The 114109-nt window shown below is 35.7% G+C and carries 126 protein-coding genes and 3 tRNA genes (1 of these 129 only partly in view); 97 read left to right on the plus strand and 32 right to left on the minus strand.

Annotation, left to right across the window (positions count from 1 at the left end; translation table 11 throughout):
- Positions 1–26: 26 nt before the first annotated feature.
- Positions 27–254: a YppF family protein gene (gene yppF, locus ACHUFV_RS01205; RefSeq protein ID WP_394231679.1), complete on the minus strand. Its 228-nt coding sequence runs from the start codon at positions 252–254 to the stop codon at positions 27–29.
- Positions 255–586: 332 nt separating this feature from the next.
- On the opposite strand from yppF, the gene ACHUFV_RS01210 reads away from it, so the two are divergent.
- On the plus strand, positions 587–1021 hold the full coding sequence (locus ACHUFV_RS01210; RefSeq protein ID WP_394231681.1) for a hypothetical protein: 435 nt from the start codon (positions 587–589) through the stop codon (positions 1019–1021).
- Positions 1022–1126: 105 nt separating this feature from the next.
- On the opposite strand, the gene ACHUFV_RS01215 is transcribed toward ACHUFV_RS01210, so the two are convergent.
- Complete coding sequence (locus ACHUFV_RS01215) at positions 1127–1855, minus strand: hypothetical protein (RefSeq protein WP_394231683.1); 729 nt, start codon at positions 1853–1855, stop codon at positions 1127–1129.
- A 526-nt stretch (positions 1856–2381) separates the two neighbouring features.
- On the opposite strand from ACHUFV_RS01215, the gene ACHUFV_RS01220 reads away from it, so the two are divergent.
- Entirely contained in the window at positions 2382–2642 is a 261-nt protein-coding gene (locus ACHUFV_RS01220; protein ID WP_394231685.1) for a PH domain-containing protein, read from the plus strand.
- An 8-nt stretch (positions 2643–2650) separates the two neighbouring features.
- On the opposite strand, the gene ACHUFV_RS01225 is transcribed toward ACHUFV_RS01220, so the two are convergent.
- Complete coding sequence (locus ACHUFV_RS01225; RefSeq protein WP_394231687.1) at positions 2651–2815, minus strand: Spo0E family sporulation regulatory protein-aspartic acid phosphatase; 165 nt, start codon at positions 2813–2815, stop codon at positions 2651–2653.
- A 212-nt stretch (positions 2816–3027) separates the two neighbouring features.
- On the opposite strand from ACHUFV_RS01225, the gene ACHUFV_RS01230 reads away from it, so the two are divergent.
- Positions 3028–3585, plus strand: coding sequence for a 5' nucleotidase, NT5C type (locus ACHUFV_RS01230; protein WP_394231689.1), 558 nt, complete (start codon positions 3028–3030; stop codon positions 3583–3585).
- 26 nt (positions 3586–3611) lie between these two features.
- Here ACHUFV_RS01230 and ACHUFV_RS01235 read toward each other — a convergent pair whose 3' ends face one another.
- Positions 3612–3752, minus strand: coding sequence for a hypothetical protein (locus tag ACHUFV_RS01235; protein ID WP_394231691.1), 141 nt, complete (start codon positions 3750–3752; stop codon positions 3612–3614).
- A gap of 191 nt (positions 3753–3943) precedes the next feature.
- On the opposite strand from ACHUFV_RS01235, the gene ACHUFV_RS01240 reads away from it, so the two are divergent.
- Entirely contained in the window at positions 3944–4129 is a 186-nt protein-coding gene (locus ACHUFV_RS01240; protein WP_394231693.1) for a hypothetical protein, read from the plus strand.
- A 54-nt stretch (positions 4130–4183) separates the two neighbouring features.
- Here the strand turns inward: ACHUFV_RS01240 and ACHUFV_RS01245 are convergent, their stop codons facing one another.
- Positions 4184–4540: a DnaJ family domain-containing protein gene (locus tag ACHUFV_RS01245; RefSeq protein WP_394231695.1), complete on the minus strand. Its 357-nt coding sequence runs from the start codon at positions 4538–4540 to the stop codon at positions 4184–4186.
- Between the two features lie 150 nt (positions 4541–4690).
- Here ACHUFV_RS01245 and ACHUFV_RS01250 point away from each other — a divergent pair, with 150 nt between their 5' ends.
- Positions 4691–4903, plus strand: coding sequence for a hypothetical protein (locus tag ACHUFV_RS01250; protein WP_394231697.1), 213 nt, complete (start codon positions 4691–4693; stop codon positions 4901–4903).
- A 113-nt stretch (positions 4904–5016) separates the two neighbouring features.
- Here the strand turns inward: ACHUFV_RS01250 and ACHUFV_RS01255 are convergent, their stop codons facing one another.
- Positions 5017–5193, minus strand: coding sequence for a hypothetical protein (locus tag ACHUFV_RS01255; protein ID WP_394231699.1), 177 nt, complete (start codon positions 5191–5193; stop codon positions 5017–5019).
- Between the two features lie 540 nt (positions 5194–5733).
- On the opposite strand from ACHUFV_RS01255, the gene ACHUFV_RS01260 reads away from it, so the two are divergent.
- On the plus strand, positions 5734–6303 hold the full coding sequence (locus ACHUFV_RS01260) for a GNAT family N-acetyltransferase (RefSeq protein ID WP_394231701.1): 570 nt from the start codon (positions 5734–5736) through the stop codon (positions 6301–6303).
- Positions 6304–6363: 60 nt separating this feature from the next.
- Here ACHUFV_RS01260 and ACHUFV_RS01265 read toward each other — a convergent pair whose 3' ends face one another.
- Positions 6364–7032 (minus strand): DUF3889 domain-containing protein, encoded by a 669-nt coding sequence (locus ACHUFV_RS01265; protein ID WP_394231703.1) that lies wholly within the window; start codon positions 7030–7032, stop codon positions 6364–6366.
- A gap of 277 nt (positions 7033–7309) precedes the next feature.
- Here ACHUFV_RS01265 and ACHUFV_RS01270 point away from each other — a divergent pair, with 277 nt between their 5' ends.
- On the plus strand, positions 7310–7603 hold the full coding sequence (locus tag ACHUFV_RS01270) for a hypothetical protein (protein WP_394231705.1): 294 nt from the start codon (positions 7310–7312) through the stop codon (positions 7601–7603).
- A gap of 44 nt (positions 7604–7647) precedes the next feature.
- On the opposite strand, the gene ACHUFV_RS01275 is transcribed toward ACHUFV_RS01270, so the two are convergent.
- The 4 genes from ACHUFV_RS01275 to ACHUFV_RS01290 form a co-directional block, all read right to left on the minus strand.
- Entirely contained in the window at positions 7648–9276 is a 1629-nt protein-coding gene (locus ACHUFV_RS01275) for a glycosyl hydrolase family 18 protein (protein WP_394231707.1), read from the minus strand.
- Between the two features lie 30 nt (positions 9277–9306).
- Entirely contained in the window at positions 9307–9933 is a 627-nt protein-coding gene (locus tag ACHUFV_RS01280; RefSeq protein ID WP_394231709.1) for a hypothetical protein, read from the minus strand.
- Between the two features lie 374 nt (positions 9934–10307).
- Complete coding sequence (locus ACHUFV_RS01285; protein ID WP_394231711.1) at positions 10308–13430, minus strand: MMPL family transporter; 3123 nt, start codon at positions 13428–13430, stop codon at positions 10308–10310.
- 3 nt (positions 13431–13433) lie between these two features.
- Positions 13434–13895, minus strand: a complete 462-nt coding sequence (locus ACHUFV_RS01290) for a MarR family winged helix-turn-helix transcriptional regulator (protein WP_394231713.1) — start codon at positions 13893–13895, stop codon at positions 13434–13436.
- 378 nt (positions 13896–14273) lie between these two features.
- Here ACHUFV_RS01290 and cyoE point away from each other — a divergent pair, with 378 nt between their 5' ends.
- The 3 genes from cyoE to ACHUFV_RS01305 all read left to right on the plus strand — a co-directional run bounded on the left by cyoE (position 14274) and on the right by ACHUFV_RS01305 (position 17652).
- A complete protein-coding gene (cyoE, locus tag ACHUFV_RS01295) occupies positions 14274–15206 on the plus strand; it encodes a heme o synthase (protein ID WP_394231715.1) in 933 nt (310 codons plus the stop codon).
- 281 nt (positions 15207–15487) lie between these two features.
- Positions 15488–16483 carry an NAD(P)H-dependent flavin oxidoreductase gene (locus tag ACHUFV_RS01300; protein ID WP_394231717.1) on the plus strand — a complete coding sequence of 332 codons (996 nt, stop codon included), beginning with the start codon at positions 15488–15490 and terminating at the stop codon, positions 16481–16483.
- A gap of 209 nt (positions 16484–16692) precedes the next feature.
- The gene (locus ACHUFV_RS01305) at positions 16693–17652 is read left to right on the plus strand and encodes a glycine-rich domain-containing protein (protein WP_394231719.1); all 960 of its coding nucleotides are present in this window, start codon (positions 16693–16695) and stop codon (positions 17650–17652) included.
- A 79-nt stretch (positions 17653–17731) separates the two neighbouring features.
- On the opposite strand, the gene ACHUFV_RS01310 is transcribed toward ACHUFV_RS01305, so the two are convergent.
- Complete coding sequence (locus ACHUFV_RS01310; protein WP_394231721.1) at positions 17732–18721, minus strand: NAD-dependent epimerase; 990 nt, start codon at positions 18719–18721, stop codon at positions 17732–17734.
- Between the two features lie 308 nt (positions 18722–19029).
- Between ACHUFV_RS01310 and ACHUFV_RS01315 the strand changes: the two genes are divergently transcribed.
- Positions 19030–20130, plus strand: a complete 1101-nt coding sequence (locus tag ACHUFV_RS01315) for a CotS family spore coat protein (protein WP_394231722.1) — start codon at positions 19030–19032, stop codon at positions 20128–20130.
- Position 20131: 1 nt separating this feature from the next.
- Positions 20132–21550, plus strand: a complete 1419-nt coding sequence (locus ACHUFV_RS01320; RefSeq protein WP_394231724.1) for a glycosyltransferase family 4 protein — start codon at positions 20132–20134, stop codon at positions 21548–21550.
- A gap of 233 nt (positions 21551–21783) precedes the next feature.
- Here the strand turns inward: ACHUFV_RS01320 and ACHUFV_RS01325 are convergent, their stop codons facing one another.
- The gene (locus ACHUFV_RS01325; RefSeq protein ID WP_394231726.1) at positions 21784–22374 is read right to left on the minus strand and encodes a guanylate kinase; all 591 of its coding nucleotides are present in this window, start codon (positions 22372–22374) and stop codon (positions 21784–21786) included.
- A 508-nt stretch (positions 22375–22882) separates the two neighbouring features.
- On the opposite strand from ACHUFV_RS01325, the gene ACHUFV_RS01330 reads away from it, so the two are divergent.
- On the plus strand, positions 22883–23251 hold the full coding sequence (locus ACHUFV_RS01330; RefSeq protein ID WP_394231728.1) for a hypothetical protein: 369 nt from the start codon (positions 22883–22885) through the stop codon (positions 23249–23251).
- Positions 23252–23297: 46 nt separating this feature from the next.
- Here the strand turns inward: ACHUFV_RS01330 and ACHUFV_RS01335 are convergent, their stop codons facing one another.
- Positions 23298–23732, minus strand: coding sequence for a DUF2383 domain-containing protein (locus ACHUFV_RS01335; protein ID WP_394231730.1), 435 nt, complete (start codon positions 23730–23732; stop codon positions 23298–23300).
- A 169-nt stretch (positions 23733–23901) separates the two neighbouring features.
- On the opposite strand from ACHUFV_RS01335, the gene ACHUFV_RS01340 reads away from it, so the two are divergent.
- The 4 genes from ACHUFV_RS01340 (at position 23902) to ACHUFV_RS01355 (ending at position 29775) form a co-directional block, all read left to right on the plus strand.
- Positions 23902–24909: a DUF3231 family protein gene (locus ACHUFV_RS01340; RefSeq protein WP_394231732.1), complete on the plus strand. Its 1008-nt coding sequence runs from the start codon at positions 23902–23904 to the stop codon at positions 24907–24909.
- A gap of 106 nt (positions 24910–25015) precedes the next feature.
- A complete protein-coding gene (gene uvsE, locus ACHUFV_RS01345; RefSeq protein ID WP_394231734.1) occupies positions 25016–25981 on the plus strand; it encodes a UV DNA damage repair endonuclease UvsE in 966 nt (321 codons plus the stop codon).
- A 131-nt stretch (positions 25982–26112) separates the two neighbouring features.
- On the plus strand, positions 26113–26448 hold the full coding sequence (locus tag ACHUFV_RS01350; RefSeq protein WP_394231736.1) for a zinc ribbon domain-containing protein YjdM: 336 nt from the start codon (positions 26113–26115) through the stop codon (positions 26446–26448).
- Between the two features lie 123 nt (positions 26449–26571).
- Positions 26572–29775, plus strand: a complete 3204-nt coding sequence (locus ACHUFV_RS01355) for a DEAD/DEAH box helicase (protein ID WP_394231738.1) — start codon at positions 26572–26574, stop codon at positions 29773–29775.
- An 85-nt stretch (positions 29776–29860) separates the two neighbouring features.
- Here ACHUFV_RS01355 and ACHUFV_RS01360 read toward each other — a convergent pair whose 3' ends face one another.
- Complete coding sequence (locus ACHUFV_RS01360; protein ID WP_394231740.1) at positions 29861–30037, minus strand: hypothetical protein; 177 nt, start codon at positions 30035–30037, stop codon at positions 29861–29863.
- A gap of 175 nt (positions 30038–30212) precedes the next feature.
- Here ACHUFV_RS01360 and crcB (ACHUFV_RS01365) point away from each other — a divergent pair, with 175 nt between their 5' ends.
- Together crcB (ACHUFV_RS01365) and crcB (ACHUFV_RS01370) are read left to right on the plus strand one after the other, a co-directional pair.
- Positions 30213–30599: a fluoride efflux transporter CrcB gene (gene crcB, locus ACHUFV_RS01365; protein ID WP_394231742.1), complete on the plus strand. Its 387-nt coding sequence runs from the start codon at positions 30213–30215 to the stop codon at positions 30597–30599.
- Complete coding sequence (crcB, locus tag ACHUFV_RS01370) at positions 30596–30967, plus strand: fluoride efflux transporter CrcB (protein WP_394231744.1); 372 nt, start codon at positions 30596–30598, stop codon at positions 30965–30967. Before crcB (ACHUFV_RS01365) ends, crcB (ACHUFV_RS01370) begins: the two co-directional genes overlap by 4 nt.
- A gap of 220 nt (positions 30968–31187) precedes the next feature.
- On the opposite strand, the gene ACHUFV_RS01375 is transcribed toward crcB (ACHUFV_RS01370), so the two are convergent.
- Complete coding sequence (locus tag ACHUFV_RS01375) at positions 31188–31319, minus strand: diguanylate cyclase domain-containing protein (RefSeq protein ID WP_394233339.1); 132 nt, start codon at positions 31317–31319, stop codon at positions 31188–31190.
- Between the two features lie 134 nt (positions 31320–31453).
- Positions 31454–31609: a hypothetical protein gene (locus ACHUFV_RS01380; protein ID WP_394231746.1), complete on the minus strand. Its 156-nt coding sequence runs from the start codon at positions 31607–31609 to the stop codon at positions 31454–31456.
- A gap of 231 nt (positions 31610–31840) precedes the next feature.
- On the opposite strand from ACHUFV_RS01380, the gene ACHUFV_RS01385 reads away from it, so the two are divergent.
- Together ACHUFV_RS01385 and ACHUFV_RS01390 are read left to right on the plus strand one after the other, a co-directional pair.
- Entirely contained in the window at positions 31841–32764 is a 924-nt protein-coding gene (locus ACHUFV_RS01385) for a DMT family transporter (protein WP_394231748.1), read from the plus strand.
- A 24-nt stretch (positions 32765–32788) separates the two neighbouring features.
- Positions 32789–33304, plus strand: coding sequence for a GNAT family N-acetyltransferase (locus tag ACHUFV_RS01390; protein ID WP_394231750.1), 516 nt, complete (start codon positions 32789–32791; stop codon positions 33302–33304).
- Positions 33305–33343: 39 nt separating this feature from the next.
- Here the strand turns inward: ACHUFV_RS01390 and ACHUFV_RS01395 are convergent, their stop codons facing one another.
- Entirely contained in the window at positions 33344–34168 is an 825-nt protein-coding gene (locus ACHUFV_RS01395) for an aldo/keto reductase (protein WP_394231752.1), read from the minus strand.
- 182 nt (positions 34169–34350) lie between these two features.
- Between ACHUFV_RS01395 and corA the strand changes: the two genes are divergently transcribed.
- From corA to ACHUFV_RS01410, 3 genes are all read left to right on the plus strand, one after another.
- Positions 34351–35304, plus strand: a complete 954-nt coding sequence (corA, locus tag ACHUFV_RS01400) for a magnesium/cobalt transporter CorA (protein ID WP_394231754.1) — start codon at positions 34351–34353, stop codon at positions 35302–35304.
- Between the two features lie 33 nt (positions 35305–35337).
- The gene (locus ACHUFV_RS01405; protein WP_394231755.1) at positions 35338–35628 is read left to right on the plus strand and encodes an HNH endonuclease; all 291 of its coding nucleotides are present in this window, start codon (positions 35338–35340) and stop codon (positions 35626–35628) included.
- Between the two features lie 257 nt (positions 35629–35885).
- A complete protein-coding gene (locus ACHUFV_RS01410; protein WP_394231757.1) occupies positions 35886–36440 on the plus strand; it encodes a hypothetical protein in 555 nt (184 codons plus the stop codon).
- Positions 36441–36523: 83 nt separating this feature from the next.
- Here the strand turns inward: ACHUFV_RS01410 and ACHUFV_RS01415 are convergent, their stop codons facing one another.
- Positions 36524–36781 carry a GlsB/YeaQ/YmgE family stress response membrane protein gene (locus tag ACHUFV_RS01415; RefSeq protein ID WP_394231759.1) on the minus strand — a complete coding sequence of 86 codons (258 nt, stop codon included), beginning with the start codon at positions 36779–36781 and terminating at the stop codon, positions 36524–36526.
- Positions 36782–37008: 227 nt separating this feature from the next.
- On the opposite strand from ACHUFV_RS01415, the gene ACHUFV_RS01420 reads away from it, so the two are divergent.
- From ACHUFV_RS01420 to ACHUFV_RS01430, 3 genes are read left to right on the plus strand one after another with little or no spacing between them, the layout of a single operon-like run.
- The gene (locus tag ACHUFV_RS01420) at positions 37009–37731 is read left to right on the plus strand and encodes an ABC transporter ATP-binding protein (RefSeq protein ID WP_394231761.1); all 723 of its coding nucleotides are present in this window, start codon (positions 37009–37011) and stop codon (positions 37729–37731) included.
- On the plus strand, positions 37728–38789 hold the full coding sequence (locus ACHUFV_RS01425; RefSeq protein WP_394231764.1) for an ABC transporter permease: 1062 nt from the start codon (positions 37728–37730) through the stop codon (positions 38787–38789). Before ACHUFV_RS01420 ends, ACHUFV_RS01425 begins: the two co-directional genes overlap by 4 nt.
- 29 nt (positions 38790–38818) lie before the next feature.
- Entirely contained in the window at positions 38819–39475 is a 657-nt protein-coding gene (locus ACHUFV_RS01430) for a TetR/AcrR family transcriptional regulator (protein WP_394231766.1), read from the plus strand.
- A 342-nt stretch (positions 39476–39817) separates the two neighbouring features.
- On the opposite strand, the gene ACHUFV_RS01435 is transcribed toward ACHUFV_RS01430, so the two are convergent.
- Positions 39818–39961 (minus strand): hypothetical protein, encoded by a 144-nt coding sequence (locus ACHUFV_RS01435; RefSeq protein WP_394231768.1) that lies wholly within the window; start codon positions 39959–39961, stop codon positions 39818–39820.
- Between the two features lie 140 nt (positions 39962–40101).
- Between ACHUFV_RS01435 and msrB the strand changes: the two genes are divergently transcribed.
- Positions 40102–41055, plus strand: a complete 954-nt coding sequence (msrB, locus tag ACHUFV_RS01440; protein ID WP_394231770.1) for a peptide-methionine (R)-S-oxide reductase MsrB — start codon at positions 40102–40104, stop codon at positions 41053–41055.
- A gap of 62 nt (positions 41056–41117) precedes the next feature.
- On the opposite strand, the gene ACHUFV_RS01445 is transcribed toward msrB, so the two are convergent.
- Positions 41118–41342, minus strand: a complete 225-nt coding sequence (locus ACHUFV_RS01445; protein ID WP_394231772.1) for a hypothetical protein — start codon at positions 41340–41342, stop codon at positions 41118–41120.
- A 255-nt stretch (positions 41343–41597) separates the two neighbouring features.
- Between ACHUFV_RS01445 and ACHUFV_RS01450 the strand changes: the two genes are divergently transcribed.
- On the plus strand, positions 41598–42002 hold the full coding sequence (locus ACHUFV_RS01450; protein ID WP_394231774.1) for a cbb3-type cytochrome c oxidase subunit I: 405 nt from the start codon (positions 41598–41600) through the stop codon (positions 42000–42002).
- A 42-nt stretch (positions 42003–42044) separates the two neighbouring features.
- On the opposite strand, the gene ACHUFV_RS01455 is transcribed toward ACHUFV_RS01450, so the two are convergent.
- Complete coding sequence (locus tag ACHUFV_RS01455) at positions 42045–43133, minus strand: diguanylate cyclase (RefSeq protein WP_394231776.1); 1089 nt, start codon at positions 43131–43133, stop codon at positions 42045–42047.
- A gap of 269 nt (positions 43134–43402) precedes the next feature.
- Positions 43403–43546, minus strand: coding sequence for a hypothetical protein (locus ACHUFV_RS01460; protein WP_394231778.1), 144 nt, complete (start codon positions 43544–43546; stop codon positions 43403–43405).
- A 315-nt stretch (positions 43547–43861) separates the two neighbouring features.
- Between ACHUFV_RS01460 and ACHUFV_RS01465 the strand changes: the two genes are divergently transcribed.
- On the plus strand, positions 43862–45241 hold the full coding sequence (locus ACHUFV_RS01465; RefSeq protein ID WP_394231780.1) for an amino acid permease: 1380 nt from the start codon (positions 43862–43864) through the stop codon (positions 45239–45241).
- A gap of 136 nt (positions 45242–45377) precedes the next feature.
- Positions 45378–45872: a CBO0543 family protein gene (locus ACHUFV_RS01470; RefSeq protein ID WP_394231782.1), complete on the plus strand. Its 495-nt coding sequence runs from the start codon at positions 45378–45380 to the stop codon at positions 45870–45872.
- 19 nt (positions 45873–45891) lie between these two features.
- On the opposite strand, the gene ACHUFV_RS01475 is transcribed toward ACHUFV_RS01470, so the two are convergent.
- The gene (locus tag ACHUFV_RS01475) at positions 45892–46101 is read right to left on the minus strand and encodes a hypothetical protein (RefSeq protein ID WP_394233341.1); all 210 of its coding nucleotides are present in this window, start codon (positions 46099–46101) and stop codon (positions 45892–45894) included.
- A gap of 255 nt (positions 46102–46356) precedes the next feature.
- Here ACHUFV_RS01475 and ACHUFV_RS01480 point away from each other — a divergent pair.
- From ACHUFV_RS01480 to ACHUFV_RS01500, 5 genes are all read left to right on the plus strand, one after another.
- Positions 46357–46430: transfer RNA gene (locus ACHUFV_RS01480), tRNA-Met, on the plus strand.
- 34 nt (positions 46431–46464) lie between these two features.
- Positions 46465–46538: transfer RNA gene (locus tag ACHUFV_RS01485), tRNA-Asp, on the plus strand.
- Positions 46539–46627: 89 nt separating this feature from the next.
- Positions 46628–47254, plus strand: coding sequence for a metal-dependent hydrolase (locus ACHUFV_RS01490; protein ID WP_394231784.1), 627 nt, complete (start codon positions 46628–46630; stop codon positions 47252–47254).
- Positions 47255–47377: 123 nt separating this feature from the next.
- Complete coding sequence (locus ACHUFV_RS01495) at positions 47378–47539, plus strand: hypothetical protein (RefSeq protein ID WP_394231786.1); 162 nt, start codon at positions 47378–47380, stop codon at positions 47537–47539.
- Positions 47540–47590: 51 nt separating this feature from the next.
- The gene (locus ACHUFV_RS01500; protein WP_394231788.1) at positions 47591–47908 is read left to right on the plus strand and encodes a DUF3892 domain-containing protein; all 318 of its coding nucleotides are present in this window, start codon (positions 47591–47593) and stop codon (positions 47906–47908) included.
- A gap of 86 nt (positions 47909–47994) precedes the next feature.
- On the opposite strand, the gene ACHUFV_RS01505 is transcribed toward ACHUFV_RS01500, so the two are convergent.
- Positions 47995–48624: a LysE family transporter gene (locus ACHUFV_RS01505; protein WP_394231790.1), complete on the minus strand. Its 630-nt coding sequence runs from the start codon at positions 48622–48624 to the stop codon at positions 47995–47997.
- A 139-nt stretch (positions 48625–48763) separates the two neighbouring features.
- On the opposite strand from ACHUFV_RS01505, the gene ACHUFV_RS01510 reads away from it, so the two are divergent.
- The 17 genes from ACHUFV_RS01510 (at position 48764) to ACHUFV_RS01590 (ending at position 64215) form a co-directional block, all read left to right on the plus strand.
- Positions 48764–48943 carry a small, acid-soluble spore protein, H family gene (locus ACHUFV_RS01510; RefSeq protein ID WP_394231792.1) on the plus strand — a complete coding sequence of 60 codons (180 nt, stop codon included), beginning with the start codon at positions 48764–48766 and terminating at the stop codon, positions 48941–48943.
- Positions 48944–49301: 358 nt separating this feature from the next.
- The gene (locus ACHUFV_RS01515; RefSeq protein WP_394233343.1) at positions 49302–49418 is read left to right on the plus strand and encodes a YezD family protein; all 117 of its coding nucleotides are present in this window, start codon (positions 49302–49304) and stop codon (positions 49416–49418) included.
- 104 nt (positions 49419–49522) lie between these two features.
- A complete protein-coding gene (locus ACHUFV_RS01520; protein ID WP_394231793.1) occupies positions 49523–50239 on the plus strand; it encodes a phosphoadenylyl-sulfate reductase in 717 nt (238 codons plus the stop codon).
- A 17-nt stretch (positions 50240–50256) separates the two neighbouring features.
- Positions 50257–51336 (plus strand): inorganic phosphate transporter, encoded by a 1080-nt coding sequence (locus tag ACHUFV_RS01525; protein ID WP_394231795.1) that lies wholly within the window; start codon positions 50257–50259, stop codon positions 51334–51336.
- A gap of 61 nt (positions 51337–51397) precedes the next feature.
- Complete coding sequence (gene sat, locus ACHUFV_RS01530) at positions 51398–52546, plus strand: sulfate adenylyltransferase (protein ID WP_394231797.1); 1149 nt, start codon at positions 51398–51400, stop codon at positions 52544–52546.
- An 18-nt stretch (positions 52547–52564) separates the two neighbouring features.
- Positions 52565–53164, plus strand: a complete 600-nt coding sequence (gene cysC / locus ACHUFV_RS01535; RefSeq protein WP_394231799.1) for an adenylyl-sulfate kinase — start codon at positions 52565–52567, stop codon at positions 53162–53164.
- Positions 53165–53304: 140 nt separating this feature from the next.
- A complete protein-coding gene (locus ACHUFV_RS01540) occupies positions 53305–54045 on the plus strand; it encodes a sirohydrochlorin chelatase (protein ID WP_394231801.1) in 741 nt (246 codons plus the stop codon).
- A gap of 377 nt (positions 54046–54422) precedes the next feature.
- The gene (locus ACHUFV_RS01545) at positions 54423–55067 is read left to right on the plus strand and encodes a 5-bromo-4-chloroindolyl phosphate hydrolysis family protein (protein WP_394231803.1); all 645 of its coding nucleotides are present in this window, start codon (positions 54423–54425) and stop codon (positions 55065–55067) included.
- Between the two features lie 3 nt (positions 55068–55070).
- A complete protein-coding gene (locus ACHUFV_RS01550; protein WP_394231805.1) occupies positions 55071–56231 on the plus strand; it encodes a toxic anion resistance protein in 1161 nt (386 codons plus the stop codon).
- Positions 56232–56473: 242 nt separating this feature from the next.
- Positions 56474–57031: a hypothetical protein gene (locus ACHUFV_RS01555; protein ID WP_394231806.1), complete on the plus strand. Its 558-nt coding sequence runs from the start codon at positions 56474–56476 to the stop codon at positions 57029–57031.
- A 110-nt stretch (positions 57032–57141) separates the two neighbouring features.
- The gene (locus tag ACHUFV_RS01560; protein ID WP_394231808.1) at positions 57142–59379 is read left to right on the plus strand and encodes a DEAD/DEAH box helicase; all 2238 of its coding nucleotides are present in this window, start codon (positions 57142–57144) and stop codon (positions 59377–59379) included.
- Positions 59380–59586: 207 nt separating this feature from the next.
- Entirely contained in the window at positions 59587–60006 is a 420-nt protein-coding gene (locus ACHUFV_RS01565; RefSeq protein ID WP_394231810.1) for a universal stress protein, read from the plus strand.
- A 228-nt stretch (positions 60007–60234) separates the two neighbouring features.
- Positions 60235–61149, plus strand: a complete 915-nt coding sequence (locus ACHUFV_RS01570) for a catechol 2,3-dioxygenase (RefSeq protein WP_394231812.1) — start codon at positions 60235–60237, stop codon at positions 61147–61149.
- Between the two features lie 49 nt (positions 61150–61198).
- The gene (locus ACHUFV_RS01575) at positions 61199–61525 is read left to right on the plus strand and encodes a 2Fe-2S iron-sulfur cluster-binding protein (RefSeq protein ID WP_394231814.1); all 327 of its coding nucleotides are present in this window, start codon (positions 61199–61201) and stop codon (positions 61523–61525) included.
- A gap of 3 nt (positions 61526–61528) precedes the next feature.
- The gene (locus ACHUFV_RS01580) at positions 61529–61978 is read left to right on the plus strand and encodes a GlcG/HbpS family heme-binding protein (protein ID WP_394231816.1); all 450 of its coding nucleotides are present in this window, start codon (positions 61529–61531) and stop codon (positions 61976–61978) included.
- Between the two features lie 376 nt (positions 61979–62354).
- Positions 62355–63092 carry an IclR family transcriptional regulator gene (locus ACHUFV_RS01585; protein WP_394231818.1) on the plus strand — a complete coding sequence of 246 codons (738 nt, stop codon included), beginning with the start codon at positions 62355–62357 and terminating at the stop codon, positions 63090–63092.
- A gap of 301 nt (positions 63093–63393) precedes the next feature.
- On the plus strand, positions 63394–64215 hold the full coding sequence (locus ACHUFV_RS01590; protein ID WP_394231820.1) for an alpha/beta fold hydrolase: 822 nt from the start codon (positions 63394–63396) through the stop codon (positions 64213–64215).
- Positions 64216–64371: 156 nt separating this feature from the next.
- Here ACHUFV_RS01590 and ACHUFV_RS01595 read toward each other — a convergent pair whose 3' ends face one another.
- Positions 64372–64593, minus strand: a complete 222-nt coding sequence (locus tag ACHUFV_RS01595) for a hypothetical protein (protein ID WP_394231822.1) — start codon at positions 64591–64593, stop codon at positions 64372–64374.
- A gap of 286 nt (positions 64594–64879) precedes the next feature.
- On the opposite strand from ACHUFV_RS01595, the gene ACHUFV_RS01600 reads away from it, so the two are divergent.
- The 6 genes from ACHUFV_RS01600 to ACHUFV_RS01625 all read left to right on the plus strand — a co-directional run bounded on the left by ACHUFV_RS01600 (position 64880) and on the right by ACHUFV_RS01625 (position 69556).
- A complete protein-coding gene (locus ACHUFV_RS01600; protein WP_394231824.1) occupies positions 64880–65476 on the plus strand; it encodes a biotin transporter BioY in 597 nt (198 codons plus the stop codon).
- Positions 65477–65500: 24 nt separating this feature from the next.
- On the plus strand, positions 65501–66496 hold the full coding sequence (bioB, locus tag ACHUFV_RS01605; protein WP_394231826.1) for a biotin synthase BioB: 996 nt from the start codon (positions 65501–65503) through the stop codon (positions 66494–66496).
- A 125-nt stretch (positions 66497–66621) separates the two neighbouring features.
- On the plus strand, positions 66622–67548 hold the full coding sequence (locus ACHUFV_RS01610) for a Na/Pi symporter (RefSeq protein WP_394231828.1): 927 nt from the start codon (positions 66622–66624) through the stop codon (positions 67546–67548).
- Between the two features lie 162 nt (positions 67549–67710).
- Positions 67711–67848, plus strand: coding sequence for a hypothetical protein (locus tag ACHUFV_RS01615; protein WP_394231830.1), 138 nt, complete (start codon positions 67711–67713; stop codon positions 67846–67848).
- A gap of 249 nt (positions 67849–68097) precedes the next feature.
- Positions 68098–68565, plus strand: coding sequence for a 2-thiouracil desulfurase family protein (locus tag ACHUFV_RS01620; protein WP_394231832.1), 468 nt, complete (start codon positions 68098–68100; stop codon positions 68563–68565).
- A 217-nt stretch (positions 68566–68782) separates the two neighbouring features.
- On the plus strand, positions 68783–69556 hold the full coding sequence (locus ACHUFV_RS01625; RefSeq protein WP_394231834.1) for an ABC transporter ATP-binding protein: 774 nt from the start codon (positions 68783–68785) through the stop codon (positions 69554–69556).
- Between the two features lie 94 nt (positions 69557–69650).
- Here ACHUFV_RS01625 and ACHUFV_RS01630 read toward each other — a convergent pair whose 3' ends face one another.
- Positions 69651–72155, minus strand: a complete 2505-nt coding sequence (locus ACHUFV_RS01630; protein ID WP_394231836.1) for an EAL domain-containing protein — start codon at positions 72153–72155, stop codon at positions 69651–69653.
- Between the two features lie 337 nt (positions 72156–72492).
- Between ACHUFV_RS01630 and hflX the strand changes: the two genes are divergently transcribed.
- Together hflX and ACHUFV_RS01640 are read left to right on the plus strand one after the other, a co-directional pair.
- On the plus strand, positions 72493–73755 hold the full coding sequence (gene hflX, locus ACHUFV_RS01635; protein WP_394233345.1) for a GTPase HflX: 1263 nt from the start codon (positions 72493–72495) through the stop codon (positions 73753–73755).
- A 9-nt stretch (positions 73756–73764) separates the two neighbouring features.
- A complete protein-coding gene (locus ACHUFV_RS01640; protein WP_394231838.1) occupies positions 73765–75033 on the plus strand; it encodes a methionine gamma-lyase family protein in 1269 nt (422 codons plus the stop codon).
- A gap of 132 nt (positions 75034–75165) precedes the next feature.
- On the opposite strand, the gene ACHUFV_RS01645 is transcribed toward ACHUFV_RS01640, so the two are convergent.
- Positions 75166–75618 (minus strand): ferritin-like domain-containing protein, encoded by a 453-nt coding sequence (locus ACHUFV_RS01645; protein ID WP_394231840.1) that lies wholly within the window; start codon positions 75616–75618, stop codon positions 75166–75168.
- Positions 75619–75874: 256 nt separating this feature from the next.
- Here ACHUFV_RS01645 and ACHUFV_RS01650 point away from each other — a divergent pair, with 256 nt between their 5' ends.
- The 5 genes from ACHUFV_RS01650 (at position 75875) to ACHUFV_RS01670 (ending at position 80844) form a co-directional block, all read left to right on the plus strand.
- A complete protein-coding gene (locus ACHUFV_RS01650) occupies positions 75875–76282 on the plus strand; it encodes a MerR family transcriptional regulator (RefSeq protein ID WP_394231842.1) in 408 nt (135 codons plus the stop codon).
- Positions 76283–76408: 126 nt separating this feature from the next.
- Complete coding sequence (gene glnA / locus ACHUFV_RS01655) at positions 76409–77743, plus strand: type I glutamate--ammonia ligase (RefSeq protein ID WP_394231844.1); 1335 nt, start codon at positions 76409–76411, stop codon at positions 77741–77743.
- Positions 77744–78005: 262 nt separating this feature from the next.
- A complete protein-coding gene (gene desA / locus ACHUFV_RS01660; RefSeq protein ID WP_394231846.1) occupies positions 78006–79034 on the plus strand; it encodes a Delta(5) desaturase DesA in 1029 nt (342 codons plus the stop codon).
- A 72-nt stretch (positions 79035–79106) separates the two neighbouring features.
- A complete protein-coding gene (locus tag ACHUFV_RS01665; protein ID WP_394231847.1) occupies positions 79107–80228 on the plus strand; it encodes a sensor histidine kinase in 1122 nt (373 codons plus the stop codon).
- A gap of 16 nt (positions 80229–80244) precedes the next feature.
- Positions 80245–80844, plus strand: coding sequence for a response regulator (locus tag ACHUFV_RS01670; RefSeq protein ID WP_394231849.1), 600 nt, complete (start codon positions 80245–80247; stop codon positions 80842–80844).
- 273 nt (positions 80845–81117) lie between these two features.
- Here ACHUFV_RS01670 and lexA read toward each other — a convergent pair whose 3' ends face one another.
- Positions 81118–81741, minus strand: coding sequence for a transcriptional repressor LexA (gene lexA / locus ACHUFV_RS01675; RefSeq protein WP_394231851.1), 624 nt, complete (start codon positions 81739–81741; stop codon positions 81118–81120).
- 156 nt (positions 81742–81897) lie between these two features.
- Here lexA and yneA point away from each other — a divergent pair, with 156 nt between their 5' ends.
- From yneA to tkt, 4 genes are all read left to right on the plus strand, one after another.
- Positions 81898–82218, plus strand: a complete 321-nt coding sequence (gene yneA / locus ACHUFV_RS01680; RefSeq protein WP_394231853.1) for a cell division suppressor protein YneA — start codon at positions 81898–81900, stop codon at positions 82216–82218.
- Between the two features lie 23 nt (positions 82219–82241).
- Complete coding sequence (locus ACHUFV_RS01685; RefSeq protein ID WP_394231855.1) at positions 82242–82898, plus strand: YneB family resolvase-like protein; 657 nt, start codon at positions 82242–82244, stop codon at positions 82896–82898.
- An 84-nt stretch (positions 82899–82982) separates the two neighbouring features.
- A complete protein-coding gene (locus ACHUFV_RS01690; protein ID WP_394231857.1) occupies positions 82983–83213 on the plus strand; it encodes a DUF896 domain-containing protein in 231 nt (76 codons plus the stop codon).
- A 296-nt stretch (positions 83214–83509) separates the two neighbouring features.
- The gene (gene tkt / locus ACHUFV_RS01695) at positions 83510–85507 is read left to right on the plus strand and encodes a transketolase (RefSeq protein WP_394231859.1); all 1998 of its coding nucleotides are present in this window, start codon (positions 83510–83512) and stop codon (positions 85505–85507) included.
- Positions 85508–85582: 75 nt separating this feature from the next.
- On the opposite strand, the gene ACHUFV_RS01700 is transcribed toward tkt, so the two are convergent.
- Complete coding sequence (locus ACHUFV_RS01700; RefSeq protein ID WP_394231861.1) at positions 85583–86554, minus strand: bile acid:sodium symporter family protein; 972 nt, start codon at positions 86552–86554, stop codon at positions 85583–85585.
- A 306-nt stretch (positions 86555–86860) separates the two neighbouring features.
- Between ACHUFV_RS01700 and sirA the strand changes: the two genes are divergently transcribed.
- From sirA to ACHUFV_RS01725, 5 genes are all read left to right on the plus strand, one after another.
- Positions 86861–87298 carry a sporulation inhibitor of replication protein SirA gene (gene sirA / locus ACHUFV_RS01705; protein ID WP_394231863.1) on the plus strand — a complete coding sequence of 146 codons (438 nt, stop codon included), beginning with the start codon at positions 86861–86863 and terminating at the stop codon, positions 87296–87298.
- A gap of 78 nt (positions 87299–87376) precedes the next feature.
- Entirely contained in the window at positions 87377–87592 is a 216-nt protein-coding gene (locus tag ACHUFV_RS01710; RefSeq protein ID WP_150441358.1) for a YneF family protein, read from the plus strand.
- A gap of 207 nt (positions 87593–87799) precedes the next feature.
- Positions 87800–88507 (plus strand): cytochrome c biogenesis CcdA family protein, encoded by a 708-nt coding sequence (locus tag ACHUFV_RS01715; protein WP_394231865.1) that lies wholly within the window; start codon positions 87800–87802, stop codon positions 88505–88507.
- 154 nt (positions 88508–88661) lie between these two features.
- Entirely contained in the window at positions 88662–89021 is a 360-nt protein-coding gene (locus ACHUFV_RS01720; protein ID WP_394231867.1) for a response regulator, read from the plus strand.
- Positions 89022–89204: 183 nt separating this feature from the next.
- Positions 89205–89690, plus strand: coding sequence for a CcdC family protein (locus ACHUFV_RS01725; RefSeq protein WP_394233347.1), 486 nt, complete (start codon positions 89205–89207; stop codon positions 89688–89690).
- A gap of 133 nt (positions 89691–89823) precedes the next feature.
- Here the strand turns inward: ACHUFV_RS01725 and ACHUFV_RS01730 are convergent, their stop codons facing one another.
- Positions 89824–90249: a DUF2621 domain-containing protein gene (locus ACHUFV_RS01730; protein ID WP_394231869.1), complete on the minus strand. Its 426-nt coding sequence runs from the start codon at positions 90247–90249 to the stop codon at positions 89824–89826.
- Between the two features lie 193 nt (positions 90250–90442).
- Here ACHUFV_RS01730 and ACHUFV_RS01735 point away from each other — a divergent pair.
- Positions 90443–90539, plus strand: a tRNA-Sec gene (locus tag ACHUFV_RS01735).
- A 184-nt stretch (positions 90540–90723) separates the two neighbouring features.
- Here the strand turns inward: ACHUFV_RS01735 and ACHUFV_RS01740 are convergent.
- The gene (locus ACHUFV_RS01740) at positions 90724–91233 is read right to left on the minus strand and encodes a ferritin (RefSeq protein WP_394231871.1); all 510 of its coding nucleotides are present in this window, start codon (positions 91231–91233) and stop codon (positions 90724–90726) included.
- Between the two features lie 319 nt (positions 91234–91552).
- Between ACHUFV_RS01740 and ACHUFV_RS01745 the strand changes: the two genes are divergently transcribed.
- The 21 genes from ACHUFV_RS01745 to ACHUFV_RS01845 form a co-directional block, all read left to right on the plus strand.
- Entirely contained in the window at positions 91553–91885 is a 333-nt protein-coding gene (locus tag ACHUFV_RS01745) for a hypothetical protein (RefSeq protein ID WP_394231873.1), read from the plus strand.
- Between the two features lie 246 nt (positions 91886–92131).
- Positions 92132–92407, plus strand: coding sequence for a spore germination protein (locus tag ACHUFV_RS01750; RefSeq protein WP_394231875.1), 276 nt, complete (start codon positions 92132–92134; stop codon positions 92405–92407).
- 19 nt (positions 92408–92426) lie between these two features.
- Positions 92427–92669 (plus strand): spore germination protein, encoded by a 243-nt coding sequence (locus ACHUFV_RS01755; RefSeq protein ID WP_394231877.1) that lies wholly within the window; start codon positions 92427–92429, stop codon positions 92667–92669.
- A gap of 12 nt (positions 92670–92681) precedes the next feature.
- The gene (locus ACHUFV_RS01760; RefSeq protein WP_394231879.1) at positions 92682–93125 is read left to right on the plus strand and encodes an Hsp20/alpha crystallin family protein; all 444 of its coding nucleotides are present in this window, start codon (positions 92682–92684) and stop codon (positions 93123–93125) included.
- A gap of 236 nt (positions 93126–93361) precedes the next feature.
- Positions 93362–93916 (plus strand): hypothetical protein, encoded by a 555-nt coding sequence (locus ACHUFV_RS01765; protein ID WP_394231881.1) that lies wholly within the window; start codon positions 93362–93364, stop codon positions 93914–93916.
- Positions 93917–94168: 252 nt separating this feature from the next.
- Positions 94169–95212, plus strand: coding sequence for a Wadjet anti-phage system protein JetD domain-containing protein (locus ACHUFV_RS01770; protein WP_394231883.1), 1044 nt, complete (start codon positions 94169–94171; stop codon positions 95210–95212).
- The gene (locus ACHUFV_RS01775; protein ID WP_394231885.1) at positions 95203–96717 is read left to right on the plus strand and encodes a hypothetical protein; all 1515 of its coding nucleotides are present in this window, start codon (positions 95203–95205) and stop codon (positions 96715–96717) included. Before ACHUFV_RS01770 ends, ACHUFV_RS01775 begins: the two co-directional genes overlap by 10 nt.
- On the plus strand, positions 96714–97460 hold the full coding sequence (locus tag ACHUFV_RS01780; protein WP_394231887.1) for a DUF6063 family protein: 747 nt from the start codon (positions 96714–96716) through the stop codon (positions 97458–97460). The genes ACHUFV_RS01775 and ACHUFV_RS01780 overlap by 4 nt, the downstream gene beginning before the upstream one ends.
- Entirely contained in the window at positions 97438–101901 is a 4464-nt protein-coding gene (locus ACHUFV_RS01785; RefSeq protein ID WP_394231889.1) for a hypothetical protein, read from the plus strand. The genes ACHUFV_RS01780 and ACHUFV_RS01785 overlap by 23 nt, the downstream gene beginning before the upstream one ends.
- 247 nt (positions 101902–102148) lie before the next feature.
- A complete protein-coding gene (locus tag ACHUFV_RS01790) occupies positions 102149–103597 on the plus strand; it encodes a L,D-transpeptidase family protein (RefSeq protein WP_394231891.1) in 1449 nt (482 codons plus the stop codon).
- A 277-nt stretch (positions 103598–103874) separates the two neighbouring features.
- Positions 103875–104006: a hypothetical protein gene (locus ACHUFV_RS01795; RefSeq protein ID WP_394231893.1), complete on the plus strand. Its 132-nt coding sequence runs from the start codon at positions 103875–103877 to the stop codon at positions 104004–104006.
- Between the two features lie 114 nt (positions 104007–104120).
- A complete protein-coding gene (locus ACHUFV_RS01800; RefSeq protein ID WP_394231895.1) occupies positions 104121–105230 on the plus strand; it encodes a LacI family DNA-binding transcriptional regulator in 1110 nt (369 codons plus the stop codon).
- A 463-nt stretch (positions 105231–105693) separates the two neighbouring features.
- Entirely contained in the window at positions 105694–106674 is a 981-nt protein-coding gene (locus ACHUFV_RS01805) for a sugar ABC transporter substrate-binding protein (protein WP_394231896.1), read from the plus strand.
- A gap of 43 nt (positions 106675–106717) precedes the next feature.
- Positions 106718–107749 carry an inositol 2-dehydrogenase gene (gene iolG, locus ACHUFV_RS01810; protein ID WP_394231897.1) on the plus strand — a complete coding sequence of 344 codons (1032 nt, stop codon included), beginning with the start codon at positions 106718–106720 and terminating at the stop codon, positions 107747–107749.
- A gap of 27 nt (positions 107750–107776) precedes the next feature.
- A complete protein-coding gene (locus ACHUFV_RS01815; RefSeq protein WP_394231898.1) occupies positions 107777–108604 on the plus strand; it encodes a sugar phosphate isomerase/epimerase family protein in 828 nt (275 codons plus the stop codon).
- A 416-nt stretch (positions 108605–109020) separates the two neighbouring features.
- A complete protein-coding gene (locus ACHUFV_RS01820) occupies positions 109021–109980 on the plus strand; it encodes a 3-hydroxyacyl-CoA dehydrogenase family protein (RefSeq protein ID WP_394231899.1) in 960 nt (319 codons plus the stop codon).
- A 220-nt stretch (positions 109981–110200) separates the two neighbouring features.
- Entirely contained in the window at positions 110201–110467 is a 267-nt protein-coding gene (locus ACHUFV_RS01825) for a hypothetical protein (RefSeq protein ID WP_394231900.1), read from the plus strand.
- Positions 110468–110647: 180 nt separating this feature from the next.
- Positions 110648–111859 (plus strand): GNAT family N-acetyltransferase, encoded by a 1212-nt coding sequence (locus ACHUFV_RS01830; protein WP_394231901.1) that lies wholly within the window; start codon positions 110648–110650, stop codon positions 111857–111859.
- A 176-nt stretch (positions 111860–112035) separates the two neighbouring features.
- On the plus strand, positions 112036–112854 hold the full coding sequence (locus ACHUFV_RS01835) for an enoyl-ACP reductase FabI (RefSeq protein ID WP_394231902.1): 819 nt from the start codon (positions 112036–112038) through the stop codon (positions 112852–112854).
- A 29-nt stretch (positions 112855–112883) separates the two neighbouring features.
- Entirely contained in the window at positions 112884–113360 is a 477-nt protein-coding gene (locus tag ACHUFV_RS01840; RefSeq protein ID WP_394231903.1) for a MaoC family dehydratase, read from the plus strand.
- Between the two features lie 164 nt (positions 113361–113524).
- Positions 113525–114109, plus strand: the 5' end (the start) of a protein-coding gene (locus ACHUFV_RS01845) for a M3 family oligoendopeptidase (protein ID WP_394231904.1). 1224 nt of this gene lie beyond the right edge of the window; only the first 585 of its 1809 coding nucleotides appear in the window; the start codon lies at positions 113525–113527; its stop codon lies beyond the right edge, outside the window.

Genomic DNA, 114109 nt, shown 5'->3' on the forward strand with positions numbered 1-114109 from the left:
AGGATGAAGTGGTTGTTTTTTATTGCTTAACTAGTAAAGTAATAATATATATCATATGGTTTGCTCTTAATAATGAAAAATTGAGGTTTTTCAGCATTTCGTTCATTCAGTTCAGAAAATAGCTGTTTATATTCTACTATAGAGAATTCTCCATAAATATAGCCTTTCTGAAGATAGTCTAGAAGTTCATTGACGTGTGACGGTTTCCGTTTCTTCTCTAATGTGTAACGATAAATGAGGTTTTCCAAAAGCATGAATAATCCCCCGCTTTCTTTTTAAATAAGATGAATGATCCTGTATCCAAAAACAGTATATCATGTAAAATTTGTTAAAATTATTTTTATAAAATTCAAACTTACGACACTTTTTTACAATATTATACGTCTGTTAGAGAGAGGGAATCCTGCATCTCCATTGTTAATCAAAAGGTATATATAGTTATTGAGGAAAAATGTCGAATTTAATAGTAAATTTAATATTATGAAAACGACTAAATTTGGAATGGAGGAGGAATATATAGTGAATTTTGTAAAATTTTGTCCTAAATTTTCTTTATCATGGTAAAATGACTAAAGGAGGGGACTTTATGGGATTAAGAATCATATTAACAGCTTTACTTTTGTTTTCTTTGGCTGCATGTAGTTCAGCTAACCAGTCTTCGACAGAAGATAATAATAGTACTAGTGATGATAGCAGAGAATTGACAGATGAAGAACAAAAATATATTGATTTTCTATTAGATGAGGACTACAAAGCCTTGATTTCCATGACTGAAAATCAAGAGTCTGAAATAAAAAAGGATTATTATCATCTTGCATCTGCACTACAGTTATTTGAAGAAGTGGAAAAAAGAAAAAAGGATTCTACTGCAACCAACGAAGAGCTTGAATTAAGGTATTCTACAGTGCTACAAAAGCTGCGGGTAGTGAAATATATTCCAACAGAGATTAGTGACAAAGTAAAAGAAGTAAAGAAATTATCACAATTTCAAAAAGATTTTTATGCGAATAAGCAGCTATAGAGAGAAAAGACTGCTAAATAATGCATTACCCTTACATAGCTGTTTAAAGAAAAAGATGCAATTTCCAATTAGAGAAACTGCATCTTTCTTGTTAGATGGTATATTTTATAGTTGTATTTTTACATCCTGAAGTGTTAGATATTGTCCATCTGTAACGGTAATGTACATATCAGCCTGTACATTTTCATTTGTTACTATACTTGTTAGCTGATGACTGCTGTCAGAGCTTACCTCTAAATATCCCATTCCAATCGCACTATCTAAAAGAACCTTATACTCTCCCGCTGCTATATCCTGCCCAACTTTATACATTCCATTCTCATAAATACCATCTTTAGGTTTGACAGATGGGGCAGTTGCCACGGGATACATTTCTGCGTCCTGAAGCTTAAAATATTCTCCGTCATGCAAGGTTACATATGTGTGTGCACCATTACTTAAATTTTCATTAAAGACGATACTTTCTAATTGTCCTGTACTATCCGATGCACTTTCAACATAGGCAAACCCTTTTGAAAATACGACATACTCACCGGCAGGAATATCTGTTCCTACCTTATAGGTTCCTTTTTTTATTTTTCCGCTTGCTTCAGCCTTTGCAGGTGGAGTCACGTCTTCAGCTTCTTCCTCTGGAGGTGCGTCAGGAGTCTCAGCTACATTCTCATTTTCCGTATCCACTGTTGCTTGATCAGCTGTATTCTTTGTTGTATCCTTGACAGCAGTGTCTGTACCTTCATCATTAAAGAAGGAAGGTAGGGCGATAATGATAATAAATGCTAGCAGCCATACCCACCATTTCTTATAAAAAGGTTTGTTACCTCTTTCCTTTGCCATGTAGATACCTCCTAATTTAATTGATACAGGCGTTATTCCATAGTCTGAACCTGCGAAATCAATTCAATGCACTGCTTAGGTGAACAGGTATTGGAAATAAAATTAAATCAAGATTACAATATTTAGTTAATAAACTAAATGGTATGTATATATAATTATGTCGAAAAATGTTATACGGAAATAATTGAAAATGAAAGCGCTTTCTGATATGATTAATTTAGGTTGGATGGCACGCGTGGCCATCATCGTATTTAGCGTAGGCGGGGCTAAATACAGGGGATAGCTTTTGAAATCATCAATGGGTCATTACCTTTTATTGAATACTTTTAATAAAGAATGACAACTAGTCATTTGATAACATTTTGCGTATGACGTTCAAGAAAGCTGTCTCTATTATAAAAAAGGTTCTATTTAAAGAAAATTAGGTCATATTTGTAAAACCTATTCGAAAAATCGAATAGGTTTTATTTTTTTGCCTTATCCTCATTAGATAGCATGACCATTACCTTATTAAGTGCAGAAATATATGTGGAATATTAAAGATATACAAGAGGTAGAATTATTGGCTGAAATGCCTGAAGTAACCATTAAATCAAATGGCTTTGCGACGGGGACCATTGCAAAGGGGATATTCCGTGTAAACGAATATGGCAGCAGTTTATTATTTATTCAAAAACAACCGCCATATCTTTATATAAAAGTAAAGAATCAGCCTATTTTTATTAATGGAGAATCCCCAGACGAGACTAGAGAGTGGTATAACAAAGTAATAAGTAAGACTCATTAGGCCATCCATTATCGGTATAGTTTCTGGTATTGTAGAATCAATTCATCAAGCTTTTGACTGACTGTAATCGTTTTAGCACTGTTGAAACCATGTTTTAAACCTGTTTCAATCAAAACTTTTCGATGTATTTCAATCATTGATTCAATGTTCTCTTGTCTATAAATAGTACTCATTGTATAACCTCTTTTTTTAAAATCAATATTTCCATTTTACAATTAAAGTCATTTAATTGTAAATTGGGATTTTCCATAGGTAACTATTTGGATTTTAGATAGTATTTTTTTTCGTCAAGCGAGAGTTTTGCTTTTTCATTTTTGACTAACAGATGTCACCATATTAAAATTGAAATAGTAAGGAAATTTGAAGATAGCTGAGGGAATCGTATATGAAATTCGGATTTGATATTGATGATACATTGATTAATTTAAGGGAACATGCTTTTCACATTTATAATAAACAGTTAAACACAAATATATCTTTGGCTGATTATCATGCGCTAAAAAGAGTTGAGATTCATGAACCTTTTGGGTTAACCGATGATGAAGGGAAGGATATGTGGAATCGTACGCTGGAGGAAATTTATTATACAAATTGCCCGGCATTTCCTGACGCAGTAGAAACCCTTAATAAACTTGTAAGCGAAGGGCACGAAATCTACTATATTACATCAAGGCCAAAGGTACATGGTGAGCGCACAAAGGAATGGATGAAAAATCAGGGGTTTCCGGTACGTGATGATAGGTTTTTTTATGGAATGCAGGATGAAGAAAAGGTGGACATAATCAAACAATTAAAGCTGGATTATTACTTTGATGATAAGCCTGCAGTGTTAAATACTCTCTCTTCAGATTCGGTTAAGGTAATTGTAAAGGATCAATCGTATAATCGTGATATCCCATTACCACGGCTGATAAACTGGAGCGACTTGCAACGAATATTATAAATTGAAGAAAAAGAAAAATCCGCAATTTATTTTGCGGATTTTTCTTTTTCTTCGGCACAATCAAAACATAGAGTCTCCATTTCATCTGTATATACACCAGTAAAAAAACCATCTAAACAATAAATGTCTTTACCGCACTTACAGCAGGTGCTGACAAGTTCCCTCATGATTAATAGCCCCTTTTCATTTTATTTTGAAAGCCTTTTATACTAATTCTTCAATTAGAACAATAAACCCTACATAACGGAGCTACATTTATTTGGTGTTACCACTCGAAAAGTGAATCACATAGTTTATAAAGATTTGGAAAGGATAGGAGTGATGTATCATCTTTTTAAATAATTAGGAGGTTTGTTAAATGGGAGAACAGTGGGCAGAACTGTCGGGAGATAAAAGACAGCAGTTTGCTGAACAAATTTTCCAAGAAATGCAGGAGGGCTATTATCAATCCTCGATGGCATTTTGTCAGGAATTGTCCAAAGAATTGGAAGGATCAATTCAAACCTTAGACATCTCTGTAAAGCAAAAAAAATTATATGATTAAGCTGAAAAAGTGAAGGCGGGGAGTTGGAATATAGGAAAAAACTCCCCATCGTTGTTAATTGAATAATTTATTATAAATCTTATTTGTATATTCAATAAATTTCGAATTGGATCGTAGTTTACGATCGACAACAAGCTCATCGAATTCTATTCTTTTTTGGTAATCCCCTTTATCCAGTCCTTCTGTTGCTGTATTGAGTAAATCTTCAAACGTGATGGCTGAATTTTTTTTATTCTTTTGTTCAGAAAGATAGCCAGCATTCTTTAACATGCGGTAGCCCATTTTTAATTCCGGTGATAATCCAGGTAAGTCATCTGAATAATCAAGTGGCTCTCCCATGCCGGGCAGGTCGTCAAAATCTCCGTTATCAATTGCCTTTTTGATTTTTTCTTCAACAAAGTAATAATACATGTGAATCCCCTTTATCTGTGTAATTCATTTAAACAGTTACTAGTGTATCAGTATTTTTATGTTAAGTAAGATATTTTTGATTTATAGTAAGTAGATGTATAACAAAATGAAGAAGGCCCAAAATAAAAAATAATGTATGTGGAGGGTAAAATGGACAACAATCAAATGATTGCATTAGAAGAAAGTAATAAAATGGAACATTATCGACAGCAGCTAGCGGAGTATATATTTCATGAATCACAAGAAGGAGAGCATGTATCTTCTAGCTCGTTATACAAGGCTGTTTCCCATGAGATAAGTAATATCTCTGACAAGGGTATTGAGATTATACTAAAGCAAAAAAACAAGGAAGCTTTTGAATAAGAACAAACACAACAAAATTAGATTGAAGGAAAGCCAGGAACTTTTTAGCAGCCCTGGCTTACTTTTGTATGGTATATAGAAGTTCAATGATTACAACTTGAATAAATGTTCAATTAGCCATCAACTAGATTAGCATATGATTCAGAAATATCTTTAAATTCGCCTTCAGTTACAACGAAACCAGGGTTTTCATCCCAACAGTCAGCATGTGTTACTTTGCTAAAAATATCTAATACGACTTGATCATCCTCTTTAAATACTGCTTGGCATTTACTGCAAGTGTCTTTCATTTTCCATTCCCTCTTTCTTTTGTATTCGAGATTATTCTATCATGAAAGTGCTTACAAAAAATTGAAGAATTAATGAAATTAATATAAGCATAATAAAAAAGATAGAAAATGGGGTGTTTTTATCACCAAACTCTACAAAGAAAAGGGAATATTCAACTTAAAAGACAAGAGTAAATGTGAAAAATATGTGTCTAAAATAGCATTCCCATGAATGAAATGTGAAATTAATGTGAAAAAAGTGTGAGGTATTATTTCATTAATAGACTTATTTAATTAAAAACTATATAGATAGTGTTATATATAAAAACTATGATTATAGTGGTATTTTACACTACAATATAAATAAAAGAAAGGATTTTAATGAAAAAATAAAGAAAAATTTTATATCTATTAATGTAAGGGGAGTTTGTACTATTTGCACTGAAAAGAAAGGGGAATGGGTAGGGTTTATTATTATTTGCGAAAAACGAATACAGCTTTTTAAAATTGAAAAGATATTTATGAATCAAACGATTATGAAAGAAAATGATGGAGGAAAAAATGGTCTTGGAATTTATAACTGTCGACCACTGGGATGAAGGAATTTGGGAAGTTTGGTGTCCAATTTATGAACAGGCATTTGGAATGAAGAAAGGAAAACAAAAAGAGATAATTCGTAATATGTTTTATAAACATCAGTGTTATTTTCATATCGGGAAAGAGCAATCAGTTGTAACTGCTATAGCGTTAACAGGAAAGCTTTCTAATCTACCGGTGCTGATTATTGATTATCTTGCAGTCAGTGAGGGAGGAAGAAAAAAAGGATTCGGTCAAGCGTTTTTTCAATATATCAAAGACTGGGCGATTGAAAAAGGGAAATTTGCTGGGATTGTAATAGAAGTTGAAGCAGAAAAGACGTTTGAAAATGAAGAGCGTATCCTTTTTTGGATAAAATGCGGCTTTATCAAAACGGAATATATTCATCATTATAAAGTTGTTCCAGAGCCATACCGGGCAATGTATATGAAATTAAAGCCAGATGCGATAATTCCAGATCTTGGTGAAGAATGGTTTCAACATATTGGACACTTTCATCGTCAATCCTTTAAAGGGATGAAGAATAGATTGTGATAAGAGCAGAAAACCACACGCATTCACAGTGTGGTTTGTATTATGGATTATTTAGTCACATTACTGTACTTCATTTAGATCAAATGAAATCACTCGGTTTGTTTTTGGGTCATACCAAACATTTCCTTGTATCTTCATCGTTTCATGTGCTGACTTTAACACAAATTCATAGCTTTGCTTTGTTCGATTTGCGGATTCTTCTGTTTTTCCAATGTATTGATAATCTGTTACACGATAACCAGGATATGCAGCCTGGGTGATGGTTAATAAATATTTTCCCCATTCCTCTTGCTCTACTTCAGGTGATGGAGTGATTTCAACATTTATTACCCCTATACTTGGCTTTGATCCAAGTGCTTCAAAGGCTTTTCTGTGGAGATTGATTTTATTAACTGGGTACCCTTTTACCTGATCAACCACCTTAACCAATATTTCCTTTTGAGTTGAAAGATTACGTATTTTAAGCGTTTGACCACAGCGATAAGGAGAATTTAAACCAACTGATACGGTCATAAATTCATTATCTGACCAAGGAATATTACATTGTGTTACAGGTCCTCCATCTGTCCAAGAAGCCTGACCTTGTACAGGCTGTTGACGGTATTGCTGATATGGGGCAAGAGGATAACTCCTGCTATATTCGTATGGATATTGAAATGGATAAACAGGCCTGTGGTAATAATTCGAAGGGAGTTGGTTTGGGACGTAATAAGAATGTCTTGGAAACATACATTTTTCCTCCTCTTTCAAAAAACTCCTTATTACCTTATGATGTAACATGGTTGACCTGTGACATGAATTATATACAGACCTTTTGTAATGAGGACTTAATTGTCAAGGGTATCGCCAACATAAAATGAAATGGTTAGTTTGTACAAATATAGATTTTTTCCATATTAACAACTGGCAGTTCTAGTAACGTTTGTTATATGGGGCGAAGGGTTATGAATTCTTCTCCATTGTAGACACTAAAGCAAAATCATCATTTTCAAAGGAGGAGAGGGAAATGGAACAATTTCCAGGGCATGCAATTAGAAAGACAAAAGCCAATGAATTTGCTTTAATTTTGTATCTGGATGATTATTTAACCGAATTTGGTAACGAACTACTGGATAGTCATTCTAAACTAAAAAATGATTTACGAAACACTTCCATTCAAATTGTAAACGAGCGGTATAACGGTGTGAAGGTATCAGAAGCAAAAATAAAAATTGACGGGATTACCGTTTCGTCCATTCCATTAGAAACAAAGACAGAAATCGCAGCAGAACCTGCTGCAAAAACAAATTTCATGCATTAAAAAGAAAGGAGAGACCTATAAAACATTTAGGTCTCCCATTCTTTTTAATGTGAAGCTGCTTTTTCATCAAAATCGTTAGACATCCGCTTCATTAAGGCTGCCATCTGGGCTCGATTGGAGGTTGCGTCTGGACGGAAGGTAGCATCACTGAACCCTCCAATATAACCCTTTTGAGCTAAGGTAATAACCGCATCATAGGACCATCTGTCTTTTTTCATATCCCGAAAAGGATTTTCTATGTCTTGAATAGGGTATTTAAAAATATTGTATAAAATTTGTGCTAATTCCTGTCTTTGTAATGGTGCATTTGGGTCAAATTGATTTAGTCCCTTTCCATTTACATATCCGAGCTCCCTAGCTGTTTCTATTTCCTTCTGGGCCCAATGTCCAGTAATATCATTAAATTTGTATATTTTAGGAACATATTTTTCTTTTCCTAATGCTCTTACTAGGATAACTGCTCCTTGAGCTCTTGTCAGTGGTGCACCTGGAGAAAAGGTTGTATTAGAGGTCCCTTGCATCCAGCCCTTTTGAGAAACATGGTCAATGCTATCTTGTGCCCAAGGAAAAGCAGAAATATCAGCAAAAAATTGACTGTTTAACCATAAAGAATAATAATCCCAAGTATCAGGTGTTTCATGAAATAAAGCCCATGAACCTGTTCCTTTGATACCGTATTTCATTGGTAGACGCAATTTTGCTTTTATTGACCTTTCGTTCTCAAACCAAATGATATAATTCCCTTCGGTTAACTTTGTGTTTCCAATAAAATGATACTGATCTTTTGGAATTGTAAAGGCAGCGGTAGGTGACTGTTTCTTTTCATCAAAAGTAATCTTTCCGTTATATTTAGATACCACCGGACCGATTCTCGTACTTGAAAGACCTAATCCATGTATATTACGATTTTCTGTCGTAGGTCCATCTGTTTTCCAGATCCTTCCGTAAAAAGGCAGTCCCACAACGATTTTTTCTTTTGGAACCCCTTGATTTATCGCATATTGAATAGATTTTTCAAAGAAGGAAATGCTCGATACTGGTCCCATAGGACTGTCAGGTCCATCCCAGCTTTCATCATAGGCCATGATCATTAAATGATCGCAATACTTTGATAAATCCTTGTAATCATAAAAGCCGTGCCAGCCAGTTTTCCATCCGCTTGGGTTGGCTGCTACAGCTACAGAAACCTCTTTATCTTTCGGTATTTTTTCTCGTAATAAACGGACAAAGTCAGTATGTTCATCATGATAATCACTGCCGACTCCTTCTATATCCACATTGACTCCATCTAAATTATAATCATTAATTGCTTTAGCGATATTTGTAGCAAGTTGTTCGCGTTTATTTAAACCATTAACCCCAGCATCCTTATTCCAGTGATTTGCTAAAAATGGAACGACTCTAATTCCTCTATTTTTCATTTCCGAAATAAACGAACGTTGCAGTGTCCATGTGACATCTAATTCTCCTTTTTCTGTAATATCGAAGTAGTTCGGCGATACAACCTGTAAGCTTCCTTTTGTGTTGTTAACCTGTGAGATATAGGATACTGGCTGCCCAAAAAATAAGTAAGACATATTATATAAACCGGTAGTAGCATGTATCGGTGTACTTTTCTGCATTGCAGTTGAAAGTCCTAACATAAGAATTGATAGGATAATCAATCGCTTCATAGGTGCACCTCGTTTCATATATTCTCAGTTTCAATTGCTAAAAGCCGCTGTAAAGCGATAGCCTGGATTGGTTAGTGTAATCGTGTAAGTAATGCGATCGTAAGTAATAGTAGTATTCTTAACATTTTTTATATCAGCATTAGGGCCAACCCCAATTTGATTGAAAAAATCGTCGATATGGTATAGTTGAATTTCGGGATGTAATATATTCATAATTTGACTCCAGCCGCCTAACATGGAAAACACAGTAGAAGAGGAAGGTGTATTGGGTGTCAACATCTCTAGTTGGTTAATATTTCCATTTTTTACAGTGATTCTTAATTGATGATCAACATTTAATGGTGTGCTATATATCGTTTCATTTTGCTCTGATATAACATCAAATTGTCTTATGTAAAGCTTTGACGCTTGATCATCAGAAATCGCGTTCCATCTTTCTTTAAAATCTTGAAAAGGCAGCTTTTTTTGTACAGCAGGGTTATTATTTTCTTCAGGTTCAGGCTCTGTGTTTAAATAAGGGCGATTTGGCAGTGCTTGACTAATTTCCTGGTTTTGTTCTGTTTGTTGTTCCGTATCTGGTACGATTGGAATTGTTTTTTGTTCTTCTTCTATTGGTGCATCTTCTGAGTTTGTAATAGGTTGTTCCTGATCTATCACAGTGTTTTCTTTGAACTGTCCCTCTGTGGAGAGTTTTATGTAGGAATTCTTATTGCTTTGATCTGGTTCATTCTGAGTTGAACATGCACTCAAAGCGAAGAAGAGAATCCAAAGCCTTAACGTAAAGGTAAAAAGCTTGAACACATTATCACATATCCTTTCGTATGAAATTGGTTAGTTCATTGTAAGCTAAAATGGGGGAGGTAAAAGTTATTAATAATACTAAGTATTAAAGTGGACGTTAAGGTAGATTATTATGTATGAAAGACTTCAATTAACTTAAACATAATTTAATTATGTTAACTTTAAATATTGCCTTATAGGTAAAAAAATCCCCTTACTGTTCGTAGGGGATTTTTTACCTCATTTGCGGATTAATTTTTTGGTCGTAAAAACGGCCACCAGTTTGCTTTGCCAAAGTTTTTCACTAATACTGGAACAAACAGCGGCAAAATAATAAACGCATAGAGCAATAAGCCTGTAAGAATAATAGATGCAATCTGTAGTAAAGAGAGCATTCCAGAAGGCATCATTGCGGCAAACGTACCACCTAAAATGATGGCTGCCGAAATAATTACAGTTCCCATTTTCTTCATGGCCATGTGCATCGCTTTAGTAACAGAAAGCTCTTTATACTCATTAAATCGATCCATTAAGAAAATACTGTAATCAACACCAAGTGCCATTAAAATGACAAAAGCAAAGAACGGAACCGCCCATGAAATGCCTGTATAGCCAAAAATGTTCATGAAAATTACCTCATTAATAGACATTGCAGTATAGTAGGTGATAATCAATGAACCAATTAAATAAACAGGCATAATGATGGATCGGAATAGGAAGATTAGGATGATTGAAATACCGAGCAGCATATAAATAACTGTTTTGGAATAATCTCCATTTGACATTGTTTGCAAATCGGCATTCATGCTTGTGATTCCGCCGACAGCCACTTTAGCATTTTCAAGTTTTGTACCTTTTGTTGTTTGTGCGATCGTCGATTTAATTTCATTTATTGAATCAATTGCTTCATTTGAATATGGATTTGCTTTATAAACAACATCCAATGTCATAACTTTTCGATCGGGCGAGAAGTAAGTATCTAAAACAGGTACAAACTCTTCACTTGTCAGCATCTCCTCTGGTAAATAAAAGGCAGAAGCATTTGTGAGTCCTGATAAATATTCTTGAGCAGATGTTAATCCATCTGAAACTTGGTCAAGTCCGTCTGCACTTTTACCTAGACCATCCGTTAATTCATTCATTTGACTACCCAGTCCGCTAAAGCCTTCAAGCAATTGCTTTTGACCATTATTTAATTCGGAAAGGCCATCGGTAACGGCAGGGAAGTGACTAACTATTTGGCCCTGACCATCAGCTAATTGCTCGAAACCGTCCTGTTGTGCTTGGATTCCATCAATCAGCGCTTGTAGCCCTTTTGCTAATTCATCTTGGCCGGCAACCGCCGCTTCGTAATTTGTATTTGCTGTTTGTACACCCTCTGAAAGCGGTACAAGCCCTGCATTAAGTCCTGCGATGGCAGATGTTAGCTTTGGTAATGATCCTTGTACACCTGTTACAACTCCCTTGATTTTTCCATATTCAGGAGAGTAGAGGATGCCTTCATAGTTTTCTTCAAGGTTAGTAAAATCTTCCGGAGTAATTTGTGATAGGTTACTAGATAATTGGCTTAGTCCTTCACCAACTTGCTGATAGCCGCTGTTTAAAGTTGATAAATTGGAGGCGACATCTTGATACCCTTTTAAAAGCTGCTGATGTCCAGCTAGTAATTCCTCTGCTCCAGCTTTTGCGCTAGCTAGTCCATTTTTAATTTGAGTGGAGCCGGCAGTTCCCTGACGGATGCCGTCTTCAATCTTTGTCAGGTTATCTTCAATTTCAGATAGACCAGATTGCAATTCACTCGTACCGGAAACGAGTGTACTGATGCCATCTGTTGCATTTTCTAAATCAGGTGCTGATGCAGTAAGCTCACTTTCCGCTTGATGGAGCCCTTCGCTGATTTGCTCAATCCCATCCTTTCCTTCACCAAGTCCACTTTCCAATTCTTTAGCCTGACTTGCAAGATAAAGCTCTTCGATCGTATCACCGACAGGTCTTGTCGCTGATCGAACTTTATCTACTAAATCAACCTTCTCTAAATTCTGAGATAGGAGCTCAATGAGTTCAAAGTATTCGGTGGAGTCCATTTTTTCATCATTTTTAATCACAATTTGTGTTGATAGGGCTTCACCAGGACTGAAACTGTCTGAAATAATATTAAAGCCTTTGATAGCAGGAACATCCTCGCTAACTTCCTCAAGTGAGTTAAAGGAAAGTGTGCCATTATAGGTGATTAGAAAAGGGACACATATGACTGCGACAAGTATTAAAGAAAGCAGGGGTCTTGAAAGTGAGAATTTACCTGCAAGTGCCCACATTTTGCTTTCTCCATGCTCAGAAGCACGTTTGGACGGCCAAAAAAGCTTAGGACCAAGTACAGCCATAAAAAATGGTACAACGGTAAACAATGCGATTAATAGGACGGCAACACCGACGGCAACGGCTGCTGCTGATTGGTACAGTTGAAATTCAGAAAATCCAATCGCTGCAAAACCAATCATTACAGCTAATCCGCTAAAGAAAACAGTCCGTCCAGCATTGCGGTATGTTGCAACAATCGCTTCAGGAATCGTCTCGTTAGCTGAAAGTTCTTCTTTATAGCGGCTCAAAAGTAAAATACAATAATCTGTTCCGATACCAAACAATACAGCAACTAAGAAGATTTGTGTATAGCTTGAAATAGGAAAGTCCATGGTATCTACTAAAAAAGCAACGATCGATTGCGATGCAATATAGGTGATTCCAACTGTTACTAATGGAATGAACGGTGCGATAACGGATCGAAAAACGAGAAGTAATACGGCTAAAATAAACACAACGGTAATACCTTCAGTTTTCTTTAAGCCTTCTTGAGAGCTAGTGATCATGGCTTCACTAATTAACCAGCTACCTGTGTAATAGTGCTCAACCTTTATATCTTTAATTGTTTCATCATAAAGTTCACTCAGCTCTTGTTCACTTAAATCATCTGGCCAAGTATGCTTAATAGAAACCAGGATGGTTTTTCCGTCTTCTGAAACGAGCTGATCCTTTAGTGAATCTTCATTAAAATGAGTCAATATTTCGGTTATTCCAAGTTTTCCTTTATTTTTTTCAAGCAGTTTCACCGCTTTCTCAGACTCAGCGAAGTCAGCATCTGTAAGGCCTTTGTCATTGTGAAAAACAAGAGCAAGTGATGAGTTGTCGCCCGTGCTATTCTCCTCCTGAACCTCTTTTAAGATCTTCCCTGCCTGTGTAGAAGAATAACTATCTGGAACGGTTATATCTCCTTTTTCCCGCACAAGATCTCCCATATTCGGCGCTAGAAAAAATAAGCATAATGCAGCTGTAATCCATGCAAGGATAACAAGCCATTTGCCTTTAATGATAAATTTCACGATTTATTCCCCCAAATTTTTATCTTTTGTAGCCAATATAATGTTATTTAATTTTTCATAGGTTTTCATAAATGCTTCAATTTCCGTTTGATCGAATTGGGTAATAAACGAAGCTACTAATTTGTGAATTCTAGAATCCGATTGCTTGAAAACTTCTTTCCCTTCATTTGTTAATGTTAAATAAATAATCCGGCGATCTTTTTCATCTCTGGTTCGCTTGATAAGACCTTTATCCCATAAGCGATTGATGATAGCTGTAATCGCACTTTTATTTACATGAAAAATTTCGGCAAGCTCTGAGGTAGTACATACTTCTACTTTGTTAATGTACCTGAGCATATATTGTTGATCATTCGTTAAATCACCGCTAATTTGTCCTTTAATTAGGCTTTCAACATTCTTTTCAATTGAGTAATTAAGATCAATGTATTGGTCGACTAAATTTTTAATTTCTATTTCATCCAAAAATGGTTCACCTCTCAAATAGTTAAATGATTGAACTATTTACTTTTTCAACTTTAATACAGATTGTATACTTTGTAAACTATATTCAATAGCCTTACTCTAGCAATAATTAAGGATATAAAAGTAAGATTTGACGATATTCAATTAGATGAATATTTTGAAGACAATAATATAGAAAAATGTTGTCGAAATGAGGTATAATATATCATAATAATGTTGTTAAAGTTAGTAATTTCACATACTGAAATAATCAGTTGTATTACGTATATCAATAGATTTCAAATTAGGATAGATAAGATCAACTTATTCAGTTGAATAGTAAAGTGAGAAAGAACTCCTAGATAGACCTAATAGGAGAAATCAGGGGGAGAAAATATAATGAGGGAAACTGTCTCAACAGCATTGGAACGAAATGAAAAGGCATATCATGTACAGGAACGAACGCTCAAAACAATTATAACGGACTTGACGTCTCTTTTAAAAGGTCTCGTTTTAATTGTAAACGTATTGCCTGTATTAACCGGATTTTGGCTTGCATTATACTTTACAGAAGCGTCAATATTAGAGTATTGGGATGTTTTATTAATTACGATGATTGGAAGTACCTTTGTCATTGCTGGTGCATTAGCATTAAATAACTGGTATGAAGTAGATCTTGACAGGGTCATGGAAAGAACAAAATATCGACCAACGGTTACTGGACACTTTTCGATGAATGCAGTCTTGACAATGGGGATTGTTTTTACCGTTTTAGGCTTTGCTTTTTTATTTTTCACATCGATAGAAGCGGTCGTGTACACATTTATTGGCTGGTTTACCTATGTTGTACTGTATACTATGTGGTCAAAACGAAAATATACTCTTAACACAATGATTGGGGCAGTTTCAGGAGCTGTTACACCATTAATGGGCTGGACTGTAGTTGCACCTGGCTATCATATCGTTCCGATCACATTGGCTTTAATTATTTTTCTTTGGCAAATGCCGCACACGTTCGCGATTGCGATGAGAAGATATGACGAATATAAGCGGGCAGGAGTTGCCATGCTTCCGGTAGTGCATGGATTTGAAGTGACAAAACGTCAAATTGTTGTTTATATTCTTACTCTGCTTCCATTGCCATTCTTTCTAGGTTCGTTAGGAACAGCTTTTGTCGTGATTGCAACATTGCTAAACATTGTCTGGGCAATCATGGCCATACGTGGATTATTTATGAACAAGGATATAAAATGGGCAAATCAGATGTTTTTTTATTCCGTGAACTATATCCTCATTTTATTTATTTTGATGATGGTCGTGACGGGATTATAAAAATAGGATAGCTGAATCTAGCAATACATGCTGTGATGAAACACACAATAGTATAGTAGTTGTAACCCCCAAAATAGTATATAAGCAAAAAGAGACTTCATAAGATGAGGTCTCTTTTTTGCTTATATTAAAGAGTGTATTTTTCACTATAAAACCTATGAAAACAAGGTAATCATCTACTTCTATTACCTAATGACAAACGTCACTAGTGGAGAAAATAATCACATGCTACACTTCTCGTTAGTTATAGCAAAATAATGAATGAGAAACGGGGAATAACAATGAACTTTCCACAATTAACAATCGGACATATGGCTCCAAAGCTTCCGATACTGCAAGGCGGCATGGGGGTTGGGATATCGCTTAGCAAACTTGCATCAGCCGTTGCGAATGCTGGAGGTATCGGTATCATTTCGGGAACTGGTATTCCTGTTGAAGAAATGCGAAGACATATAAGACTTGCCAAGGAAGCCGTGAAAGGATCTGGATATATCGGAGTTAATGTTCTATTTGCAATGAATGATTTTGCAGAAAAAATGAAAGCGGCGCTTGAAGAAAAGGTGGATTTCATCATATCGGGTGCTGGAATTTCAAGAGATATGTACGCTTGGGGAAGAGAGGCAGGCATTCCGGTTCTTTCGATTGTTTCCTCCGCAAAATTAGCAAGAATATCTCAAAAGCTTGGAGCAGCAGCTGTTGTTGTGGAAGGGTTTGAGGCAGGCGGACATCTTGGTACGGACCGGCCAATGTTTGACATACTTCCTGAAGTAGTAGAGGCGGTTTCCATTCCGGTTATTGCTGCAGGAGGAATCATGACAGGGGAGGATATTGCGAAAGCACTTGCAATGGGTGCATTAGGTGTTCAAATGGGTACAAGGTTTGTGGCTAGTCATGAATGCGATGCTCCATTAGCCTTTAAACAAAAATATGTGGAGTCTCGCAAAGAGGATACCATTCTTGTAAAAACTACTGTAGGATTACAGGGAAGAGTCATTGCCAATTCATTTTCTGATAAAATTGCCGGGGAAAGCAAAGTAAAAATAGAGAAATGTCATGATTGCCTAAAAAATTGCTCTTATCGTTTTTGTACACTTGATTCATTATATAAGGTAGTTGATGGGGATGTGGATAATGGACTCGTATTTGCAGGTGCCCGAGTTCACGAAATAAAGGAAATTCTCTCAGTTCAACAAATTATGGATAAGCTTTCAGAGGAATATACAAAAACTGTAATAAAAGAGAAAGAATATTCAATAAACAATCTAGTTTGTTCCTAATTATTTATTATACAAGAATTTTTTTAGCACCTGTACAAGACAGGTGCTTTTCGTATTTTAATGGAAATGAAATGAAACTTTACGGCATTTCATTCGTATAATTTTTTGTATAGTCATTATTTTTGAATATTTCTGATTTATAATCTTGTTCTATAGTGTTTTTATTTATTTTCTACATATTGTTTAGTTATTTAGAAAGGGGAGAGGTAATGCTTGATGGACTAGTAGGTTTATTCTTTCTTATTTTAATGGGTGTTATGGTAATAATCTTCTTATCATCTAAGAGAAAAAGTAGAAAATTGAAGAATCTGCCGATCCCGGATCACCTAGGTGTTCGAGCTGAAATATATCTGCCAGCTGTTAATGTATTGGAACAGTCTTTGCCAGAGTCTTATAAGGAAGCTGTAAAAAACCGCATTTTGAAAAAACATCCTGATTGGCATGACTATGAGTTCGAGTGGATTTTTTTTGAATTGAAGCGGTTCTTCCTGATAAATACCCTGCTTAAATCGGTACCAATGTTCAGTACACGTGTGGACGATCTTTGGCATGAAATGCTGATGTTTACACGGGAATATGAACTATTTTCAAAGAACGTCTACCATGAATTATTACACCATGTTCCGAATCCTGATCATCCATTTATGTCAGAGGAAAGAGGTTTCTTTGATTGGATTTATTTAAGTTTATTCGATACAACACCAAACAGTAGGGACATATGGGGAGGATTTCTGCAGCAGCCGATTAACCGTGCAATCCTTGATGATTTTCGTAAAATGCCAAATGACGATTTAATGAGAAAATATTTTCGGAACAATTCTGATTTGCGGGAGATGAATAGGGTTGTGATCCGTAAGCTAAAGAATGAGATCTTTGAATCTGATGATGTAAAACAAGGGAAAAAATCGCTTGCTATCCCTCCAACCTCATCGGAACAACATTATTTCCAATATGCGCTTGGTGCGGCCGTTTTTTATTCCATTTATGAAGATGACCAATTTCAGGAACAGATGCAGGAATGGCAACCTAGTGAATATTACAAAACCCATCCGGGAGGAGGCTCTTCCTGTTCCGGTTTTGCCTGCAGCACCTCAAACGACTATGACTCGGGGGGTGGAAATGGAGGGGACTCAAGTTGTTCCAGCTGTAGTGGAGGGTGCAGCAGCTAAATTGAAAAGAGCTGTCAAAAAGTCAGTTTTCACTGATTGTCTTGACAGCTCTTCTTTGTTAATACAGTAACAATGCAAGCTATGAAATTTTGTAGTATTCTTTATACCATTGGACAAACCTTTTTATTCCTTCTTCAATTGATACTGCAGGAGCAAACTGAGTGTCTCTAATTAAATCATCAATATCAGCAAACGTTTCAGGTACATCCCCTGGCTGAATAGGCATTAGTTTCTTAATGGCTTTCCTTCCCAGCTGATTCTCAAGCAGCGTAATCATCTCATTAAGCTGTACCGGCTTATGGTTTCCAATATTGTAAACTTTATAAGGCGGCTGAATTGCTTTTGGAGGTCCCATTTTCATTAGCCGAATAATGGATTCCACTACATCATCGATATACGTAAAGTCTCTTTTCATATTGCCGTAATTAAAGATTTCAATAGGCTGTTGCTTCATGATTGCATTGCTGAAGGAGAAAATCGCCATATCAGGCCTTCCCCAAGGTCCATAAACAGTGAAGAACCGTAATCCGGTTGTCGGGAGCTGAAAAAGATGGCTGTAGGTGTAGGCCATTAGTTCATTTGCTTTTTTTGTTGCAGCATACAAACTGATGGGGTGATCAGTACGGTCATCTTTAGAAAAAGGAATCTTTTCATTTCCTCCATAGACAGAGCTTGAAGACGCATAGAGTAAATGTTCAATTTGATGCTTTTTACAGCATTCTAATATATTAAAAAAGCCAACAAGATTGGATTGAATGTATGTGTGGGGATTTGTTAAGCTGTAACGTACACCTGCTTGTGCTGCAAGATGTACAACTACATCAGGTTTAAATTGTTCAAACATACCTTCAAGTAATTCAAGATTTTCCATTGATCCTTTAATAAAAGAAAAATGAGGATATCTTGAAAGAACCTTTAAACGATCTTCCTTTAAGCTGATATCGTAATAACTATTCACGTTATCAATCCCCGCAACACTATACCCTTCTTCTAACAAACGCTTTGATAAGTGAAAACCTATGAAGCCTGCACATCCAGTGATTAATATCCTGCTTGAGGTTCCCAGCATAATTCGCTTCCTTTCTATATGAAATTCACTAAGAGCATAATTTCCTACTATACTATGTCTTGAATTTGAATTCGTACGAGCATATTATCTATATTCCATCAATCGTTTTATGAAATTTTACAATGTAAGGGAAGTTGTCCAAACAGGTTACTAAATTCAAACATAAACTAATGAAGAGCATATGCCTAAATAGTAAAGTTCCAGATGCAACATAGTGAATTAGACGTTCCATTCAAACTGAAATAGCATTCAATGACAGGAAGAGTATTGCTCAATAGGAAAATATGACTCAAATAAGGAGGCTCTTTATGGAAGAGGTATTTATTGAACCGTGGGAAGTCGATGAAACGATCCATGAAGAATTTTATGTACCCGATTATATTACCCAGATCGGCTACAAGGTTCTAGAACAGTATGACTTGTCAGTGAAAAGCATGGTGGTCGTTACAACAAAAGCAGATAAGGGTGGAGCGATATGGAAGCTTGAGACTAACGCAGGACCAAAAAGCTTTAAACTGTTACATCGCAGGCCTACTCGCAGCTTATTTAGTTTAGGCGCACAGGAATATTTAGTTGATGTGCAGAAAGCCAAAGTACCCCCGATTATCAAAACAAAGGATGGCCAAAATTATGTTGAAGCAGGAGGAAAGTTATGGTTTGTTGCAGAATGGATTGAGCCTCTGTTTCCTGTGACAAAGGATCTCGAAGGAGCGAAACAGCTTTGTCATGCTTTAGGTGAATTTCATCGATTAAGTAAAGGATATGTTCCACCTGAACAGGCAGAAACAGCTTCAAGATTATACAAATGGCCAAAATCATATGAAAAGATCGTTAATAAAATGGATTGGTTTCGTACCATTGCAAATGCTTACAATGATTTGCCAGCAAGCTCACATTTATTAAATGTTGTTGATACTTTCGAAACCCAAGCTATTAATAGTTTGGATAGATTACAACAATCACAATATTACAACTTAGTTCAAAGCGGGAATGAGAGCTGGGGATTAGTGCATCAAGATTATGGATGGTCAAATGGGCAAATGGGTGCTGATGGTATGTGGATAATAGACTTGGATGGTGTTGCCTATGACCTGCCAATTCGCGATTTAAGAAAATTAATTTCAGGAACAATGGCTGATTTATTAAGATGGGATACAACTTGGGTGCGCGAGATGATTAGGGCATACCACGAAGCAAATCCGATATCACCAGAGCTATATGAAGTATTATTAATTGATTTATCTCTCCCTACTGAATTTTATAAGAATATAAAAGAAGTAGTCTATGAACCAGAACTTTTCCTTAATGATCCAGCAACCGTTGCTCTAATTCAAACAATTGTTGACACTGACCAGTCAAAGTGGCCTGTATTAGAAGAAATTAAAGATGACTGGAAGGGAGGAAATTAACATGAAGGTATTAATGATTTGTACAGAAAAACTTCCAGTTCCTCCAGTACTTGGCGGGGCAATACAAACCTATATTTCTGGGATTCTTCCATATTTACGCAGTCACTATGATATTACGGTGTTGGGAGTAAATGATCCGTCCCTGCCAGATTCTGAAACAATTGATGGAATTCATTATGCACGGATTCCTGGTAAGGTTTTCGAAATTTACAAGGATGAAGTAGTAAAATATCTAGAATCCAATCAATTTGATTTAATTCATATCTTTAATCGACCCCGCCTTGTTCTTCCTGTAAGAAACGTTGCACCAAATGCTAAGATTACGTTAAGTATGCATAATGATATGTTCTATCCTCAAAAGATTAATCCTGAAGAAGCAGCTGCTGTTATTCAAGAGGTAACCAATATTGTCACAATTAGTAAATATGTAGGAAATGTAATTAGAGAATTATATCCAGATGCTGACTCCAAGCTTCGTCATATTTATTCTGGTGTAGATTCCAATCAATTTTTACCTGGAAATCACTCTAACATGCAAAAAACTCGTAATGAAATTCGCAAAGCACACGGCTTAGAAAATAAAACGGTTATCCTGTTTGCTGGGAGATTGTCACATAACAAAGGGGTAGATCGTCTTGTACGGGCATTACCCTCGCTTGCAAAAAAGCATAAGGATTTAGCGTTAGTCATTGTTGGCAGTAAATGGTTCAGTCAAAATGATATAACTGATTATATTGCATACGTTAAATCATTAGTGAATAAGCTGCCAATTCCAGTTGTTGCAACAGGGTTTATTTCCCCTAACGAAATCCAAAACTGGTTTGGTGCAGCAGACCTATTTGTCTGTACCTCATTATGGCAGGAGCCGCTTGCACGTGTTCATTATGAAGCAATGGCAGCAGGTTTACCAATCGTCACAACTTCAAGAGGAGGAAATCCCGAAGTTATCATGTCAGGAGAGAATGGTCTTGTTGTAGAAAACCCGGATTCACCAGCAGGCTTTGAAGAAAAATTGAATGAAATACTATCAAACAAAGCGGCTATGAAAAAAATGGGGGAAAAAGGGAGAGAACTGGCTGTTTCTATCTATAATTGGGAACGGGTAGCAAAGGAAGTACTTGAAGTATGGGAACAATCATTCAATACTCCACTTGTGGAAGAAATGTCTGAAGGACAAATGGAAACGTCAACAGTAGAGGAAGTTATGAATCAGGATGAAACGGAAATCAAAGAAATAGATAGCCAAGAAACGGTAGCAACAGTGATAGAGCAGACAGAAGAGGAGAATTCATTGGTGGAAGATACGAAAGATGAAAAAGAAAAGGCGAAGAAGGAGAAAAAGAAAAAAGCAAAGAAAGAGAAAAAGGCAGAAAAAAAGAAAGAAAAGAAAGATAAAAAAACAAAGAATTCTAAAAAGTGACCATCGTTAGTGTAAAAAGAAGCCGTAATCCGATAAACGGAAACGGCTTCTTTTTTGTTGGGATTAAATTGTTAGATGAATACTGAGGGCTGCATTAGAGGTAAAGCATTCATTAACTAAAGAATTTAGCAGGTATGGAAATCTGACCAGATGGTCTGGTACGTTGCCCCTTTATTGTTAGGGACACAGTACCACCATAGGAGTTCCAACAAGCCTTAAAAACTTTTCTAATTTTAATAATCAGTAACGATAATATCTCGATCGAGGAATTTTTCAATTACTTCACTGATTTGAAACGAAGCCTGTGGAAGATCAAAGTTTTCAAAGCTATGCTCACATTCGTTTTTATAAAGCATTGTATCGTGGTAATGATTCATATGGCGGATGATGTCTTCATCGCTTTCATGACGTGCCTTTAATCTTTCTAACACAGTATCACGATCAGCGAAAATAAAGAATCTCATGACACGGTCTCCATACATTTTCTTTAACTTTTCAGTACCCTCAGGATTTAATGTTAAGTATACTAAATTATGATTCTCAAACGCTTTAACTACATCTTCTTCACGAATTCCATAATGGAATCCATCGATTTCAACACTTTCAAGAAATTCTTCTTTAGCTTCCATTATTTTAAAGTTCTCATCGCTGACAAAATAATAGTCCTCACCGTTTTGCTCGTAGTGGCGAGGCGGACGTGTTGTATAAGATAAGACAGTTTCCATATCAAATGTAGTGGCAACCATTTTAGCAATCGTTTTTCTTCCAGAGCCATCTGGACCAGTATAGATGAATAATTTCTCTTTTCCTTTGATATTGTACATAGATGTACCTCCTTTAATAATTTATGCAAAAGCCACAAAGTGGCATTTTGTTCATGTGAAAGTTTCTACATGGATTAATTAATTCCATGCAGAAATGACTTTATCATAGAAATAGATTTGTCACAATTATTAAGAATTTTGCTAATTCTCTTTAATAATTGCTATATTAGAGCATGGAAAATGGTATTCTAATAATGTAAGGAATTGTTGCTTTGTACGATTTGCTGCAAAGACAAGCGGAATGATAAGCGAATCCCTAATGATTATTAGGTATAATCTAGTTAAATTTAGGGTGATAAATACATTATATCAGATATTAGTAAAAAGTTTAATAATTCTGACTATTTTTTTAAAAAAAATTTTAACTATTTTTGTTAATATATTCACAAGGGTTCAGGAATACAGGAATAATAAAAGGACAATAACAGAAATACGGAAGAATGTATTTCAAGAAGCATCGTATACTATTACTAACATATAAAATTTTGATTTGATCTGAGGTGTAATCATGGCAAGGGTATTACATTTTGGTGATGAAGAGCTTATTTTAAAATTAACTGGATTTATTTCATACTTTGCATTAGAACGGAAAATAATCATGCCTTATCGAATGATAAAGAATGTATATGTAGATTATTTTCAAGCACATCAAATGATGTTGAGAATGCCTGGTACTTCCATTCCTACATTAAATATTTATGAAGGAAGTTTTAAGTATGCAAATGACTGGTATTTTCTTTCATATGAACGAGTACAGCCATTAATTTTTATTGAACTGGACGGACATAAAAAATATCGGTATGTCATCTTTCAAATGGAAAATCCCACTGCTACTGCAGCAGAAATACGCAGACATTTATTAAAATACACCGATTAATGGAAACAGGTGAGTCTCCTTTTTAATATTTATTTATAGATTAATATCACGAATGAATCATTTGCTGAAGCTGCTCATTAAGTAATTCAACATGCTGTTCATCAACCCGAAGAATCCTTTCTACTAATTGTTTGCTTTCAAAGTCCAAATCACCTTTCAGGATTTGCTGTGACACCTCAATTCCCCTTGTTTCTCCTGCTAATGCATCCTCCACAATATGTGTGTCTCCCTTTGTTTTATCTCTTAGGTTTTTAGCCCATTCAATCAGTGTTCCCTTTACTCCGGGATTATCAACCGGTATGCCCCCGAGATTTTGGATTCTTTCTGCAGTCATAAGTGCATGCTGTTTATGCTGCTGCTGTATTTGCTGGAGTGTATGCTTTAATTCAGGATTTTCACAATGATAAATATATTTTTCATAAGCGTGAATAGCCATATAATTTCCTTCAAGAAATTGGTTCAATTCATTTATAACGTTCATGGAATTAACCTCTTTTCGGATTAAGATAATGAAAAAATTTTGTATTGACCTTATTTTGTGTAACTTTTATAAAAATAGTCATTCGTTAAGGGGTATTGAAAGTTGTGAAATGAACATATTAATTCCACTTAAGGGCAACTTATGAGAGTACTGAGTAGGAGGTAATAATATGGATAAAATTAACTATTCCTTCGGACTGACATCAACAGAACTTGGCAAGCTTTGGGTTACATATACGGGAAATACAATGGCTAAATGTGTTCTAGGCTATTTTCTTAGCCAGGTTGATGATGAGGATATTAAGAACGTGCTTGAAGATGCCTTCAATTTATGTGAAAGCATCATCGATAACATTACCACGATATACAAACAAGAAAACGTTCCAATTCCGATTGGTTTTACAGAGGAAGATGCGAATATAGACGCTCCGAGGCTATTCTCAGATAGATTTTATTTACATTACCTGAAATATACAAGTAAAGCGGGTATGAACATTTATACGATTGCAATCCCTTTAATGACTAATACAGACATAAGAGACCTTTTTATTCGTATCCTTCATTCAACAGTTGAACTTGTCACACAAGTGAACGATGTATTAATGCAAAAGGGCTTTTTGATTAAGCCTCCGATCATTCCAATTCCGGAAAAGGTGGAGTTTGTAAAAAAACAAGGCTACTTGAATGGTTTTTTCGGCAATGTTAGGCCACCACATGCTCTTGAAATTACGCATCTCTACGATAATATTGAAAACAATGTCACAAGTAAGGCACTGCTTATAGCTTTTAGTCAAGTTGCTAAATTTGAGGAAGTTCAAAAGTTTTTGATAAGAGGGAAGGAGATTACAACAAAACATATAGAAGCAGCTTCACAGTATTTAAATCGAGATAATCTGCCGTCGCCGTTATTATTGGATGATTTAGTGAGCACAAGTACGTTTGCTCCTTTTTCCGATAAATTAATGATTTGGCATAAAATTGATATGTTTTCGATGAAGGTAAGAACATATGCGAATGCATTGTCACTTAATGGCAGAAGGGATATTGGTGCTATGTATACGAAATTTATCATGGATATTGGGATTTTTGTAGAAGACGGAGCCAATATTATGATTGATCATGGCTGGATGGAGCAAGCACCCCAAGCGGTTGATCGAAATAAGTTAATGAAGGAATAAATGATGATGATATCAACGAGAAAACCTTTACCGTATGCCGATATAGGTTTTCTAATTAGAGGTTTGATTTCTATTTAATCGCCATACTGTTAGTGAGGTGTATATCATGACAGTTGTTCGACTTGGTTATGTAGCCATGAGTATGGAGCTGCAAAATGCATCTCCGTCGCAAACGATGACCTTTGCCCAGTTCCAAAAAATAAGAGACAGAGAAGCGGCCATTCGCAAATTAGAGCGGATTGCGATTTCCAATTTAGAACATACGCTAAGGCTCCTTAGACATAATGCGTTTAGTGACATTCACTTTTACCGTTTAACTTCACGGTTGATTCCGCTCGCAAACCATGAAGAGCTCCTTGACTGGGATTATATGAAACCGTTAAAAAAGAAATTGCTTGAAGTGGGTGAGTTTGCTAAGAAAAACGATATGAGAATCGATTTTCATCCAGATCATTTTGTGGTTATTAACTCTGATAAAAAGGACGTTTTAAAAAATTCAATAAAGACACTTAAGCTGCATTACATGCTGTTAAAAAATATGGAGATTGACCCAGAGCATCGCTGTGTACTTCATGTAGGGGGAAATTACAAGGAAACAGACAAATCATTGGAGCGGTTTGTGGAAAATTGGATGGTGGTTCCTAGTTCAATTCAAAAAATGATTATGCTTGAAAATGACGACACATCCTTTACAGTTGATGATACTCTTTATCTATGCGAAAAGTTAGGCATTCCACTTGTATTTGACTATCATCATCATCTTGCACACCATCGAAATGAAAAATGGCAGGAGAATTGGGAGAGAATTGTTACTACCTGGAAAGATTCTCCTTTGCCGATAAAAATGCATATTTCGAGCCCGAAAAATGAGCAGGAATTTCGACATCATGCAGACTATATTGATAGTGACATGTTTTTTCGGTTTTTAAAGGAGATAAAAGGAACTGTTTCACAGATTGATTGTATGATTGAGGCTAAAATGAAGGATCAGGCTTTGTTCAAATTAATGGAAGATGTTGAAAAACGAAATGACATTGAGATTATGGATGGTTCTTCTTTCCGTTTAGTATAGAAATGGGATATTTTGTAATTTCTGAAATGATTCCGAAAATTATGGAGAAATTTCCTTCGGCACAAGGTATAATAGACAGGTTGATGTAAATTTAACCTTTCAAATATTCAAATGTAATGGAGGAAATGATGATGTCAAAATTACCTAATTGCCCGGAGTGTAATTCTGAATATACATACGAGGATGGAAGCCTGCTTGTTTGTCCGGAATGTGCTCATGAATGGACATTAGAAGCAGAAAGCAGTGGAGATGAAAAGGTCATAAAGGATGCAAATGGCAATGTGTTAAGTGATGGAGATACCGTTACAGTCATCAAGGACCTTAAAGTTAAAGGATCTTCTTCGACGTTAAAGCAAGGGACAAAAGTGAAAAATATCCGTTTAGTTGATGGTGATCATGATATAGATTGCAAAATTGATGGATTTGGGGCAATGAAATTAAAATCTGAATTTGTAAAAAGGGTATAGTAGAAAAAAACGTCATTAAGCACCAGTCTTAATGACGTTTTTTTATTTTATGAATCCCTCTGTATAATGGTATAATATCTTTTTGTAAAACCAACCGAAATTCCTCTGGAAGGAGAGGCCTATATGAATACCCAATTAAATCAAAAAATCATAAAAGAAATGTGTGGCACTGCCTCCTTCAAAAGAGGAGATGTCTATTATCGAAACAAAAAAGTTACATTTACAAATTATAGCTCCGAATCCTGTAAGGCCATTGTTAGCGGGAACGAGGAATTTTTTGTGAATATTGAACTGGAGGATTCCAATCATCTTAAAGCTTCATGCAGCTGTCCGAAGCTTGCTTCCTTTCAAAAAGACTGTCAGCATATTGCTGCTGTTTTAATAGCTATATCCCATTTTCAAAAACAAGGAATAAATCCAGATACTGTTTTGATGAACCAACCAGAAATAGGAAATAAAGAGCTGACAGAGGGTCTATTAAGTCTATTTAATCAAAAAAAGACCCCGCCAATCAGTAAAAAACGTCATTTTGAAGATCGAAAAATACTTGAAGCTGAGTTTATCTGTAAAATTTTAACCATCGACAATCAATTAATGCTTGCTATTCAAGTCAAAATTGAACAGATAGAAATCACGAATATCAGGGAGTTTCTCAAAATGGTACAACAGGGTAACACCTTTGTGCTTTCCAACGTTATGACATATGATCCTAGTCTTTATTGCTTTCTTTTAGAAGATGATGCTGTCCTTCGACAGCTGTTTATGATTCTCGAAAATGAAAACCTATATATAAATTCACACTACACAGAAATGGAAGCGGACTATAAAAACTTTTTAATGATTCCTCCGACTTCATGGGAGCCGCTTATTCCTGTGCTTGAGAAGGCACCTCATTCGAAGCTGGAGCATAACGGTAAGGATCATAAACTAACGGTTATAGAAGAAACTCTTTCGCTTCAGTTCAAATTTGTTGAAGAACATGACAAAGGCTTCCAACTGAACATTAGTGGTTTACATAATCTGATTATTTTACCCTCCTATCAGTTGGTTTTATCAGAAGAAAAACTAATCAGGTTGCAGCAAGAGGATTTTAACCGTCTGGTTGAATTAAAGGATATGCTTGCCACTACTGGTACCAATCAAATACCTGTTCCAAAAGAGCAGATTTTTCTGTTTCTCGAAAAGGTTATTCCTGGTTTGAAAAGAATAGGGGAGGTTCAGCTACCGGAAAGCATGACCGAAACTCTGAGGAGAACACCGCTTAAGGCCAAACTTTATTTAGATCGTGTCAACAATCGCCTTCTGGCAGGTCTCGAATTTCATTATGATCAAATTATTATTAATCCATTGGAGAACCGCTCCATTAAGACATTTGTCGTAAGAGACAGTGAAAAAGAGGCACGAATTCTCCAGCTCATGGAGGAAAGCTCCTTTGCCAGAAATGATAGCGGCTTCCTATTATACAATGAAGAATTGGAATATGAGTTTTTATACCATGTACTCCCAAAGCTTCAAAAAATAGTGCAAATTTATGCAACAACAGCCGTCCGAAATCGAATGTTTCGGGGCAATCCCCGTCCAAAAATTAGAGTAAAGGCCTATAAGGATCGCATGAATTGGCTGGATTTTACGTTTGATTTGGACAGCATTCCACAAAATCAAATAAAGGAAGTTCTTGCCGCATTAGAGGAAAAACGAAAATATTATCGTCTGAGGGATGGCTCATTGCTATCCTTAGAGACAAGAGAATTTGAGGCATTAAAGAAATTTCTTTACACCATTCCAGATGAGTTTGATTATTTGGAGGATGGGTTCCAGGTAAGCACGATTCAAGGACTACGTATGTTAGAATCGGTTGATGTTCAAGAGGTATTTACCATTGAGGAATCGTTTCGTAGATTTTTAGATGAGATTGAGCATCCTGATCGCTTGAACGTGAAAGTTCCGGAAAAGCTGGATACCATCATGCGTGATTATCAAAAGCATGGCTACAAGTGGATGAAGATGCTGGCACATTATGGGTTTGGCGGTATTTTAGCAGACAGTATGGGACTTGGGAAAACATTGCAAAGTATCGCTTATATTTATTCTGAGCTTACTATTATTCGACAAAAGAAAAATCCAGTACTAATCGTTTGTCCATCCTCTTTGACCTATAATTGGCTTAGCGAACTGCTGAAATTTACTCCGGAAGTACAGGCAATTGTTGTTGATGGCTCCATAAAAGAAAGAACGGAAATCATGAAGGATGCACTGGTGCAGGATGTTATCATTACTTCCTATCCATTGCTTAGAAAAGATTATAAATGGTATGAGAAACAAGTGTTTCATACCGTTTTTTTCGACGAAGCACAGGCTTTTAAAAATCCGACAACGCAAACCGCAAGAGCAGTAAAAAGAATTCAGGCCAACAACCGATTCGCTCTTACCGGTACACCGGTGGAAAATTCCCTTGAAGAGCTTTGGTCCATTTTCCATGTTGTGTTTCCCGAACTATTTCAGGGCTTGAAAGAGTACAGCAATATGACAAGGGAAAAGATTGCACGAAGAATACGTCCATTTTTACTCCGCAGGCTGAAAGAGGATGTACTGACAGAGCTTCCTAATAAAATGGAGTCCATCGAATCTGTTGAATTGCTTGCGGAGCAGAAAAAGCTCTATGCTGCTTATTTGGCAAAACTAAAACATGATACATTAAAGCATTTAGACAAAGAAACCATCCGAAAGAATCGCATTAAAATACTTGCGGGCATAACACGTCTAAGGCAAATCTGCTGTCATCCAGCTTTATTTGTGGATGGGTATAAAGGAAAATCAGCTAAATTTGAAAGGCTCTTGCAGCTTATTGAAGAATCGAAATTAGCAGGGAGAAGAGTATTGATATTTTCGCAGTTTACGAAAATGCTTGGCATTATCGGCCGGGAATTAGCGGAGGAGGGAGTACCTTTTTTCTATCTTGACGGGCAGACGCCTTCAGAAGAAAGGCTGGAGTTATGCAATCGATTTAATAGGGGAGAACGGGATTTGTTTCTTATTTCTTTAAAGGCAGGCGGAACGGGCTTAAATTTAACTGGTGCTGATACGGTCATTCTGTATGATCTATGGTGGAATCCAGCTGTAGAAGCACAGGCAGCAGATCGGGCTCACCGGATTGGACAGGAGCAGGTCGTACAGGTGATCAAGCTTGTTGCCCGCGGTTCAATCGAAGAAAAAATCAATGAACTGCAGGAAAAAAAGAAGGATATGCTGGAAAAGGTGTTGAACCCCGGAGAGAACGGTGCAGCCACACTAACAGAAGACGATATTCGCGAACTTTTGATGATATAACTGCAAAATATTATTTTTACATTATGTGCTAATTACACAAAAATAGGTGGTTCTTCTTTGCTATGAAGAAAAAAGAAGAGTACCATTACTCTTCTTTTTTTTTCATCTCAATATTGTCTAGTTTGTATGAAATATCTCTTAAGATGACATTACGTTCTTTTTGAGTTTTGATAAAGCTTACAGCAACCCAAATAATAAAACCAAGAAATCCAAGATAAACAATCATCATTAGGATGAAAGGAATAATAGCTAGTGCCTCCATGCAAGTGCCTCCAATTTCGAAGGTTAAGAACCTTCATTATTATATGGAAATTATAGCACAAGACTTGTGAGAATTGCTTTAAGGATTTCGTTATCTGCTAAATGAATGATTATTTACGATTTTAGACAGTGAAATTGATAAGTTCTCCGGCGATAGTGCCAGAAAGAAGGATACCATGAATATATTATTCGTCATGATTGGAGGATTTTTAGGCAGTATTTCAAGATACAGCATAGGGGAGTGGATCCATTCCGGTAATGGCTTTCCATTCGCAACCTTAACCATTAATCTAATTGGCTGTTTTATTCTTGGCTGGTTCCTGACCTATGCAGTCCACGCTCGAAAAGTAACGCATAAGATGACTCTTTTGATTGGAACTGGTTTTATCGGTTCATTCACTACCTTTTCAACCTTCTCAGTTGAAACACTGACATTATTCCAAATTGGCTTGGTTGGACAAGCCACCCTATACGTTTTCACCTCCATTATTGTCGGTATTCTTTTAACCTTTTTAGGCCATAAACTTGCATTATCTCGTAAAAGTGAGGCGGTTGAGGAATGATTTGGTTAATCGGAATCGGTGGGTCACTTGGAAGTGCAATCCGTTTTTTATTAAGCAGCTATATAAAAGAACAGTTTCAAAACGAGCGCTATTTTCCACTAGGAACATGGATGATTAACGTGTCAGGGTCATTCATACTAGGTATATTGACCAATCTTCATTTGACAGAGAGAATAAGTGAATGGATATGGTTTCTATTAGGAGTTGGTTTCTGCGGCGCCTATACTACTTTTTCTACTTTTGGATATGAAGTTATTACTTTAATAGTAGCAAAGAAAGAGATCCTAGCGATTCTATACGTTATCACTTCAGTGATAGCCGGAATTTTGGCCGCTTCGATTGGTTTTTTATTTGTGAATTTTGTATGAGGACCATTTTGGTCCTTAAAATAATAACATGCATTTCTATTTACTAATAACATTATGTGCTAAATACACAATAAGAAATGATAGATTCCGCCCAACAGATTGAATAAAACTCTTTTTCCATCATACGAACAGTATTTAAATAAATGAAAAAACGTTCTTTGATTTAAAAAGCAAGAGTACAGGAGCTGTGAGTTGCTACTCATAGCTCCTGTACTCTTATTTAATCAAATTCAACACGGTTTCTTCCCTTTTGTTTGGCCTTATACAATGCTTTATCAGTTTTGAGGATTAGACCGTCTGGCTGATCGTGTTTGCTTGGCCGCATGGTAGAGACACCCATACTAACGGTAATAAAAGTTTAAAATAGAATGGAGGAAGAATTGGAATACTTTTTACGAAGGAAAATACTATTTATTGAAGTTAGTATTCTCCTAGCCTCGGTAGCGCTAAATGAATAAAAGACTGCCACTTAAGGCAGCCCTCTTTTTAATGACTTGATAAATGTTTCATGTTAGACTCTTCTATCGGAACATGCTTTGGCTTTTCTGGATAGGAAGCTTTACCGTTGTCATCCGGACCAGTAAGGGTATTCCGTTGATCAAGAACCTTCCCAGTATACTCAATAGGATTTCGATCTGTCATTTTTTCCACCTCCATTTTATAGGATGGTTGAAATAGCTATACAAATGACAGGTAAGAATTTCCATGTTAGATAAAAGGGTTTATTCAAAAAAGATTGTTGTCGTGATTTTTATATCTTATTTTCTGTAGCATGTAATCGCATTTTCAATTTATTAAAAACTAAAGCAAAGGAAAACGATTTATTGATATAATATTAGTTGTGAATACTAATGATAGAAACGGAGATATCATATGAAAGATACTAGCATGCGTGGAGAACTCCTTCTTACCATAACAGCAATCATTTGGGGAACTTCTTTCGTAGCCCAGCGTGTAGGGATGGACTATATCGGTCCCTTCACTTTTACAGCAACTAGATTCTTAATTGGTACGCTTTCATTAATACCTATTATTCTTATCATGGGCAGGTTAAATAAAAATAAGCAAAAGGATCATACAAGGTTTGGCACAAAAAAAGATCTTCTCATTGGAGGGTTAGCCTGCGGCGTTGCCCTGTTTTTCGGTATTTCCTTTCAACAGGCTGGGCTAGTTTACACAACAGCCGGAAAAGCAGGATTTATTACTGCGTTGTATATCGTACTAGTTCCGCTTTTAGGAATTTTTCTACATAAAAAGGTGAGTAAGCGTGTGTGGATTGGTGTTGCATTAGCTGTTGTCGGACTCTATTTATTATGTATCACTGAAGGGTTTAAGATATCAAAAGGTGATTTTATCGTTCTATGCGGCACTGTATTTTGGGCCAGTCATATTTTGATAATCGATCATTTTGCACCGAAAGTTGATGGGTTAAAAATGTCTTTCATTCAGTTTTTTGTTGCATCAATCCTGTCTCTTGTTGCTGCGTTATCTGTAGAAACAATCAAGTTATCTTCCATTCTTGATAGTGCAGGACCGATTCTTTATACAGGGATTGTTGTAGTAGGAATAGCTTATACCTTTCAAATCCTTGGACAAAAGGGCACAAATCCAACTGTATCAGCCATTATTTTAAGTATGGAATCGGTATTTGCCGTGCTATCAGGGATGGTTTTACTTGGCGAAAGTATGGCACTTAAAGAAATAATCGGCTGTGTTATCATGTTTATCGCTGTCATAATTGCTCAGCTTCCCTCAAGAAAGGAACCTGTGATAAGAGAGAAAAAGAATGTCATTTGATCTTAAAAAGGAAAGGATAAAATAATGATGATTAGAAAAGGGAACAAGGCAGATTTGCCCGCTATCATGAAAATGGTGGGAGATACAGTACAAATTATGAAAGAAGAACAAAATGATCAATGGGATGAAAAATATCCAACAATGTCTATTATTGAACATGATGTGCAAAATGGATCATTGTATGTTTATGAAGAAAATGAGCAAGTAGTAGGTTCAATTACTGTTGATACGAATCTACCAAATGAATACCTTGACATTCCATGGAGCCAGGAGATTCCATCCTATACCTTTCATCGGCTTGTTATAAGTGCTGCAGTGAGGGAAAAAGGGATTGCATCAAGCTTAATTTCCCATGCTGAGAAAGTTGCTATGCAACATAATACACCATATATGAAAATCGATACGTATTCGTTAAATAAAAAGGCTCAAGCATTATTTGAAAAAAATGGGTACGTTAAGGCAGGGGAGATGACCTTTCACGGTAAAGAGAATCCCTTTAATTGTTACGAAAAAATTCTCTCTGACAAAGTTAATAATTAAAAAAAGAAGCGATGTTTTATCGCTTCTTTTTTTCATACTTTATCTTATATTAAAATCATTTGGTTCTGGACCTTTACGGCGGTTACGGTTAAGGTTATGTATTTCTTCCATTTCTTTTTGGGATAATTCAAAATCAAACACGTTGAAATTTTCTTCTATTCGGGATGGAGTGACCGATTTAGGGATCACGATTGTATTATTCTGCAAATGCCACCTAAGGATTGTCTGTGCCGTTGTTTTCTCATGTGCTGCGGCAATTCGTTTAATAACAGGGTCCTCTAACGCTTCTCCGCCTTGATCAAGCGGACTCCAAGCCTCCACATAAATATTATGTGAATGACAAAAATCCTTGATGTCCTTTTGTGAAAGATATGGATGACATTCAACTTGATTTAGGACTGGTGTAATTTCACATTCATTTATAATTTGTTCCAGGTGATTCTGATTAAAATTACAAACCCCTATGGCTTTTACACGCCCATCACGATAAAGTTTTTCTAATGCTTTATATGTTTCAACATACTGATCATATTGTGGTGTTGGCCAGTGAATAAGATACAAATCAACATAGTCTAAACCGAGTCTTTCCAAACTTTTTTCATAGGCCGTGATACTATTGTCAAAGCCCTGATCAGTGTTCCAAACCTTTGTTGTAATAAAAAGCTCTTCACGAGGTATTGAGGATTCATGAATAGCTTTTCCAACTCCTTTTTCGTTTTCATAAATCATTGCCGTATCAATTGATCGATAGCCTACCTCGAGTGCCTTTGCAACAGCAACCGCTGCTTGATCATCTGGAACCTGCCATACCCCGAAACCTAACTGCGGCATTTTTAAGCCATTATTCAAGGTTACAAAATTCATTGTGTAACTCTCCTTTATTAGAAAATAGATAAAATTTATCTTCTATAGATTAACGTTATAAAGGAAGAATTTCAAATTTAGGATAGAATGATACAAATTGTAAAAACTAAACTGTTGAAAGGATAATTTCAAGAAAGGATGATCAACAGTATATCCTTTAAATAGAATAAGGGTGTGCGCAGATGATACGAATGGTTGGAGTTACGCATGAGAATGAATTAGTAACAGATCTCACTATAAAGAATGCCAATTTCTCATCCTATAAATGGTATTGGGTTGATTTTAATCAGCCCAGCGAAGAGGATATCCAGCATTTAACGGAAAGTTTCCATTTTCATCCGCTTGCCGTTGAAGATTGCATACACAGACCTCAGCGTCCGAAATTGGATTATTATGATGACTATACATTCTTTGTCACCCATATCGTAAAAGAGGATGAGAAAGAAATTATTAAAGAAGAGTTAAATTTTTTCATTGGCGAGCATTATATCGTTACATTTCATCGGGAGTCGGTTCATGAAGTCAACCAGGTATGGGACCGTTTATTAAATAAAAATAAGCTGGAACAATGGGATCCATATTATGTGTTTTATGATATTCTTGACAAAATTGTTGATAACTACTTTCCGCTTATGTACAAAATAGAAGATGAATTAGACAAAATTGAAAGTAATACACAAAACAAATCAATGGATCATTTAATGAATGAACTATTTGATACGAGGCATATGCTACTAAATTTAAGACATTCGATAAACCCGATGCGGGACTTGCTATACCGTATGTTAAATTCACATCATTTACAAGGGATAAGGGACCGATGGGAATATTTTTCTGATATCCATGACCACTTATTAAAATTGTCGGATATGGTTCTGTCCAGCAGAGAATTAACTGCGGATATTCGCGACAGCTATCTCTCATTAAATTCACATCAGACCAATAATGTTATGAAGGTGCTAACAATTATTACATCAATTTTTGCACCGTTAACGTTTATTGCTGGAATTTATGGCATGAACTTTGAATACATGCCTGAATTGACCTGGAAATATGGGTATTTTTTAGCTTTAGGCATTATGGGTATCGTAGGTGTGCTGCTTTATCTTTGGTTTAAACGAAAGGGCTGGTTTTAACTATTTTCTTAAATTGAAATAAAAGGGGGACAAATGGTGGCTATCTGTGAGCTTTGTGGACGAAGCGGTGTAGAAACTACAGTCCATCATTTACTACCAAAAGAAAAAGGCGGCACATTTGGTGATAAAGCTGATTTATGTATTCCATGCCATAAACAAATACACGCGTTATATAATAATGAAGAAATTGCGGCACGTCTGACAACATTACAAGAATTAAGAAATGATGTAAAACTATCCTCATTCATAAAATGGCTTCGAAAACAACCACCTACTAAAATCATGAAAATAAAAAAGTCCAATCAACAGAAACGTAAAAAGTAGCAGCAGAAAAGGCTGATGCTGTACTGCTGATTATAGCTAAATTACAAAGTATACCTGGAAAAAGCTTGATATAAATTCAAGCTTTTTTAATGGAGAACGGTAGATTTATATAAGCCTAAAGTCCTATTAATCATTAAGCATTCAAAATATTCCCGGCATTTAACAAGGTCTAATAGACTAAATTGATTTTTTCATCCATATTATTATTTGAAAATTTGATATAATTTAAATAGTAGTTTAAATAGGGGGCTAAAATCATGAAAAAGGGGATTCAATTACTTATAATGTGTTTCATTCTTCTTAGTATAACAGCCTGTAGTTATCCGACAATGAGCGAGGCCATTCCGTATCAGGTGAATCAAATTATACATACTGAGAAAATGAACGATATTTCAATAGTTTTATATGATACGATAACGGAATTAGAGGAATTTACAGACAAAACCAAACCCGTCTTAGGAGTCGCTTTTCTAAAAGGCGATTCAAAGGATGGTTGGGATAATGTAGGTCCTAACGGATGGAAAAATAAGGGAAATGACCAAATAACAATCTATAAAGAGGATTTTCGTGATTATGATAAGGAGGGCAATATAACTTCAGATCTTTCCATTATGTATGGGGAAATCGTTAGTCCCGAAATCAATAAAATTGAAACACTTGCTGTCGGAGAAACAGACAAATACAATGAAGCCATAATGATAGAGAAAAACAAAAAACGTTACTATTTAGCAATCGGTAAGAAAACGAGTATAAAAGCTTTATCAGCCAATGGTGACACTATTTACCAGGAGGATTGGGTTTTAGAAGACTAAAAGTTTCTATATAAGTAAAAGGAGACATAGCGTCTCCTTTTTTTATGGAATAGGCATAGTAAGAAAGACAGTAAAATGGATTTTTATTTTGAAAAAACCTCACTGATAAGCCCGACAATTACAACAACAATAACGGCACCGATAACTGCGGGAATTAAATAAAAGCCTGCAATGACGGGTCCCCATGCACCAAATATACCGTGTCCAATCCAAGTCCCAATAAATCCGGCAATAATTGAACCAAACACACCACCGGGCATGTCAAAAGGAACTAGTTTCTCCGCAACATAACCAATCATTAATGAAACAATGATGGAAATAATAAATGCTGTAACACTCATTTACAAAACTCCTTTTTCTCAATATATGCCTGACAGCTATTATTGGTATGGGAACAAACTAACTATTTGGATATATGTTCTCGAATTTGCAAATACCTATCAACTGTCCTTTAGAATGTAAGTACGGAAATAATAAAGTAATTACTTACATTCTATATTGACATAGGAGAGGAAAAACCAAATAATAAAAGTGAGTAATTACTCACTTTTTCTAGGAGGTGTTGGTGATGGGTGTCAGTATTGAAATTGAAAACATCAGCAAGAGCTTTGGTAAGAAGCAGGTATTAAACGGGGTTCAGTTAGCGATTTCAGAAGGGAAATTATATGGGCTAATTGGTCCGTCCGGTGCTGGAAAAACGACGCTGGTCAAAATGATTGTCGGTATGGATAAATCTAATTCAGGCTTTATAAAAGTACTTAATAAACAGATGCCAAACTTAGAGGTTCTTAAAGATATTGGGTATATGGCACAATCGGATGCATTATATTCATCTTTGACAGGGAAAGAAAATCTTACCTTTTTTGCATCACTGTACAAGTTGAATAAAGCAGAAATGCAGAAACGTATTTCATATACAGCCAGCTTAGTTAACCTTACAAATGAACTAAATAAAAAGGTCTCAGCCTATTCCGGCGGGATGAAACGACGATTATCTCTTGCCATTGCATTAATCCATAATCCTAAAATTCTTATATTAGATGAGCCAACGGTTGGAATTGACCCTGAATTAAAAATAGGGATATGGAATGAATTATTGCGCTTAAAAAAAGAAGGGAAAACGATTATTGTAACAACGCATGTAATGGATGAAGCTGAAAGATGTGATTTTATTGCTATGGTTAGAGATGGACAAATCTTAACGAGTGGAACGCCAGACGAATTAAAACAGTTGTACCATGCCAGGACTTTTGATGAAGTATTTCTTAATGCTGGGAGGCTGGAAGCATGAGAACGACAGCTTTAGTAAAAAGAATTTGTTTGGAGATGTTCCGTGATAAGCGAACGCTGGCACTATTATTTGTAGCACCATTACTTATTCTTAGTCTAATGTATTTATTATTTAATGGGGATACAGTCAAACCCAAAGTAGGGGTAGTTAATGTAGAGCAAGGTCTCATTGAGAAATTTGAAGATGCAGGTTTTTACATTAGCAAATATCAAGAACTTAATGATGCAAAGGATACGGTTGTTAAAGAAGAGCTTGATGGTTTATTACAACAAGACAAGGCTAATCATTTTACCTTAACCCTGCTAAATGATGATCCTAGTATAGCCAAACAGTTACAAATGAAGGTCAATCAAATCCTAACCACATATACACAAACTGTATTCACAAATCAAGTTCAACAGATCAATCTTCAGAAAGTTAATATAGAAACAGCCTATGTATATGGCAGTCATGACACCGTTTTCTTTGATGTATTAAGTCCAATATTAATCGGTTTCTTTGTCTTCTTTTTTGTGTTTCTGATTTCAGGAATTGGGTTATTAAAGGAGCGAACAACTGGTACGTTAGAAAGGTTAATGTCAACACCAATCCGTCGGGGAGAAATCGTTTCAGCCTATTTAATTGGATTTGGAATGTTTGCTGTCATTCAAACTGTGATTGTCGTCTTTTATGCCATTAATGTATTAGATATTGTACTTGTTGGCTCCCTTTGGAATGTAATCCTAATCAACTTACTATTAGCTTTAGTTGCTTTATCTTTAGGAATTCTATTATCAACATTTGCAGCCACTGAATTTCAAATGGTTCAGTTTATTCCGATTGCTATTATTCCTCAAATCTTCTTTTCTGGAATTCTGCCGCTTGAAGGGATGGCAGGATGGCTACAATGGGTAGCGAAGGTTATGCCTTTATATTATGCAGCAGATGCACTTAAGGGAGTTATGTATATGGGACTGGGTTTAGGGGATATTACCTTTGATTTAGCGGCCTTAGTTCTATTTGCATTTATCTTTATTATTCTAAATATCTTTGCGTTGAAACGATATCGAAAATTATAAATAACTAGGGAGGAAGGAGGTAGAAACGGTTGTCTAAGAAAAGTCTTTTGGATGAAATGATTGCGCAAACGAAAATATCCAAGAAAAATACCGATAAGCAGCAAAAAATAGCCGAAACAGCTGTAAAAATGTTTGCCGAGAAGGGGTATGCAAATACTTCAACAAGTGAGATAGCAAAGGGTGCAGGTGTTGCAGAAGGAACAATTTTCCGCCATTATGGAACGAAGGATAATTTATTGCTAGCCGTCATTCTTCCATTTATTAAAGAGTCATTGCCATCGATGGCTGAGAATGTTATCAAAGAAGTCTATTCTGAAGACAAAAGCTTTGAGGAATTTCTGAAGGCATTCTTGCAAAATCGCTGGTATTTTATTTTTGATAATCAGGAGCTATTTAAAGTAATTGTAAAAGAGCTATTGTATAGTGAAGATTTGAAAAAAGAATTGCTGCCTTTTTTTTCTGAAACGGTATTAAAGCGTCTTTTAAAAATAATTAATCTTTATAAAGGCAGAGGAGAACTATCGGATCTTCCAAGCGACAAAATATTAAAAATGATGTTTACCTTAATAGCTGGTTATTTTGTATCAAGCTTTGTCCTATCGTTAGAACCCTCAACAAATGTGCCAACTGATGAAATTAACCAGCTGGTTCAATTTATCATGAACGGAATTAGAAAAGAAATCTAAATCTAAATAAGAATGATAATGAGGAGAGCATATAGAATGCTCTCCTTTATTACAACAATGAGAAACAGGCAATACTTATAGAATACTCAGCTTACGTCAATGATGGCATACGTAATAAGCCTTTTAATTTCGATACTGAATTGCTTAAAAGGAACGCCACTCTTAAGATTAAGAAAAAAAGTGTTGGAAATAAACGAAAGAGAATATTCAAAGTATATCCCTCCACATTGAAGTATAGTGTCGGTTTCAACACTACCTTTATTTTTTACTAAAAAGGTAAATTCAATCACAGGATTATGAAAGTTAGAAAAAAAAACGCCAATTTTGGCGTTAGGTTATAGACTATTTAAGTTGATTTTTCTGAGAATTTTCATTCAATAAATTCCTGACATCTTGTACCATTTCATCAAATGTTTGATTTACTGAATCCATGATAGAATCCTTGGGAGAATTTTGACTTAACTTATCGGAACTTTCTTTTTTCACCCTATTCACCTCCACTAAATTTAGCGTGTGTACTTTGTTAATAAATATTCTAAACAATTTTTGTGAATTTTTTTAGCTATGTTTGATATGATTGCTGATAAAGAGAATATTCAATTTACTTATTAAAGGAGCAAGGATGAATGACTCAATATGAATTAGCAACATTTGCAGGAGGCTGTTTTTGGTGTATGGTTGAACCGTTTGATCAACAGCCTGGAATTATAGAAGTGATTTCAGGCTATACAGGCGGATTTAAAGATAACCCTACATACGAGGATGTTTGTTCAAATACCACAGGACATTATGAAGCAGTACAAATTACGTTTGATCCAGGTATTTTTCCATATCAAAAATTAATGAAATTATTTTGGCAGCAAATTGATCCCACTGATTCTGAAGGACAATTTAATGACCGCGGATCTTCCTACCGGACAGCAATCTTTTATCATAATGAGGAGCAGCGAAGGCTTGCTGAAGCCTCTAAGGAAGAGCTGAAGAAAAGCAATCGGTTTGAGAAGCCTATTGTTACCGAAATACTGCCAGCAAAAAGCTTTTTTCCTGCAGAAGAAAAGCACCAATATTATTATAGAAAGATTCCATTCCACTATAATTTATACAAAGAGGGATCAGGACGAGCAAAATTCATACGTGAAAACTGGAAAAAAAGGAAAAGTGATGAAGAATTACGTAAGGAGCTGACTCCTATTCAATATGAAGTCACAAGACATAATGCTACAGAGCCTCCATTTCAAAATGAGTTTTGGAATCATACAGGAGAGGGAATTTATGTTGATATCATCTCAGGCGAACCATTATTTAGCTCTTTAGATAAATATGATGCAGGCTGTGGATGGCCTAGCTTTACCAAATCATTACGAAAGAATGAAATAGAGGAAAAGTTTGATACTTCTCACGGATTACGGCGTATAGAGGTTCGAGCAAAGACGTCTGATTCACACTTAGGTCATGTATTTGATGATGGTCCTAAGCCATATGGCTCGAGATACTGCATTAATTCGGCTGCACTTCGCTTTGTTCCGAAGGATAAACTTGAAGAGGAAGGCTATGGCGAATTTAGAAATTTATTTTTATAAAAAGTATAAGGTAATAAAACGCACTTCTCCTTTAATAAGGGGAAGTGTGCTTTATGTTTTCATTAGTATGTGTAAAGAAAGCTTTCAACAAAATCATATACCTCATTTGTATTTAAGGTATTTTTCTTTAATTCTTTTTCAGCTTCCTTGATAAAAGGAAGGTATTGTGGAATATTATTAAGCTCTTTGATGGAAATTTCACCGCTGACTAATTGTAAAGCTGCGTTTTGTATTTCTCGATTTTCTGCTTGATATAAAAGATATGCAAGACAACTTATTCGATCCATTTCATTTCCACCTTTCTAAAACGTCTGTTCTGTTAATTTTTAATAAATTCAACATAATCAAGACAAAATCCTCCATTTTTATGGAAAATAGTTTGAGATAATCGTGATTTGTCTAAACTTTGTAAAAATAGGATAAAAGATCGATAAATTTGTAAATTATTTCGAAAAAAATAGTAAAATCTATTAACACTATGAATAAATTAGTATATTATTATAAATGTTTAAAATAGAATAATTATGAAAGGGAGTGAAATAATGGGAGTGCGTTTTTTAAAAATTGCAGCTGTATACTTTTTAATAGCTGTCTGTCTTGGACTTGTAATGGGTATTATCCATAACTTTTCGTTTACCTCAGTCCATGCACATTTAAATCTTTTAGGCTGGGTATCAATGGCGATTTTCGGATTAATTTATTGTGTTTTTCCAAAAGTCGGTGAAACAAAATTGGCGAAGGCACATTTTTGGTTACATAATATCGGTTTACCTTTAATGCAGGGTGTTTTATTTGTGCAATTAGTAACAGGTAATCAAGCACTTGTTGTTGGTACGATTATCGGTTCTTTGTTAGTCGTTCTGGGAGTGGTACTATTTGTTATTAATGTGCTTGCTCACATTAAAACAAGCAATTCTATATTCGCAAATAAAGATATTTCAATGTAATGGAATTACAAAAAAAGTTCCCTGTTTGAAGGGAACTTTTTGTTATTCTATTTCTGATTGTATAGAGCATACCTTATTCCTTCCTGTAGTCTTTCCTTTATATAATGCTGTATCAGCTTGTTTAACAAGATGATTCGGGTTTTGGGTCGTTTCCATGAATGTTGCAGCACCGATGGAAATGGTTAGGAAGATTCTTTTTCCATCAGGCAGGATAAAAGGATGATTTTCGATACCTGAGCGAATTCCTTCTCCAATTTCTAAGGCTAGTTGATTGGAACAATTGAATAGAAGAACCGAGAATTCCTCACCGCCCATTCTTGAGATAATATCAAATGAGCGGGTATAAGTAGAAAGTAAAATCCCGAGTTGCCGTAAAACCTCATCACCAGCAAGATGCCCATATGTGTCATTTACTTTCTTAAAATGATCAATATCAATAATTAAGAGAGATAACTTTTCATTGTCTGCCTTAGACTTTTCTATTGCTTTATGATAAGCAGAATGAAAATGACGTACATTATATAGTCCTGTTAGAAAATCTGTAGTAGAATTTCTTTTCAACTCGTTAAAGGAACGATTGGATTGAACAATCATATTGGCACAATAATAAATTAAAGCACCAGCAAACAAACTAATTCCCCAATAAGTAAACATAAGCTCATAGAAGCCTTTTGATCGGTCTAAAAGATAGAAAAAGCCTAACGAAAGCATGACTAGGCTGAACAAATACATATAGACCCACTTTTTTAATTCAGAGACACGTAGGGAAGTAATAAAAGAAGAGAAAATTCCAATGAGCACCATATTTGTGAGTGAAATGAGTAGTGCTTCTACCGAACTAGTAATGAAAACAATTCTGTATAAACAAATAATTACGACGGAAATGCCCGCAGATAGAGGCCCCCCGTATAGTGCAGACATGAGAATACTAATATGTCTAAAATCCATAATAGTGGTTGGAGTTAATCGAATGGTAAAAAGCATTAAAAGGGAACCAAGAATTCCAGAGAAAAAACCAAATATAATCTTTCTCCAAAATGTATTGAAAAGAGAGCGGCCTCTAAAAATACTTCCACCAATAAATAAAAAGGTAATCACAATACAAACATGAATAAATAAATCTTTTACCATGGTATATCCCCTGTTTTAATATAGTAAATAACTTATTATAACTGTAACTGACAAATTTAAGATATGAAATTAATCACAGTTAATCATGCTCATGAATTCCTACTATTATTTAGGCTATCATAAGTGGATTTTGAATAAACGTATAGAGGGGAATTTGAGGTGTTTGTAAAATGGACTTATAAGCCTGGTATGTCAGGAGGGAAGAATATGAAACCTACCAGGCCTAAGTAACAAAAATACAACAAGGGTATATTTTTTGTTCATTTATCTTACAACATTTGGATTTCATTTTCTTTTACTAACATCACCTTTCTTGGTGATTTCTCGCTTCTTATCTCATATCGTCCATTTTTATAGTCATATAAGATAATATAAACTTCTCCAGCAAAAAGAACTTTGTCATTAATTGTCATATTAATTCCTCCATTCAATATATTATATTTATATTTTAATTCAATTTTCGAACTAATTATTATATTTTGTAATATTATCTTACATGAAAAATGTTATTTGTGAAGCTATAGTTTATTTATTTTTTGTAAAAAATAAAAAAATAAGTCGAAAATTGCAATAATATAACTTAATTGAGTATCCAATACAGATACTACGTAAAATTTAGTAACATTTGTCAGTTTCGGTTACTTGACACCTTTTTTTGCCAATTTCCCTATACATAGAAACAAATAGAACCTCTCAAAATAATAAAGATGTTAAGGGGGAGTTTTAGAATGAAAAAAGCTACTTGTGGACCTGATGATAAAAGATTAGCTTGGTGGCAATTATCGTTAGTTGGTGTAGGGTGTATTATCGGGACTGGATTTTTCTTAGCCTCTGGGATTGCGATTAGACTAACTGGAGCTTCTGTCCTGTTTATTTTTATTATTGCTGCAGCAGGAACCTATATTGTAGGTGAGGCATTAGGGAAATTAGCTGCACATGATCCGCAAAAGGGCTCTTTTCGGACCTATGCTAAAAAAGCCTTTGGAAGATGGGCTGGATTTGGCAGCGGCTGGGTATATTGGAGCTCAGAAATATTAATTGTCGGAAGTCAACTTACTGCACTATCAATTTTTACCCGTTTTTGGTTCCCAAATATTCCACTTTGGGTTCTTGCTTCGATTTATGCTGTTTTGGGAATTATCGTCGTTCTGCTGGGGGCTAGTGGTTTTGAAAAGGCTGAAAACATTTTTGCTATCACAAAAGTATCAGCGATTCTAATGTTTATCATTTTAGCAATTGCTGGAATTATTGGCTTGATTCATGGTGGGGGAGACAAGCTTTATGTCCCTAATCAAACAAACGAATTTTTTAAAGATGGCATTATTGGATTCTGGTCAGCATTGATATTTGGTTTTTATGCCTTTGGCGGAATTGAAATCATGGGGATGATGACACCCAGACTTCGTAAAAAAGCAGATGCTAGGAAGGCTAATTCCGTCATGCTCCTGATATTAACAATGATTTATTTACTTTCCGTAGGGCTTGCTGTTATTTTAGCAGCAAACAATCAATTTACACCTGATGAAAGTCCCTTTGTTATAGCTCTGGATCGCTACAATCTTGCGTTTTTTCCACATGTATTTAACGGTGCCATCATAGTAGCTGGTTTTTCAACAATGACTGCATCACTGTTTGCAGTCACAAATATGGTGGTAACGCTATCAGAGGATGGTGATGCGCCTAAAATTTTTTCTAAAAAAGGCAAGCATAAGGTTCCTCCCTTTGCACTGCTTCTGACAATTGCGGGGTTGGTATCAAGCATTGTGACTGGACTACTGATGCCTGATACAGTATATGAGTATATAACAACTGCTGCGGGACTAATGCTTCTCTATAATTGGATTTTTGTATTATTTTCATATCCAAGGATATTAGAATTATCAGGTTGGGAAAAGGTAAAGCAATGGGCAGGGTTCGTTCTGATTTTATTAGCAGTCAGTGGAACGTTATGGGATAAAGCAAGCAGACCAGGTTTTTTTATCAGTCTGATATTTATCGCCGTAATTGGAATCGTACTCATGTTCATGCAGCATCATTGGAAAAAGAATGATAAGAAAGAGCTAGAGCCTCAGCAGATGTGGGAATTGCTTGATTTTGCAAAAAAATAAGTTCGAAGCAAAAAACACATGGTATCTCAATTTCCATGTGTTTTTTGATTTTGACGTAGCTATATTTTGGAAGGAAGCACTTGATTATGTTTTACAACCTTTTGAGGAACATTAATGATAGGTGGGGGTGGTGTAGATGAAAATTAGTTACGAAAAGAAAATTGAAATGGCATCTTGGTTTATCATGTCTTTTCTTTTATTAAAGTACGTTAAACGAAATAGACTGCGGGAAGCGGAGGTTATCTTTTTCTCTAAGCAATTTCTTACTTGGATTTTTGGACTTCTAGTGGTAGAAAAGAGACTTATTAGCTATCCATCAAGGTTATTCTTTAAAAACGCGACAAAAACAAGCTTTACATTTGAATACTTTATCTATCCAGCTTTATGTGTATTATTTAACCTATATTATCCTGAAAAAAGAAGTAGTTTGGTGAAATTAGTATATTATGCAGCGTACTCATCGGTCATTACATCATTAGAATTAATTGCAGTAAAATACACAAGGTTGATTACCTATAAGAAGTGGAAGTGGTATTGGACCTTTTCTACGTTGTGGTTTACTTTTTATTTATCTCATTTAAATCACAAATGGTTTTTTAAGGAATCGTATCAAAAGCCTTCATCATATTAACATGTGAAGGCTATACTTGTTACATATTATTTTGTATTTCCTGATCAAACATTTCCTTTTGACGTGTAATAATACTGATGGCTTGATCAGAGATTTGACTCAATTCCTGGTACAGGGCAGTGGATGAACGATTATCACCATCCTGAACCTCCTCAAAAATTTGCTCTGCTAGTTGACGTCTTTTGTGGCCAATTTCTCGTAATTGATCTCCTAGTTTCTCTAATTGCATGCGATCCACGAATTACATCCTCCTTATTATGCGTTGTGTTATCAGTTGTTTCTGCGAAGTAAGACTATGAATCTTATGTCTAGAAATTACTTATCCCATCTACCGTTAATATGGACATTTTCTGTTCATTTCATGCGATTTCTTCTCTGCATATCAGGATTTGAGAATAATCCATAAATGCAGTTGACTTTAAAGGCTTATTTTTATACACTAATAAAAGTCCTTGTAATTGAATACTACTTTTATTTCTATTATCGCGGGGTGGAGCAGTTCGGTAGCTCGTCGGGCTCATAACCCGAAGGTCGCAGGTTCAAATCCTGTCCCCGCAATTGCAATTCTTTTTTAAGTTACTTGAATAACTTTGGTCCGGTAGTTCAGCTGGTTAGAATGCCTGCCTGTCACGCAGGAGGTCGCGGGTTCGAGTCCCGTCCGGACCGTAACGAAACAAAAAAGGAAGCGGCGCTGCTGTTTCCTTTTTTGTTTGTTTATTTTTTTAGATACATAAAAAGTGTCAGGGGGAGAGAAAATGAAAGGATCAGCACATTTAACAATCGGAGCTGTATCAGGATTAGTTGTTTCAAATATTATACATACAAATATAACGACGACTATTTTATTTGTTGGTCTTGGAGCAGTATCAGGATTAATTCCTGACATCGATATTGATGGGAAATTAAGCAATAAGATAACGATATCCCATAAAATTATACGAACAGTAGCATGTATTATCGGCTTCCTGCTAATGATTTATAGTTATTTGGAGGGCAGTACACCGTCAAAGTGGTTTGGGATTACGTTGGGGATTGTCATCATCATGCTATCTTCCTTCATTAAACAGAGACATATGCTAACGGTTACCGGCCTAGCTGTGCTCATTGCAGGATTTTCATTAGATAGAACTTGGTTATGGCTTCTTGGAATCTTTATCATTGCTGCCTCTTTAGTTCCGCATCGAAGTTATACCCACTCCATTTTGGGAATTTTATTCTTTGGTGTGATAGCCTATCAATTGGAATTGTCAATTGGAATTGAAGGTATTTTTACGTGTTGTATAGCAGGTTATATCAGTCATTTATTAGCCGATATGAAAATGCTGCCATTTAATAAAAGAGGGGTCAAATTCTTTTTACCTTTATCTAAACATGAGTTTTAACTTAGATAAAAGTTCTCAACGGCCGTTTTTTGATAATCAGCAATAAATCTGTATGGTTCAAGTTAAATAGAACAACATATAACAGAAATCCTTTTAATAAAACTGAGAATGGAGGAAGTATAGATGGATAAAGAAAATCGCTATTCATTTGAAGGTCAATCAATACAAGGCATGAACGGCAAGTCTGTTCGAGAGGTATTGGAAACAAGTGCAACTGGTTATGGATTGGAATCAGTTATAGAGTCTAAAGAGGAACCTCAAAAAGATATAACCGACACTGAATAATCAAAAAATGGATGTTGGAACAAAATAATGGGTCAGGATGAGGTAAACATTATGGAGTCAAAAGATTACAATCAAATCTATCAACAATATAAGCAGCAGGCAAAAGGTCAGGCGCAATTGGAAGCAATAAGTGATAGTACCGACTCAACGAAAGAGTCAATTGTAGCTGTTAGAAAGAATGATGATGGTGACATCATAGCATTTAAAACAGAAAATGGCCGAGAATTAGATTATCTGACAGCCCTTCATGAAGCAAAAGAGGGTAAGCTGGCACATGTTGATGTCTTTCATAAATATGGAAGGGACATTATCCGTAGTGAACCAGATGGCATTAAGGAAAATAATTTAGATCAGCTGCCTACCTTTTAGTAGAGAGTTTCAAATTTGATTATCGTATGTTCAATACCAATTCCTATTCCCTAGAGGAAAGGAATTGGTTGATGTCTAAGAAGGGGTTAAAGGAAAAGAAGCTTGACAGCTTCATATCCGAAATAAAAGCCAAATCCTATTAAGGAAAGTCCTGATACAATTGAAATAAAAACGAGAATTTTAGCAGTCAATAGTTTTCGAAAAGAACTGGCTAGAAGAGCCATGAACAGGTCCCATAAGGTAATCCCGCTGAAAATAGCAGCACTGTATATGATTAATTGGCTTGCATCGTATGTATGGACTGTTTTCGCAAGAATTGAACCGTATATACCAAGCCAAAACAGAATCGTCAAAGGATTGGATAATGACATAAAGAAACCTGCGAAAAATGATTTATTGAGAGATTCTCCTTTATTGTCCCTAGATTGGGATACGATTTTCCCAGCTCCTGCAATACATTCAATGCCCGTGTATACGAGTACGAAGAACCCAAATAACCAAAGAAAGGTTTTGACAATCGGTATTTCGAGAAATTGAACAACACCCATATAAACAGCTACCATATAGAGCATATCGGCAATCATGGCACCAACCCCGACCATCCAGGCATTTAGGAAACCCTCTTTAATTCCTCTATCTAGCTGAGCAGCATTTATTGGCCCAATTGGAGCAGCCAAGGAGAGCCCTAAAAATAAATAGCTTAAAAATACCCCCATTATTTCACCCCGTCTTTGTCAGATGCTTGTACAAGTTTATTCAAATACTTTGTGTTGTACGACTATTTTTTGTCGTTCTTAGAATAAGAATGACATGAAATGAAAATACTATACTGATGATGAAAAAGGAGGAATCACAATGGATGTAAACAGAGTCAAACAAATTTTATCTTCTTCAGCTGAAATTGAGGTTACGTATCATGGAGCATCTGTATGGATTGATAAATTGAATGAAGATGGATCAACCGTAACCGTAAATTTAAGGGGTCCGCTGGATGAGCAAACGACAGTTCCCATTTCAGAATTGGTTGAGGAGTAAGACAAGTAAGAAATAGGAAAGTAAATAGCAGTATAATTCGAATTTCAATGATTGAATTCGAATTATTACTGTTATTTTTTTGCCTAGACGATGATGATATTTAATTGGACCTATGACCAAATAATGATTTACCTTGTATTATTCATTATGGTAAGATAATTAAGAAAATTAATTCCGAGTAATTACATAGTACTTATTGACAATACTTGAATTTGTGTTAGAATTTAAAAAAAATGAACCATACTATTAAAGAGTATGAATTGTTTATTCAGTTTTGGAGAGGAATCTCCAAACAAATGAGTCCATTTCCGTTGTAGGAAAGGAGGAACTTAGTTTGTTAGACAATAATCTTGAGAAAATGTTTGAACAGCTTAAACAATTGCTTCAAGAAATGAAATTTGGATCGATTACACTTGTTATCCAGGATGGAAAGGTTATTCAATTAGACAAAGTTGAAAAGGTAAGGCTAAAATAAACATTTATTAAATTATTTTAGTTAAAAAACTGAATCGATAATCAATGATCTAGGGAAATGACAAGTTAAGAGAATCATATGTTAAAAGAAAGAAGGTAGAATAAATGTCAGAGTTATTAACCTATGAAAATTTTGACCAATTGGCATCGTCATTTGAATTTTCTCATGATGATGAAACAAAAGGTGCCCTTGGAGCTTTAAAATGGGCTTATTCCCACTATGGAGATCAATTAGTGTATGCTTGTAGCTTTGGAATTGAGGGGATTGTTCTTATTGATTTAATTTCCAAAGTAAATGAAAAGGCAAAGGTGGTCTTTCTTGACACCAATCTTCATTTTAAAGAAACATATGAATTAATTGAAAAAGTGAAGGAACGTTACCCATCTTTGCAAATTGAAATGAAAAAACCAAGCTTAACACTTGAAGAGCAAGCTAAGCAATTTGGAGAAGAACTATGGAAATCAAATCCAAATAAATGCTGTGAAATTCGGAAAATACTTCCGCTTACTGAGGTTCTTTCAGGAGCAACAGCATGGCTTTCAGGTTTAAGAAGAGATCAGTCAGAATCACGCAAAAATACCGAGTATATCAATAAAGATAATAAATTTAAATCAGTGAAGGTTTGTCCACTAATCCATTGGACTTGGAAGGATATTTGGCGCTATGCCCATAAACAACAGCTAGATTACAATAAGTTACATGATAATGGGTATCCTAGTATTGGCTGTGCTCCATGTACCTCACCGGCTATTAATATCGATGATTTAAGATCTGGAAGATGGACTGGAACGAACAAAACTGAATGTGGACTTCATCAATAAATAAGAGGTAAACTAACATGACATTGACTTATGTAGCAGCTATCGTGGCACTTTTTTTTGCCATGAATATCGGTGCAAGCGGAGCCGCGGCCTCCATTAGTGTGGCATATGGATCTGGTGCAATCAAATCTAGAAGAAATGCATTAATCATATGCGGGATTGCGATTTTCTTGGGAGCAGTTATCGGGGGAAGTGAAGTAGCCAAAACCATCGGGTCTGGTATCATTCCATCCGATTTATTAAATGCACAAGTAGTATTAATTATATTATCGTCTGCTGCTATTTCACTGTTTATTGCAAATCTGCTAGGGATTCCTCTTTCGACAAGTGAAATTACTGTTGGTTCAATTGTTGGTGTCGGGATTGCTCAGAAGGCTTTATACATTGATAATATTTTAGTCATCGCCTCTTTTTGGGTTATCGTACCTGCGGTTGGTTTCACGATGGCGTTTCTTTTGGGTAAGGTTATTACCAGAGTGAATCGTAAATATCCGCAATTAAAAGAGAAAAAGGCCCAAAGGATACTTACGATTTTTGTTATTATTGTTGGTTTTTTAGAAGCATTTTCGGCAGGAATGAATAATGTAGCTAATGCAATTGGACCATTAGTGGGAGCCAATTTAGTTTCAATGGGTACCGGAATTCTTCTTGGGGGGATTTGTATTGCTACAGGTGCGATGTTTCTTGGCGGAAATGTCCTTCAAACCAATGCAAAAAAGATCACAAGATTTTCTCTGCTTGAGGGTGTAACGATTTCAGGTACAGGATCATTGCTTGTGATTATCGCATCCATATTTGGTTTACCCGTCCCGCTAACACAGGTCACAAGTACAGCTATTATGGGCATTGGTGTTGCAAAAAAAGGAAAAAATACCGTAAATAAGCAAGTAATTAGTAAAATTGTAAAGGTATGGATTGTATCACCTGTTTTTTCATTAGTTATCTCATACGGATTGATGAAATTATTTGTTGACAAGGATATGTATACTGTCATAGTGTTATTAAGTGTTAGTGCCGCAACATTTGGAATATTGAGCTTAGTGAAAACAATCCAACAAGACAAACGCTCGTACTATGAAAATGGGGAAGGAATTTAATTCTTTCTTTCATTAATTCACACTAAAAAAATATGTTTAATGTAATTAGGAGGAATATGAAATGGCATTAAGTATCCCACATGGTGGAACATTAATTAATCGTTGGAACGCAGAATATGATTATTCAGCAATTGAAAAATCAATTGAATTAGATAATATCAGTTTAAGTGATTTAGAACTTATTGGAACAGGCGCCTACAGTCCAATTGAAGGCTTCCTTGTTCAAAAGGACTATGAATCCGTTGTAAACAGTATGCGCCTTGCTTCTGGTCATGTTTGGAGTATTCCAATTGCATTACCGGTTTCTTCAGATAAAGCAAGCACAATTTCGGTTGGAGAAGAAGTTCGCTTAGAATTTAATGGATCAACATATGGTGTTATTACAATTGAAGATATCTATGTTCCTAATAAAGAAAAAGAAGCGGCAAATGTATATGGAACAACTGAACTTGAACATCCTGGAGTTAAGAAAATGTTTGACCGCGGAAATGTATATGTTGGCGGTAAAATCACATTAGTAAAACGTATTGAAAGAGAGCAATTTGGTGAGTACCATTTAGATCCAGTTGATACAAGAAAAACATTCCTTGAAAAAGGCTGGGAAACAGTAGTTGGTTTCCAAACAAGAAATCCAGTTCACCGTGCCCATGAATATATTCAAAAAACAGCTCTTGAAACAGTAGACGGTCTTTTCTTAAATCCACTTGTAGGGGAAACAAAATCTGATGATATCCCTGCAGATGTAAGAATGGAAAGCTATCAAGCCTTATTAAAAAATTATTACCCGCTTGATCGTGTATTCTTGGCAGTATTCCCTGCTGCAATGCGTTATGCAGGTCCAAGAGAAGCGATTTTCCATGCTATGGTGAGAAAAAACTACGGATGCACTCATTTTATCGTTGGCCGTGATCATGCCGGAGTAGGTAACTACTATGGTACATATGACGCGCAAAAGATTTTTAGTAACTTTACAGCTGATGAATTAGGAATCACACTGCTGTTCTTTGAGCACAGCTTCTATTGCACAAAATGTGAAAACATGGCTTCTGCTAAAACATGCCCACATGGAAAAGAAGATCACGTGATTTTATCTGGAACAAAGGTTAGAGAAATGCTTCGCAGCGGAGAAATTCCTCCTAGTACTTTCAGCCGTAAGGAAGTTGTAGAAATTTTAATTAACGGATTGAAGCGTCACGCTGTTCAATCTTAATAGTAGGAGGGAATTGTGTTGAGTAAAAGTACAAATGTCGTGTGGCATGAACAATCCATAACAAAAGTAGACCGCAGAAAGCAAAATGGACATAACAGCTTTGTTCTTTGGTTCACTGGCCTTTCCGGTTCAGGAAAGTCAACACTAGCGAATGCAATTGCAAGCCGATTATATAGTGAAAATGTTCGAAACTATGTCTTAGATGGTGACAATGTTCGACATGGTCTTAATAAGGATTTAGGTTTTTCAGAAGAGGATCGTACTGAAAATATCAGAAGAATAGGTGAGGTTTCAAAGCTTTTTGTAGATGCTGGCCAGGTAGTTTTAACAGCGTTTATTTCACCATTCCAAGCGGACCGAAAGCTTGTCCGTGACTTACTTAATGAGAAGGAATTTATTGAAGTCTATGTGAAATGTCCAATTGATACTTGTGAAGAACGAGATCCAAAGGGTCTTTATGAAAAGGCTAGGCAGGGGATTATTAAAGACTTTACAGGAATCAGCTCTCCATATGAAGAGCCTGAAAACCCAGAAATCGTTATTGAAACGAATAATAGTTCAATCGAAGAAAGTGTTGAACTGGTTATTCAATATTTAAAAGATAATGATTTAATCTAAAAAGTAAAGATCATAATAAAGAAAAAGAGGAATTTATTTTTCCTCTTTTTCTTTTTATACATTCATAATCAGTATACAATATGAATAAGCGAAAACAGTGTCTATTGGACTTTTCGTTTAATAGTAGGTGAAATATGTAAATGGAGGCTATTTTATATATATGCCATGGAAGCAGGGTGAAACAAGCGGCAGATGAAGCTGTTGCTTTTATTCAAAAAGTGATGCAAAAAGTTGATGCTCCCATACAAGAAATTGGGTTCCTAGAGCTTGCAGAACCAAGTATAGCGGAAAGCTTTGAACGGTGTGTAAATAAAGGTGCCACAACGATTATTGCTGTACCAATTTTACTGTTGACAGCCGCCCATGCTAAGGAAGATATACCGGAAGAAATTGCCCATCTACAATCTCGTTTTCCTAAAATAGAATTAAAGTTTGGAAAACCAATTGGGGTACATAAGAAAATGATTGAGATTCTGTTAGAAAGAATTAAGGAGACATCTATCCCAATCAAACAAAATGCATCTGTCTTATTAGTTGGACGTGGCAGCAGTGATCCTGATGTAAAAAGAGACTTGACGACGATTGGGAAGCTGTTAGAGCAAAAATCGTTTGTGAAGCAGGTACAGGTATGTTTCTTAACAGCTGCAGAGCCAAGCTTTGAGCAGGCACTTGAAAGACTTAGACAAGATGAGGTGGAGCAGATTTTTGTTATACCCTATCTCTTTTTTACAGGTATTTTAATGAGGAAAATTGAAAAAACAATTCAAAAAATAAAAAGGGAACATGGTCCTGATTATATTCTTTGTGACTATTTAGGTTATCACCCAATCATTGAAGACATTCTGTATGAGCAGATTTCAGAGCTGCAGAATCAAAAATAATGGAAATAATACAATATAAATGGAGTGTTGGTCATTAAAACACTCCATTTTTCACGTCATTTTCCTTTCATTAAGCTTAGCCTAAGTAGGGAAATGTATTACGATTGACAATCAAATATAGGTGTTCCAGCATCTAAGTCTCTAGACTTAGACAGGTCTAATGCTTAGTATCCAATTTTATTCAAACAAGTAGCAATTATCGACAAGCTCGCTTAAAATAAAGATGAAAGGGAAACCTTCTTATGTCTTTTTTCGTATTACTGATTATCAAATTCGCATAGATTTTGATTAAGGTCGTTAATGAAGTTGTTTGAAGGGATCTGTTTAATGGCGATTATGCTTATGTTAAAGATCGGTAGAACAGGAGTCGATTTGTTATGAAAGCCTTTTTTCAATTTTTATTCCGCTCGTTTGCAGGTGCATCCACTCTTGTTATCATTGGGCTGGTTAGTTATTTTGCATTTGAACAAACCATTATTTTCTCTATGCTGTATGGATTATTAGGCGGAGCAGCTATAGCATTGCTTTTAAAATGGTTTCATTATTCCAAATTCTTACGGGAAAATGGCCTTACAAGAAGGGAATACCAGTACATTAAGAAGAATCTAAAAGAAGCGAAGCTGAAAATAAATCGATTGCAAAAAGCCATGTTTCGTACAAGGAGCTTAACTAACATAAAACAAAATCTTGAAATTGTCCGCTTAGCGAATAAGATTTATGGGATTACAAAAAAAGAGCCTAAACGCTTTTATCAAGCCGAAAGCTTTTATTACAAGAATTTGGATTCTCTTGTTGAAATATCGGAAAAATATGCATTTCTACATTCTCAGCCAGCGAAAACACCTGAACTTACTCATTCCTTGCAGGATACTAGGATCACGATGAACAGACTGACCGATACGTTAGAGAAAGACTTATATGCCGTTTTAGAGGATGATATTGATAATTTAAACTTTGAATTAGATTTTGCCAAGAAAACCTTGATTCAAAGTCCTACTGATCAAGATAACAGGAGGCGATAACGGATGTCTGAACGAAAATCTTCAACTGAAATAGATAGTTTATTGGACAATCCATTTGGAGAACTGGATATAGCAAACAACACAACAGAGCTCCAAAGAGAGCAAGAAAGACCCATGAGGGTGCTTGATACGCTGACGGAAGAAAATAAACAAAAGGCATTAGGACTTGCAGAGCAAATTGATCCGCGTAATCATCAGGCCATTTCCCTGTATGGTACACAGGCGCAATCAAAATTATTAAGTTTTTCACATTCTATGCTTGAACATGTTCAAAATAAAGATGTCGGTGAAATAGGAGATATTTTAGGCGACTTAATGCGCAAGCTTGAACAGGTAAATCCGGATGAGCTGCAGCCTGAAAAACGTAATTTTTTCTCAAAGCTATTTGGGAAGATTTCATCCTCTGTCAACGAAGTGCTGTCCAAATATCAAAAAACAGGGGCTCAAATTGATCGAATCAGCGTGAAGCTTGATCACTGTAAAAAAGCATTAATGACTGATAATATGATGCTTGAGCAGCTATATGAAAAAAATAAAGATTACTTTTTAGCGCTTAATGTTTACATTGCAGCAGGTGAAATAAAGCTTGAGGAACTGCAGACAAAAACAATTCCAGAATTAAAAAGAAAAGCTGAGAAAAGTCAGGATCAAATGGATTACCAGGATGTCAATGATATGCTTCAATTTGCTGACAGACTTGAAAAACGGATGTATGATTTAAAGCTAAGCAGACAAATTACAACACAAAGTGCTCCGCAAATCAGGCTGATTCAAAATACGAACCAAGCGTTAGTAGAGAAAATTCAATCTTCGATTATGACAGCTATTCCACTCTGGAAGAACCAGATAGCCATTGCGTTAACTTTAATCAGACAGCGGCATGCGGTAGAGGCTCAAAAACAAGTATCAAAAACAACAAACGATCTGCTGTTGAAGAATGCTGAGATGTTAAAAACCAATACAATTGAAACAGCTAAGGAAAATGAACGCGGCATTGTTGATATTGAGACCTTAAAGAAAACACAGGAAAATCTAGTTTCAACCTTAGAAGAAACACTTCGGATTCAGGCAGAAGGCCGTACGAAGCGGCACCAGGCTGAGCAGGAATTAATTTCGATGGAAAATGAATTGAAACAGAAATTATTAAATTTACGCAATCAATAAAAAGGAACAAAGAGGAAGCGATCTGCTAATCAGTATATCGCTTCCTCTTTTGTATTGTTTAAAAGAAAGTTAAACCTGCTTGATGATTGCTCATTCAAGATAAACTGATATATTCTAAATCCTTGAGCTTATAATTATTGTTCGAATATTCTATTTGTTATACTATGAATACTAAAAGTTTCGATGATATATAACAGCATGAACAATAGAATATGCTCGGAGGTGACATGGTGGGTTTATTGATGAAAAGATTTTGGGTCTTGCTAACGTTTGGACTGTGTTTGGTTATGGCTGCGGGTGTATGGACTATTATGACAAAAATGGATCAGTCCTCACAAACTAGTGGAAATCATGCAAAAGGACAAGCTGCGTTATCTTCAGTGGAAGAAGAAAAGGCTGAGAAATCAGTAGAGATAGCTTTTGAACCATTTGTCAGTGATTCTGAGTTTATTCAAAAAGGCCATCAGTTTTATAATAACACTACTGGGTGGGGAAGAATTGAAGCGCTTAACTGGCAAGACCAGCAGGAATTTGCCCAATTGCTATTAACCTCTTTAAGTCAAATAGAGAAAAAAGAGTCAATGCAAAAAGACTTTACACATATACAATCATTAGCCACTTTTATTGTTGAAGACAATAAAGACAAGGAACATGTGATTTTACTGCACCGAATATTTCATGATTTAGATATTGATGTTAATCAATATGAGCATGAAGATTATTTTGATGTTACGCATTATGGTGAAGGAAAGAAAATGAAAGAAGTGGTTAAGCATATTGAATCTAATTCTGGGGTTTGATTAAGGTAATGGATTTTTCACTACACTATTTGTTATACTAACTAAGCTCAATCAATATAGATTGAGCTTTTTCCTGTTATCAGGAAATCGAAGAAAAAGGAAGCTGTATCATGACAATTACATTAACCTATTTAAAAGCCTGGAAAAAGGCGATTCAGGCAGAAATTATTTATATGAAAAGATACGGGAGCAGCAAATACCCTGTAAAAAATGGTCACTTGTTAAATCAGGGGGGCAGCTATACTTATTACTTTGAAGCTGTTCAGCCTATGCGGATTCCTGTTGGTTCCATGGTGCGTGTTGAATGGGGCAAGAAATTGGTAGAAGGGAGAGTTCTATCTTCAGAGGGACAAAGTGTTATTGTGAAATTGGAGCAAACACTTGGCGACCTCATTTCTGAAGTAACCATTTGGCATGATCCTTGGGAATTGCTTGAACAGCTTATTCAAAGAATTGAGGAAATAAGTAAAAGCAAGCGAAAAAGGGCAAGAGTGAAGAAGCTTATGGATCCATCAATGCCCGCAAAGCATCCGATAGATATAATCAAATCAAATGTACATGAACTCGTTCTTCGCTCTAAATATAATCCCATTACATTTGTTTGGGGCCCGCCGGGAACAGGAAAAACATATACGTTGGCGAGAGTTGCAGCAAATAAATATTTTAAAAATAAAAAGGTTTTGGTACTAGCTCACAGCAATCAAGCTGTTGATGTAGTAATGACTGAAATAACAGCCTTCGTTAGGGTGAAGGGCCGCTTACAGGAAGGTGATATCATTCGTTATGGTTCGCAGCTTAGTGAAGCTGTACAACAGTATGAATCATTACATATGAATCAGCTTATTATCAAACAACATCCTCAGCTGGCTGCAGAAAAGGAGGAGTTACTCAATGAGAGAAGGAACCTCAAAAAAGATCTAGCCTCCTCCTTTAGTCATCGTGACTCTGAGAATTTGTTACAAATTGAGACAAAGCTTGCTTCAACATTAGAGAAAATCCATCAAAAAGAAATTCAATTCCTAAAAGAAGCGGATATTATTGGAACAACTCTAGCAAAAGCAGCTTCAGACCCGGCAATATACGAAAAAGAATTTGATCTTGTGATGGTAGATGAAGCTAGTATGGCCTATGTTCCACAAGTTGCATTTGCCGCAGCATTAGGAAAAAGAATCATCGTCTGCGGTGATTTCAAGCAGCTGCCGCCTATTGCTGCTTCGAACCATGAGCTTGTTAATGAATGGCTAAAGGAAGATATCTTTCATAAAGCAGGGGTTACAGAGTCCGTTAAGCACAACAGACTACATCCCCATCTTTTCTTGCTCAAGGAACAAAGGAGAATGCACCCGGATATTTCATCTTTTACAAATAAATATATATACCAATCCCTTGTTGGTGATTACGAAGGTGTCGCAGCACTTCGTAAGGAGATAGTAACGAAACATCCATTTCCGAACCAGGCGAGTATTCTGCTTGATACAAGCGGGACAGGTGCATACTGTTTAACTGAAGATTCGTCACGTTCCCGTTTCAACCTATGGCAGCTAATGCTCTCCTTTCAATTAATACATGAGGCGTTTCAAGCGGGTCATCGCTCAATTGGTTATACTGCTCCATATCGGGCGCAGGCACAATTAATGGAAACTTTGTTATTGGATCTCTATGAGAAACAGCTGGAAGTGGCAGATATTGCTTCTGCGACCATCCATCGATTTCAGGGTAGTGAAAGGGATGTGATGATTTTTGATACCGTTGACAGTTATCCCCAGGATCGTGCAGGAATGCTGTTAATCGGAAAGGAAAGCGAGCGCCTAATCAATGTGGCGATCACTAGAACCAAAGGAAAACTGATACATGTCAGCAACAGCTCCTTTTTACAAACAAAAGTTTATCCTTCAAGGACATTATTCAAATTCCTTAATCATCAATTAATAAACAAACAAGCTGTATATCCTCATGAGATTGGAAGCTGGATAAAACATCAGCATCCGCGTCTGCAATGGATGCACGCAAAAAAACTGGCGGGAGTTATGAAGGATATTCGATATGCAAAAAAATCGATCATCATGGCAATGTCTAATGATAGGGAGGTATCAGAGGAATGGAGGGGGGCCATATCCAAAAGGAGTCATGCAGTAGAAGTAACATATATTTCTGAGTATGCACCGGTTGAATTATCTGTTAATCGTTTTCTAAAGAAATCGATGCCTTTTCCATTTGTTTGTATTGATCAGCAAATTCTTTGGTTGGGACTGCCGTTAGAAGGATCCAAACTGTTGAAACCACCGTATGTCTCTTTGAGGCTAGAGTCAAATTTAGTGGTTGAATATTTTTTATCACAGATTATGTGATGATCTCGCCTTTTCCCGTTATATAATTTCGAAATTAAAACCTGTTGAAGTAACAGGTTTATTTGTTGTTATGCAATGACAACTAATTATAATTTAATAGATAAACAAACGTGAAATCAATCGCTGTATACGATATAATAAGAGACAAGTATTACCATTATAGCAGAATAGGATTTTGTTGTTTTTAAAAACAGGAGGTTGAATTTGATGTATAAAAAAATATTATTAGCTTCTGATGGATCAAATTTTGCACTGCGTGCCGCTGACCAAGCGATAAAACTGGCATTATTATCTAAAGCAGCTGTGATTGAAGTCGTTTACGTTGTTGATTTGGATACGTCAAAACGAGATGCTATTTACTATATGGATTCAGATATCATTCAAGAGGAAAGAAAGAAGAGATTGAAGTTAACAGAAGAGAAAATTAAAGCGTCAGGCGTTGATTATCATTCAACTATATTATACGGTGAACCAGGACCAACCATTGTTACATATGCAAATGAAAACAATTTTGATATCGTCGTGCTCGGCAGCCGAGGATTGAATTCCATTCAGGAAATGGTTTTAGGAAGTGTTAGTCATAAGGTTGCAAAACGTGTTGAGTGCCCAGTATTGATTGTGAAGTAAAACTTCTAATTGATAATTGTTTTAGAAAAAGTTTTATTCTAAAATGGCTTTTCTTTTAAAGTAATTAATTATATAATTATAGTGTTAATAGATATTAATATTTTTCGTGTTTTTTTGTAAGCGTTTCCTGTAATCGTTTTCTTACTAAACAAAGAGTATATTATTTTTTAGTAATGGTTAATTGATTTCCGATTCTAAAATAAAACCTATTAGTAGGAGGAATTGCTAATGCCAAGAGTAATGCGTATCGGTAGAGTTGAATTAAAAGTCCTAGATTTAGAAAAATCAGTAGACTACTATACAAAAATCATTGGTTTGCAAGAAACAGGGCGTATGGGCGACAGTGTATACTTAAAAGCATGGGATGAATTTGATCATCACAGCTTAATTTTAACAAAATCAAATACAGCGGGATTAGCACACCTAGCATTTAAAGTAGAGACATTAGAAGACCTTGCCTATTATGAAAAGCAAGTTGAAAAATTTGGATGTACAACAACAAGAATTTCAAGAGGTGCTAGATTAGGAGAAGGAGAGGCTGTACATTTTATCCTTCCAACTGGGCATCATTGTGAATTATATACAGAGATTGATTTCTTAGGAACAGCTGTAGGAACATTGAATCCACACCCATGGCCATTAGGTGCCCAAGGTATTGCACCACACCGTCTTGATCATTGTCTGCTGACTGGTGATGACCTTAAAACGGTAACGAGATTCTTTATTGAAGCATTGAATTTTAGACAAAGTGAAAGAATTACATCTGTAGATGGAGAAGAGTTATTAGGCAGCTTCTTATTTACAACAAATAAAGCGCATGATTTAGCGTTTGTTAAAGGACCTGATGCAAAGCTTCACCATGCAGCATTCTTCGTTGATTCCCTGCACGACGTATTTAAGGCAGCCGATATATTATCTATGTATGAAGTCCCATTTGATGTAACACCAACACGCCATGGTATTACAAGAGGGGAAACCATTTATTTCTTTGATCCATCAGGCAACCGAAATGAAGCCTTTGCGAGCGGATATATGACATATCCTGATATGCCGACAATTACTTGGACGGAAGATAAGATTGGACAAGGTATTTTCTATCACCGTAGAGAATTATCTGAATCCTTTATGAAGGCGCTAACTTAATTTGTACTAACCTAACGATTCGATTAATCTTAGGAAGTAGGAGGGTTTGATGGTGAAAGTAACACTTAAAGCAAGAGGCCAGCAGTTTGAATACGACTGCGGTGCAGCTGAAACCCCTTTAAATGCTGCTCGTAAGCAATTTATTCCAATACCGACTGGATGTGTACGGGGTGGCTGCGGTATGTGTAAAGTGAAGGTTCTGAGTGGTGAGTATGAGCAAGAACTAATCCGTTCTCATGATGCCTTATCTGATGAAGACTTAGAAAATGGTTTTGCATTAGCATGCTGTATGACAGCTAAAAGTGAGCTAGAAATGATAACTGTTGAAGATTATGCTAAACTAATAGATAAGGCTAATTTAGAGGAGGCAAAATAAATTATGAGTTCTGAAATGCTCTATCAAAAGTATGCGTTAACTCAATCACTAGCATTAAAAATGCTGGAAGCAGTTACAAATAAAGCTGATGAGTTAGGGATTAGAATCAATGCGGCTATAGTTGATGATGGAGGTAATTTAAAAGCCTTCATTCGGATGGATGAAGCAGCGCTCCTAAGTTCTGAGATTGCACAAAACAAAGCGTATACTGCAGCAGCTTTTGGAAAATCGACTGAAGAATGGTATCCAATGATTAAAGAAGAACCTGCATTATTGACAGGTATTGTCCATACTGACAGACTTGTAGTTTTTGGAGGCGGAGTACCGCTTTTATACAATGGAAAGATTGTTGGCGGAGTAGGTGTCTCAGGTGGCTCGGCAGATGAGGATGTACAATGTGCAACAGCAGGTGCAGAAGTATTTGAAGAATATATTCAAACACTTGTAAAATAATATCAGTAAGTAAAAGTCATAAGTACAAAAGATTATTGAAATAAGCAGACTTATTTCCATTCAGCGAAATGAGTCTGCTTATTTTAATTAAAGGAAAATTTTTCAAAATAATCTATTGAAAAATCTTTCTATTTGAAATATTATAATTGTGAACGAATTATTTCACTATAATTAAATCAATAGATTACTATTTTTTATCTAATTTAAATCGATTGGATAAAAAATTTTAATCAGCGATTAGGTATGTTTACCTAATACCTATTTCCTTTTCATACAAAGTGTTTAAGCTCATCACGAAAAACACCTAGGTTAAGGATTCTTATATCAAAAGGGTTTAGGACTATTGATTTGAAAATCTATGGTATGAGGTGTTTGTATGATTAATTCTGTCAATAATGCCGTGAAAATTATTGACTGTTTTACGACTGAGAATCCAGAACTAGGTGTTTCAGAAATTTCGATTGAATTAAAGATGAATAAAAGCACTGTTCATCATTTAATAAGAACAATGAATAAAACGGGAATTTTAGTAAAAGCACCTAATCGTAAATATCGATTAGGGTCAAAACTGGTAAGATGGGGAAATTTGGTCTCAAATTATTATCAAAAATTTTACAATGCTATTCCTTATTTAGAGGAGCTAATGATTAGGACTGGAGAAACCATTCATATGGCTGTACTGGAAAATAACTGGGTGAGTTATATTACAAAGCTCGAACCAAAGAAGGCTGTCAAAATACAGACTTCCATTGGTTCATATAAACCAGTACACTGTACAGGACTAGGAAAGATGTTGCTGGCAGGAAATCTTGATAAAGATAATCGACATATTTTTCAGTTATCACTCGAAAAATTCACTGATCAAACAATCACCGACCACAAACAACTAATTCAAGAATTAATACAGATTGAAGAACAAGGTTATTCGATTGATGATGAGGAATACGAAGTAGGATTGTACTGTATTGCAGCCCCAATAAAAGACAGCATGGGATGTACTGTTGCTGCTATTAGCATTGCTGGTCCAGAATGCAGGATATGCGGACATAAAAAAGAGTATATATCCGACCTGGTTTCAACAGCACAAATGGTGTCAGCTGCATGTGAATTATAACAATTACTTGATCCATATTATGAAAGGACATACATGCTTTTGTAATATTGTCGAAACATTGAAGGGTTTTATATTTTTTTGTCGAATATTAAAATAATAAATAGATTCAACTTTTTCATAAATGATTAATTTTCAATGTTTAGTACAATCTATCCTATCGGTTTCAATTACTTGCTTTGTGAAGGATTTTTCATAAACAAGTATAATGAAATAAATCATTTGTATACTACAAATGATCCATCAAAGCCTTATTGATCATAAAGGTGCTATACCTAATACAAAATTGGAAGGAGCTTTTATAATGGTTGAAGCAGGAAAATATATTGACGTAAGAGGGATCAACACGCATTATCACGAAGATGGACAAGGTAAAGAAAAGTTACTACTTGTTCATGGTTCTGGTCCCGGAGTATCAGCATGGGCTAACTGGCGATTAGTTTTTCCAATCCTCTCCGAGAAATTCCATCTATATGCACCGGATGTTGTAGGTTTTGGCTATACTGATAGACCAGAGGGTATTCAATATTCCATTAATATCTGGGTTGACCATATGATCGATTTCATAGAAACAGTCATAAAAGAAAAAGTATCCATTATCGGTAACTCCTTTGGCGGAGCTATTGCACTCCACTTGGCAAAAAAACGTCCTGACCTTGTAAATAAATTAATCTTAATGGGAAGTATGGGCACGGCCCATCCTATTGCGGATGGATTGGATAAGGTTTGGGGATATGAGCCAAGTGCTGAAAATATGAAAAATCTGATTAAGATATTTGCTTATGATCAAAGTATGGCTGAAAATGGTGATTTAGTCGAAATGCGTTATAAATCAAGTATTCAAGAAGGATTCCACGAATCATTTTCTTCCATGTTTCCCGCACCTAGACAAAGACATGTCGATGCGATGGCATTAACCGAGAAAGAACTTGGGGAAATTGATTTCGAAATTCTTTTAGTCCATGGTCGGGAAGACAAGGTTATTCCAATTGAACATACGAGCTGGGTACTTGCTCGGGCACTTCCGAATGCACAGCTTCATACATTTCCTAAGTGTGGACACTGGGTACAAATTGAAAGAGCAAAGGAATTTGCCGGACAGGTAATTGAATTTATGAACCAATAATTTTATTTTACAGGAGCTCTCTTTAAGGAGAACTCCTGTTTTTTTTATTACAATTTCAAATTGGTAGAGAAAAAAAAGCAACAGCCTTTGCTAAAAGACTGTTGCTTTTCGATTTGAGTATAGTAAAAGAAATTCACTTTTAACTGATTATTTGATTTAAGACGTTTTTTCCTCACGATCATTTATTTGGATTAATGAATTTTTGCGTATCCAATAGTTGAAAGAATCCTTTGGAAAAACTCCTCTGCAACCTGAATTATCCATTTGAATCACAACACTCGCATCGGTTACTTCAATAATTTTTAACGTATCCGACTTACTAAAGTTAGGGATAAAACTACTCTTCATTTCAAACTCCATATTACTATGTAAATCCACTTTTATTATCCTCCTGCTATAACAACACATATTTTTTACATCCTGATATAATTTCTCCAATATTTTATTATTTATCCACATTTTGGCTGAAAAATATTCTTCTTCTCGAACTTATCATACATTGGACATTGGGGCAAATAATTAACTTGGTTCTACAATTTATACTTGATTTGATGGCATGTTAATTCTCAATATCACACTCTTTTGTTAACTAATTTAAAAATATAGTTGACATATGGTAGATTTATAAATTATCTTTAAATTGCAAACTAAAGGAGGAGAAATTATGCAACGTAAAGGAAAAACACTTGAATTAACACTAGCCAGCATGTTTATTGTTTTAATCGCTGTTGGTGCCAATATAACAACCATTGTTCCATTTTTGGTTGTTGGAGGTGTCCCTATAACATTACAGACTTTTTTTGCTGTTTTAGCAGGTCTTGTATTGGGAAGTCGACTAGGTGCTATTACCACTAGTACATATGCATTTATAGGATTAGTAGGGATCCCTGTATTTGCTCAATTTGGTGCCGGATTAGGCATGGTATTCAAACCAACATTTGGATTTATTCTTTCTTTTATCCTTGCTGCATATGCAGCTGGAAAGATAGTCGAAAAAAGAAAGAGCGTGGCTTCATTTATAACCGCATCATTGGTCGCAACAGCCATCAATTATGTGATTGGGACCAATTGGATGTATTTCTCATATAAAATCTGGGCTGAGGCACCAGAAGGTTTCAGCTACGGGGTTGCTTGGTTATGGATGCTGGCTCCGCTGCCAAAGGATATCATTTTAGCTGTGTTTGCTGGAGTCATGGCGCATCGACTAAAAGTATCGGTGCTGTCAAAAGGACAATTTAAACATTTAAACTTAGGTGCATAAATTTATTCGGGAGATGAATGAAAAATGGGGAAATGGAAAGAGCTTGCCATAGATGTATTGAATGGAAAAGTGTTGACGAATGATGAGGCATTGGAAATATTACAAGTGCCTGATGTAGAGCTGCTTGAATTATTGAATGGCGCTTATACGATTCGTCATCATTTTTTCGGGAATAAAGTGAAATTAAATAAAATTATTAATACAAAGTCAGGGTTATGTCCTGAAAATTGTGGATATTGCTCGCAATCTAGTATCTCGAGTGCACCAATTGAAAAGTACCGCATGATTGACAAAGAGACAATTCTTGAAGGGGCGAAAAATGCATATCAACTGAGGGTTGGTACATATTGCATTGTTGCTAGCGGTCGTGGGCCAAGTAATAAAGATATTGATACGGTTGTTTCAGCTGTGAGGGAAATAAAGGAAAAATTTCAATTAACGGTTTGTGCATGCTTAGGATTATTAAATCCAGATCAAGCAGCTCGATTAAAGGAAGCAGGTGTTGACCGTTATAATCATAATATTAATACATCTGAAAACCATCATGAATCGATAACCACTTCACATACATACCAGGACAGAGTAAAAACGGTTGAGATGGCCAAAGAAGCAGGCATTTCTCCGTGCTCAGGTGTTATTATCGGGATGAAGGAGACTAAACAGGATGTTGTTGATATGGCTTTTAGTTTAAAGGCATTAGATGCTGATTCCATCCCGGTCAATTTCCTGCATGCCATAGAGGGTACACCGCTAGCAGGGACAGATGAACTGAATCCAAGATATTGCTTAAAGGTTCTTTCACTCATGCGCTTTGTAAATCCGTCAAAGGAAATTCGTATTTCGGGAGGTCGTGAAGTGAATCTGCGAAGTTTACAGCCGTTTGGCTTGTTTGCGGCAAATTCAATCTTTCTTGGAGACTATTTGACAACTGCAGGCCAGGAAAGTTCCAATGATCACCAAATGTTAAAGGATCTTGGTTTTGAAATTGATTTCAATTCTGCGGTAGAAACCGCTTATTAAATAAATAGTTAATAGAATTTGAGACAGGAATCAACCAGCTGATTCCTGTTTTTTTGGATAATAATAGCTTTTAGACATGTCCAACATCGCCTTTCCATATGATGAATAGTATAGGGGGTGAGGTCTTGGTTCTGATTGTTTTTATTCTATTAATATGTCTATTTATTTTTGGAATGTCCCTGTTAAGAAAAGGCCTGTTAAACTTATCGGGTGACTCTTTGAAAATATGGTTAACGAAAGTAACTAATACACCTTGGAAGGGCGTTTTGGCAGGAATCATCGTTACATGTATTTTGCAAAGCAGCTCAGCTGTTATGATTATCACGATTGGATTAATTGCAGCGGGTATGCTTACGTTTCCTCAGTCAATAGGAATTATTCTCGGGACGAATATTGGTACAACCTTTACAGCTGAACTTATTACTTTTGATATTCAATCGTTTCTGATTCCATTAATGGTTTTGTCCCTTCTGTTGTTGTTTACAGGGAAAAAGAAACCTCAAAGTTTCGGACTGGTTTTATTGGGTATATTCTTTTTGTTTACGGCTATGGGGGGGTTTGAGTATTTAGCAGGGCCATTAAAGGAGATTGGCATCATAGACAGGTTTTTGCTTTCACTGAAAGAAAGTTATCTCTTAGGTGTACTGGCAGGAGCTGTTATAACAGGAATCATTCAGTCAAGCACGGCTACAACAGGAATCATCATGGGTTTTTTATCACATGGAGCTATCGAGATTGATACAGGGGTAGCCATTTTACTTGGTTCAAATATAGGGACATGTGTCGACGCGTTATTAGCTGCCATCGGGAGCGGAAGGGAAGCAAAGTTAACTGCATATGCTCATATCTGGCTCAATGTGATTGGGGTAGCCGTTTTCTTTCCGTTTATCGGTAACCTTTCAGAGTGGGGGACACAGCTTGCTGCATCAGCAGATGTACAGCTTGCACATATCAGTGTCTTATTTAATGTGATTTGTTCTTTACTTGTACTGCCATTTGCCGAAGGATTTGGAAAACTGATTATTCGCATTCATGATCATAGGGGTAAATAATAACTAGTGGTTGTTCGATTAACAGCATGTTTGATAGTCTTTAATCCCTTTTTTATTCAATTATTAGATAAATTCAAAAATAACATTGACACTTTTCATTTATCTGTTATATATTATTAATAATCAACATAAACTGTTATATAACAAAAGGGAGGATGAAAAATGGAGATGTATCAAAAAGCATATGAACATTATAAGACAATTTGTGAGGAGTATGGAATGGAATCGATGAATTATCATCAATTTATTAAACAATTAACAGACGAACAGCTTACTGAATTCAGTAAGTGCGCCAGTTAGGAGTATCTTATGACAACTGATAAAGATAGCGACGTCATACCAACCCTGTATGTTTTTTTTAGAAAAAACTACGGGGTTATATTTTTGTCCGCAACCGCTAAATTATTTGAATCCTCTAGTCCATTTCCTTATTAGACCTTTCCTAAAATCCTCGTTCTTCCTTTTTTCTAAAGGGTAAAATAAGATAAAATAAGAAAGTAGGACATAAAATTTCTGTATTACAACAGAATAAAACAAGTGGGTGATGAAATGATCGTAGTGAGTGCCTGTTTTGCCGGTTTTGATGTTAAATATAACGGATCCAATAATATAAACGTAAAAATTAAAAAGTTATTCGATGAACAGAAAGCGATTCCTGTCTGTCCTGAGGTACTCGGTGGATTATCGATCCCAAGAGAGCCTGCTGAGATAGTAGGAGGAGATGGTGAAGCTGTGTTGGATGGACATGCAAAAGTAATGACGAATACCGGAAAGGATGTGACAGAGCAATTTCTGAAAGGTGCATACGATACATTGAATGTAGTACAAAAGGCAGACGCTTCCGTTGTTGTGTTAAAAGAACGAAGCCCTTCTTGCGGCAGTACAATGATTTATAGCGGTGAGTTTAACGGAAATAAAAGACCAGGAAATGGTGTAACTGCTGCTTTATTAAAAAGAAACGGGATTCGGGTAATCTCGGAAGAGACCTTTCTTGAATTCCTCAAAGAAATGGAATAATAAAGGTAAATTACTGTAAGTCTAAGAATAAATGAATACAAACGGTCACATCTATCAATACGAGAAAATTAATAGGCGAGAGTTTATTAGACGGTTTCAAAGGTTTGTAATACCTTTACACCGTCTTTTTTCTATTATGTAAGACCAAGAACATACAAAATACTTCAATTCAAGTAGTAACTAATTGTAAAATAAAAGGATAAGGGGGTAGATCAAGTTGGTATTACAGCTGGAAAATGTTTCTTTAAAAAGGGAAGGTTCTTTGATATTAAAAAATATCAATTGGAATATTAAAAAGGGAGAGCATTGGGTATTATCTGGCTTAAATGGATCAGGAAAAACAGCAATCCTAAATATGCTTAATGCTTTTTATTTTCCTTCTAGCGGCAATGTAACAGTGCTCGGAAAGAAATTTGGTAAAACGTATCTTGGAGAAGAGCTGCGTAAAAAGATTGGATTTGTTTCTTCTGCTCTGCAAGAAAAGCTTCATAACAATGATAATGCATTTGAAATTGTATTAAGTGGGGCATTTGCTTCAATCGGACTATATGAAAGACCGACAAATGAGATGAGAGAAAAAGCGATTGACCTATTAAAACAATTAGGCTGCTTTAAGTATGCTAACCGGAATTACAATACATTGTCGCAAGGGGAGAAACAGCGAGTCTTGATTGGACGCGCCTTGATGGCAGAGCCTGAATTACTCATTTTTGATGAGCCAACAAACGGGTTAGACTTTATTGCACGTGAGCAGCTTCTTGAAACAATACAAAATATCGCTAAAAATCCGGGCTCTCCAACTATGATTTATGTGACACATCATGTAGAAGAAATATTGCCTGTTTTTAACAAGACATTGCTGTTAAAGAGAGGAGAAGTATTTTCTTCTGGGGATACAAAGGATATGATTTCAAGCCAGCAGCTCTCTGAGTTTTTCGGTGTATCTGTAACTGTATTTTGGCAGAGGGATCGTCCGTTTCTATCCAAATAGTACTTAATATCATTGAATGCTAACAAGCGCAAAAAGTCCAGATAATATTATCAGGCTATTTTGCGCTTTTTTAGTCTTTTTTTTATTTGATCAATCAATGATGAAAGAATTGAGCGCGGTCAGTGATTTTAATAAAACTACAGTCCGGGAGCAACAATTCCTTGTTATATTCTATTTTTAATTGATTCATTAGCGGAACCATACCATATTCTTCAAACTCCTCAGGATTAAATTTGAATCCATATTGAAATAATCCGTCATTAACAGATTTGCACCACACATTTTTTCCCCGTAAAGATAGTTTTTTATCAAATAATGTGGTTGTGATATCTAAGATAATTTCCTTGTTTATTGGAAACTTTATATTGGAAACATAGCAAAGTCCTCCAGCTCCAATATCTTCAATTAGAATAGAGCTGCTCCCAATCGAAAGAGGCTTATCATGTAAATGATGAATAGTTAAAGATCCTAAAAGAGGATATTTAAATAGAATCCTAAAAAACTCTCTACGATTAGGAACTGATTTTTTTAAGGTTACAAAGGTTTCGGCTCTTGCAGTCTTTCCTTGTGTAATTAATGCTTCAAATTCCTTTGGCAGGATGGGTTTACTCAGATAGTAACCTTGAATATAATCACAATGATGCTCTTTTAAGATTGTGAACTGATTTATATTTTCAACACCTTCTGCAACAACCTTCATATCTAATTGATGTGCCAATTGAATGGTTGCTTTGGTAATTTGAAGACTGTCAGCACTTGATTGTATATCCTTGATAAAGGATCGGTCAATTTTTAATTGGTCAAAATTTAATTTTTTCAATGTTTTTAAGGAAGAATAACCGGTTCCAAAGTCATCAATTGAAAACATTATTCCTTTTTGTTTTAAAATGGCCATTTTTTTCAAAACGTCTTCATAGCTTTCAAAGATAATATTTTCTGTAATCTCAATATCAAGTAATTCAGGCTCAATATTTGTTTCCTCTAATATATTTAAGATGTAATCAGTAATCCCTTCGTCAGAAAATTGGATTGGTGAAAAATTAACCGAAATAGGGATTAACTGTACACCCTTCTGTTTCCATTCATTCATTTGCGTACATACGCTTCTTAGAATCCATTCACCTAGCTTGATAATTAATCCTGTTTGCTCTGCAATGCATATGAACTCATCGGGGGACACAGTACCCCATATAGGATGTTCCCAACGGACTAAAGCTTCTGCGCCAATTACCTTTTTTCCTGTATCGAATTTTGGCTGGTAATGAATAAAGAACTCGTTATTCTCAAGCGCTGTTTTGATATCATTTTGCAGATTTAATTTCTTATATGATTCTATATCCATTAAATGCTGGAATAGGTGAAATTGATTTTTTCTAATCGCTTTTCCTTTCGATAACGCTATTCCTGCTTTTTCAATTAAGTCAACACCATTTTTTCCATCAGATGGGTATAGGCTTATCCCTATACTAGCAGTAACCGAAAGGGATTCATCATTAATATAAATTGGTTCATTAATCGTTTGGAGAATTTTTTCAGCAAGTTGAATAGCTTCTTTCGTATCTTCCATATCTCTCAATACAATAATAAATTCATCTCCGCTAAAATGAGAAACAATGTTTTCAGTTGTTTGCCTAATTGTTTTTAAACGGTTCGATACTTCAATTAATACCTGATTTCCAATCTGATATCCGTAGTGATTATTAATATATTTAAAATAATCAATACCAATATTTAAAACGGCAAAATCTTCTTGTTTCTGACATAGTTTATCTAATTGTAATTCAATACTTCTTCCATTTGGTAAATGGGTTAAGGGATGATGAAAAGTTAATTCATGTAAGGTTGCTTCGTATTCTTTCTTCTTTGTAATATCTTTCCGAATTGCAATGTACTGATAGGGAATTCCTTCCTCATCTAAAACAGGAACAATGGTGCTGTCTGCCCAATAGAAAGTCCCATCTTTAGCTCTATTTTTTATCTCACCGTGCCAAACCTTACCTTGTAAGATGGTTTCCCACATGGCTTTATAGACTTCATCATCATGAAAGCCTGATTTGATAATTCGATGGTTTTGACCAATTAATTCGTCATTACTGTATTTTGACAGATCACAAAACTTTTCATTTGCATACAGGATGATACCATTAGAATCAGTAATCGTCACTTCAGAGGTTAAATGCAGAGCATTCGTAATAACCTCCAGATTTTTCATACTGGTTTTTAAACGAGACTCAGATTCTTTGTTTTCAGTAATATTAATCGTTATTCCTACTGCGTGCTTTTTGTGTTTGAAAAAGGTTTGGTTCATAAGCCAGCGGATTTCACCATCGCGATGAATGATTCGATATTCATATAAGTTAGGTTTCCCAGTGGTTATGTCTTCTTTCATCTGGGAAACTATATTTATGTCTTCTGGGTAAATAAGATTCTTCCAAAGTGAAGGGGATTGTATGAGTCTGTCAGAAGAGATTCCTGATATTTTTTCTATTGAAGGAGACACAAAAGTAATAGTATGGTTTTCGAGATTCATCTCCCATACACATACATCTAAAGAACCATATAAGTATGATCGTGACTCGTTTTCATTTAAAACATTCATGATAAATCCCCCATATAATATAAAAAAGGGTATAATCCCTTTATATGTGTAACTTATGGTTCTATTATACTATAATTTCCATTTATATCTATGAGAAAATTCATATTTTTTAAGAAAATGGAGTATATACGGTTTATAATGACAAATGGATAGAAAATACAAGATTAATAAGAGCTATTAATAACAATTATTTATTAATAAGTTATATTAAGAAATAATTAATTATGGCTGATTTAGAATATAAAAAAAAGAAAGGGAGTACCCTAGATTAAATGGAAATTAGTGTTTATTTATGATATTTGATATGATGAAAAAAACAATGAAAGAAGGGGTTAAGATGGAGCAAATGCAAGAACAAGAAAGAGTTATACTTGTCGGCTGTCAAACAACAGAGGATGATTTGCCTTTCCAATATTCAATGGAAGAATTAGCATCTCTGACAAAAACTGCGAATGGACAGGTTTTGTCTCAATTAACCCAAAAAAGAGAACGAGCTGATAATGCAACCTATATAGGGAGAGGGAAAGTAGAAGAACTAAAAGCCCTTGTTGAGGAGTTTGAAGCTAAATTAGTTATATTTAATGATGAATTATCTCCCAGTCAGGTGAGGAATCTCGCTTCGAAAATTGAGGCAAGAATAATCGACCGAACTCAATTAATTCTAGACATCTTTGCGCAAAGAGCTAGATCAAAAGAAGGAAAGCTGCAGGTGGAACTGGCCCAACTGCAATATTTACTCCCTCGTCTAGGCGGACAAGGTACCCAGCTTTCCAGGCTTGGTGCAGGGATTGGGACAAGAGGTCCAGGGGAAACGAAGCTTGAAGCAGATCGACGCCACATTCGTAATCGAATTCATGACATCAAAACACAGCTTGAAGGGATTGTCCATCACCGTGAGAGATACCGCGAAAGAAGAAAGAAAAACCGAGCCTTTCAGGTTGCTATTGTCGGGTATACAAACGCAGGAAAATCAACGTTGTTTAACCGTTTAACGGAGGCGTCCTCACTTGAAGAAAACCAGCTATTTGCAACGCTTGATCCGATGACAAAAAGATGTATATTACCAAGCGGGTTTACGGTCCTAATGACAGATACAGTAGGATTTATTCAGGATTTGCCTACCAGCTTGATTGCCGCCTTTCGTTCCACACTTGAAGAAGTAAAGGAGGCCGATCTTATCCTGCATGTTGTCGATTCTTCTAATCCTGATTATTTTCAGCACGAAAAAACCGTTAATGAATTATTAGAAGAGCTGGAACAAGGTCAAATTCCGCAGATTACCGTGTATAATAAAAGGGATGTCCAACATCAGGATTTTGTTCCATCTTCGAAAAATGAATCCATTCAAATTAGTGCGTTAGATGAAAATGATCGTCTGTCATTAAAACAAGGAATTGAAACTAAAATGATCAGCATGATGAATTATTATCATGTAGAAGTGCCTTCAACTGAAGGGAAATTGCTATCACAATTAAAAAACGAAACGATTCTTAGAGAATTGTCATTTGATGAAGATAAACAATGGTATGTCTGTAAAGGGTATTCGTTATCAGATCATCCAATTGTTGGGCAGATACAACAATATACTGTAAAGAGATAGGGGAAAGACATGTTTCGTTCATTAACTTATGGGGAAGTATTACAACCGCTTGTTGCAGAAGTGGAGCAGCAAATTAAAGAAATTCACGCTGAAATTGATGAAAGAATAGATAGGAATCAATTTCGAGTACTGAAAAGTTTTCAGCAAAATAAAGTAAGTGATTCTCATTTTATTCCATCTACCGGATATGGCTATGATGATTTCGGGAGAGATACACTTGAAAAAATATATGCAGAAGTGTTTGGTGCCGAAGCTGGTCTTGTAAGACCTCAGATTATTTCAGGAACCCATGCTATTTCTATCGCTTTATTTGGTATTTTGAGACCGGGAGATGAACTTTTATACATAACTGGTAGACCATATGATACTCTCGAGGAAATAGTGGGTCTACGTGGAAGTGGGTCAGGTTCCTTAAAGGAATTCGGCATCACATACCAAAGTGTTGATTTATGCGAGAATGGGAGGATAGATTTTGAGGCAGTTGCACAAGCGATGAAGGCCAATACAAAAATGATCGGAATCCAACGTTCAAAGGGCTATGCAACACGTCCTTCCTTCACCATTGCTGAAATTAAAGAAATGATTCAATATGTAAAGGAAATTAATCCCGAAGTCGTTGTATTTGTCGATAACTGCTACGGAGAATTCGTCGAAGATACGGAACCTTGTCATGTTGGCGCTGATTTAATGGCTGGTTCATTGATTAAGAATCCAGGCGGCGGCTTGGTTAAAACAGGTGGTTACATTGTTGGAAAACAAAATTGGGTTGACGCCTGCTCATATCGTCTGACCTCACCAGGAATTGGTGCAGAAGCAGGAGCTTCACTATACAGTCTGTTGGAAATGTATCAAGGATTTTTTCTAGCGCCACATGTCGTCGGCCAAGCTTTAAAAGGAGCGGTATTTACAGCTGCCATGCTTGATCGCTTTGGGATGAATTCCAATCCATTATGGGACAGCAAGCGTACGGACTTGATTCAATCAGTTCAGTTTGACGATCGAGATAAAATGGTTGCCTTTTGCCAGGCCATTCAATTTGCATCACCAATCAATTCACATGTAACACCATACCCAGCATATATGCCAGGGTATGAGGATGATGTTATTATGGCTGCTGGCACATTTATTCAAGGAGCGAGTATCGAGCTCACTGCTGACGGACCAACTAGACCCCCATATGTTGCCTATGTTCAAGGTGGATTAACGTACTCGCATGTCAAAATGGCCATTTGTATTGCTTTAAATTCATTACTTGAAAAAGAATTGCTGCATATATAATTTATGTTAACGGAGCAAATATGCGGCTGAAGTTGAGTTAAAGCGAAAAGAAGTAGTTGGATAAAAAGGGAGAATCGACAGGACACGATTCTCCCTTATTTAAATAAGAAAAGTAGTATGAGAACGGAGAGGTTAAGATCGAAGCCAATTAAGATTTACTAAAAAATACAAGAACCATACAGCATGATTTTGTTCATCAGCTGCAGCTCGTCTAAAAACTTCCTTCATAAATGGATGATTGCTATTGTCTGCAATATCCAAATAAAGATCTACCGTTTTCTGCTCATCCCTCAAAGCCATCTCAATCCCTTTACGGTATGAGTTCGGGCAATCTTCAGTTACCTTTGGTTGAGGCTGTTTACCTGTTAATTGCCTATAGATTTGAACAAATTGATTATAATGTTTTTGTTCATCTTCGCGAATTTCAAGAATCTGTGTTCTTTCTTTTTCTGTACGTGCTAATTGGGCAATTTTTTCATAGCACTGAATGGCACTATATTCACCATTAATCGCTTTTTCAATATCCTTTATTAACTTATTTGTTTGTCTTTGTTCAGTATAGTATGGATAGTGAATAGAATACATATTTTGACCTCCTAATCAAAAACTACAATAGTATATGGTGCAAAATATCATAGGTGCAAGTATGAATTTAAACGGCGTATACCTATGATAATTTTGCTACACCTGTATTCTTGTATTTTATTATGTTAATAAACAATTGCTCTAGTAAGAAAAGAATAAAATTCATGTAATAATTTCTTACATTTGATTGACAACTTTTCTGACAAGGAATATAATAACAGCATAAAGTAAATGAAAAGGAAATGGGGAAAAGCCAATGACAGGAAGTCAAATACGTCGCTCAATGCCGCTATTTCCAATGGGGACAGTGATGCAGCTTACTGATCTAACTGCTCGGCAAATTCGCTACTATGAGGAACACGGGTTAGTAAATCCAGAAAGAAGCGAAGGAAATCGCCGACTCTATTCCTTGAATGATATTGATACCTTATTGGAAATTAAAGATTTGATTGATCAGGGTGTAAACCTAGCAGGAATTAAACAAATTTTTGCTGTGAAAGAAGAGCAGTCAATCGAACATGAATTGCAAAAACAAGCAATCAAAGAGAAGAGGGAGCTTTCAAACGAAGAAATAAGAAAGCTGTTAAGAAAAGAACTAACAAATGCTGGTCGATTCAATCGTCCAAACTCACGCCAAGGAGATATGTACCGCTTCTTTCACTAAAATGATTGCAGGGTATGGTTGATATCGAATTTAATTGGTGATAGCATGATACTGATTCAATGTTTACCGTTATTATTGTAGTAATTAAATTAATTAATGTTCGATTTATAGGGAGGAAATTAAAGCATGGCAAAGTATTCAAAAGATGATATTAGACGTATGTGTAAAGAACAAAACGTTAAATATATCCGTCTTCAATTTACTGATATTCTAGGTGTAATCAAGAACGTTGAAATTCCAGTCAGTCAACTTGAAAAAGCCATTGATAATAAAATGATGTTCGATGGTTCTTCAATTGAAGGATTTGTTCGTATTGAGGAATCTGATATGTACTTATATCCTGATTTAGATACTTTCGTAGTTTTTCCTTGGACAGCTGAAAAGGGGAAAGTTGCTCGTTTTATCTGTGATATCTATAATGCAGATCAAACACCATTTGCAGGTGACCCACGCAGTAATTTAAAGAGAGTATTAAAAGAAATGGAAGAGCTAGGATTCACTGATTTCAACCTTGGACCTGAGCCTGAGTTTTTCTTATTCAAGCTAGATGAAAAAGGTGAACCAACATTAGAGCTTAATGACAGTGGCGGTTACTTTGATCTAGCTCCTACTGATCTTGGTGAAAACTGCCGACGTGATATTGTACTTGAACTTGAAGAAATGGGCTTTGAAATTGAAGCATCTCACCATGAGGTTGCTCCCGGACAACATGAGATTGATTTTAAATATGCAGATGCTATCACAGCCTGTGACAACATCCAAACATTTAAATTAGTTGTAAAAACTATTGCTCGAAAGCATGGTTTACATGCGACATTTATGCCAAAGCCATTATTTGGTCTAGCTGGTTCAGGTATGCACTGTAATTTGTCTTTATTCAATAACGGTGAAAATGTCTTCTATGATCCAAAAGCTGATTTAGAGTTGAGCGATACTGCTCGTCAATTTATTGCTGGTATTGTAAAGCATGCTGAACCATTTACAGCTATTACAAATCCAACAGTAAACTCTTATAAGCGTCTAGTTCCTGGTTACGAAGCACCTTGCTATGTTGCATGGTCAACAAGCAACCGTTCACCTTTAATTCGTATTCCAGCTTCCCGCGGTTTAAGCACACGTGTTGAAGTACGCAGCGTTGACCCAGCTGCAAATCCATATTTAGCCTTGGCTGTCCTATTAAAAGCAGGACTTGATGGAGTGAAGAATAAGTTGACTCCTCCAGCACCAGTTGACCGCAATATCTACGCGATGGACAAGGAAGAAAGACTTGCTGAAGGGATTACTGATCTCCCAGCAACATTAGCTCAAGCAATCGAAATCTTGAAAACAGATGAAGTAATTGTTTCTGCTCTAGGTGAGCATATTTTTGAACATTTCATCGAAGCAAAAGAAATTGAATGGGATATGTTCCGCACCCAGGTACATCCATGGGAGAGAGAACAATATATGTCTGTATATTAATCAGCTCAAAAAAAGCCTTACGCTTTATGCGTAAGGCTTTTTTTCTTTCCATTTATTTCCCAAGTTGGATTTTTAGTTATATTTTTTCCAAACAAGAACAAACTATTTTTGATTAAACTTAATAAAGTGCGGGACTAATTCAAATGTTAACCTGTTATATTCAGTTTATAACAGGATTGACTTCAATAGGTGGTTTTTCTTCCTTATAATAAGGTTGCAAACCATTTAGTTATCCTGTGTATAATAGGAGGCAGAAAAGAGTATGACAAAAGAGATACAAAAAGAACTTAAGAGGACAATTGCACCATTTGAAAAATCAAACCTTAGAAATAGTACGACCCAGCTACTTAATACAATTATTCCTTTTTTTCTACTATGGTACATTGCATATGAAACCCTTTCTGTTTCATATACTATAACATTATTGGTAACATTATTAGCGGCTGGTTTTCTAGTTCGAATCTTTATTATTTTTCATGATTGCTGTCACCAATCGTTTCTTAAAAATAAAAAAGCAAATGAAATCATCGGGACTTTTACAGGAATTCTAACACTGTTTCCTTATCATCAATGGAGACATAGTCATAATATACACCATGCTACAAGCAGTAATTTAAACAAACGTGGAACAGGTGATATTTGGGTTATGACCGTTCAAGAGTATTGTAATGCGACTTTTTGGCAGCGCATTGCGTATCGCCTGTATCGTCATCCAATTGTCATGTTTGGATTAGGACCTTTTTATTTATTTTTTATTTCGAATCGTTTTAATCGGAAAGGTGCAAGAATGAAAGAACGGATAAATACATATCTCACAACGATTTTAGCTACGATGCTATATAGTTATATGTGTTGGCTTATAGGATGGCAGGCATTTCTATTGGTTCAGGCACCGATTTTGTTTATCTCAGGTTCATTAGGAATATGGTTATTCTATATTCAACACCATTTTGAGGATTCATACTTTGAACACGAAGAAAACTGGGATTTTGTTAAAGCAGCGGTCGAGGGCAGTTCTTTTTATAGGCTGCCAAAAATCCTGCAGTGGTTAACGGGAAATATCGGTTATCATCATGTACACCATTTAAGCCCCAGGGTACCAAATTATTTTCTTGAAGAGGTACATGAGCAAAATACACCGTTAAAGTCTGTTCCTACAATAACCATTCGCTCAAGCCTTCATGCTATTCATTATCGACTATGGGATGAAGGAAATAAACAGTTTGTCAGCTTCCGGGAAATCAAAAAAAGAGTTGTAAGGCAAAAAATATCTCATAAGATGGTTGAGTAAAGGAAGTTTATTTTAAGACTTCCTTCTTTACTTTTGATATGATGTAGCTATCCTATATAAAGAGGTATATGAATGAAGAAAAGATTGCAGTTATTTTCTAGCAGTACAGGTGTATCCCCATATATTTGGGCACTGTTTGCTGTACTACCATTTTATTTTATTTTTCAATGGTCATCGATAGCGGAAATTGTTACAGGAATTGTGTTATCTATTTTCTTCTTTGTTTCCTATCGATTCGCTTTTGTTTCAAATGGCTGGTTGAAATATTTATGGACGGGTTTACTTATCATCATTTCTATTACAATGACAAGTTTTTTAGGTTATGTTTATTTTGCTTTTTTTCTTGCTTACTTGATTGGAAACTTCCAAAATAAAGTCGCGTTTATTACCTTTTATGTGATCCATTTAGTTAGTTCAACTGTTGCAATTAATTATAATTTCATTATTCAAGATGAGTTGTTTTTAAAACAATTGCCATTTATCGTGATTATTTGGATTAGTGTAATATTAATGCCTTTTAGTATCTATAATCGAAAAAAACGGGAGCAGTTAGAAGCACAGCTGGCATTTGCAAACAAAAGAATTTCAGATTTAATTGTACAGGAAGAGCGGCAGCGGATTGCACGCGATCTTCATGATACATTAGGTCAAAAGCTTTCTCTTATTGGCTTAAAGAGTGATTTGGCAAGAAAAATTTTAGATAAAGATCCCACGCAGGCACGTGCTGAGTTAAAAGATATTCAACATACAGCAAGAACAGCACTTAACGAGGTCAGGAAGATGGTTTCAAATATGCGTGGCACGCGGCTGAAAGAGGAAATAATCCATATTAAACAAATACTTGCTGCTGCAGAAATTAAGGTAACACTCGAGGGTGAAAACTCTTTATCCAATGTTTCGTTATTTTTAGAAAATATATTAAGTATGTGTCTAAAGGAAGCAGTTACAAATGTGGTAAAACATAGCCGAGCCACTGATTGCTGCATTACTTTTCAGCAATCAAGCAAAGAAATTGTTATTACAGTAAAAGATGATGGAATCGGGCTTGTTACGAAAGATCTTAATGATAAAGGAAATGGGATTTTAGGGATGAGGGAAAGATTAGAGTTTGTAAATGGTTCATTGGAAATGGTATCTGATAATGGAATGACATTGATCATTAAAGTGCCGAAAGTCGTAAAACAAACAGAATAGATAGAGGTGCAAATAAATGATTCGTATTGTAATAGCTGAAGATCAACAAATGATGCTAGGAGCTCTTGGTTCTTTATTGAATTTGGAAGAAGATATGGAAGTGGTAGGGAAATCTAGTAACGGGGAACAAGCCATTTCACTTGTGCACAAATATAAACCGGATGTGTGCATTATGGACATCGAAATGCCCATCAAGAGTGGGCTTGAAGCTGCTGAAGAGCTAAATGGACTTGGATGTAAAGTCATTATTTTAACAACGTTTGCTCGAACAGGGTATTTTCAGCGTGCATTAAAAGCAGGTGTCAGAGGGTATCTATTAAAGGATAGTCCAAGTGAGGAATTAGCAAATACGATTCGTAGTGTAATGGCTGGAAAAAGGGTGTACGCACCAGAACTAATGGATGATTTTTATAGTGAAGAGAATCCCTTAACCGAAAGAGAAAAAGAAGTGTTAGAGCTAGTGGCAGATGGAAAAAACACAAAAGAAATAGCTGATGAGCTTAGGATTAAATCAGGGACAGTACGAAACTACATTTCTACCATTCTGGATAAATTGGAAGTAAAAAATCGGATTGAAGCAATTAAGAGGTCGAAAGAAAAGGGCTGGTTTAAATAATAAGGGGAAATATCAAAATGTATGGCGTAAGATTCTTTGCTTTATAAGTAGGGAAACTTACGCCTTATTTAACTTCATTCAGCAGAAGTCCTCCACTTCTATAAGTGGGGTATGAATGCACACTGCTCGTTGATTCAGTGGGGGTTCAAACCCCGGCTGAATGAAGTTAAGCCTCCGGCGGATGTCACGGATTTTTTAAAGGTAATTTTTCGAGCGAGCTCGAAAAAAATCCGGACGCAAATTCGACGGGCGAATTTGATTTTACGTGAAGAATTAATGAATATGGCGGTAAACACCAATTACTTTACCTAAAATAGATACGTTTCGAAGAATAATAGGATCAAGTGCAGAGTTTTCCGGTTGAAGTCTGAAATAATCCTTTTCCTTGAAGAAACGTTTTACAGTAGCTTCATCTTCTTCTGTCATTGCAACTACGATATCACCATTATTAGCAGTACTTTGTTGTCTCACAATAACATAATCCCCGTCAAGAATTCCGGCTTCAATCATACTATCTCCCATAACTTCAAGCATAAATAATTGTTCATCCGATGGTGCAAGGCTTTCAGGTAACGGGAAAAACTCTTCTACATTCTCTATTGCTGTAATTGGCTGACCCGCAGTAACTTTTCCGACAATCGGTACATTAATTACATTGTTTTTTGGAATATTCGCATCTTCATCTATATCCAGGATTTCAATTGCTCTTGGTTTTGTTGGGTCCCTACGTATAAGACCTTTAGTTTCAAGGCGTGCTAAATGACCATGAACAGTCGAGCTTGACGCCAGTCCGACAGCTTCACCAATTTCTCTTACAGAAGGTGGATAGCCTTTTTGTTTGACTTCATTTTTAATAAATTCCAGGATATCCTGTTGACGTTTTGATAGTTTCGCCATCTTTTTCACCCCTTATTATTTTCTTATTATACTAATAATAGCATGAAATGACCTTTCATACAAACATAAGTTCTAAAATTTGTTGACACAAAACAAATGTTCGTACTATAATAAACCTATAAACAGAACGTACATTCGAAAAAGAGGTGCTTTAGCATGAAAAAATTGTGGAGAAATTACTCATATGCTATTATTCTAGTTGTTTTATGTATGGTTTCTTTAGTGATTATTAAGATAAACCTACCATCATCCCATGAGAATTATATGACAATAACAGTATCTTCAGGAGAATCATTATGGGAGATATCACAGAAATACGAGGAACAACATGGTCTGTCAGAATTAGAGTTTGTCAAATGGGTTGAACAATATAATGGTATTTCAGGGGACCACATTTTTACTGGTGACCACCTCATCATTCCGATAAAAATGGGTGAAATGGAAATAAAGGAAGTTCAGGAATTTGCAAGTAATTAAAGAGATTAATAGGGGAATGAATCATGAAGGCAATCGTTTACTGCAGAGTAAGCACTGAAAAAGAAGCTCAAGAAACCTCACTTCAACGTCAGGAAATAGAATTACTTGAATTGGCAAAAGAAAATCACTTTGAAGTAGTGAAAGTGATTAAGGAACAGGCAAGTGGATATGATTTAGATCGGGATGGGGTTATTGAAATGCTGTCGCTCATTAGCAACAAGCAGGCTTCAGCTGTATTAATACAAGACGAAACAAGATTAGGAAGAGGAAATGCAAAAATTGCCATACTTCATTGCATCCTTAAAGAAAGGGTAAAACTGTATAGTATTTCTCATAATGGGGAATTACAGCTCTCAGAATCTGATTCAATGGTGTTAAAAATTGTTGGTATGGTAGAAGAGTACCAAAGAAAATTACATAATGTAAAAATAAAACGTGGCATGAACAGAGCGATAAATAATGGATATAAACCGCAAAAAAATTTGAAATTTCAGGGTAAAAATGCAGGTAGAGAAAAGATTCCTGCGCCAATTGAAGAAATCATTCATTTAAGGCAAAATGGTCTGACATTTTCTGAAATTGCCGCCACTTTAAGGGGATTTGGTTATTCAATTTCAAAGGCAACCGTTCATCGCAGATACCAGGAATATAGGGAAGGAATAGAGGAAACAACAAAATAGTTGTCAAAATTACTTGATTCTAGTAACATGACTTTATTCTAATGATTTTTTATTTAAATAAAATCATTCAGTAAGGAGGACAACATGCTTTCTAAAGAGAAATTAGCTAGGATCAATGAATTAGCAAAAAAAGCTAAAGAAACAGGACTTACAGAATTAGAAGCGAAGGAACAATCTAAGCTTCGTGGTGAATATTTGCAAACATTCCGATCATCCATGCTAAATACGTTAAAATCTGTCACGATCGTTGATCCTAACGGAGATGATGTAACACCAGAAAAACTAAAAAAATTACAACGCAAAAATTTGCATTAACATAAAGGAGCTAGCTTTGTTTAGTGATTTAAACTAGAAAATCACAATCAAGGTAAGCTCTTTTTTACATAAGTTTTACTATTAGGGAAATAATAAATAAATAGTTCAATGTAAATATAATCGTATTATTTTGACAGGTTGAATAAAAAATATTCATTCCATGAAAAATCTCTTTTTTTTTACGGAATTTGTTGAATAAAAAACCCTCTCCCTATAATATTAATAGCGTAGTTAAAACGAATGGCGATACTTAACAAGTGTTTCCGTTCAATACATATTTGAAAGGATGTTTTTTCATGTTTGATCAAGTCGATTCTTTAGCAATTGCGTCAATCAGAACACTATCCATTGATGCAATCGAGAAAGCTAATTCCGGTCATCCTGGTATGCCAATGGGTGCTGCACCAATGGCCTATACTTTATGGAGCCGTTTTATGAATCATAATCCTAAAAACCCTAAGTGGTTTAATCGTGACCGTTTTGTACTTTCAGCTGGTCATGGTTCTATGTTACTGTACAGTATGCTTCACCTTTCAGGTTATGATGTTAGCATGGATGATTTAAAAGAGTTTCGTCAATGGGGCAGTAAAACACCTGGTCATCCAGAGTATGGTCATACACCTGGTGTAGATGCAACAACAGGTCCTTTGGGTCAGGGTATTGCTATGGCAGTCGGTATGGCAATGGCTGAAAGACATTTAGCTGGAGTTTATAATAAAGATAATTATAATGTGGTTGATCATTATACATACAGCATATGTGGTGATGGTGATTTAATGGAGGGTGTATCTGCTGAAGCAGCTTCATTAGCAGGTCACTTAAAATTAGGCCGACTAGTAGTTCTTTACGATTCCAATGATATTTCGCTTGATGGTGATTTAAATCAATCTTTCTCTGAAAGTGTTGAAAATCGCTTTAAAGCATATGGTTGGCAGTATTTACGCGTAGAGGATGGAAATGATCTAACAGAAATTGCGAATGCATTGGATGAAGCAAAGAAAGATGATTCTAGACCAACATTAATTGAGGTGCGAACAGTAATTGGATACGGTTCACCAAATAAATCAGGTAAATCTGCTTCACATGGTTCGCCACTTGGATCTGACGAAATTAAATTAACAAAAGAAGCGTACAATTGGACATTTGATGAGGACTTTCATGTACCTCAAGAGGTGTACGATCAATTCCAGAAGTTAATTGTTGAGCATGGTGAGCAAAAAGAAAAAGAATGGGCTGAGCTGTTCACTCAATATAAAAATGATTTCCCTGAATTAGGTGCCGAGCTTGAACAAGCAATCAATAATGAATTACCTGCAGACTGGCTCAAGGATTTGCCTGTATATGAAGAAGGAAAAAGCCTTGCAAGCCGTGCATCATCTGGTGAAGCATTAAACGGAATTGCTAAAAATCTCCCTTCATTATTCGGCGGCTCTGCAGATCTTGCTGGGTCCAATAAAACGTTGCTAAAAGGAACTGCTGACTTTTTACCAGGATCTTATGAAGGTAGAAATATTTGGTTTGGAGTTCGCGAATTTGCTATGGGTGCCGCTTTAAATGGTATGGCTCTACATGGCGGTCTAAAGGTGTTTGGGGGTACATTCTTTGTATTCTCTGACTATTTACGTCCAGCTATTCGTTTGGCAGCTTTAATGGGATTGCCTGTCACATATGTATTTACACATGACAGTATTGCCGTTGGAGAAGATGGACCTACACACGAACCAGTTGAACAATTAGCTGCATTACGTGCAATGCCAAATCTTTCAATTATCCGACCAGCAGATGGAAACGAAACAGCTGCTGCATGGAGACTTGCGATTGAATCAACTGATAAACCAACCGCACTTATTTTAACAAGACAAGATTTACCAACAATCAAAGGTTCCGCACAAGCTGCATACGATGGTGTTGCAAGAGGTGCATATGTTGTATCTCCTGCTAACAAAGAAACAGCTGATGTATTATTACTTGCATCTGGTTCAGAAGTTAATCTTGCGATTGAAGCGCAAAAAGCATTAGAAAGTGATGGGATTTCAGCTTCTGTTGTCAGCATGCCTTCGTGGGATCGCTTCGAAGCACAGTCTAAAGAATATAAAGAAAGCGTCATTCCAAAGGCTGTTAAGAAGAGATTAGCAATTGAAATGGGATCTTCTCTTGGCTGGCATCGTTATACTGGTGATGAAGGAGATGTTCTTGCGATTGATCAATTTGGAGCATCTGCACCAGGAGAAAAAATCATGGAAGAGTATGGATTTACAGTAGAAAATGTAGTTACAAAAGTTAAAGCCCTATAATATTCAAAAACAAAACGAGAAGAGTAATGAGATCTTCTCGTTTTGTTTTAACTTTGATAAATTTTTTTGTCATCATTAAATACTCATTCTAGACTTTTCTTCTATTTCCCTATAAGCATAATGTTTATCTAGGAAAGCTCCGGAAATAGAAGCTAAGATTTGTTGAAAGAGTATGCCTGCAATTACAGGAATAATCACTGCTGAAGGGAAATAAGACATGGCAATAACAGCACCTGAACTAATATTTCTCATTCCACCCGAAAATGTATAACTAATAATGGTTTCTTTTTCATATTTTAATAGCCTTCCTAATAAAAATGCGAATAGATATCCAGTTATTGAAATAAATAGAACGACAAGAACAATAGATAACAGCTTAAGATTAAAATCCTTTATATAGGGTGCCACTACTGCTCCATTCAACATGACAACTAATCCGAGAAAAAGCTTCGATATAGGTGATAGTCTTGGCTTCCAAGTTTCATTTACTGATCCTTTTGTTATTTCGTTTATCATCATACCACTAATGGAAGGAAGAACAATCATAAAAATGAGACCCTTCATCATATTTAATACATCTAAATCTACTTGCTGCCCAACTAATAGTGATAAGCTGAAAGGTACAATAAAAGGTGCAATTAAAGCATCAATTAGAATAATAGCAATTGTTAATGCCGTATTTCCTTTTTTCATCGATACCCAAATAAAGCTTGTAACTCCTGTTGGAATCACCATTCCTAAAATAATTCCTGTAATAGTCAGTGCGTCCCCACTAAAAGCTAAATGACCAACTCCAAAGGCCCAAAGCGGCATTACGATATGGAGGAAGACTAGAGCGATAATAACAGGAAGGGGATGTGCAACAGCCCCCTTTAAGGAACGAAAACTCATACTTAAACTTCCCTCAAATGTCATAAAAGCAAAAAGCCATGGAACTAAAAATGCAAAATCCTTCACATAATAAGAAAAGAGTATACCTAGGATAACCCCAGTCGGTGTAATAAAGGGCATCATTTTATTAAGTCTTCTATTTAATTGCTGAAGCATGCATTTCTCTCCTTTAAATAATTCCCTTAATACCATTCAATAATTTTTCTAGGAAATAATATTTTATGACCATAATTTTATCTTATTTGAATCTGGTTGTGCAAAAATATTTTACAAAGATAGAATTAAGGTATATAAACCAATAAAAAATGAAACATGCTATTAGTAATTGTATACCAAAACCAACTAATTGTGTTAATATTTTGAATTCGACAAAAATAGGCTTATTTTTTGACAGAAACAGACATCCTCTTTAGCTGCGCTTACTTATAATAATAAGAAAGGGTACTGTAGAGGAGGATTATTGTGAGAACATATCAGCTTTATTTAATTGATGATGAGTTTGCCTCCCATTACTTTGGAAAAGAACGGATGGTTTATCAGCTGTTTAAAGATTATAAAGAGGCAGTTGGTGAATATAAAAAGATTTTGGAAAAACAAATTGATTTTATTCTGAAGCCAATACAAGAAATAAAAATCCATCAGTTCATCTCTCAATACTTACAAAAAAACAAGGATTTTTATACAAATAATGGATTATACTATTTAGAAATAGGGAAGCGAAGTACGGCAAAATTAGAAATTCATGAGCGTTGTTTAATGTTAAAGGCCAATGGGAATTATGAAGCAGAGACCATATTTTTTGAAGTGCTGAGAAAGACAGAATCTTCTTTTATCGCGATTGATTTGGAACATCAGCGATGTGGATGGCTAAAGCCGATTAAAGAAAGAAAATTTGTCTAGAACTAGAGAAGTCAATATTGTATAATATCCTTTGGTCTAGTACACTGTATGATAGACAACATGAAGGAGGAAGTTTGAATGGGTATGTACATTCTAGTAGGTGCATTGGCATTAATTGCTGGTGTAGCACTAGGATTTTTCATCGCTCGTAAGTACATGATGAGCTACTTGAAGAAAAATCCACCAATTAACGAACAAATGCTAAAAATGATGATGATGCAAATGGGTATGAAACCATCGCAGAAGAAGATCAATCAAATGATGAACGCCATGAATAAACAGCAAGGGAAATAATAATTAAGACAAGCACTCAAATTATGAGTGCTTTCTTTATGTAATTAATCTGTGGTAAGTCTATAGGACGACTTAACAATGTAATAGTGCGTAACATTTACATTGAAAATTCAATATTGTCACAAAACATTCACAGTTCAAAAAATATCATTTCCTGCCAACCTTTGGTAGAATGAATAATGGACTCACGAAATGGGGGACTTAATCATGTCAGATTTAAATGTGTTTATTGCGATGGGGGCAGGTTTTTTAAGCTTTATTTCACCCTGTTGTCTACCACTTTACCCTGCGTTTCTATCGTATATCACCGGAATGTCAGTAGGGGAGCTTAAAAGTGATAATGGAATGCTTCAGAGGCGCAGCATGCTGCACACACTCTTTTTCTTAATAGGTTTTTCCATTATTTTTATAGCAATCGGTTTCGGTACATCATTTATCGGCAATTTCTTTATGAATTATCAGGACTTAATTCGTCAAATAGGGGCAATTTTTATAGTGATTTTTGGCTTAATGATTATAGGCATCTTTAAGCCTGAATTTATGATGAAGGATCATCGTTTTGAATTCAAAAATCGTCCATCTGGATTTATAGGCTCAATTCTAATTGGGATGGCATTTGCAGCTGGCTGGACTCCTTGTACAGGACCAATTCTGATGTCGGTAATATTGCTAGCCGGTTCGAATCCTGAATCAGGAATGTTATATATGATTGCGTACACTTTAGGTTTTGCAATTCCTTTCTTTATCCTTTCCTTCTTTATCGGAAAAATGGGCTGGATCCGAAAGCATAATATGAAAATTGTAAAAATCGGTGGATGGCTGATGATTGTAATGGGTATTTTCTTATTTTTTGATTGGATGACTGTTATTATTTCTCTTTTGTCAGCTCTCTTTGGCGGATTTCAAGGGTTTTAATTATTAGAAACTTTTTCAGGCATTTAGAATAATCGTACATTCCTGTGACATGAATTGTAAATCAGTATATGTTCCATTATAGTTAGTAGTAGAATCATGATTTGTATGACTTTTCTACATAGTGCTTTGTTTGGTTAATGAGGGGGAAAAAGTTTTGGCGAGAATTCTAATTGTTGATGATGCAAAATTCATGAGAATGACTTTATCTACTATTCTTACAAAGGCAGGACATGAGATTGTAGGAGAAGGCGAAAACGGGAGAGATGCTATACGTTTGTATCGAGAATTGCAGCCTGATCTAGTCACACTTGATATAACAATGCCTGAGGTTAGCGGTATTCAAGCTGTTAAGGAAATTAAAAATGAATTTCCAAACGCAAAAGTCATCATGTGTTCCGCAATGGGACAACAAAAAATGGTGGTTGAGGCCATTGAATCAGGAGCAAAGGACTTTATTGTAAAGCCTTTCGATGCATCACGTGTTGCGGATGCCATTGAAAAAATACTAAACTAAGAAAATGGTAAAGCTGGCAGATACTTAGTGTTGCCAGCTTCTTTATTTTACGATATTGTTTGGTAGTTGTTAGATATAAATCACGTTTTCAGCTAATGAACTATGCATAATGGTTTCATCATTGGGCTTATATAGGATATAATGTTAATGCATTTGATCTAAAAAAAAGGGATGAATATATATATGAATTTAGTCCTTGTTTCATCAGTAGGAGCCGTTGGTATGGCAGTTTTTGCCATGTTTGTTAGAATGAAGGCAGCAAAGAAGCCTGCTACATTAAAAAAAATATTACTTCCGCCAGTCTTTATGAGCACCGGGGCATTAATGTATGTTGTACCGCAATTTAGATTAACATCAATGGAAATGCTCGAATCAATCGTTATTGGAATGTTATTCTCCATCCTCCTTATTAAAACAACGAAATTTGAAATTAAAAATAACAGCATTTATTTAAAACGTTCGCGTGCATTCATGTTTATTTTATTGGGACTCTTTGTTATCAGACTTGCCGCAAAGTTAATATTAAGTTCGACAATCGATTTTGGTGAGCTTAGTGGTATGTTCTTTTTATTAGCCTTCAGTATGATTGTGCCTTGGCGCGTGGCCATGTACTTCAGCTTTCAAAAGCTTAATAGGCAACTAACCATGATGAATAATAAGACATTCTAAAATGAAAAAAGGCATCCAATCATTCGCATGATTGATGCCTTTTTTAAAACTTAGTATCTGAATTCTTTTTCAGCACTTCACTTGCTGTTTACCTACCTCTAAAATCAATACTATTCAACTATACAGCTTATGGTTAAAATAAATGGTTATAAGGTGTTAATTCAATCTGTCTTTCTTCTAATTTCTTAAGCAGGAATTTATGATCACGTTTTGGGGTGGCCATAATGTATCCTCGAATTACAATATCCTGATTTATTCTTTCAACTTTTTCTTCTAAGGCGAGTTCGCCGATTTTTCCAGCAATTTTATGCTTGGCCACATCCCGAAATAGCTCTGGAACCGGGGATACTAAATCTGCAAGCAGTTCTTTTTCCTCCTGATGCCATAAATGAATCGTATGATTAACATAATATTCTTCCCAGTCCATATCTGATTTTCCGTCTTCCTTTGGCATTTTTTTTAAAAATTTGCGGAACATAAAGAAACCGCCGATTGCAAAGGATCCCATCAAAACAACAACCCAAAACAGTATAAACCATAGAAACCAACCATCTAACATATTTCTCACCTACATCATTATTCTATCAGTTTATATTATATAATTTTTCCTATATTCAGACAAGAAAGAAAGAAGAGGGATGAATTTAGTCAATTATTCATTTTCTTCTATAAGATTCTGATTTTATACATAGAATTGTCAATATATCGATATTGTGGAAGTGTTATTTTTTTAGTATACTAAAAATGTAAACGGGGCTGAATGGGGCACTGGTGTCCCCCGCGGTCTTCAAAACCGTCTGTGAGGCAGGTGTTGTCTTAGCTGGGTTCGATTCCCAGGCGGTCCCGCCAATTAGAAATTTTATTAAATTGACATACATATTTTCCACAGTGTTTAAATCCGTTTGGTACAAAGAGAGAAACCTTGTCGGACAAATACTTATAGCCGCCTATACATTTTATAGGGGCTATTTTTTATGTATAAAAAAATAAGTCAACCAGATAAACCCGGCTGACCATACTATACTATTATCGTTTATCCAGCTGCTGGTGCAGTTGTTGCTGCTTTTCTGGCACCTAATTCCTGATCTAATAATAATAGGGCAGAAGGATTGCCCTCAGCAAGTTTAAGTCGATCGATTATTGTTTTGGCTTGTGCCTCCTCGTCGATCTGTTCCCTTAAAAAATCTTGTATAATCACAGCCGCTTGCGGGTCTGTTTGATTGACATAGGTAAACGCTTGACGATAAGAATTTGTAACAAATTGTTCATGAGCTAAAACTTTTTGAAAAGTATCAAGAGGTGTACCAAAGTCGCTTGGCTGTGCAGGGAGACTATTAAGTTGGACAGTACCATCCCGATCCACTACAAAATCAACTAATCTTAACATGTGGGTTCTTTCTTCTTCAGACTGCAATCTAAGCCAGTGAGCCATACCGGTTAAGTTTAACTTTCCCATATATGCTGACATGGCAAGATATAATGTCGTAGATAAATGTTCAATCTGTATTAAATTATTAAATAACCTTTGAAGTTCCTCGTTCATGTCTCCTCCACTCCTTACATTTAGATGTTTTACCCTTTTATTATATAAAGGTTTATGAAATTGTTTCAGATTAAATTATTATATATGGATTAAATTTTCCACATATTTAAACCTCTAAAATAATAAGAAAAAGTAGGCGCTAATCTATTCAGCTTATGCTATGGACACATACACTATTTTGACATTACATGAGGAGGTAAAAATAAAAAGACAATTCATTGAAGCAGCAAATTGTTTTGAGGCTATTCTAGATAGGCTGGTAACTTAGAAACCTCTTTATTAAAAAGTTTAATAATAAATCGTTCGGGAGGAAGAAAGCATGTATAGTGATCTTGAGCCTGTTCAAACGTATGAGACTGATGAAAGGATCTTTGGCAGGAGACCCTTTGGTTTTGGAAGACCATTCGGCTTCGGAAGACCGTTCGGTTTCGGAAGACCGTTCGGTTTCGGAAGACCATTCGGTTTCGGAAGACCATTCGGTTTCGGTTTCGGTAGACCATTCGGTTTTGGTTTCGGCTTCAATCCGTTTTTAGGTGGAGTGGTTGGAGGATTATTAGGTAGTGCGTTATTAGGTCCTTATGGATATGGCTATGGATATGGTTACCCGTACTATGGCTACGGCTATGGCTATCCATACTACCCTTATTGGTGATTTGGAGAATGCCCAGTCAATATCTGATTTGGTGTAAAAATGATGCATGATGAAACAGGCTACAATGTGTAGCCTGTTTTGTTTTTCTATTATTTGATTCATTTATAAAAACCGATATCTATTAAAATATATAACTAATAATCATTAAACTTTATTTATATGACAGACAAGAAGGAACAAATGGGCATAGTGCAGCATATGGTGGTGTAAGGATACGACAAGATATCGGATAGAAGGGTGTTAAAAATGCCATCAGTTGTAATCAATTTACATTATTTAAAAATCAATAGTATATCTGGAAATGGCTCAATCACAATAGGTGAAGCATCTTACAATAGTCCAACAGCCTATAACAAATCTCAAGGAATGAATTCATCCTATGGTGACACATCACCTACAGAAGCAATCATGGAAAATTTATTAAATGATCCAGATGTAAACGATCAATCAGCAATTGGAAATACGGATAATTCCTATGTTAATACACCAATACCGCCGTCACCGCCAATACCCCCATTTTAGATAAAAGGAGATATTTGATATGCCATATCAAATTAATATTTTAAATATAAAAGTAAATGGAGCGAATCAAAACGGAAATATTGATATTGGACCTACTGTGCATAACAGTCATACTGCCAATAGTAAATTCATTGGAGCGAATTTTTCGCTAGGTGATTTTTCTCCACCTTCTGCCATTTTAAATTCAGGAAATGTGGATCCGGATATTAGTGATCAAGATCAAATAGCGAATCCTTCTATGCCTATTGCTAACCAAATATAAAGGAGCAGTACGATGGACATAGAAAAAATAAGAAAATGGTTACAAATAACGAATGAATACAAAAAAACCGATTTTTGGACTCGTGTTCTTGAAGAAAAATATCCTGACGAAATGGTAAGAATGCATCATTTCCAGCCAAAATATGATATTTATCAAAATGAACACTATACCTTTATTATTTTTGAGATACCTGGTGTTGACCGTGAGAGTCTGTCCCTTCACTTAATCTCAAATACACAACTAAAAATTAGTGGAATCATCCATCCTTTTTTAATACTAGAAAAAGAAATTATTAGGGAACGAACATATGGTGAATTTGAGCGAATTATCAACCTTCCAGAAGCAGCACATGCGCAACACATGCATATTCAAATAAATGATGGTTTACTGCAAATCTCCTACCCTCGGAATATTGAACTTGTTCATTTTACTTTAAATGACCATTATTCTTCATAAGTAGGAATTGAAGATAAACATAAGAAAAATTACCATTTATTTAATAAAGTTAAAATAAGAAAACTCACGGTGCAAATCGTGGGTTTTCTTTATTTTAGCGGATAATAATTAAATCCAAATTATAAAAGCACTTTCACAAAATGAATCAAAAGCTCTGGAAAAACGTTTTTTCAGTGTTTTTTCATTTTTGGGGTATATTCTAAAGACATAAATTCGCAACATAAAAGGAGAATAGTATGAAATTTTTTAAACTGTTACTCATCTCATTATTAGCCACTTTTACCATTAATTTTGTAACAATAGAAAGCAATACCGTTTCGGCAGATGATGATTTTGAAGAAAAATATGAACATCATGGTGAGGAAGGGGATAGTGTGACAGAAAAATATGAAGATATTGGGAAGTTGGTTGGATGGAGTACCGTAATTGTCCTGGGTGCTGCGGGAGTCATATTCCCAATGAGAAGAACAAGCAAATGGGCAATAAAAAATATTCCAGAATTGAAAAGCATTTTTATCTCTATTTCTAAGTTTTTTGGAAAATATCATTTGTTTATTGGAATAATCGCATTGGCTTTGAGTATATCTCATGGAATGATCATATACATAAGTGAAGGGGAATTGGAAACCGAGGGGATAATTGGATTAATCGCATTTAGTTTCATGCTGATTGCAGGTGTTTTTGGAACACTTTTATTCAAGAACAAGAAGATGAAGAATCTTCGCATCACACATACGCTTTTGATAGGTTTTGCACTTTTTATCGTCTTCGTTCATATTATCGCTTCTTAAATATATTCATACAAACCGGCACAATTCAGTGAAGGAAGAATTGTGCTTTTTCTTTTGGCATAGGACAAATGCATTGAATAAATAGGAATTCTGCTGTAATTTTTGCAGGATAATTAAAGAAAAATTCATTTACCAACCATACGGCAACTAGTTTATAATTAATAGATGTCCTAATTACAATCTTGGATTCTATTTCTGAAACTTAAAGAAGATATAAGCAGGTGAGATATTATCAATATCATTGAAAAACGGGTGAGAGGTTTTATTGCTGATATTCAACACCCTAAACAAAAAAAGAAAATAAATATAAATGATTTAGAGCTGTCGCTGCGCAGACTTTTGGATGATTATTTTGAAATGGAGGGTTATACGTTATTTTATCATGCAATTGAAACCTTACAGGAGGAAGGCGAGCTTATCCCTATCCTAAATAAACAATACAACGGAAAATCACCGTCACTTAGCCTATATTACTGGGTTAATAGTAAAGCGCAGGAGTCCAAATGGGACCGTTTGGAAATGATGAAATTAAGTAATCAGTTTGACTTTTCTTATTATGAACGTCATCCAGAATGGCAAACAAAGGAAGAATGGAATCGTATCCTGAGTTTACACACATTTCTTCAAACCAGTAAAGATAGGGAAATGGTATCTATCGAAGAACGAAGCCTTGAGTTGTTTGGGCATGAAAAATTCTTGCTAGATAGTGACCGCTTTCCAGAAGGTAAAGGTTTTTTAACAAGAATTGGTACAGCAGAGGATCAGCTTAAAATGGTTAATTACGGAGAGCCTTTTGTTTTTTGGATCAAGCAAGGGAAAGACATTAAGGATATTCAGCGTGTATTGATTATCGAAAATCTATCTTTCTTTCATACTTCCATAAAACTATTGGAAAAGGATCAACTCGATTATGAGCCTGAACTGATTATCTATGGTGAAGGGGCTAAAATTGAACGAAGTTTTTCCTTCTTCTTTCGCATGTTTCCGCCAAAAAACTATCTCTTCTATTACGCAGGTGATCTAGATGCAGCAGGTTATGGAATCTTCATTCGCTTAATTGAAAAAAATCCGAATTGCTGTATTCAGCCGGCGTTGAAAATTTATCGCAAAATGCTCGAATGTATTGCGCAAAGAAATGACCAGAAAATGGAGCAGACAAAAAATCTCAAATACCGTGATCGATTCTTTCAATGGTTTACTGAGGAGGAGCAAGCGCTATTAGAGAAATTATGGATAGCGAATAAGCGTATACCGCAGGAGGTACTTACAATTGAAACATGGAGGAAATGGATGTGAACGAATCATGGGAAGGATTCGCCCAGCGAATGCAACGATTAAATCCACTGTTTGAGCTTGGAAGGGGAATGGACGTAGGCGAGCTTAAGCCTTATATTCAAACCATTCTGATGCAAGTGCTCCTCACCATCTTTTACCGGGAATTAAATGATGATGATAATAGACGTAAGTCAGACATTAGGTATATAGTAGAGGACACTATTAAACAAATGAAGCTTTTAGCAGATGATAGACAAATTGAACGGATTACAAGCGGTCTTTTATACCAGGGAAAGGAAGAATATACTAAACCGTTTGAAGCCTTATATTACGATGAAATAAGACAATTCTGGGAAACTCAAGTTTTCAGGTATGTAACAATGGATGAATTATATACAAACTTAGAGCTGGGCAGCTCCATTGTTTACAAACTCACAGATGTATCTCAGGAAATGATTTTTATGAGTAGGGAAATGGCTGAAGAATTCTCCATAACGATTGAACAGCTCTATAGTATGCAGCTGATTAAAAACGGTAATTTTAGAAAAGCCACACGAAACCTCGATAACCTCATTTCACGAGTAAACCGCTTAATGGCAAAAGAATTTACCTTTCAAAAGGAAATGATTAACAATCCCAAAATATTATTGATTGAAGATAAATCGCAGAGGTCTGACAGTCGGGCCGAAATTGAACAGCAATTTGAAGAAGAAAAAAATCATTTTCGTACGATTACGAGCATGATTGAAAAAACGAAACGTCGGAATGAAGAAGATAATGCAGTTCAGAAAGAGTTAACTCTTCTCCAGGAGAAAATTAGCCATACAAGGCAATTACATGATCGTTTTGCTAAGCTGGTCATTCAAAATATATCGTATGAGATGAAATTAAAAGCGGAAAATCCATCATTGTTTTGGGAAACCAGCCTGGTCTCATTTCGAGAGCATATTTATGAGAATGGATTCATGAAGGAAGGCGTTCGTCGTTTTGAACTAATAGAAAGTGTACTTTCACCCTTATTTTCACCGAAAAATGAATTTATTCTACCCTTGGATTGGATATGGGGTGAACAGGAATTTGATGAAAAGCAACAAAAAGAGACTGTAGTGGAAGAAGAGACTGAAAAAGCGATTACTCATCAGCGTGTGACAAACTGGGATTCTGTCATCATGGCATGGAGTTATGTTTTTCAATATTTACAAACCTATAGAGAATTTTCTCTAGCTGACTTAGGGGAGTTGCCATTAGAAATACAGAATTTATGGTTTAAAGAATCTGAAACCATCGATTTATGGATGATGTTTGATAAAAAGCCATTAAAGGTACAAGTGCTGCATCGAAAGGAAGAAACATTTAGTGACGAAAGAGAGATTCTTCTATATAAACTGATGAAGGAATACCCGCAATTTCAGATGTTTGAAGGCTTGAAACTTTATACAAAATTTGACCCTAAAGCAGAGCCATTCCACTGGCAGCATATGAAAATAACCCCTTTTAAAATATGTATACAGGAGGAGAAAAGATGAATGCAGAAACCATCAAGAGAGCATCAGCGGTTTACTTTTCCCTGTTAAAAGATAAAGTAATTGACGAAAATAGTGAGCATTTCCAAACGTATTTTGATCCAGAAGTAAGACAGACCGTTTTATTATTAGCGGATGAATCTGGTACATATATTATTGAATCGCCGAAGCGCATTCAAATAGTCGTTCAACCAACCGGATCTGTTTTTGCGACAAATTTTACCCATATGAAAGAAAAGCACAAGCAAATAGAAACAAAAAAACACTTTCATCTTATTAGTGTCGTCATTATGTCCTTTTTAGCAGCGATTGATCAAAACCAAGCTGCAAAAATCCGTACGAAACGGGAAGGAATCAGCTACTACACATTAGAGCGGCAGGTAAACGATTTAATCATGAATTGGGACAGCATCCTAAAAACAAAACCTGGAATGGGTGAAGAAGTACGAATTGATATGAAGGACGTTGTGACAACCTGGAAGTATATGGAGGTTGATACGGAGGATTATGGAGTTAAAAAGGCCAATAGGAGAACCAGAATCGGTTTAATTGCCAGTGCAATGAAATTATTAGAGACGGAGGGATTGATTGTCATTCTTGATCGGGATGATATTCCAAAGGCAGTCCCAAAACAAGAGCTTTTTGAACGGATTGAATACTTATATCACGATTATGATCGTTATGAAATGTTTAAAAAACTGATGAATACAGAGGAGGATGGGCATGCCGAAAATCCATCGAATTAGAATTGTTGGCCTAAAGTATGATGGCATGCAAAAGCAATACAAGGATACGACTTTTAATTTTCATAATGAAGAAACCTCAACAAACGGTCTAATCGCTATGATGAACGGGGGCGGAAAAGGTGTGTTTCTGCAAACCATCTTTCAAATCCTTAAGCCTGGAACCTCATGGGGAAAACAAAACAATCGTTACTATCAGCAATTCTTTTTTAATAATAAAGAACAATTTATTCCCTATACCTTTCATGTTGTTATCCAATGGGAATTAGATGGTGCGGATCGCAGACACCTAGTAACGGGAGGTATGTTTTCGGCAGAGCAGAGGATTTCAATGAGTGAAGAAATTGGCAATGAAAATAAACCATTGGAACAGGAAGCGAAGATACTCCCTAATATAACCTTCTATACAAGAGAATTTGAACGTAAGGAAGAGGCAGCACTTGAGCATATTCCACTGTATGAAAACGATGAGGTCGCTGAAACGGAAGGTTTGAAGGACTATCTAAAATGGAATGGGTATGATGTTTATCGAGATACGAAGAAGCATTATCGCATTCTTGATACTTACGGCATTAACCGTAAAGATTGGGATATTATGAAGGAAATTAATAAGGATGAAGGCGGAGTAGGGAAATATTTTGAAGGTGCAGAGGATGACCATTCCCTGTTTCAGAAACGTATCATACCAACTGTTAGTCAAGTTCTGCATCGAACCGAGCATCAAAAGAACGACTTAGTCGAAATCTTCAAAAGTCAAGCAAGTATTGCTAAGGACCTGCCAATTCTTTTAAAAAGAGAGCAGGCACATAAGGAGTTTTTAGAAGACATCATCCCTTTTGAAGAGCATGTTGCAAAGGGAATCGAGCATAAAGAAATTGTTGAGGCAAGTATAAAGGTAGGAAGACAGCTGCTAGGTGCTTTAGAGCATTTGAAACAAACGGAAGAGGAAACTCTGCTTACATTAGATAAGGAAATTGAAAAGTTAACCTTACGGCAAGGAGAGTTACGCTACCAAAAAGACAATTTAGAATATGCAAAAGCACATAGAGAAGTACTAGATTGGGAAAAGAAGCTATCGGAAGAAAGAAATAAGCATCAATCCTTGGAAGAGATTGTGAAGGAAAAACAGGAACGAAAAGATCTACTGTCCTTTCAATTATTATTGAAGGAATGGTATGAAAATGAGCTAACAATTGGCTCTTTAACACAGCAGATTGCGAAATTAGAACAAAATAGCGGCCTAGATCAAGTAAATCATAGAATGGATGAAATTAAAAAAGAAGCTAATGTGCAATGGGAGCATTCTTATCAATCAATACAAGAGGCGTTAAAGCAGTATTTAGGGTATCAAAAGTCTTTAAAGAAAAAAGCAGCTGAACTGTCGGAGCAGGATAAACAAAAGACTAAAGAAATCGCACAGCTTAGTACGGAAATTGATTTTCTATATACACAAATGCACACCTTTGAATCGAAGGAAGGAACCCTTATCAAAGAGTTTGGAGACCGCATAACCTATGATTTAAAAGGTTATTTACTAGGTCTTTCAAAACAAATTGCAGATAAAAAGGGAAAGCTAGAAGAGCTCCAAAAGGATAGTAAGAAGTCCAGTGAGAAGCAAAATCAACTGGCTACTTCACACGGAACGCTTGTCCAATCAATTCAATTTACAGAGGAAAATGTTGAAAAATTAAACAGTGCAAATGAGGAACAAAAACAAAAAGAAGCCAAGCTTGTAGACAAGCTCCATGGATTAATAGATGAAGTTACTACTCCACTAACCCACGCATTGCTTTCCAAATATGCCATCCAGATTGAAGAAATGCTAGGGAGTAATAGAGAACAAGGCGAACAAATTAAAAAGGATCTTTGGGAAATACAACTGGACCATTCATTAAATGATGAGCACTTTTGGATTGCTAATAATGATGTGAAAGAATTAAAGGAATGGATTGATGAAAAGACCGGTATTGATGTGTTCTATGGTACCCAATTTCTTCAATCTTTAAGTGGAGAGGAAATGGCCAACTGCCTTTTGCAGAATCCACTTCTACCATATGGATTAGTCGTAAGTGGGCAGCAATGGCAAAAAATTAACCAACAGGTTTTATCGGGAAGAATGTATAAAAGTCCTGTGCCGATTTTCTTGCGTGAGGAAATGAATAGCAAAAATGATGAGCCATCCTTTGTTATCCTAAATGGAACAGAGAAAGGGCTGTTAACAGATAAACATCAATTCATAAATTGGAAAATACAGATTGCTAAACAAATAGAGGAAAAGAAAGAGACACTTGTTGAAATTGAAAAAACAGAAATAGTCTTACGTCGTATGTTAAAAGACATAGATCGTTTTTCATCCAGAGATCTCTCTAGTGATATTGACAGAGAGATTAATCAGGAACAGAATACTCTTCTTTCTAAGAAAGTAAAATTACAAGAGATCATAATCCAAGAAGAAAAGGAAAAGGAATTACAGCTCCAATTGAGAGAACAGCTGGAAAAGACAAAGCGAAAAATCTCAAAGCTTACTAAAGACGTTGAAACATTAGAGAAATTTGATCGTGCAAAGTCAATTCATCAAGAAAACAAACGGGTGAAGCTGGAAAAAGAGAAACAGAAGGAAAGCATAAGCATCGCTCAGAAAGAGATTGGAAAAGAATACCAAACGATTGTTGAAATGCAAAACGAGTGGAGTCAAACGTATTTAGAGTGGAAGGTTATAACTGAACAAAATATAAAAGAAATAGCCTTATTTGTTGATACAGCTTTCTTTCCAACTGAAGAGAAAGTTGAACCTAGTGATGAGGTACCAGGATTATCACTGCATTTATTAGAAGAGATAAATGGAAGTATCGAAGAGTTAAAACAGCTCCAGAAGTCAAAGGAAGAACAGGCTAGAGAATTGCTAGTGATTCAGGCCACGAAAGAAACTGAGCAAAAACAGCAAAAGAAACTGGAGAAAAAACTAAACTCCCATAACAAGGATTGGAAGAATAGTCCGGAACCGGATGAACCTATGAGTATATTAGAAAATATACTTCAAACGGCACAAAAGGAAGTAAAGTCTGCCGAAAAAGAAGAACGTGAACAAGGAACTGCGGTTACCGTTGCTGAAACGTCGTTAAAACATGCAATCGAACAACGTGAAAAGTCTGGGAAGAAAGTTTCAAAGCATGAAAAACAGCCTGAAGAATGGGTAGAATTTGACTTAGAAGTTAAGGAAGTAGAAATAAAGGATCGAACAAAATTAACGAAAGAAGAAGTTAAGCGGGCGGAAAAGCGCCAAAAGGAAACAACTGCTAGTATTACAGGATATGAAGGAGACTTGTTAACCTTATCTGTTATCCTGAAGGAGGAAGCGGCAGCATTTACTGAGATTGATTTAGAAAAAATAAAGGGTCAAGGAAAAGCATGTATTTTATCTTGGTGTGAGGAACATCAAGCAATGCAAGAAGAAGGCAAGGAAAAGCATGCAAAAATTGACCAATCATTAAGAAATTTAAAGCTCGCAATAGAAGGCAAGGATTGGGAAATTCGGTTTAAAAATGAAGTGTTAACGACATTAGACCATATGGATACAAGGCATTATACACATATTCAAAGTGTCGTAAAAAATATGAAGCGTTTTTCACAAAGTGGATTAGAGCAATTAGAACGTGATAAGGAAAGGGCAGAAAAGGCGCAAAACTTCTGGGCTAGCCGTGCCAGCATGAAAATGATGAGTATTTCAGAGGCGATACGTTCCATGATTGCAAAAATGAAGCTGAAGAATGAGCGAGGCTCCTTCCCACTTGTACAGTTGAAAGAAGACATTCTGCCTAAAAAGGCTGAAGCTATAGAACCACTGTTAAAGCAGCATTTTGTTGCTGCTATCAACAAAATTACAAAACAATTTGAGCGGATTGATGATAACAATCAAAATTTAGATGAAGAAATAAAACAGCTTATTAGTGATGAGCGGATTTTATTTGTATCCCTTCGAAATCGCTACCCTGAGCTGCTTGTTTATAATATGCGAACCGATAATGCCTTTATGTATGGAAAACCCCAAAAGGAGCACTATTCTACCTGGCAGACAATTAATCAAGGTTCAAAGACAAAATCCGATGGCAGCGGCGGTCAAAAGCTATCCGCCCGTATGGTAATGATGATGATGCTGTTGTCAGTTAAAAGTGAAACTGATCATAGCTGGGTACCATTAGTCTGTGATAATCCATTTGGACAAGCTGCTTCAGCACATGTCCTTGATCCAATTTTCGCAGTGGCCGAAAAGCTGAAGTTTCAATTCATCGTTGTTACTCCTCCTGAATTGGTAAAAACGGAAATCAGCCAAAGATTTGATGCATATTATAAATTGGACTTTATTCGTGAAAAAGGCAAAGAAATTGTTTCAGATACGATTGTGCCAGCATTTCGGATTTATCAGGGGGAAGAAATGGTTTATTAAGAAACGTTAAAAAGTTCAGAGGAGCGCTCTCTGAACTTTTTATTTATGTATTCCTTAATTGCAAAACTTCTAAAACACCTCTTAAAACAACAAATATGTATATAAATATCAAAGATTATACAAATTTTGAGATAAATTTCACTATTAACTCTACTTATATATTAGTAATATGATAATTGAAAGAATTGAATGAAACACACAAGTAAAAACCATTTTAAGTTGGATTTTGTGTAGAGAGGGTGTTTTTATGGAAAATAATGTAAAAGAATTGATAGTAGAACATGATAAACAACACGTAAATTCCTTCAAATGGTTTAATAACTGGAAGTTTATTACAATGAGTATTGTTATTATTATTGTACTCATCATCGGGGTATTCAGCTATTATCAGGCAAACCACTTTCAAGCACAGACAACGATCAATGGTATTGAAGTCGGTGGATTGACTGCTGATAGGGCGCTTGAAAAATTAAAAACATCCATGTTAAAAAATGAAGTCTATGTTGGAAAGCAACAAATTTTTAACGGTAAGGATACAAAGATGGGTTTTACGGATGAGGATTTTTCTGATTTCAAAAAATTGTTAAAAGATGAGCAGACGTTTTTCCCTTCTTCCAATGAAAAAAGTTATACCTTAATGCCGGGTAAGCCAGATCCGTATCGCACTCAAGAAATGAAGAAACTAGTGGAAGAAAAGCTTGCCAATATGAATAAGAGTTTAAAGGCTCCAAAAAATGCGGCTGTTCATTTAGTAAATGGAAAAATGGTCATCTCTAAAAGCATTAATGGCAAACAGTATGATACAGCTAGTCTATTAAAAAACTACGAAAAGCAGGAATATGCTAGTAAAATCCATCTGGATCCTGTCTACGTAAAACCAATCAAAGAAAATAGTAAAGTGATAAAAAAAGAAAAGAACGTACTGCAATCTCTTTTAGGGCATACGCTTGAGTATAAGGTCCAGGATAAGGTTTATTCATTAAAAGGTAGTGATTTAATTAAAAATGCCTCTATTACTAACGATTTAAAGGTTACAATTGAAACAGAATCTATAAAAAATAAGATTGCAGAAATTAATGATTCTCAATCCACATTAAATAAGGATTTCACGTTTAAGACCCATTCTGGTTCTACCATTAAGGTGAAAGGACAAGGCTATGGATGGGCATTAGATGCGGAAAAAGAAACAGCATTTGTTAAAGAAGCCTTTGAAAATACAGAGAAATCAATTTCAGCTTCCAATATTTATGGACATGGCTGGAATAATGAAGGCTACGGTTATGAAACCCTATCCAACTATGGAATTGGTGATACGTATGCAGAAGTATCACTTGCAGAACAGCAAATGTGGATATACAAAAATGGAAAGTTAGTTTTCACAACAAATGTTGTGACAGGAAACCATAGCACTGAGGAGGATACATCAAAAGGCGTATGGTATGTTCTTTATAAACGATCACCATACGTTCTTGAAGGTCAAAGAATTGGAAGTGTTTCAGGATATTCCGTTGAAGTCAACTATTGGGTTCCTTTTACAAATCCCGGTCAAGGATTCCATGATGCTGGTTGGCGGACAAACTGGTCAAGTGATGCCTATCTTAAGGACGGATCGGCAGGCTGTGTCAACGTTTTGCCTAGTGAGATGAAAAATGTGTATGATAATCTTAGTGTATACGATCCTGTTGTCGTATATTAAGGATTGAAAATAATTTTGAGGATGATCGAATACACCAAGAATTATTAGAAATTCTCAAAAGTATGATAAAAAGCGGGTCATACCCGCTTTTTTCATTTTTCATTATAAAACTAGTAAAAATACAAATATACATAAATTATCATAATAGTCTAATGATGGAAAAGTAAGAGAATAAACATTCAAAATAAACTAATTTTAATCAAAATTTCTTTTCTACCCCCAAAAAAGGCAGTAAAGATTCGAATGGTTTAGTAGAAGCTAATTCGGAGGTACAATGATGGAAAATATTCAAATTGATATTGATAAACTACTGGAATCAACTATGGAGTTTTCTCTAGATAATAATAGTATTACATTGATGAAGTTTGAGATTGATCAGCTTTTAGAGCAAACTCGGGAATTTCAATAAATGAAACAACGTTGAATCAGTATTATAACGAAAGTTGATAGTTGTATATTTAGAAGTTGCTGAAATTTTTCGGTAGCTTTTTTATTTTGCAATTTTATAGTAGATAGGGATATAATGAAATTAAAAGAAACCGATTACCCATTAAGAGGATGGGTAATATATAATAATCATATTAAAAATTTACTTGATATTGAGAGTGTGTTTAAAATGAAAATAACGATTTATGATGTAGCTAAAAAAGCTGGTGTTTCAACAGCTACGGTATCTAAAATCATTAATAATAAAGGTTCCATTAGTGAAAAAACGAAACAAAAGGTTTTAGAAGTAATGGAGGAATTACAATACCAGCCAAGTATGATTGCATCTGCACTTAAAGGGAAAAGTACGTATACTATTGGGCTGTTAATTCCAGACCTTTCTAATCCTATTTTTGCCGAGTATGCAAAATATATAGAAGAACGTGGACAGGAACTGGGTTTTAGTGTCATTATGTGTAATACCGACGCCAATCCGGATAAAGAGCAGAAATATATAACGCTTCTTAAGCAAAAACAAGTTGATGGAATCATTGTTGCAGCAAGATTTAGGAATGTTACACTTTTAAAAAATTTAATAAAAGAAAAGTTTCCCCTTGCCATAATTGCAAAAGATCTTCCCACGCTCCCAATTGACAGCGTAACGGTTGATGACTTTTTAGGAGGCTATCAGGTTACAGAATACTTACTATCGCTTGGCCATAAAAAAATCGGCGTGATTGCTGAAGGAGATAAAAGCAGTGAAGAACGGATAAAAGGTTATATACAGGCATTGCTTGATGTAGGAATACAGCCGGCTGAAGAACTAATCATGATATGCGATCACCCCACAAGGGAATATGCAAAGAAATATGCAGGAATCTTGCTTGATAAAGAAAAAGACATGAGCGCAATTTTTGGATGTAATGATTTGTTAGCGATTGGTGCTATGCAAGCTGCACGTGAACGAGGATTAAGAATTCCGGACGACCTTTCCGTGATTGGATTTGACAATACTGATTTATCTACCATTGTAATTCCTTCCTTAACAACGGTACAGCAGCCGCTTCGAGATATTGGCCATCATGTTGTTGATTTATTAACTGAACAAATCAACGGGACTAGCAGAACCACACATCGGGTCGTTTTGCTGCCGGAATTAGTGATACGTCAAACCACTAAGCAAGTAGAGAATATTACAATTGAATAGGAAAAATATATATAGAAGAAGACTTTATAGATTGTCCATTAAGTCTTCTTCTTTTTCATATTTAGCTGTAGTCAAAAAATTAATATAATTTATTAATTACCTGTTGAAAACGCTTTTAAAATGAGATAAACTCATTCTAAGAGGTAATCGGTTACCTAAAAGTTAACTGAATCAAATAAAGTGATGGAGGTGAAATATATCGTAATAAGTAAAAATAGCAGGAAAATACATATTAATTAGTTAGATGCAAAGTAAATAACAAATTAAATTAGTGTTATTTTAATTAACCGGTTACTTAAATCAAGATCCTTATTAGGAGAAATACTAATTTATAAAGAAAAAGGATACATGGGTGTTCCTACGATATTGTTAAAATGTGGAGATGAACTAATAATTGGGGCTTGATTCTATCATACAGAATCGATTATTTAAAATATTAATAGTTTATTAGGGGGCGGAAGGGATGAAAAAATTTAGCGGAATTTTAATGACAACGGTTTTAGGTGCAGGACTAATACTGAGCGGCTGCGGTAATTCAGGAGCCAGTCAATCCTCAGCAAGTACTGACCAGGATGATTCTAGCGGACAAACAAAGGTTTCAGTTATTCTTAAAGCCTTAAATAGTGAAAATTGGAAATTGGTTCAAAGAGGGGCAATGGATGCGGGTAAAGAAGCTGGTGTTACAGTTGAAGTATTAGGACCAAATGCGGAAACGGAAGTAGAAAAACAAGTGTCACTTATTGAGGATCAGATTACAAGCGGGGCAGATGCATTGGTTATTGCACCTAGCCAGCCTTCAGCAGTATTAAATGTACTTCAGCAAGCAGATGATGTCCCTGTTGTTTTCGCGGATACCGACGCGGATTATCCAGAAAAAGTGAGCTTTGTGGGAACAGGAAATTTAGCAGCAGGACAAGAAGGTGGGGAATTTATAGCTAGCAAGCTAAAAAAAGGGGATAAGGTTGCCATTATTCGTGGAGCTCTTGGTGATAAAACCCATGATGACAGAACTGCTGGAGCAGAGAAAGCACTTAAAGAGGCTGGGATTAAAATAGAAACCGTACAGCCGGCAGATAGTGATCGATCAAAAGCAATGAATGTTATGGAAAACATCCTTCAGTCAAATCCTGATATTAATGCTGTATTTGTGACCAGTGAGGAGATGGCTTTAGGCGCATTGCGCGGAGCTGAAGCAAAAAACAGTAAGGTTTTGGTTGTTGGATTTGATGGAAACTCAGAAGGTCTTAAATCTATAAAATCTGGGGGATTGGATGCTGAGGTTGCACAGGATCCGTATAAAATTGGTTATTTATCTGTAGAGGCAGCAGTTAAGGCGCTTAATGGAGAGTCGGTCGAAAAACGAATTGATACAGGTGCTACTGTTATTACGAAAGAAAACGTAGATGAGCTGCTTACACAAGTTACTAAAAATCTAGAAGAATAATACACAAATCATTTTACTTGAAAACTAGGGGAGAGAAGACGAAATGGAAAAAGTTAAGATTGGTATTATCGGAGCAGGAAGAATTGGAAAATTACATGCTGAAAATTTAGTGCGGATACCTCAAGTAGAAATAAAAGCCATATCAGATATTTTTGCCGAACGGGTAACCCCGTGGGCGGAAGGTTTGGGTGTTCAGAATGTAACCGATGATTATCAGGACATTTTAAATGACCCTGTGATTGATGCAATATTTATTTGCTCTTCCACAAATACACATGTTCCTATCATTGTACAAGCAGCTCAAGCAGGAAAACACATTTTTTGTGAAAAGCCCATTAACTTTGACTTGGAGCAAACCCAGCAGGCTCTTGAAGCGGTGCAAAAATATGGAGTTAAGCTGCAAATCGGTTTTAACCGACGATTTGATCATAATTTTAAACGTGTTCGTGAAATGGTAGAAGAAAATAAAGTTGGAGATGTACATATTATCAAGGTTACATCGAGGGATCCGGAAGCTCCACCAAGTGAGTATATAAAGGTTTCAGGCGGAATCTTTATCGATATGAGTATACACGACTTTGATATTGCTCGCTTTTTATCTGGAAGTGATGTAGAGGAAGTGTATGTCCAAGGTGCGGTTTTGGTTGATCCTGTCTTTGCGGAACATGGGGATATTGATACGGCCATCATCACCTTGAAATTTAAGAATGGAGCAATCGGAGTTATCGATAATAGCCGGAAGGCAGTATACGGTTATGATCAAAGAGTAGAAGTCTTTGGATCCAAAGGCTGTGTAACAGTGAAAAATGATTTCTCAAATACAGCAGAATTAACAACAGATGATGGCGTATACTCGGATAAACCAAAATACTTCTTCCTAGAAAGGTATCAAGAAGCCTATATTGAAGAAACAAAAGCATTTATTGAAAGTGTTGCAAGTGATAAGGAAGTGCCGGTTAACGGATATGACGGTCTGCAGGCAGAGTTGATTGCCCATGCAGCTAGAAAATCCTTCGAAGAGAAAAGACCTGTGAAAATTAGTGAGTTCTTTACAAATGCAGTTACCAAATATTAATGAAATAAATGAAGGGAGTGGAATCAAATGACTAGAGAATATGGTTTATGTATATGGACCTTCGGTGATATCCCATTGGAGGAAAAGTGTAGATTAGCAAAAGAAATCGGGGTGGACGGAGTTGAGGTTCAGGGAGATTTAAAGCAGGATCCTCAAGAATTGGCTAATTTATTGGCTAAATATGAGTTAAAGGTGCTATCGGTTACACCTACTAATGTCGATATTTCTAATATAAATGAAGATACACGGCAAAAGGCTGTACAATACTTTTTAGATTTATTAAGCTGGGCAAGGGAAATTGGTGCAAATAGAATTTGCTTGCATGGTGAAGTTGGTAAAATTGTCGGATGTGGAGATCATGAAAAGGATTGGGAGCTTCTCTTAAACAGCACGAAAACTGTCATGGAGAAAGCAGAAGCCTTACAAATCGAAGTGGTATTTGAAGTATTAAATCGATATGAAAATCATCAAATTGTTACCTCAAAAGAGGCTTTAAGACTGATTGATGCTGTTAACAGTCCAAAGTTATTTGTGTTATTGGACGCCTATCATATGAATATAGAAGAATCTAATCCAGTAGATGCATTAAAAACTGCAGGCAAGAAATTAGGGATTTACCATGTGGCGGATTCTAATCGTCAAGCCATTGGAAACGGACATGCAGATATAAAAAGTCAAATTGCTGCATTACATGAAATTGACTATGTAGGACCAATTATTATGGAAATGACAGCAGAAGGTCCAAATCCATTTACACCAATTAAAGGAGAGAATTATCTACAAGTTGTTATTGATTATTACAAAACTTCCTTGGAAAAACTAAAAGCAATGGAATATTTAAAATCAGCTTTATAATCTCTTTCTGATATTGAAAATGTAAATCTGAGCTACTTAGGAGCATAAGCTTTTACGGTTATGCTTCTAGGTAAGCTTCTCAAAATTTGATATCTGAAACAAGAACTCTTATTATGGGGTCGTTTCCCAGGCGAGCCCGCCTAATTTTAATACTTATTTTACGTACAGTGAACATCACTTGTGCGTTTTTTTTATCTTAATGAAGCAGTCACTTATACTATAGAAAAAAGGCATACAAATGAAATATTATGTTAATATAAAAAATAAGATAAATTATCGAAAGATTGTAATCTATGTTACAATCTTTCGAAAGTATTAATGCTATAATGAAGAAAATAAACCATACAAGACAAGATGTGTTTTTATTTTGCATCCGTCAACTTATAAAACTACATAAACTGAAAAGGGGTATTCATATGCAGAACATGGCGGTATTAGGAGCCGGAATTATGGGGCACGGTGTAGCTCAATTATTAGCACAAGCTGGAAAAAATGTGAAAATTCAAGCGAGAAGAGAGTCATCATTAGAAAAAGCAAGAGAGCTTATTACAAACAGTCTACAAATTATGGTAGAAAAAGAAATGACAACTGCTGAAGAAATGGAACAGGCGTTAGCACGTATTACCTATACAACAGATTTACGTGAAGCAATTGACGGTGCTGAATTCATTCTTGAATCCATTCCGGAAGTTCTTGAGACAAAATTAGCTACCTACGAAATCATTGAAAGCGTTGTCCCAAAAGAAACGATCATTGCGTCTAATACTTCGACTTTCCCATTAAAGGAATTAACTCAAAATGCAAAGCATCCGGAAAGATTTGTTATCACACATTACTTTAATCCACCACAAATTGTACCAGTTGTGGAAATAGCTCAATTCGAGAAAACGGATAAAGCTGTAGTTCAAGCTGCTTATGATTTAATGAAAGAAATTGGAAAAGCTCCAGTTGTTCTGAATAAAGAAATTACCGGTTTTATCGTTAACCGTGTTCAAGTAGCCTATCTACGTGAATGTTTCAATTTAATTGAACAAGGAATTTGTACAGCAGAAGATATCGATATTGCTACAAGAGGCAGCATGGGCTTCAAATGGGCTTTCTGTGGACCATTAGAAAGTCAAGATTTAGCTGGACTTGAAACAACAAGAGCGATGGTAGGGAACATCATGAAGGATCTTTCAAACACAAGAGAGGTGCCTAATTTCTTAAATGAAATGGTAGAAAATGGCGAGCATGGTATCCGTACAAATAAAGGTTTCTATGAATATGATGATAACGGTGCAAAAGCAATCCACAAACGTGACGATGCGTTCCTAGATCTTGCTAAACTTATTCAGCAAAAAGAAGAGAACAAGAAAGTTACATCTAACAAATAAGAGCATTTATATATGAAAAAAGGGAAGCTGAACAATGGCTTTCCTTTTTTATTTATCCTAAACCTCCAGAACAGTTCAATGAAAATTCGAAAATGGAAAAAGAACCTATATTGTAAAATTATATTGAGGATGCTTTAATAAGATATATAGCTGATGTTAAATAGCAATTTATTTTGTGAAAAATTACACATACTGACCGTTTGAAAAAGGAGAATATAATATGATACTCACAAAAGAAAGTGCCCTAAAAACAGAATCAAAGGTAAGCTTAAGAGACAAGATTATTAATGAAATAATTAATCTCATATTAGTGATGGATATCAGTGAATTAAATGGATGGGAAGATATTGAGTTTGGTAAAATTGATTCACTAAAAAACAATTCATCAATCTCGACTGAAGAGCTTATTATATTACAAGAAATATTAGAAAATAAATATGAAGAAATGCTATATCAAATGTATTTGGAGGAGTATTATCTTCAATAATCGTAAAATTAAGAATGTATGCAGCTGCCCTATGCAAAAGGCAGCTTTTTTTGTAGGAAAATCATGAATTTTCATTACTATTTTTTATAAATGTGCCAATTTGCATATAAATACAAAAAATTTGTTTACAATAGAAAAGATGATGTATGAAGATATACATATAATTCTGGAGGGAATCGTATGAGTCGACTTGATAGACTCAGAATGGGGAATGTCGAAACAAAACATTTTCAACAATTCAATGAGTTATTACGCTATGTATTTCAGGTTACAAAAAAAGAATTGCAAATGGTGGGCTGGGAAGAACGTGAGATTGCGTTAGCGAAGCTGCCCGTACTGGAAAAGGCTGATGTACTTGGCTGGTTTGATGGTGAAACACTGATTTCTCAATTAGCTGTTTACCCGTTTCAAGTAAATATTTTCGGACAAACATTTGAAATGGGCGGTTTGACAGGCGTCGGAACCTATCCAGAATATTCAGGGCTGGGACTTATGAATAAGCTGATGCGACAGGCACTATTGGATATGCAGCAAAGAAAACAATCCATTTCCTATCTATTTCCTTATTCGTTTCCTTTTTATCGCAGAAAGGGTTGGGAAATTATTTCAGATAAAATGACCTTTGAAATTAGAGACTACCAGATGCCAAAGACAAAAAAAGTACCCGGCTATGTAGAAAGATTGGATACAGAACATCCTGATGTTCGAAGGGTTTACAGACATTTTTCTGGTATGCGTCATGCGGCCATGATTCGAAATGAACTGGCTTGGGATGAATACTGGAGATGGGATTTGGATGATTTAACAGCAGCTGTGTATTATGATGGGTCACACCAGCCAGTTGGTTACCTTTTATATTGGATTTCGAAAGATGTACTGCATGTGAAAGAGATGGTTTATATAAATCAAGAGGCACGGATTGGACTGTGGAATTTCATCAGTGCTCATTTTTCTATGGTATCAAAGGTAATTGGGAACACCTATACAAATGATCCATTGGCATTTTGGCTCGAGGATGCCGATATTAAAGAAACGATTGCTCCATATTATATGGCACGTATTGTGGATGTTAAACAATTTATCGCTCAATTTCCTTTCAGGGCTTTGGGAACAGAAGTACATCTAACCTTTGAGCTTGATGACCCAATATTAGAATGGAATCAGGGGATCTTTACCCTTCATGTATCTGAAACAGGTCAAGGACAGCTGATACAAACGAAAGGTCTAGCTGATTTTTCATTGGATATCCAAACGCTTACAACGATGCTTCTGGGATACAAGAGACCATCCTATCTCGCCGTAATTGGACGACTTGGAAGTAATAAACAGACAGTGGAAATTCTAGAAAACTTAATTGAACGTGAAACACCTTATTTTTCGGATTATTTTTAATAGATAGCTCGTAGTTATTTACAGATAAAATCAGCGAACCTAATATAATTAGATAGTTAGCCGCACAGTGATGCTTTCACTCGTGTGGTTTTTTGTTGTTCAATGGTATATAAAAACTTTACAAATTATTTCAATGTAAAATAAAGGTAATTGAGTTGATATTATAGAAACTATCTATGACAAAAAACGTCAAAACGAAAGGGGAAAGTATGGAAAAGTTAATGAAGGGCAAGAAAGGGCTTGTTCTTGGAGTGGCAAATGAAAACAGTATTGCTTGGGCGATTTCGAAACGATTAGCGGAAGAAGGAGCAGACCTGGCTTTTACCTATCAAAATGAAAAGACAGCGAATTATGTGATTCCTTTATTTCAATCAATTACTAGCTCTTTTTATGAAAGGACGGATTTAACAAATCCGGAGCAGGTAGCCTCTGTAATTGAAAAACTCAGTCATCATTTTAATGGCCAGCTTGATTTTATTGTTCATGCTGTTGCAGGTGGACCAAATAAAGGAGAGTTGTCAGGAAAGTACATAGATGTTTCTTTAGAGGGATTTGTCAATTCGATGGTGGTTAGCGTCTATTCACTAACAGATATTGTAAAACAAACCTATCAAATGATGAAGAATCGGAATGCTTCGATTATTACGTTATCCTATTATGGTTCGGAAAAAGTGGTGAAAAACTACAATGTAATGGGTGTGGCAAAGGCCGCGCTAGAGAGTAGTGTAAGATATCTTGCGTCAGATTTAGGGGAGTATGGCATCCGTGTAAATACTATATCTGCTGGAACGGTAAAAACACGTGCTGCAAGTGGAATAGGTGATTTTGACCAATTAATTGAATACACAAGTGAACATTCTCCATTAAAGCGGAATGCCACAATTGAGGAAATCGCAAACTCGTCCCTTTTTCTATTAAGTGATTTGAGTACAGGAATAACGGGACAAACCATTTATGTAGATGCCGGATATAGTATAAAGGGAGATAATCAATAACGGAAACGAGCCAAAGGGGAGACATTATTATGCAAAAAGAGTTAACATATGAAGAGATTCACATAGGGGATCGTGCTGTTTTTTCTAAAACAATTTCAGAATTTGACATCTACCAATTTGCAGGAATTACAGGTGATTTTAATCCGATGCATATTGACGAAGAGTTTGCCGACAAGACGATTTTTAAGGATAGAATTGCACATGGCCTTTTAACAGGGAGTTTTATTTCGACTGTACTTGGTATGAAGCTCCCTGGACCCAATTCGATTTATTTATCGCAAAGCTTTCGATTTACAGCACCCGTTAAGGTTGGTGATACGATTAGTGCAATAGTAGAAGTCATTGAAAAACAGGATGATAAGAAATTTATTAAATTAAAAACACAGGTATGGAACCAGCGTCAAGAAATGGTGGTTGATGGAGAAGCGCTTGTCATGAAGAAAAAGCTTGACACTAATAAAGGGAGCTCAAATGGAGAAACCGTGTCAACCGCAAATAAGCAATAGCAGAGATAGCGGGAGATTTAAGGAAATAAGCTGTTCAAATGGCTGAACGGCTTTTTTCGTTCGTTTTGTATCGTATGAAGATCTGGACTGAGTGTATTTCTAGCTATAATTTTTCATAAATATAATAAAAGGGTAAAATGGTAAATAGAAAAGGAGTGAACTACATGAAATATATCGATACATGGGATTTAGATACTATTTTTCCAGGCGGAACGAAATCACCAGAATTACAAACAAAATTACATACCATTAAAGCTGAAATTCAGGACTATCAGAAGCTAATTCTAGAATGTAACTTTGAGGAAAATAAATCCGCTGAACCGTTAAAGGCACTGCTAAAAAAACAAGAAAGTATTGAAAAAGGCTTAGGCCAAGCTGGTTCCTTTGTACATATGTGGCAGGATGCATATACGGATGACGAATACGCAAATGTAGTGATGGGACAAGTCATGGACCTATCAAGTGAGGTTGAGAATTTATCGACTGCTATGACTAAAAAGCTTGTTGCTATTCCGGAAGAAGATTGGAAAGCTCTTTTACAGGATCGCGAATTAAGTGAGGTATCCTTTGCTCTGAATGAGATCCGTCATCATGGAAAACGTCTGTTATCTGAGGCTGAAGAAAAAATAATTACAGATTTAAATAATGATGGTATTTCGGGTTGGAGCAGATTATATGATACAGCTGTCTCAATCATAACCATTCCTTTTACAGATAAAGAGGGTAACCATAAGGAATTTTCAGTAGGT

Origin of the sequence: Niallia oryzisoli (assembly GCF_043641075.1) — a bacterium.
GTDB classification, from domain to species: Bacteria; Bacillota; Bacilli; order Bacillales; family Cytobacillaceae; genus Bacillus_BD; species Bacillus_BD oryzisoli_A.

What these genes read in the sequence shown, in the direction of transcription:
- ACHUFV_RS01445 (WP_394231772.1), bottom strand. Translation starts at nt 41,342, where the DNA reads ATGGATCGAATAAGTTGTCTTGCATATCTTTTATATCAAGCAGAAAAT.
- ACHUFV_RS01215 (WP_394231683.1), bottom strand. Translation starts at nt 1,855, where the DNA reads ATGGCAAAGGAAAGAGGTAACAAACCTTTTTATAAGAAATGGTGGGTA.
- ACHUFV_RS01395 (WP_394231752.1), bottom strand. Translation starts at nt 34,168, where the DNA reads ATGAATTTTGTAACCTTGAATAATGGCTTAAAAATGCCGCAGTTAGGT.
- ACHUFV_RS01460 (WP_394231778.1), bottom strand. Translation starts at nt 43,546, where the DNA reads ATGACAATTAATGACAAAGTTCTTTTTGCTGGAGAAGTTTATATTATC.
- ACHUFV_RS01250 (WP_394231697.1), top strand. Translation starts at nt 4,691, where the DNA reads ATGGACAACAATCAAATGATTGCATTAGAAGAAAGTAATAAAATGGAA.
- ACHUFV_RS01780 (WP_394231887.1), top strand. Translation starts at nt 96,714, where the DNA reads ATGAATGCAGAAACCATCAAGAGAGCATCAGCGGTTTACTTTTCCCTG.
- ACHUFV_RS01255 (WP_394231699.1), bottom strand. Translation starts at nt 5,193, where the DNA reads ATGAAAGACACTTGCAGTAAATGCCAAGCAGTATTTAAAGAGGATGAT.
- ACHUFV_RS01525 (WP_394231795.1), top strand. Translation starts at nt 50,257, where the DNA reads ATGACATTGACTTATGTAGCAGCTATCGTGGCACTTTTTTTTGCCATG.
- ACHUFV_RS01305 (WP_394231719.1), top strand. Translation starts at nt 16,693, where the DNA reads ATGCTTGATGGACTAGTAGGTTTATTCTTTCTTATTTTAATGGGTGTT.
- ACHUFV_RS01565 (WP_394231810.1), top strand. Translation starts at nt 59,587, where the DNA reads ATGTATAAAAAAATATTATTAGCTTCTGATGGATCAAATTTTGCACTG.
- ACHUFV_RS01425 (WP_394231764.1), top strand. Translation starts at nt 37,728, where the DNA reads ATGAGAACGACAGCTTTAGTAAAAAGAATTTGTTTGGAGATGTTCCGT.
- ACHUFV_RS01710 (WP_150441358.1), top strand. Translation starts at nt 87,377, where the DNA reads ATGGGTATGTACATTCTAGTAGGTGCATTGGCATTAATTGCTGGTGTA.
- ACHUFV_RS01820 (WP_394231899.1), top strand. Translation starts at nt 109,021, where the DNA reads ATGCAGAACATGGCGGTATTAGGAGCCGGAATTATGGGGCACGGTGTA.
- ACHUFV_RS01545 (WP_394231803.1), top strand. Translation starts at nt 54,423, where the DNA reads ATGAAAGCCTTTTTTCAATTTTTATTCCGCTCGTTTGCAGGTGCATCC.
- hflX (WP_394233345.1), top strand. Translation starts at nt 72,493, where the DNA reads ATGGAGCAAATGCAAGAACAAGAAAGAGTTATACTTGTCGGCTGTCAA.
- ACHUFV_RS01630 (WP_394231836.1), bottom strand. Translation starts at nt 72,155, where the DNA reads ATGAATGTTTTAAATGAAAACGAGTCACGATCATACTTATATGGTTCT.
- ACHUFV_RS01350 (WP_394231736.1), top strand. Translation starts at nt 26,113, where the DNA reads ATGTCAAAATTACCTAATTGCCCGGAGTGTAATTCTGAATATACATAC.
- ACHUFV_RS01230 (WP_394231689.1), top strand. Translation starts at nt 3,028, where the DNA reads ATGAAATTCGGATTTGATATTGATGATACATTGATTAATTTAAGGGAA.
- ACHUFV_RS01540 (WP_394231801.1), top strand. Translation starts at nt 53,305, where the DNA reads ATGGAGGCTATTTTATATATATGCCATGGAAGCAGGGTGAAACAAGCG.
- ACHUFV_RS01420 (WP_394231761.1), top strand. Translation starts at nt 37,009, where the DNA reads ATGGGTGTCAGTATTGAAATTGAAAACATCAGCAAGAGCTTTGGTAAG.
- ACHUFV_RS01795 (WP_394231893.1), top strand. Translation starts at nt 103,875, where the DNA reads ATGGAAAATATTCAAATTGATATTGATAAACTACTGGAATCAACTATG.
- ACHUFV_RS01260 (WP_394231701.1), top strand. Translation starts at nt 5,734, where the DNA reads ATGGTCTTGGAATTTATAACTGTCGACCACTGGGATGAAGGAATTTGG.
- ACHUFV_RS01210 (WP_394231681.1), top strand. Translation starts at nt 587, where the DNA reads ATGGGATTAAGAATCATATTAACAGCTTTACTTTTGTTTTCTTTGGCT.
- ACHUFV_RS01240 (WP_394231693.1), top strand. Translation starts at nt 3,944, where the DNA reads ATGGGAGAACAGTGGGCAGAACTGTCGGGAGATAAAAGACAGCAGTTT.
- ACHUFV_RS01340 (WP_394231732.1), top strand. Translation starts at nt 23,902, where the DNA reads ATGGATAAAATTAACTATTCCTTCGGACTGACATCAACAGAACTTGGC.
- ACHUFV_RS01505 (WP_394231790.1), bottom strand. Translation starts at nt 48,624, where the DNA reads ATGGGGGTATTTTTAAGCTATTTATTTTTAGGGCTCTCCTTGGCTGCT.
- lexA (WP_394231851.1), bottom strand. Translation starts at nt 81,741, where the DNA reads ATGGCGAAACTATCAAAACGTCAACAGGATATCCTGGAATTTATTAAA.
- ACHUFV_RS01830 (WP_394231901.1), top strand. Translation starts at nt 110,648, where the DNA reads ATGAGTCGACTTGATAGACTCAGAATGGGGAATGTCGAAACAAAACAT.
- corA (WP_394231754.1), top strand. Translation starts at nt 34,351, where the DNA reads ATGATACGAATGGTTGGAGTTACGCATGAGAATGAATTAGTAACAGAT.
- ACHUFV_RS01450 (WP_394231774.1), top strand. Translation starts at nt 41,598, where the DNA reads ATGGGAGTGCGTTTTTTAAAAATTGCAGCTGTATACTTTTTAATAGCT.
- sat (WP_394231797.1), top strand. Translation starts at nt 51,398, where the DNA reads ATGGCATTAAGTATCCCACATGGTGGAACATTAATTAATCGTTGGAAC.
- ACHUFV_RS01840 (WP_394231903.1), top strand. Translation starts at nt 112,884, where the DNA reads ATGCAAAAAGAGTTAACATATGAAGAGATTCACATAGGGGATCGTGCT.
- ACHUFV_RS01665 (WP_394231847.1), top strand. Translation starts at nt 79,107, where the DNA reads ATGAAGAAAAGATTGCAGTTATTTTCTAGCAGTACAGGTGTATCCCCA.
- ACHUFV_RS01600 (WP_394231824.1), top strand. Translation starts at nt 64,880, where the DNA reads ATGCAACGTAAAGGAAAAACACTTGAATTAACACTAGCCAGCATGTTT.
- ACHUFV_RS01380 (WP_394231746.1), bottom strand. Translation starts at nt 31,609, where the DNA reads ATGACAGATCGAAATCCTATTGAGTATACTGGGAAGGTTCTTGATCAA.
- ACHUFV_RS01685 (WP_394231855.1), top strand. Translation starts at nt 82,242, where the DNA reads ATGAAGGCAATCGTTTACTGCAGAGTAAGCACTGAAAAAGAAGCTCAA.
- ACHUFV_RS01815 (WP_394231898.1), top strand. Translation starts at nt 107,777, where the DNA reads ATGACTAGAGAATATGGTTTATGTATATGGACCTTCGGTGATATCCCA.
- ACHUFV_RS01315 (WP_394231722.1), top strand. Translation starts at nt 19,030, where the DNA reads ATGGAAGAGGTATTTATTGAACCGTGGGAAGTCGATGAAACGATCCAT.
- ACHUFV_RS01325 (WP_394231726.1), bottom strand. Translation starts at nt 22,374, where the DNA reads ATGTACAATATCAAAGGAAAAGAGAAATTATTCATCTATACTGGTCCA.
- ACHUFV_RS01585 (WP_394231818.1), top strand. Translation starts at nt 62,355, where the DNA reads ATGATTAATTCTGTCAATAATGCCGTGAAAATTATTGACTGTTTTACG.
- ACHUFV_RS01270 (WP_394231705.1), top strand. Translation starts at nt 7,310, where the DNA reads ATGGAACAATTTCCAGGGCATGCAATTAGAAAGACAAAAGCCAATGAA.
- ACHUFV_RS01645 (WP_394231840.1), bottom strand. Translation starts at nt 75,618, where the DNA reads ATGTATTCTATTCACTATCCATACTATACTGAACAAAGACAAACAAAT.
- yneA (WP_394231853.1), top strand. Translation starts at nt 81,898, where the DNA reads ATGAAAAAATTGTGGAGAAATTACTCATATGCTATTATTCTAGTTGTT.
- ACHUFV_RS01320 (WP_394231724.1), top strand. Translation starts at nt 20,132, where the DNA reads ATGAAGGTATTAATGATTTGTACAGAAAAACTTCCAGTTCCTCCAGTA.
- ACHUFV_RS01785 (WP_394231889.1), top strand. Translation starts at nt 97,438, where the DNA reads ATGCCGAAAATCCATCGAATTAGAATTGTTGGCCTAAAGTATGATGGC.
- ACHUFV_RS01310 (WP_394231721.1), bottom strand. Translation starts at nt 18,721, where the DNA reads ATGCTGGGAACCTCAAGCAGGATATTAATCACTGGATGTGCAGGCTTC.
- ACHUFV_RS01760 (WP_394231879.1), top strand. Translation starts at nt 92,682, where the DNA reads ATGGACATAGAAAAAATAAGAAAATGGTTACAAATAACGAATGAATAC.
- ACHUFV_RS01475 (WP_394233341.1), bottom strand. Translation starts at nt 46,101, where the DNA reads ATGCAATTAGAGAAACTAGGAGATCAATTACGAGAAATTGGCCACAAA.
- ACHUFV_RS01225 (WP_394231687.1), bottom strand. Translation starts at nt 2,815, where the DNA reads ATGAGTACTATTTATAGACAAGAGAACATTGAATCAATGATTGAAATA.
- ACHUFV_RS01580 (WP_394231816.1), top strand. Translation starts at nt 61,529, where the DNA reads ATGAGTTCTGAAATGCTCTATCAAAAGTATGCGTTAACTCAATCACTA.
- desA (WP_394231846.1), top strand. Translation starts at nt 78,006, where the DNA reads ATGACAAAAGAGATACAAAAAGAACTTAAGAGGACAATTGCACCATTT.
- ACHUFV_RS01690 (WP_394231857.1), top strand. Translation starts at nt 82,983, where the DNA reads ATGCTTTCTAAAGAGAAATTAGCTAGGATCAATGAATTAGCAAAAAAA.
- yppF (WP_394231679.1), bottom strand. Translation starts at nt 254, where the DNA reads ATGCTTTTGGAAAACCTCATTTATCGTTACACATTAGAGAAGAAACGG.
- ACHUFV_RS01700 (WP_394231861.1), bottom strand. Translation starts at nt 86,554, where the DNA reads ATGCTTCAGCAATTAAATAGAAGACTTAATAAAATGATGCCCTTTATT.
- ACHUFV_RS01550 (WP_394231805.1), top strand. Translation starts at nt 55,071, where the DNA reads ATGTCTGAACGAAAATCTTCAACTGAAATAGATAGTTTATTGGACAAT.
- iolG (WP_394231897.1), top strand. Translation starts at nt 106,718, where the DNA reads ATGGAAAAAGTTAAGATTGGTATTATCGGAGCAGGAAGAATTGGAAAA.
- ACHUFV_RS01410 (WP_394231757.1), top strand. Translation starts at nt 35,886, where the DNA reads ATGAAAAAGGGGATTCAATTACTTATAATGTGTTTCATTCTTCTTAGT.
- ACHUFV_RS01640 (WP_394231838.1), top strand. Translation starts at nt 73,765, where the DNA reads ATGTTTCGTTCATTAACTTATGGGGAAGTATTACAACCGCTTGTTGCA.
- ACHUFV_RS01745 (WP_394231873.1), top strand. Translation starts at nt 91,553, where the DNA reads ATGTATAGTGATCTTGAGCCTGTTCAAACGTATGAGACTGATGAAAGG.
- ACHUFV_RS01465 (WP_394231780.1), top strand. Translation starts at nt 43,862, where the DNA reads ATGAAAAAAGCTACTTGTGGACCTGATGATAAAAGATTAGCTTGGTGG.
- ACHUFV_RS01455 (WP_394231776.1), bottom strand. Translation starts at nt 43,133, where the DNA reads ATGGTAAAAGATTTATTTATTCATGTTTGTATTGTGATTACCTTTTTA.
- ACHUFV_RS01390 (WP_394231750.1), top strand. Translation starts at nt 32,789, where the DNA reads ATGATGATTAGAAAAGGGAACAAGGCAGATTTGCCCGCTATCATGAAA.
- ACHUFV_RS01730 (WP_394231869.1), bottom strand. Translation starts at nt 90,249, where the DNA reads ATGTTAGATGGTTGGTTTCTATGGTTTATACTGTTTTGGGTTGTTGTT.
- ACHUFV_RS01765 (WP_394231881.1), top strand. Translation starts at nt 93,362, where the DNA reads ATGAAATTTTTTAAACTGTTACTCATCTCATTATTAGCCACTTTTACC.
- ACHUFV_RS01300 (WP_394231717.1), top strand. Translation starts at nt 15,488, where the DNA reads ATGAACTTTCCACAATTAACAATCGGACATATGGCTCCAAAGCTTCCG.
- ACHUFV_RS01750 (WP_394231875.1), top strand. Translation starts at nt 92,132, where the DNA reads ATGCCATCAGTTGTAATCAATTTACATTATTTAAAAATCAATAGTATA.
- ACHUFV_RS01555 (WP_394231806.1), top strand. Translation starts at nt 56,474, where the DNA reads ATGAAAAGATTTTGGGTCTTGCTAACGTTTGGACTGTGTTTGGTTATG.
- ACHUFV_RS01220 (WP_394231685.1), top strand. Translation starts at nt 2,382, where the DNA reads ATGTGGAATATTAAAGATATACAAGAGGTAGAATTATTGGCTGAAATG.
- ACHUFV_RS01800 (WP_394231895.1), top strand. Translation starts at nt 104,121, where the DNA reads ATGAAATTAAAAGAAACCGATTACCCATTAAGAGGATGGGTAATATAT.
- bioB (WP_394231826.1), top strand. Translation starts at nt 65,501, where the DNA reads ATGGGGAAATGGAAAGAGCTTGCCATAGATGTATTGAATGGAAAAGTG.
- ACHUFV_RS01775 (WP_394231885.1), top strand. Translation starts at nt 95,203, where the DNA reads ATGGATGTGAACGAATCATGGGAAGGATTCGCCCAGCGAATGCAACGA.
- ACHUFV_RS01275 (WP_394231707.1), bottom strand. Translation starts at nt 9,276, where the DNA reads ATGAAGCGATTGATTATCCTATCAATTCTTATGTTAGGACTTTCAACT.
- ACHUFV_RS01835 (WP_394231902.1), top strand. Translation starts at nt 112,036, where the DNA reads ATGACAAAAAACGTCAAAACGAAAGGGGAAAGTATGGAAAAGTTAATG.
- ACHUFV_RS01670 (WP_394231849.1), top strand. Translation starts at nt 80,245, where the DNA reads ATGATTCGTATTGTAATAGCTGAAGATCAACAAATGATGCTAGGAGCT.
- ACHUFV_RS01620 (WP_394231832.1), top strand. Translation starts at nt 68,098, where the DNA reads ATGATCGTAGTGAGTGCCTGTTTTGCCGGTTTTGATGTTAAATATAAC.
- ACHUFV_RS01590 (WP_394231820.1), top strand. Translation starts at nt 63,394, where the DNA reads ATGGTTGAAGCAGGAAAATATATTGACGTAAGAGGGATCAACACGCAT.
- ACHUFV_RS01755 (WP_394231877.1), top strand. Translation starts at nt 92,427, where the DNA reads ATGCCATATCAAATTAATATTTTAAATATAAAAGTAAATGGAGCGAAT.
- ACHUFV_RS01615 (WP_394231830.1), top strand. Translation starts at nt 67,711, where the DNA reads ATGGAGATGTATCAAAAAGCATATGAACATTATAAGACAATTTGTGAG.
- ACHUFV_RS01405 (WP_394231755.1), top strand. Translation starts at nt 35,338, where the DNA reads ATGGTGGCTATCTGTGAGCTTTGTGGACGAAGCGGTGTAGAAACTACA.
- crcB (WP_394231742.1), top strand. Translation starts at nt 30,213, where the DNA reads ATGAATATATTATTCGTCATGATTGGAGGATTTTTAGGCAGTATTTCA.
- crcB (WP_394231744.1), top strand. Translation starts at nt 30,596, where the DNA reads ATGATTTGGTTAATCGGAATCGGTGGGTCACTTGGAAGTGCAATCCGT.
- ACHUFV_RS01825 (WP_394231900.1), top strand. Translation starts at nt 110,201, where the DNA reads ATGATACTCACAAAAGAAAGTGCCCTAAAAACAGAATCAAAGGTAAGC.
- ACHUFV_RS01385 (WP_394231748.1), top strand. Translation starts at nt 31,841, where the DNA reads ATGAAAGATACTAGCATGCGTGGAGAACTCCTTCTTACCATAACAGCA.
- ACHUFV_RS01520 (WP_394231793.1), top strand. Translation starts at nt 49,523, where the DNA reads ATGTCAGAGTTATTAACCTATGAAAATTTTGACCAATTGGCATCGTCA.
- ACHUFV_RS01575 (WP_394231814.1), top strand. Translation starts at nt 61,199, where the DNA reads ATGGTGAAAGTAACACTTAAAGCAAGAGGCCAGCAGTTTGAATACGAC.
- ACHUFV_RS01470 (WP_394231782.1), top strand. Translation starts at nt 45,378, where the DNA reads ATGAAAATTAGTTACGAAAAGAAAATTGAAATGGCATCTTGGTTTATC.
- tkt (WP_394231859.1), top strand. Translation starts at nt 83,510, where the DNA reads ATGTTTGATCAAGTCGATTCTTTAGCAATTGCGTCAATCAGAACACTA.
- ACHUFV_RS01355 (WP_394231738.1), top strand. Translation starts at nt 26,572, where the DNA reads ATGAATACCCAATTAAATCAAAAAATCATAAAAGAAATGTGTGGCACT.
- ACHUFV_RS01790 (WP_394231891.1), top strand. Translation starts at nt 102,149, where the DNA reads ATGGAAAATAATGTAAAAGAATTGATAGTAGAACATGATAAACAACAC.
- ACHUFV_RS01650 (WP_394231842.1), top strand. Translation starts at nt 75,875, where the DNA reads ATGACAGGAAGTCAAATACGTCGCTCAATGCCGCTATTTCCAATGGGG.
- ACHUFV_RS01265 (WP_394231703.1), bottom strand. Translation starts at nt 7,032, where the DNA reads ATGTTTCCAAGACATTCTTATTACGTCCCAAACCAACTCCCTTCGAAT.
- ACHUFV_RS01360 (WP_394231740.1), bottom strand. Translation starts at nt 30,037, where the DNA reads ATGGAGGCACTAGCTATTATTCCTTTCATCCTAATGATGATTGTTTAT.
- ACHUFV_RS01500 (WP_394231788.1), top strand. Translation starts at nt 47,591, where the DNA reads ATGGAGTCAAAAGATTACAATCAAATCTATCAACAATATAAGCAGCAG.
- uvsE (WP_394231734.1), top strand. Translation starts at nt 25,016, where the DNA reads ATGACAGTTGTTCGACTTGGTTATGTAGCCATGAGTATGGAGCTGCAA.
- ACHUFV_RS01490 (WP_394231784.1), top strand. Translation starts at nt 46,628, where the DNA reads ATGAAAGGATCAGCACATTTAACAATCGGAGCTGTATCAGGATTAGTT.
- ACHUFV_RS01715 (WP_394231865.1), top strand. Translation starts at nt 87,800, where the DNA reads ATGTCAGATTTAAATGTGTTTATTGCGATGGGGGCAGGTTTTTTAAGC.
- ACHUFV_RS01570 (WP_394231812.1), top strand. Translation starts at nt 60,235, where the DNA reads ATGCCAAGAGTAATGCGTATCGGTAGAGTTGAATTAAAAGTCCTAGAT.
- ACHUFV_RS01805 (WP_394231896.1), top strand. Translation starts at nt 105,694, where the DNA reads ATGAAAAAATTTAGCGGAATTTTAATGACAACGGTTTTAGGTGCAGGA.
- ACHUFV_RS01235 (WP_394231691.1), bottom strand. Translation starts at nt 3,752, where the DNA reads ATGAGGGAACTTGTCAGCACCTGCTGTAAGTGCGGTAAAGACATTTAT.
- ACHUFV_RS01495 (WP_394231786.1), top strand. Translation starts at nt 47,378, where the DNA reads ATGGATAAAGAAAATCGCTATTCATTTGAAGGTCAATCAATACAAGGC.
- glnA (WP_394231844.1), top strand. Translation starts at nt 76,409, where the DNA reads ATGGCAAAGTATTCAAAAGATGATATTAGACGTATGTGTAAAGAACAA.
- ACHUFV_RS01245 (WP_394231695.1), bottom strand. Translation starts at nt 4,540, where the DNA reads ATGTATTATTACTTTGTTGAAGAAAAAATCAAAAAGGCAATTGATAAC.
- ACHUFV_RS01560 (WP_394231808.1), top strand. Translation starts at nt 57,142, where the DNA reads ATGACAATTACATTAACCTATTTAAAAGCCTGGAAAAAGGCGATTCAG.
- ACHUFV_RS01515 (WP_394233343.1), top strand. Translation starts at nt 49,302, where the DNA reads ATGTTTGAACAGCTTAAACAATTGCTTCAAGAAATGAAATTTGGATCG.
- ACHUFV_RS01740 (WP_394231871.1), bottom strand. Translation starts at nt 91,233, where the DNA reads ATGAACGAGGAACTTCAAAGGTTATTTAATAATTTAATACAGATTGAA.
- cyoE (WP_394231715.1), top strand. Translation starts at nt 14,274, where the DNA reads ATGAGGGAAACTGTCTCAACAGCATTGGAACGAAATGAAAAGGCATAT.
- ACHUFV_RS01725 (WP_394233347.1), top strand. Translation starts at nt 89,205, where the DNA reads ATGAATTTAGTCCTTGTTTCATCAGTAGGAGCCGTTGGTATGGCAGTT.
- msrB (WP_394231770.1), top strand. Translation starts at nt 40,102, where the DNA reads ATGACTCAATATGAATTAGCAACATTTGCAGGAGGCTGTTTTTGGTGT.
- ACHUFV_RS01415 (WP_394231759.1), bottom strand. Translation starts at nt 36,781, where the DNA reads ATGAGTGTTACAGCATTTATTATTTCCATCATTGTTTCATTAATGATT.
- ACHUFV_RS01330 (WP_394231728.1), top strand. Translation starts at nt 22,883, where the DNA reads ATGGCAAGGGTATTACATTTTGGTGATGAAGAGCTTATTTTAAAATTA.
- ACHUFV_RS01510 (WP_394231792.1), top strand. Translation starts at nt 48,764, where the DNA reads ATGGATGTAAACAGAGTCAAACAAATTTTATCTTCTTCAGCTGAAATT.
- ACHUFV_RS01335 (WP_394231730.1), bottom strand. Translation starts at nt 23,732, where the DNA reads ATGAACGTTATAAATGAATTGAACCAATTTCTTGAAGGAAATTATATG.